We start from the raw sequence: 111896 nt of genomic DNA, 5'->3' as shown, positions 1-111896 counted from the left end.
TGCGCAATGGCAGCTGCAGGCCGGCACGCTGGACGTGGCCGCTTCCTGGCGGGACGAGGAGGTGACCTCGGCGGGCTACGACTTCGACATGACCAACAGCCCGGCATTGGCCGGCCGCATCTACGACAGGAAGAAGGAATGGACGGCCGAGGCGCGCTTCAGCTCGCCCAGCGACCAGGCGTTGACCTGGATGGCCGGTGTGTCGACCTACCGCAACAGCAAGGATTCGATCCTCGGCACCTTCGTCGGCCCGGCGCTGCACGGGCTGGACAGCTACAACCTGGCACCGCGGCAGACCTCCAAGGGCGAGGACTACAGCGCCTTCGCCACCGCCAGCTACACCTTCCCGGCGTTGCCGAAGCTGACCGCCAGCGCCGGCCTGCGCCATGAGCAGGCACGGCGCTCCACCGAACAGCGTGCCGGTGCGCTGGATCTGGGCGCCGGTGGCCGCGTGCTGTACCGCGATGCCGCGCTGGCGCATACCTTCTCGGCCACGCTGCCGCGGCTGTCGCTGCGCTACGACGCCACTGACGACCTGTCCTTCTACGCGGCCTCGGCCAAGGGCTACATTCCGGGTGGCTTCAATCTGGCTGCGGCGCAGAGCGATGTGGTCAACGACAAGGTGCTGCGCTACGAGTCCGAACGCATGTGGAGCCATGAGCTGGGCTTCAAGATGAACCTGGCCGGCGGTCGTGGCCACATCGGCGGCGCGCTGTTCCACATCACCTCGGACAACTGGCAGGAAATCCAGGTGGCCACCGATGGCAATGGCCGCCCGATCTCGTCGGACTACGTAGGTTCGGATGCCTCGATCCGTTCGCGTGGTGCCGAGCTGGAGGGCGTGTTCGAAGTGCTGCCGGGCTTCACCCTGATGGCGAATGTGGGCTACGTCGATGCGAAGTACACCAAGCTGTGGGTCAGCGTGGACCAGAACCTGGATGGCAAGCGGGTCAAGCTGACCCCTCACTACACTGGCTATCTGGCGGCGCGCTATCAGTTCGACTCGGGCATCCATGCACGGCTGGAATCGCAGTTTACCGGCTCCAGTGCACTGGATGAACGTAACCGCGCGTTCCAGCCCGCGGTGGCCGTACTTGGTGCGCAGCTGGGCTATGAGACCGGGCCGTGGAGCGCGCGGGTGTTCGTGCAGAACCTGACCAACAAGCGCCGCATCAACGGCCTGATCTTCGACAACCTGGCCTTCGGGCGCGACGGCAACTACTACGGCCCGGTGGACAGCCCGCGGATCTTCGGCGCGGAAGTGGGTTACCGCTTCTGAGGAGGCGGGCCGCGCGCCGGCCAGCGGCCGGCGCTACCGGTCCAACGAAACGGTAGTGCCGGCCGCTGGCCGGCATCTTCGGAACGCTACCTGTGGCCGTGCAATGCCCGCCGGTTGCCGATGTGCGCGCATGCCAGCAGCACGCCACCGCAGGCGGTGGCCACGCCATGCCAGAGCAGCGATTCCTTCAGCGGCAGGTACAGCGACGCCGACACCAGCAGGATCGCGCCAACCACGGCCAGCCGCATCGGCAGCCAGCGCCCATGCCGGTACAGCCCGGCCGTGGTACTGGCCAGCGCCAGCGTCGAGGCCATCAATGCAAACAACCATTCCCAGCGCGACATCATCAACAGCAGCGTCATCACACCGTGGCCGGGGTGCTGGAACGAGCGCAGCGCCATCATTGCCGCTGGCACGAAGGCCAGCAGCAGTGGCAGGGCGATGCAATGGGCGGCGCAGGCCAGCGACAGCCAGGCGCCGGCCAGATCGAAACGGGGATGCCAGCGTGCCGAAGTTGGCGGCTGGGCCAGAGCCCTTGCAGGGGTCGGGGGGATGTGGTCCATTATGTTACATAGTAACAATTGGAGTCTCCCCCATGAAGCTTCCTGCTGCTCTTTTCCTGCTGCTGGCTGCCAACGCGGCCCAGGCACACGATGTCCGCCAGCACGCGCCACACGTGCACGGCCAGGCCACCGTTGATCTCGCACTCGACCAGGGAACGCTCGAGTTCGCCCTGCAGGCGCCGGGCATCGGCATTCTTGATTTCGAGCGACCGCCCGCCAACGCGACCGAGCAGGCGGCACTGTCGCGCGCCACGGCATTGCTGAAGGGCGGCAGCTGGGTCACCCTGCCCACCGCCGCCAACTGCCGGCTGGCCAGCAGTGACGCCAGTGCCGAAGGCTTCGCTGCGACCGCTGCTGCGCCAACGGCCGGGCAACATCGCCACGCCGGTTTCAGTGCCAACCTGCAGTATCGCTGCACGAATCCGAGTGCACTGCGCGCCCTGGTCGTGCGCCTGCCGGTGCTGTTCCCCGGGTTGCACGAAGTCATCGTCAACAGTGCGACCGGCAACGGCCAGGACCGCAGCGTGCTGAGTGCCGACAACCTGCGCGTGGTGCTGGCGCCGTGAGCACGCCAGCGGTGATCGCCCTGGAGGATGTGCAGTTCGGCTACGCAACACGCCTGGTGCTGGATATCCCGCAGCTGCTGATAGAGCAGGGCAGCAGCGTGCTGTTGCGTGGAGTGAGCGGTGGCGGCAAGAGCACCTTGCTCGGCCTGCTGGCCGGTGTCCTGCTTCCCGGCAAGGGGCGCGTCGAAGTGGCAGGTCACGCGCTGCAGATGATGCGGGGTGCTGCGCGTGATCGCTTCCGCGCCGATCACCTGGGCGTGATCTTCCAGCAGTTCAATCTGCTGCCGTTCCTCAGCGTGCGCGACAACATCGCGCTGGGGCTGCGTTTTTCTCCGGTGCGCAGCGAGCGCATCAGCGGGCCGCTGGACGATGAGATCCTGCGCCTGCTGGAAGCGCTGCAGCTGGATCCGGCGCTGTCCAAGCGTGCGGCGGGCACCCTGAGTGTCGGCCAGCAGCAACGCGTGGCCGCTGCACGTGCCCTGATCGGCCGCCCCGCAGTACTGCTGGCCGACGAGCCGACTTCGGCGCTGGATCGCCAAGCTGCGACCGCCTTCCTGCAGCTGATGTCCGCACAGTGCCGGGCCGCCGGTACCACGGTTCTGGTGGTCAGCCACGATGAAAGCCTGCAGCCCTTGTTCGACCGCACCATCGCGTTGTCGCAGATCAATCACGCAGGTGGCACCCATGCTTGAACTTGCCTGGGCCAGCCTGCGCAGCCGCGCATTGAGCGTCAGCCTCACCGTGCTGGTGATCACCCTCAGCGTGGTGCTGCTGCTCGGTGTTGAGCGCGTGCGCACGCAGGCGCATGAAGGTTTCGCCAGCACCGTTTCAGGCACGGACCTGATCGTCGGTGCCCGCGCCGGGCCGGTGAACCTGCTGCTGTATTCGGTGTTCCATATCGGCGACCCGACCAACAACGTGTCCTGGCAGTCCTACCAGGAGCTGTCCTCGCTGCCGCAGGTGAAGTGGGCGGTGCCACTGTCGCTGGGCGATTCGTGGCGCGGCTACCGGGTGGTCGGCACCAGTGGCGGCTACTTCGAGCACTATCGTTACGGCGCGGGGCATGCGCTGGCATTTGCGCAGGGGCGGCCGTTCGACGATCTGTACGACGCCGTGATCGGCGCAGAGGTGGCGCACGCGCAGAAGGTCGGCCTCGGCGACGAGATCGTGCTGGCCCATGGCACCGGCGCGGTCACGTTGGCCACGCATGCCGACAAGCCGTTCCGTGTGGCTGGCATCCTGCAGCGCACCGGCACGCCGGTTGATTCCTCGGTGCTGGTCTCGCTGCCGGCCATCGAGGCGATCCATGTCGACTGGCGCTCCGGCGTGCAGCTGCGCAGCCAGAGTGTCAGCGCCGAGCAGGCGCGCCATCTGGACCTGACCCCGACCAGCATCACCGCCTTCATGCTCGGCCTGAATTCGCGCATCGCCACGTTCTCGGTACAGCGCAGGATCAACGAGTACCCGGACGAGGCGATGCTGGCGATCCTGCCTGGCGTGACGTTGCAGCAGCTGTGGCAGTCACTGGGCACCGCCGAGCGGGCACTGCAGCTGATCAGCGCGATGGTGGTGCTGCTGGGCATGGTCTCGCTGGTGGCGCTGCTGGTCTCGACCCTGCAGGAGCGCCGGCGCGAGATGGCGGTGCTGCGTGCCATCGGTGCACGCCCGGGCTATATCGCCAGCCTGTTGGTGGTGGAGGCGGTTGCGACCAGCGCGCTTGCCTGCGTGCTCGCACTGGCCGCACTGGTGGTGGCCAGCCTGGCCGGGCGTGGCTGGGCGCTGGCCAACTTTGGCCTGTCGATCACCCACATCTGGCCGGATGGCCGCGAACTGGCGTGGGTCGCAGGTGTGCTGGCGATCAGCGCGGTGGCCGGCCTGGTACCGGCGCTGCTGGCCTATCGGCGCACGCTGGCCGATGGCCTGTCACCCGGGGGCTGAGCATGCGCTGGTTGCCGCTGTTGCCAATCTTGCTCGTGCTGACCGCCTGCGAACGCCCGGTCGATACCGGCGTGCAGGCGCTGACACCGTCGCCGGTGATCGATCGCGATGCCCCGGCAGCTGCCGAGGAACAGGAGCTGGACTGGCTGCAGATGATGCCCAGGGACGAGCTGGCCGCGCTGGAACGCGGCGAGGGCCCGGAGGTGGAGCACAACGGCAACCGGCGCATGCCGCAGTTCGGTACGTTCCGCACCGTGGACACCGTATTGCAGCGGCCGGTGCGCTTGCCGGGTTATGTGGTGCCGCTGGCCAACGCGGAGGACGGGCGGCTGACCGAATTCCTGTTCGTGCCGTACTACGGCGCCTGCATCCATGTGCCGCCGCCACCGCCGAACCAGATCGTGCACGTGGTGCTGCCGCGCCCGATCGAGATGCCGGACATGTATTCGCCGTTCTTCCTGGCCGGTACCCTGCGCGCCGAACGGCTGGACGATGATCTGGCCGGCTCCGCCTACACCATGCGCGATGCGCAGCTGAGGCCGTATGAACCGTAGCGTCCTGATCGGACTGGCGTGTTGCCTGGGCTTGCTGGGGTGTACGCAGGCGGGTGGGGGCGCCACCACCGTCGCCGCAGCACCGGCAGCACCGGCAGCACCGGCAGCGGCGCAGCCGGCCACGACCGAGGCGCCCATCGACCGTTGGGATGCACTGCGGCCCGACGAAGTGACCTACCAGCGCCCGCCGCCGCAGATCGGCCTGTCACGCAATGGCATGGACGGGGTGGGCGGGCTGATCGACGACACCGGCTCGGGCACGCCACCGGGACAGGAGATCGACCATTCCAGCCCGGATCGCGCCAAGCAGTTCGGCTCTTCGCGCGTGGTCGACGCTGTCGACGGTCGCGCGGTGGATCTGGATGGCTACGTGGTGCCGCTGGGCACCAACGACGCGGGACTGGTCGAGGAACTGTTGTTCGTGCCGTTCTACGGGGCCTGCATCCATGTGCCGCCACCGCCACCGAACCAGATCATCCATGTGACCCTGGCCACGCCGATCGCACTGGGAGACCTGTGGGACCCGTACCGGCTTGCCGGCCGCCTGCAGGTCAAGCGCTTCGATGCGGATATCGCCAGCGCGTCCTACGACGCGGCTGCGGCGACACTGACGGCGATCCACGATTGATGCGCACGCGTTGGATCATCGTTGCGGGCGTGTTGGTCACCAGCGTGGTGTTGCTGGTGTGGTGGCACCTGCGCGTCGACGTGACCGAGCCACCGGCGATCGCCTTCCCGGCACCCGCGACCGATGCCAGCCAGCGCATCGAACAACGCCTCGGCGAAGACCACGCTTTTCGCAACGACGTGCTGTTCCTGCTTGCGGCGACCTTGCGCGACCGCTGCCAGCCGGCGCAGGCGGGACTGCTGGCGCGCATGGCCAATCGTGCATCGCTGCCGGTGCTGGCGGCGGTCAGTGCGGTGACCCAGCAGGATCCATCACTGGACCGGCCGATCTACCAGTACATCCAGCATCGGGCGGACGCGACGCCGTGTGGCCAGCCGCTGCAGATGCCGTTGGCCGGCGGGCGCAGCATGCAGGTGGACATCGAACAGTACGCGCGCACCTTCCCGGACAGCTATTTCGATCCGCAGCGCAGCAGCGAACCGCGTGATTTCGGCGGCCTGTCGCTGCAGCAGCGGGCCGGTAACGCCTGCAATAGCGTGGTGTATTCGGTGTTGCCGCTGGGTGGCACCGATTGGCGATGCAGCAGCCTGCGCGCCAATGCGCGTGCGCGGGTACGCGGGCTGTGCGAGGACGAACTGCGGCGCCAGCATGGGGGAACGGGCGGGGAACTGGACATGGCCGTGGGGCAGGGCATGCAGGGTGCGGTGGTGTCGGCGATTGCCGCGCTGCCGGAAGACTGCCGGTGATGATTCCTGACACCGGCCACGACCCGGCATACGGGCACTGCAACATGAACATTGCCCGGGCCCCAATCTGAACCGGCGGCGTTGTCCTGATAACTATACAGGACATCCTGTATAGTTATGGCCGTACTCCGCCCCCACCAGGTTCTCCCATGGCTTTGTCCCAGCCCCTGGCCGGTGCTCCGGCCCTGTCGCGTGCCCGTCGCTGGGCGCTGTTGTTCACCGTCGCCGCCGGCCTGCTGCTGGTTACGCTCGACAACTCCGTGCTCTACACCGCACTGCCCACCCTGACCGAGGAACTCTCGGCCAGTGCCGGCCAGGCACTGTGGATCATCAACGCTTATCCGCTGGTGATGGCCGGCCTGCTGCTGGGCGCGGGTACGCTGGGCGACCGCATCGGCCACCGTCGCATGTTCCTGATCGGCCTGGTGGTGTTCGGCATCGCCTCGCTGGCAGCGGCGTTCGCTGGTACAGCGGCGCAGCTGATTGCCGCGCGCGCGTTCCTGGCGATCGGCGCGGCCGCGATGATGCCGGCCACGTTGGCGTTGATCGGCCTGAGCTTCCACGAAGAGCGCGAGCGCAACATCGCCATCGCGATCTGGGGCTCGGTGGCCATCGTCGGTGCAGCGCTGGGTCCGATCATCGGCGGCTGGCTGCTGCAGCACTTCTGGTGGGGCTCGGTGTTCCTGATCAACGTGCCGGTGGTGGTGGTCGCATTCGTGGCCACGCTGCTGCTGGCGCCGGAGGGCCAGCGCGACACGTCGCGCCCCTGGGACATGGTGTCCTCGCTGCTGGCGCTGGCCGCGCTGTCCGGCCTGGTGCTGGCGATCAAGTCGCTGATCGCTACGCCGCCGTCGTATGCGCTGGGTGCCGGTGCGCTGCTGCTGGCCGTCATCAGCGGCGCGGCGTTCGCACGTCGCCAGCAGCAGTTGCCGTACCCGTTGCTGGACTTCGCGATCTTCCGCAATCCGGCGTTCCTGGCCGGCACGCTGTCGGCGGTGTTCACCCTGTTCGCGATGGCCGGCCTGCAGCTGGTTACCACCCAGCGTTTCCAGCTGGTGGCGGGCTTCACACCGCTGCAGGCAGGCCTGCTGGTATCGGTGGCGGCGCTGGGCAGCCTGCCGAGTGCACTGCTGGGCGGCAGCATCCTGCACCGCGTGGGCCTGCGTCCGCTGATCTGCGGCGGCCTGGCGGCTGGCGCCGTGGGTGTCGGTGTTGTGGCGTTCGGCTTCCCGCACGGCCTCGGCTGGGTGGTGGCCGGCATGGCGATCACCGGTTTCGGCATGGGCTCGGCCATCTCGGTGGCGTCCACTGCCATCCTCAACAACGTACCGGCGCACCGCGCGGGCATGGCCTCGTCGGTGGAAGAGGTGTCCTACGAATTCGGTGGCCTGCTGGCGGTGGCGATGCTGGGCAGCCTGAGCGCGGCAATGTACGGTGCCTTCCTGCCGGTCTCGGCCGACATGCCCGAGCTTGCCCGAGATGGCTTCACGCAGGCGCTGCATGCCGCACGCGAAAGCGGGCAGGGCAAGTGGTTCGCGCTGGCTGCGGCCGCGTATGACCGCGGCTACCAGATCGTGCTGCTGGTGATCACGGTGGTGCTGGCAGTGGGCGCGGCGATCATCGCGCGCCTGCTGCGGGGGCGCGTCGGTGGCCGCGAGGGTGCGGCCGATCGCGTAAAATGACGCGATGAGAACCAGCAAGCGCGACCGCATCCTCGACGCCGCCGTCAACGTGATCAATCGTGACGGCGTGCGCGCGGTGACCTTCGAGTCGGTGGCGGCCGAGGCCAAGCTGACCCGCGGCGGCCTGCTGTACCACTTCCCGTCGCGCGAGGCGCTGCTGCGCGGCATCGACGAGCATCTGGTGCAGGCCTGGGAGACGTCGATGGAAACGCTGCTGGGCAAGCGTGCGGAGGAAGCATCGGCGCTGGAGCGCTACCAGACCTTCGTGCGCGTGTCGGCGCAGAGCGCCACCCGCGCCGAGCTGATGTTCATGCTCGAATCGGCCGACCCGGACGCCGACGAGCGTCCGTGGGGACCGGCTGTGCGGCGCTGGGCACCGTTGCCGCCGTCGGCCGGACAGAATGACCCGGCTGCGCTCGACAACTTCGTGGCGCGGCTGGCCGCCGATGGCCTGTGGATCTACGAGGCGATGTACGAAGGGCAGCTGGATGAAAGCGTGCGCGGCCAGGTGGCGGAGCGTATCGCCGGGCTGCTGGCGAAGTCTGATGGGACGTCCAGCTGAGCCGTCGACCGACGCGGGGACGCCGCTCTTGGTAGAGCCGACCGCTGGTCGGCTGCTCACGAAAATCCCGCGCTTCGCGCGATAGTCGACCAGCGGTCGACTCTACCCCTCTCCATTTACCCAGCCTGTGCTGCGGTCGCCGCCAACCACGCCCTGGGCGAAGCCCCCAACCGCTTGCGGAACGCCTTCGACAACGATGCGGTATCGGCAAACCCCACCTCGATCGCCACCTGCTTGACCGCCACGCCCGCCCGCAACTGCGCGCAGGCCAGGCTCAGCCGCCAATCCAGCAGATAACTGGCCGGCGTCGCCTGCATCACCTCCTTGAACACCGCTGCGAACGCGCTGCGCGACATGCCAGCGGTGGCAGCCATGCGCGGCAGCGTCCACTCGTCCTGTGGCGCCTGGTGCATCGCCACCAGCGTACGGGCCAGCCGCGCATCGGACAGCCCGCGCATCAGCCCGTGGCTGACCCCGGCCGCATCGGGATGATCGACCACCCAGCGCAGGATCTGGATCAGCGCCACCTCGAACAGCCGGTTGGTCAGCAGCCGCGAACCGCAGCGTTGGCGGTCGGCCTCGGTGAACAGCAGATGCAAGGTGTCGTCCAGTTCGCTGATCGCGGCCAGCGGCACCACCATCACCGGCGGTAGCGACTGCACGATAGGGTTGCGCGCGCCACCATCGAAGTCGAGCGTGGCGCAGGTGAAGTCGGGGCCATCCAGCGGCGCATTGAAGAACACGTGGTGCAGTGGCTGCGGGTACAGCAGCAGGCTCGGGGTGTCGATCTTCAACCGAGGCAGCGCGGTATCGCCATCGGGATGGCGGACCTCCATCTCACCCTGGCGCAGGATGTGCAGGAACGCACGACCGGGCTGCGGCTCGAAGACATGGCGCCCGCACAGCGGACCGCTGTGGAACAGCGCGGCCTGCACGCGGAAGCGTTCCAGAAGGGAGGACAGGCGGTCGGGTGCGGAGGTGTCGGTGGGTATGCGCATGGACGAATGGACAACATTTGTGGATTATTACGGTCAATAAGTCCGTCGAGTCTACCTAGGATGAGCGGGTCGTCCAATCCCGGGCGCTTTCCCAAGGAGATCCACCATGTCCCGTGTCCCCCTGATCGATGCCGCCAACACCACCGCCGACCGCCAGGCCCTGCTGGGCCAGGTCCACGCCGCCTTCGGTGCCACCCCGGCCATGTTCCGCGCGGTGGCCAATTCGCCGGCCGCCCTGCAGAGCATGTGGGGCTCGTTCGGCGCACTGGGCGGCGGTCGCCTGTCGCCGCTGCTGGGCGAGCAGATCGCCGTCGCCATCGCCAACCGCAATGCCTGCGAATACTGCCTGGCCGCGCACACGGCGCTGGGTCGCAAGGCCGGCGCCAGCAGCGAGCAGATGGCTGCCGCGCAGATCGGCCAGTCCAGCGATCCGGCCACTTCGGCGGCGCTCGACTTCGCGCTGAAGGTGGTCGAGCAACGTGCGCAGATCGCCGACAGTGATGTGCAGGCGTTGCGCGCAGCCGGCTTCGATGACGAGCAGATCGTCGAGATCCTCGCCCATGTGGCGCTCAACCTGTTCACCAACTACGTCAACGTGGCGTTCGACGTGCCGGTGGACTTCCCCAAGGTGGCGCTGCGCTGAGGTCCATCAGGCCGGGGGCGTCTTGCTCCCGGCCGTTCTCAGTTATCGTGGCTGTCGTCCGCCTGCAGCCGTTCGGGATGGGTATACACATTGAACCCGCTCTCCCGCGCGAATCCGACCAGGCACAGTCCGGCACTGCGGGCCAGGTCGATCGCCAGGGCGGTCGGCGCAGACACCGCTGCCAGCACGCTGGCACCCGCACGTATCGCCTTGCTGACCATCTCATAGCTGGCGCGGCTGGAAATCACCAGCAACCCACCGTCGATGGCGTGCTCGTTGTGATGGAGGGCGCCGATCAGTTTGTCCAACGCATTGTGACGGCCCACATCCTCGCGCACCCAGCCAATCCGCCCGCTGGCATCGGCCCAGGCCGCGGCGTGCGTCGATCCACTCACCGCATTCATCGGCTGATGCTGCGCCAGCGTGGCCAGCGCCCGCTGCAACGCGGCATGAGGATAGGTGCGGCGCTCGCGGATCTGCGGCAGCGGGCGCAGCACATCCTCCAGCTGGCGCGTGCCGCACAGTCCGCAGCCACCGCGACCGGGCAGCAGGCGGCCATTGGCCGGATCCAGATCGGCACCGGGTGCGTCTTCGGAAACGGTCATCTGCAGTTCGATGCCCTCCAGCTGCGGGCGCACCTCGATCGACAGCAGTTGCGAGGGCGTATTGATCAGCCCCTCGCTGAGCGAGAAACCCAGCGCGAAGTCTTCCAGGTCGCAGGGCGTGGCCATCATCACCGCGAAGGCGGCGCCGTTGTAGCGCAGTGCAACCGGCACTTCCTCGGCCACCACGTCGACCTGCTGCTGGTGCCCCTCGCTGCGCCAGCGCTGCAACGGACGCTGGGCCGTGCCGGCAGGCGGGGAGTGCGGCGGGGTCGAGTCAGGCATGCAGCGCGTCCGGGCAAGGGAAATACGCAGGTGGTGGACCACCCACGGCTTCGAGAATAGCGCAGTGGCCGGGCGCTGACGCGGGTGTAACCGTTGTCATGGCAGGCTGCGCTGAAAACAGCATATGCCTCTGGCGAAGCGGCCTTGTCCGTGCTTGACTGCGGGGCTGGCCGCGCTGCAGACGCCGCATCCCGCCCATCCCGCGCCGTTGATTGTTGTGTTCCTCCCGCCAGGTTCCCGAACATGTCCGAGCAGAAGCCACCGCGCTACAAGCCCTACAACCAGCCGGCCGGTGGCTGGGGTGCCGCCGGTGCCACGGCCAAGGTGCTGTTGCAGCAGAGCGTGATCGGCAAGGGCTCGAAGGCGCTGCTGGCGATGAACCAGCCCGGTGGCTTCAAGTGCCCCAGCTGTGCGTTCCCCGATGCCGACGAGCGCAGGAAACTGGAATTCTGCGAGAACGGCGCCAAGGCACTGGCCTGGGAAGCCACCCAGTTCCGTGCTGGCCGCGAGCTGTTCGCCCAGCACACGGTCACCGAGCTGATGGCGCAGACCGACTACTGGCTGGAGATGCAGGGCCGGCTGACCGAGCCGATGCGCTACGACGCGTCCACCGATCATTACGTGCCGTGCAGCTGGGACGAGGCGTTTGCCTTGATCGGCCATCATCTGCAGGCGCTGGACAGCCCGCACCAGGCCGAGTTCTACACCTCCGGCCGTACACCCAACGAAGCCGCGTTCCTGTACTCGATCTTCGTGCGCGAGTTCGGCACCAACAATTTCCCGGACTGCTCGAACATGTGCCACGAGCCGACCAGCCGCGGCCTGCCGCCGGCCATCGGTGTGGGCAAGGGCACCATCGTGCTGCAGGATTTCGAGCACGCCGAGGCGATCTTCGTGATCGGCCAGAACACCGGCACCAATTCGCCGCGGATGATGAGCAACCTGGTCGAGGCGCGCAAACGCGGCATCCCGATCGTGGCGGTCAACCCGATGCCCGAGCGCGCGCTGATCCGTTTCGCCGAGCCGCAGGATGTGGTGCAGATGGCCACGTTCGGTTCGACCGAGATCACCAGCGAGTTCGTGCACATCCGCATCGGCGGCGACCTGGCCCTGATCAAGGGCATGATGAAGGTGATGTTCGAACGCGAGGCGCAGGGTGAGCGCGTGCTTGACCACGATTTCCTGGCCGAGCACACGGTAGGCCTGGACGCACTGCGCGCGGACGTGATGGCACAGGACTGGAACGAGATCGTGCAGGTTTCCGGCATCACCCAGGCGCAGATCCGCCGCTGCGCCGAGATCTACATCCGCTCCAAGGCCACGGTGATCTGCTATGGCATGGGCCTGACCCAGCATCAGTATGGTTCGACCCTGCTGCAGCAGGTGGCCAACCTGCTGTTGCTGCGTGGCAACTTCGGCAAGCCCGGTGCCGGCATCGGGCCGATCCGTGGCCATTCCAACGTGCAGGGCGATCGTACCGTCGGCATCGACGAGAAGCCCAAGCCGGCCTATCTGGAACGCGTGCAGCAGGTGTTCGGCTTCGATCCGCCGCGCGAGCACGGTCATCACGTGGTCGAATCGATCGAGGCGATGCTGGACGGCAGCGCCAAGGTGTTCATCGGTATGGGCGGCAACTTCATCCACGCCGTGCCCGATACGCCGCGCGCGTACGAGGCCATGCGTGGCCTGGAGCTGACGGTGGGCATCGCCACCAAGCTCAATCGCGGTCATCTGGTGCACGGCCGCGATGCCTTGATCCTGCCGGTGGTCGCGCGTTCGGAGCGCATCGTTACGCCTGCCGGCGAGCAGTTCGTCACTATCGAAGACGCGATGTCGAACGTGACCGCTTCGCGCGGCGTGCTCGAGCCGGTCAGCACGGACGTGCTCCCGGAGGTCGAGATCGTCTGTCGCATGGCGCTGGCAACATTGCCGCACAGCAAGGTCGACTGGGCGGGGTGCATGCATGACTACGCATCCATCCGCGAGCTGATTGCGGCGGTGTATCCGGAGATCTACACCGGCTTCAACGAGCGGATCCAGCAGCCGCACGGCTTCCACCTGGACATTCCGCCGCGCCGCCGGGTGTGGCCCACGCCCAACGGCAAGGCCAACATCCTGGTGATGCCAGGCCTGGACGTGGACGCGCCGGTGGACGATCCCGGGATGCTGCGGTTGGCCACGGTGCGCTCGCACGATCAGTACAACACCACCATCTACAGCTACAACGACCGCTACCGCGGCGTGTACAACGATCGCATGGTGCTGTTCATGAACATCGAGGACCGGCTGGCGCGCGGGCTGGAGAAGGAGGCGCTGGTCAGCCTGGAGACCATCAGCGGTGATGGCGTGCAGCGGCGCATCGAGGGCCTGACCGTACTGGACTACCCGATGCCGCGCGGCGCCCTGGCCGGTTACTACCCCGAGTTGAACCCGCTGCTGCCGCTGGACTACTACGACCGGGTCAGCGGTACCCCAGCGGCCAAGTCGATCCCGGTGCGGATGAGCGCAATGGTGGCGGCGATTGCGTGACCCGCGCATCGGCTATCATCGTCCGGTGAACCTGCCTGGCCTGCTGCTGCGATGGATGCTCCTCCTTGCCCTGGTGCTGAACGCACCGGCGCTTGCGGTTGCCTCATCCTCGTACGCCGCGCAGTCCAGCGCGGACCATTGCGCCGCACCGCATTCGGCGGCCATGGCCGGATGCTGCGACGAGGCAGCATCAACGGTCTGCCAGAGCAATGAGTGCGAATGCCCGCCGGCCAGCCTCGGCATGCTGGCCACCCTGAGCGGAACGCCAGCGTCACCCTGGCGTGAGGCGCCTTTGCCAGCCAGCGCCCAGCAACGAGCACCGCCGCCGTTGCCGGATCCGCTACGGCCTCCCATCGTGTGATTCCCTGCAGGCCTCAAGCGCCTGCCGTAGCTGCTCGACTCATTCTCGACTCTGCCTGTGCCTTCGATGCGCAGGCAGCGGGCCGCGTTGCCCGCATCTGCAAAGGAATCAACACCATGAACCGTTCTCTCTCCCTCGGCCTGCTGCTGGGCACCGTGCTGGCCAGCACCGCCTGCGCACGTGCAGCTGAAGAATCGCCTGCCGCACCGGTTGCCAGCCAAGCCCCGGCGGCACCGATCAAGGCCAGCCCGTCGCAGGTGGATCCGGCACTGCCCATCGCCATCGTGCACAAGACCGCAAGCTGCGGCTGCTGCGGCATCTGGGTCGACCACCTGAAGGCCGAAGGCTTCCAGGTGGATGTACGCAATACCGATGACATGAACCCGATCAAGGTCCGGCTGGGTGTGCCGGTCGGCAAGGCCTCCTGCCACACCGCCGAGATCGGTGGCTACGTGGTTGAAGGCCATATCCCGGCCGAAGACATCAAGCGACTGCTGGCGGAGCGGCCGGCCGCGCGCGGCCTGGTGTTGCCGGGCATGCCGGCCGGCTCGCCGGGCATGGAAATGCCGGACGGCTACGTGCAGCCGTACACCGTTGAACTGGTGCGCAACGATGGCACCACCGAGCCGTTCGCGCAGCACGGCCAGGGCGGCTGACAGGCGGCGGTGCCGGTCGTCCTGACCGGCACCCTTCGGAGAGCCGAGCCCACCCTCGGCGTGCTCTTTGTAGAGTCGAGCCGTGCTCGACTGCTCTGCTTCAGTCGAGCAAGCTCGACTCTACAGAATCAGCGGGCGCGGGCTGTTTCCTTGGCCAGCTGTGCGTCGAACTTCTGTTCGGCCGCATCCGCGTAGGCCTTGCAGGTCAGTGCCTTGGCGCTGGCCTTGCTGCCGGAGGCGTAGTCCCAGTTGCTGGCACCCGGATGCGGGGTCAGCAACACGTCACAGGGCAACGCCCGCACCGTCGCGAAGCTGCGTTTGTAGTCATCGACCAGGCGCGGATAGCGCGCATTGCCCTGCAGCTGGTAGCCCGGTGCACTCAGGCTGTCGGCATAGGCGATGCGCACCGGCTTGCCCTCGCGGGTATCGCTCCAGGTCCACGCGGTGCTGCCCGGGGTGTGCCCGGGCATGAAGTGCGCTGTGAATTCGATGCCGCCCACCTCGACCACCTCGCCATCCATCACGATGCGGTCTGCACTGGCAGGCGGGTAGGTGATGCCATCGCCGAAGTGCAGATCGTCGCTGCCACCGCGCGCCAGCAGCACCGCCGATTCGGCGTTGGCCGCTACTTTGGCGCCCGTACGGCGCTTCAGCTCCGCCACTGGGCCCGCATGGTCGGCATGCGCATGGCTGAGCAGGATCAGCCGCAGGTCCTGCGGGGCCACGCCGCGCGCCTTCATGTTGTCCAGCAGGTGGCCGGCCATCTGTGGCATGCCACCGTCCAGCAGCACGGCGCCCTCGGAGGTCTGCACCAGCAATGCGGTCAGGTTCTCGGTGCCGATCTGCCAGGTGTGGTCAGCAATCTGCAGCGGTGCCATCGGCTGCAGCCAGGAAGCATCCACGGTGTAGGCCCGCAGCTGCGGCAGTGGTGTCTCGGCGCCACTGGCGTGCGCGATCGGGAGAGCAGTGACCAGGGCGAAGGCGAGCGGGGAAAAACGCATGGTTCACGTCCGTTTGAAGGAGGCCCAGAAACTAGCATGGGCCTCCTTCATCGCGTCGCGCATAGATTTCATGGCTCCCATAAGGGCGCCATGGATCAGTACCGGTACTGCCACCCCAGCGTCACCGCCCGGCCACGGCCCGAGAAATAGCTCGGGTTCGACGGCGTGGTCTGCGAGTAGTAGCTGATGTACTGCTTGTTCGCCAGGTTCTGCACGCCCAGCGTGAAGGCGTGCTTGTCCAGCGTGTAGCGTGCGACCAGGCCCACCGTGGTGTAACCCTCGAACTCCGCCACCCGCGCGCCACGCAGGTCGAAGTCGCGGTCGAAGGCATGGCTGGCCTGCAGGCGGGTGCTCAGCTGCGGCGTCCAGCTCTGTTCCCAGAACGCGGTCAGCCGGTTCGGCGCGATGTTGACACCGGCCAGGTCGCTGTCGAGGCGGCCGTCGACGTCGGCATCGTAGCGGCCGTTGGCGCGTGCATAACCCAGGCCCAGCCGGCTGTCGCCCAGGCGCAGGCGCAGGTTGCTTTCGAAGCCCTCCACGCGGGTGGCCTGGCGCTGCACCGCATAGGCGTCGATGCCCGGATCGTAGATCAGCACCGAGCCCAGCTTGGATTCGGAGGTGTAGTAGGCGATGTCACCGCTGAAACGACCATCGTCGTACTCCAGGCCGATCTCGCGGTTGTCCGACACCACCGGTGACAGGTCAATCAGATTGTCAACGCGCTGGCCGTCGCGGTTGATCGCGCGCAGTACGCGACCGACGTCGGCCACGGTGTAGCCTTCCGAATACGAGGCGTAGGCATTGAGACGATCGTTGATGTACCAGACCGCGCCGAAGTTGGGCAGGGTCTCGCTCATGGTCGGCTTGCCGCCAGCCACCTTGCGTGCGCCGTAGCGGGGCAGGGTGGTGTAGTCGCCTACTTCCAGCTCGCCCTTTTCGTAGCGCAGGCCGCCGGACAGCATCAGGTGGTCGGTTGGCCACCAGTGCAGCTGCAGCAGCGGCGACAGGCTCTGGTAGGTGGTCTGCGGCACCCAGTTCATGCCGCTGGCCAGCAGCACCTGGTGGGTGCGGTCGCGCAGGCCGTCCAGGCCCAGGGTCACGTCCAGCGTGGTGTCGGCGATGCGGGCCCAGCTCTGGGTCAGCTTGAAGCCGCGCTTGTCCGATTCGTTCTGGGTCTGGTCCCAGGCGGCGTTGGCGCCGGTGTTGCCCCACGGATCCCACTGGCTGGCGCCATAGCGGCCTTCGAAGTCCACCGCGAAGGCCTGCGCCTGGAAGCGGCCACCGAGCAGATCGGCGGCGCTGTAGTCCAGCGTCAACGAACGCGAGCGGTTCATCGGCGGCTCCAGCGGGGTATCGCCGGGCACCGAAATGGTCGGGCGGCCGGTGCGGTAATCACCGTTCACCGCCAGGTAGTTGTCCAGCCCGCGCAGCTCGTAGCGGTTGGCCATCAGCTGCAGGCGGTGGCCCTCGGCAATGTTCCAGCCCAGCTTGGCGAACACGTTCGACGAGGTCGAATCCATCAGTTCGCCCTGCGCGTTGGTACCGATCGAACGGCCCTCGCCGTCGTGGTAAAGGCCTTGCTTCTCATACGCCAGGCCGGCCACCAGATCGAACTGCTCGCCGCGCACGCCGACCAGTGCCGAGCCGCGCTGGCCGTTGTCATCACGGCGGCTGGGCAGGGCCGAGCTGTAGCTGACGTTGGTGTCGAGCAGGAAGGCGCCGGGCTCGCTGGGCGCGCTGCGGGTGATGATGTTGACGATGCCACCGGTACCGCCGATGCCTTGCAGCGCGTTGGCGCCGTGGATGACCTCGATGCGTTCGATCATGGCCGGATCGATGGTGTGCGAATCACGTGAGCCATCGCGCAGCGGCGTCGACTGCGGCACGCCGTCGACCATGTACAGGATGCCGCGGCCGCGCATGGTTTCGCCGTAGTTGGACATCTTCTCGCGCGCCGGGGCAAATGCCGGGATCTGCGCCGACAGCACGCGCGAGACATCCGAGCCCAGCGCCAGCTGCTGCGCAATGTCCTCGCGGGTCAGCACGGTGATTGTGTTGGGCATCGCGGTCTCGCCCTGCGGCATGCGCGCGGTCGAGGCCGATACCGTGACCCGGGCCAGCGAAGTGGTCGTGGCCTGGGACGCTGCCGATGACGCGGCCCGGGCCGGAGCGCGGGGCTTGGGGGATGCTGGCGTGGCACTCACCACGAACACCCCCGGCGAGCGCTCCTGCATCGCCAGGCCTTGCCCGGCCAGCAGGCGCTGCAGGGCGTCGTGCGGGGTGTAGCGGCCGTCGAGGGCGGGCGCGTTGCGGCCGCTCACGCTGTCGGCCGCGAACAGCAGCTGGATGCCACTCTGCCGCGCCAGCGAGTTGAGCGAAGTTTGCAGCGGGCCGGCCGGCAGGTGCAGTTCGACGGGTGCGGACGCAGCGGTCTGCGCGGTGGCGGGCAGCGCCGCACACAGGCAGGCAGCGAGCAGGGTGGGGGCCAGCCGGCGCAGTGCGGCGGGCGGAACAGGGCGGGTCATGCGGGGGTCCTTCGGAAGGGTTCAAGCACTTGCCGGATGGGACGGCGCGCAACCCACCCTCGGCGTGGCAATCAATCGCGGGCGCGCAGATGCAGGCTGCCGTCGGCGGCGGTATGCACCTGGACCGGCAGGATCTCCGGCAGCAGCGCGACCGCCGTCTCGGCACGATCGGCATCGAACACGCCCGACACCTGCAGCGGACCCAGTGCCGGGTCGTCCAGCACGATCGGACGGTCGTGATAGCGCTGCAGGATGCGCAGCACCTCGCTCAGTGGCATGCGGTCGAACTGCAGCCGGCCGGTGGTCCAGTCGGCCCGGTCCGGATCCACGGCTTCCGGCGGAGACAGCGACCCCGGCTGGGCCAGCAGGCGCTGCCCCGGCTTCAGCCGCTGCTCGGTGCCGCCGCCATCCACGCTGACACCGACCTCGCCACGCCACAGCGTGACTTCGCTGAGATCGCCCTGGCGGTCAACATCGAACACCGTGCCGTAGTTGCGTACCTGTACCGGCCCGGCATCGACCTGGAAGCGGCGCCACGCCGAATGCTGCACCTCGAAGCGCGCATGGCCCTGCGCCAGCAGCACCTGCCGCGAACGCAGATGGCGACGGACCTGCAGGTGGGTTCCCGCGTCGAGCAGCACGCGGCTGCCGTCCGGCAGCTCGATGTCGCGGCGCTCGCCAACGGCGGTCTGGTAGTCACGCACCTGCCAGGCCGGGTCGGCCAGCAGCAGCGCGGCAGCCGCCAGCAACAGCACCGGCAGTACCCGTTTCGCGCCAGATCCGCCGCGCCGCCGCTGCAACTGCTCCGGGCCTGGCAACGGGAAACGCTCCTTCAGTGCCTCCCGGTGTTGGTCGAGCATGTCCTCGGCGGACGGTTCGGCGGGCGCCGACGGCGGTGCCGGATCGGGCGATGCAGGGCTCACCGCAGCGCACCGTGCAGCCGGCAGTCGGCCATGGCCAGGCGCAGATGACGTTCCACTGCCTTCAGGCCGATGCCCATCCGCTGCGCCACCTCGGCCTGGGGCAGCTCGTGGATCTTGTGCAGGATGAACACCTGCTGCCGACGGCAGGGCATGCGCTCGATGCTGGCGGTCAGCCGCTGCAGCGCCTGCTGGCCCTGCGCCTGGCGCTCGGGTCCGGGGCGCTCGCAGGCGCCTTCGGGAAGCTCTGCGCGGGGCTCCACCCAGTGCCGGCGCAGATCCTCGGCGCGGCAGCGGTCGACCGCCGCATCGTGGGCGATCCTGCGCAGCAGCGCGATCGGTTGGCGGGCGTCATGCACGGCCGGGCGTTCCAGCAGGCGCACACAGACATCGTGCACCACTTCGCGGGCCAGCCCGGGCGAGCGGAACCGGCGATGCAGGTAGTCCACCAGTTCCTCGTAGTGGCGCACCAGCGAGGTCACCAGCGGCAGCGCAGGTGGGCGGGGAAGTGTCGGCTGGGACATCCGGACGGGCAGCAAGGGTGAAAGGCGGGTGCCGGGAGGTCATCCCTGCGCAATGACGCAATACTAATGGGAACTGTTCTCGTTTGCCATGCCGCGATCGTCAGGGCGATTGTTCGCCGCGCCTGGAAAGTGAATCCACGATCATCGGCTGGAGCGCAGAATCGCCCACGGCTAGCCTGCCTGCAGGCTCAAGGAGGTGGACCATGCATGTGCTTCTGGTGATGGTGGGTGGCGTCGTGCTGCTTGGGGTGTTCCTGCTGTTCGGGCGGCTGTGGAGCGTGGGCACCTCACAGCTGCCCACGGCCCTGATCGCGTTCATTGCCACCTGGCTGCTGGTGACGGTGGCCAACCTGTGGGTAGGCGTCAGCAAGGCCGGCTACGGGATGCGCGAAGAACTGCCGATCCTGCTGCTGGTGTTCGCGGTGCCGGCCCTGCTGGCCGGTCTGCTCTACTGGCGCCTGGCGCGCTGAAGGAAAGCCATGAGTACACGACTGCGATTGCCGGCCCTGCGCCAGCGCGACGGCCACCATGCGCGCGTGACCTACGAAGAGCTGTTCTTCGACCTGGTCTACGTGTTCGCGGTCACCCAGCTCAGCCACCACCTGCTGCATCACCTGGATCTGGCCGGCGTGCTGCAGACCCTGGTGCTGTGGTTTGCGGTGTGGCTGGGCTGGCAGTACGCCTGCTGGGTCAGCAACTGGTTCGATCCGGAGGCACCGCGCATCCGCGGCCTGCTGTTTGCCACCATGCTGCTGGCCTTGTTGATGTCCTCGTCCATTCCCGAGGCGTTCGCTGACCGCGCCTGGGTGTTTGCCGGGGCCTACGCCACCATGCAGGTCGGGCGTACCGCCTTCGTGCTGCTGGAGGTCGGTCGCACGCATCCACTGGCACCGAACTTCCGTCGCATGCTGGCCTGGGTGAGCGTGTCGGCCTGCTTCTGGCTGGCAGGTGCAGCAGCCGAGGGCAATACGCGGTTGGCGCTGTGGGCGGTGGCCGTGGCGTGCGAATACGTCTCGCCGATGTTCGGCTTCGCGTTCCCGGGGCTGGGCCGTTCGCACACCCGCGAGTGGACTATCGAGGGCGGGCACCTGGCCGAGCGCTGCCAGCTGTTCGTCATCGTCGCACTGGGCGAGACGCTGCTGGCGACCGGTGGCGTGCTCAGCGAGATCGAACAGTGGAGTGGGGCGGTGGTGTCGGCGGTGCTGGCAACGTTCGCCGGCACGATCGCCATGTGGTGGCTGTACTTCGGCATCTCCAGCCGCGACGCCACCGAGGCCATCAGCCATGCCGAAGACCCGGGCCGGATGGGGGCCAACTTCCACTATGTGCATGCGTTGCTGATCGCCGGGATCATCGCTACGGCGGTGGGCAATGACCTGGTCATGGACCACCCGCACGCTGCGGTGACGCCGGTGTATGCGACGGTGCTGGTGGCCGGCCCGTTGATCTACCTGCTGGGCAGCGCGCTGTACAAGCGCGTGGTATACGGGCGCGCACCGTACTCGCATCTGATCGGTGCGGTGGCGCTGGGCGTGCTGGGCGTGGTGTTGCCGCAGACCCATCTGCTGGCCGCTGGCTGGTTGACCAGCGCGGTGCTGCTGGCGGTGGGGTTGATGGATACGCGGTTGAAGCACCGTCTGCAACGGGCGTGATCAGCCCTCTGCCGGGTAGAGTCGAATGTTGGTCGACTGCTCTTCCACAAGGTTGTGGAAAATCCCGCGCTGCGCGCGATAGTCGACTGACAGTCGACTCTACCGCCGCCCTCTACCGCCTGAGGTGGCCTGGCCGAGCGCGGCGGCCATTGCCGCAAGCTTGCCGACCGTGTTGAGGTTGCGGGCGGTGCCTTGCTGGGCATAGGGAATCCGCAGGCGTGAGTCGACCATGCCGTCGCCATAGTGGACGAAGATCTCGCGGGTACCCAGCGCCAGCTGCTCATCGCGCAGGCCGGTCACCCCGGTCAAGGGATCGGCGGGCAGTACCTCATCAACGAACAGCGCGACCACGCGATTGCCGGCGGCATGTGGGAACGGATTGCCGGCGGCAACCGCCGCGATCTCGGCTGCCGAGCGCACCAGCACACCCACCGGTTTTCCTGCATAGGCCTGCAGCCGTTGGCCAAGGGCTTTCCGCACGCCGGCTTCGTCAAGTCCGCTGCGGAACACCACGTTGCCGCTGGCGATATAGGTGCGGACGTCGGTGAAGCCGGCGTCTTCGCACATCGCCACCAGTTCAACCATCGGCAGCTTGCCGGTACCGCCGACATTGACTGCTCGCAGCAGCGCGACATGCACGCTCATGGGGAACCTGCCTGCAGGCGGTCGTACATGCGCACCAGGTCGACCAGCGTACGCGCGCCCATCTTGCGCATCACCTGCGCGCGGCGCACCTTCACCGTGATCTCGCTGACCCCGAGGTCGCCGGCGATCTGCTTGTTGAGGCGGCCGCGCACCACGCCGTCGACCACCTCGCGCTCGCCGGCGTTGAGGGTGTTCCAGCGCTGCTGCAGGGCGTCCAGTGCCTCGCCGTCACTGCGGCGCTGGCGGTCGATGTCGATGCCCTTGTGGATCGCATCCAGCAGCTCCTGGTCACGGAACGGCTTGGTCAGGAACTCGATGGCACCGTCCTTGATCGCGTTGACGCCCATTGCGATGTCGCCGTGGCCGGTAATGAACACCACCGGCAGCTGCAGGCCGTGGCTGCCCATCGTGCGATGGAACTCCAGCCCGCTCCGGCCGGGCATGCGCACGTCCAGCACCAGGCAGGCCGGTGCGTCTTCCAGTTCGTGCTCGAGGAATGCCTGGGTGGAGGCGAAGGCCCGTACCTGCAGGCCCATCGAGGCGAGTAGGTCTTCCAGCGCGGCGCGCACCGACGGATCGTCGTCGATCACGTAGACGATGGGCGCTGGATCGGCAGCGGGTGCAGCGGGCTTACGCATGGGGGACTTCCGTGGCAACGGGCAGGTCAAACACAAAGCAGGCACCTCCGCCGCTGGGGCGCTCGGCTCGGATCCTGCCGTCGTTGGCCTCGATCATCGAACGGCTCAGGCTGAGACCGAGCCCGAGTCCGTGTGATTTGGTGGTCCAGAACGCATCGAACACGCGCTCAGGATGGTCGATTGGCAGGCCGATACCGCGGTCGCGCACGCTGAGGCTGATCCGCTGTCCGTCGCGTTGGGTCAACAGGGACAGACGGCGGTCGGCAGGCGGCACTGCTTCCATCGCGTCCACCGCATTGAGGATCAGGTTGCCGATCACCTGCTGCACCTGCACGCGATCAGCCTGTACCAGCGGCAGGTCAGCATCGAGCAGCAGGGCCACGGCCACGCCGTGCTGGTCCAGCTCGCTGCGCGACAGCGCCAGCATTTCCTCCACCGCCTGGTTCAGGTCGAACGCGCGTCGTTCCGGTGCTGCACCCTGGGTCAGGCCGCGGATGCGGGCGATCACGTCACCGGCGCGATGCGCATCGGCCAGGATGCGGGCCACGGTCTGCCGTGCCTTGTCCACGTTCGGTGGGTCCTGCGCCAGCCAGCGTTGGCAGGCCTCGGCGCTGCTGGCGATCGCCGCCAGCGGCTGGTTCACTTCATGGGCGATGGAGGTGGTCAGCTCGCCCACGGTCGACGCGCGCGCCACTCGCAGCAGGCGGCCCTGTGCCTCCTGCACTGCGGCTTTGGCCGCTTCCATCTTCAACGCCAGGTAGGTGGTGATGCCGATCACCAGCATGCCGATCACCGAATTGACCAGGCCGATGCGGTAGGTGCCGAAGCGGGTGAGGAAGAAGCTCAGCCCGGTGAGTGCGATGCAGGCGACGGCCAGGGTGATGAGCCCGCGCGCGCTCAGTACGCGCGCTGCGGCGAGGATGACCGCCGCGTAGAAGCAGGCGGCGGCGACCGCGTAATCGGTGACGGTGTCGATCAGGAAGATCGCCGCCATCACGATGATCAGGGCCAGCAGCACCAGCGGGCGGCGGGGCGACAGCGATGGCATCGGAACGGCTCCCGGGCGTGGGGGGAAAGGATAGCAAAGCCGCCTTGGGTGGATGCGGGCACCCACCAAAGCGATGCCTGGTAGTGCCGGCCGCTGGCCGGCAGCTGCAGGATCGTCCCGGAGATCATGAGGTTGCCGGCCAGCGGCCGGCACTACCCGGGTCTGTGCCGACCAAGGTCGGCACCTACCAAGCTGTGCACGATGTTGCCGGCCAGCGGCCGGCACTACTCCTCCAGGCTGGCGTTCCAGAACCCCTGCAGCACGCCGGGGGTGGTCGCCAGCGTGGCCAGTACCGCATCCAGTTCACCGGCATCCACCGTGGTGGCATACAGAACCGCCTCGATCTCCACGTCGCGTTCGCCGAATGGGCGCTGGTCCACCGCGCGTACCGGGTAGTGCGCCTGCTCAAGCAGCAGCAACAGCTGGTCCAGCACCTCGGCCTGCTGCTCACGCTGGCAGACCACGTTGATCGCATAGGTCGCTTCGCTGAACGCTTCCGGCAGTGGCTGCCGCTGGATGCGGTTCACTACCGGGCGCAGCAGGGTATTGGCGGCCAGCACGAACACGGCCGCCATCACCGCTTCCGGCAGCAGCTTGATGCCCGCACAGGCACCGACCGCTGCCGAGCCCCACAGGGTGGCGGCGGTATTGAGGCCAGACACCTGGGCGCCGTCCTTCATGATCGCGCCGGCGCCGAGGAAGCCGACACCGGAGATCACATAGGCCACCACGTGCAGTGGCGACGGCGGGCCGCCGTACAGGTCGTGGAAGCGCACGGCCAGGTCCACGAATACTGCCGCACCCACCGCCACCAGGGTATTGGTGCGCAGGCCGGCGGTGCGTTGGCGCAGCTGCCGCTCCAGGCCGATGACGGTGCCAAGCACGAACGCCACCGACAGGCTGATCAGCGAGCTCAGGGTTGCGCCGGCGTTGAACGCCGGCAGGTTCGGATTGATGTCCATTGTGTTTCTCCCTGGACCAGGCGGCGGGCGCTTACTGCCAGCCGTAACGACGGATGTAGATCTTCTTCAGCACGGTGGTCAGCACCGCGTAGCCGAACAGGATCGCCACCAGGAACGGCCAGTAGCCGGTCGGCAGGGCCTGCAGCTTGAAGTAGCCAGCCAGCGGGCTCATCGGCAGGGCCACGCCGATGGCCATGATCAGGCCGGTCATCACCAGCAGCGGCGGCGCGGCGATGCTCTGCAGGAACGGCACCTTCGGTGTACGGATCATGTGCACGATCAGGGTCTGGGTCAGCAGACCGACCACGAACCAGCCGGACTGGAACAGGCCCTGGTCGGCCGGTGTGCGCGCATCGAACACGTACCACATCAGCGCGAAGCAGCTCAGGTCGAAGATCGAGCTGATCGGTCCGAAGAACACCATGAAGCGCCCAATGTCTGCCGGGTTCCACTTCAGCGGCTTGCGCACCAGCTCCTCGTCCACGTTGTCGAACGGAATGGCGATCTGCGAGATGTCGTACAGCAGGTTCTGCACCAGCAGCTGCAGTGGCAGCATCGGCAGGAATGGCAGGAAGGCCGAGGCCACCAGCACCGAGAACACGTTGCCGAAGTTGGAGCTGGCGGTCATGCGGATGTACTTCAGCATGTTGTTGAACGTGCGCCGGCCCTGGATGACACCTTCCTCCAGCACCATCAGGTTCTTTTCCAGCAGGATGATGTCGGCGGCCTCCTTGGCGATGTCCACCGCGCTGTCCACGCTGATGCCGATGTCGGCCGCGCGCAGCGCCGGTGCATCGTTGATGCCGTCGCCGAGGAAACCGACCACCTTGCCCTGTGCGCGTAGCTGGCGTACCAGGCGCTCCTTGTGCAGCGGGGTCAGGCGGGCGAACACGCGGTGGTGGTGCAGCGCCCGTGACAGCGCACCGTCATCCATGCGCTCGATCTGCGGGCCGGTCAGGATGGTGTCCGCGTCCAGCCCCACCTGGGCACAGACGCGGGCGGTCACCAGCTCGTTGTCGCCAGTGAATACCTTCACCTCCACACCATGCGCGGCCAGCGCCTGCAGCGCTTGCGCAGCCGACTCCTTCGGCGGATCGAGGAAGGCCACGTAGCCGACCAGGGTCAGCCCGCACTCGTCGGCCTGCGAATACACGGTCTGGCTAGCGGCGGTTTCCTTCATTGCCACCGCCACCACGCGCAGGCCCTGTTCGTTCAGTTCCTCGGTGGTCTGCCGCACGCGGGCCAGGCGGTGCTCGTCCAGTGGCATGTCCTGGCCGTTCTCGCGAACGGTACTGCATACCGCCAGCATTTCTTCCACCGCGCCCTTGCAGATCAGCTCGTGGTGGTCCTCGCGCTCGGACACCACCACCGACATGCGGCGTCGCTCGAAGTCGAACGGAATCTCATCCACCTTTTGGTAGTCCTGCGACAGCCGCAGCGAGCTCTGCAACTCCACGTGCTCCAGCACCGCACGGTCGAGCAGGTTGATCAGGCCGGTCTGGAAGTGGCTGTTGAGGTAGGCGAACTTCAGCACGTCCTCCGAATCGTGGCCGAACACATCGGTGTGGCGCTCCAGCGCGATCCTGTCCTGGGTGAGCGTGCCGGTCTTGTCGGTGCACAGCACTTCCATCGCGCCGAAGTTCTGGATCGCGTCCAGGCGCTTGACGATCACCTTGCGCCGCGACAGCAGCACCGCACCCTTGGCCAGGGTGGAGGTGACAATCATCGGCAGCATTTCCGGGGTCAGGCCCACCGCCACCGACAGCGCGAACAGGAACGCCTCGGTCCAGTCGCCCTTGGTCCAGCCGTTGATCAGCAGCACGAACGGCACCATCACCAGCGCGAAACGGATCAGCAGCCAGCTGACACTGTTGACGCCGGCCTGGAACGCGGTCGGCGCGCGGTCGGTGGCGGTGCTGCGCTGGGCCAGGGTGCCGAAGTAGGTACGGTTGCCGGTGGCCAGCACCACGGCGGTGGCGGTGCCGGACACCACATTGGTGCCCATGAACAACAGGTTGTGCTGCTCCAGCAGACCGGCCAGGCCATCGCCCGGGTGCGCGAACTTCTCCACCGGCAGCGACTCACCGGTCATCGCGGCCTGCGCGACGAACAGGTCCTTGGCGGTCAGCACGCGGCAGTCGGCCGGAATCATGTCACCGGCCGACAGCACGATGTGATCACCGGGCACCAGCTCACGGATCGGCAGATCCAGCAACCGCGCAGGGCGACGGCTGTGCAGGTGCGCACCGAAGTACTGGTCGGCCACATCGGCCACCTCGGTACCCGGGTTGCGGCGCAGCACACGTGCGGTGTTGCCGACCAGTGCCTTCAGCCGTTCGGCGGCACGGTTCGAGCGACCCTCCTGCACGAAGCGGATCAACGTGGACAGCAGCACCATCGCGCCGATCACGATCGTGGCCTTGATGTCCTCGGTCAGCCAGGACACCGCCGCCAGCACGGTCAACAGCAGGTTGAACGGATTGCGGTAGCACTGCCACAGGTGCCGCCACCACGGCAGCGGCTTTTCGTGATCGACCTCGTTGGGGCCGAGCGTGGCCAGCCGCTCCTCGGCCTCATGCGGGCTGAGGCCATCGGCATGCGATTCCAGCGTGGCCAGCAGCTGGGCTTCATCCTGCTGGGCAAGGGTGACCAGGCCGGTGGTGAGCGCGAACGGCGCGGCCTCGGCGCTGCCCGGACCGAAGCCGGCCTCGGGCATCGCGCGGCGGCGGAACAGGTTGCCTGCGCGACGGCTGCGCAGGAAGGCGTTGAACCAGGCGTTGAGCAGGCTCATGGGAACTCCTCGAATGTCAGAGCCGGCCGCGGCCGGAACACGAACGGAACGGTTGGAACAGGTCAGGCGTGGCGCATCGCCAGCACCGCCGGCGACCACGGCTGCATGTGCAGGCGCTGGCTGCCACCGATGCACAGCGGCTTCATCGCATCGCGAAGGGGGTAGGGCAGATGGCGCAGCACGTTGATGCGTTCGCTGATCGGCAGCAGCGACAGTGCGTCGGCGACCACGCGCGGCGAGCCGAGCGACAGCGAACGGGCGAAAACCACGGCGCCGTGCTGCAGCAGGTGGCTGCGCAGGGCGGCAACATCGCGCTCGCCGATCAGGCGGCGCAGGGTGATGTAGAGGATCTTGTAGGACATGGGGGTGATCTCCAGGCAGGCGGCGCCTGGCGATCCCCCGTCATTCAGGCAGGCAGGGACCGGCGGGCAGGCGCCGGGAACGGGCAACAGGCGGGCATACGGGGCGCGGTGCGCCCGGCAGGGTCGGGGTCCATCTGCGTCTCCATGAGGGGAGGGGCCGGCCAGGATTGCCCTGGCCAGTGGCGCTATTGTCCGCCCCTGAATGGGGTAGTCCTAGAGGCTCGTGGGTTAGCCCGGCTATACCTTGGTATAGCGAGACCCCGCGAAGTGCCAAGGCGCGGATCAATGGGCGGCCGGCGTGGTCTGCTTGCAGACGTCATATTCGCCGGATGTGAGCGTCTTGTCGCGATCGGTATCACAGGCGTGCAGGCGCTCGGCCCAGTCGGGTGCCACGGCATCCACTTCGGCCAGGGTGACGATGCCGTCCTTGTCCTTGTCCAGCGACTCATAGGACGGAATCAGCTTCACTTCGGTTACGTCCTCGGCCGCGGTGGCCTTGCTGGCTTCCTGGGCCTTGGAGCACGCACCGAGCAGCAGGCCCGCGCAAAGGGTGAGGGCGACGGGAAGATAGCGGACCTCGGTCATGACAGGCTCCAGAAGTAGAGGTGCGGGCCACCGTTGTGGTGGCCACGGCCGGATCTTCTGCGCGGGACTGTAAGCCGGTTGCGAAGAATGCAGGTAAGCGTGCAGGCAAGTTGGTTGCCGTTCACCGCGTGCGTGCAGGTCCTGCAGACCAGGAGCGGCAGACTAAGAATGTTTTCAAACGAGTAGGACATGTTTGATTTTTGCAACTTCTTGTATGTCGAGGTTGTGACGCCGCCGTGAAAATTCGCGCTCGCCTTTCCCCGCGGGCTCGCAATGCATCGTCTTCTCACTTTGATTCTGTTGGTCATTCTGTCTGGTAGCGCGCACGCATCCACCCCACAGATCAACGTCGGCGTACTGTTCGACTACCTGCAACCCACGCACAGCAACCTGCTCAAGCGCATCCGCAACACCGGTGACGCCACGGCTTACGTGCGGGTTGAAGTCACCCAGATGCACTTCGATGCAGACGGCAAGGCCAGCGAAACGCCGGTGGATACCACCGCGCTTGTCCGCAACACGCCGGATGCGCAAGGGGTCATCGCCAGTCCCAGCCGCCTGATCATCGCAGGCAATGGACAGCAGGCTACACGCCTGGTGTATCGCGGTGCGCGTGACCAGGAGCGCTACTACCGGTTGCGCTTCATCCCGGTGGCGCCGACAGCCGAGGAATTCTCGCTCAGCGAAGAGCAGGCCCGGGAGGCAGCGGAGCTCACTTCGGCCATCCGCGTATTCACCGGCTACGGCACGATCTTCTTCGTCGCGCCGGAGAACCCGCACTACGACACGCTCATCGAACAACAGCAGGTGCGCAATCGCGGCAATGCCACCGTGGTGCTGGACAATCTGCGCCAGTGCGAGCGGAACCACCCCGATACCTGCACGCCGGGAATCATCGCCCATGTACGCCCCGGCAACAGCTACGCGCTGCAGGCCGCCGAGCATCAGTACCTGCGTTTCGAGCTTCGCGAAGGCGACAGCCAGCGCAGCATCGACTCGCGCCGTTAAGCCCGCTTCCACCGATGGTTTTGTCCCGAACGGGCCTGTCAGGCGCCCGCTGGGACGGCGTTGCCCTTGCCTGGCACCTTGATTCCTACCCTTGAACCTGGAGTGCATCCATGTCCCTGAAGACCACCCTGCTGGCAGCGGCCACCGCCCTGCTGATCACCCCGGCCGTTGCCCTGGCCGCTACCGAAACCAAGTCCATCACTATCAATGTCACCGCCGACGTACCGAACAGCGCCGGCCTGCAGGTGTCCACCCCCGATGGTTGGGAAGGCCTGCCGCAGAACCTGCCGTGGGATACCGCGCGCCAGACCCTGAGCGATCTGACCGGCCGCGTCATCAACATCAAGTCGCCGGCGGCGATCAGTGCCTATCTGTCGGCACCGGCGCAGATGGCATCGGCCGCCGATGTGGTCGACCTGGCAGTGAAGTTGGACAACGTGGTGGTGCCGCCCACCTCGGCCGCGAAGATCGAAGTGGCCAATGCCACCCAGGCGGCCGCCGGCAAGTCACTGGCCTTCGCCATTGCCCCGACCGCGCCGAGCGGTGGCTACAAGCAGGGCAGCTACGGCGGCCAGTTCCACATGATCTTCGAGAGCGACATCTGACGATCATGCAGCTTCGTGCCCTTCCTGCCGCATCGCCGATGCAGCGGGAGGGCACGGGCATCCGCCCATGAAACGACCCCTCCGTCCCGCATCTCCGGCCCTTGCGCGATTGGCTGCTGGCATCGGCGCCGTGGTGTTTGCCGCGTCCAGCCATGCCACCGGTCTTGCGCTGGGTGAGCTGCCCAGCCTGCTGGAGCAGCGCGAGCGCATGCCTGCGGAGTTCCGCGAGCATCTGTTCGGCAATCCGCTCACCGTGCGGGTGGAGCTGGACGGTCGCTACCTGGGGGACGCCGAGGTGCTGCTGCACGAAGACAATCGTGTGCAGCTGATCGGCTTTGGCGAAGCCCATGACAGCCCGCTTCCGCAGACGGAGCGGACGCGCTGGGTCGAGGCGCTGGCCGAGCCGATGGCGCTGGGCGTGTGCAGCCAGCAATGCCGGGGCCTGGCTGCGCTGCATTACAGCCTGTCCAATTCCCTGCTCAGCCTGCTGACTCAAGCAGGTGCGCACAAGGAAGGTCGCCACGTCGCGCTGCCGGAGCGCGGCAGCCATGGACTGATCGTCCGCAACAGCGTGGCCGTACATGGCGGCCAGGAGCAACAGACGTCCGCACGCTACAGCGCCGAGCTGCGTGGCAGTGTTGGCCGCTGGAGCACTGTCGGCAGCTACCAGTATTACGCCCAGCCGGGCAGCCGCGAGCACTATCTCAGTGCCCTGTATACCCAACGCGAGCTGGGCGACCACTTCGTGCGTGCGGGCTACTTCCTGCCCACCTTCGAAGGCATCATCCGCCAGCCGCGCGCACCCGGCACGCAGAACGATACTGCGCTGGGCTTCATGCTCGGCTCGTCGGACGTACTGCTGGCCGACACGCGCAGCCCCAGTGTGTACCCGGTCTATGTCACTGCCAGCCGCGAAGGCGTGGTGGAGATCCTGCGCGACGGCAACCTGCTGTCCACGCAGGCCGTCAAGCCGGGCATCCAGGAGATCGACACCCGCCGTCTTCCCGGTGGCATCTACGACGTGGAACTGCGGGTCATCGAGGATGGCCACGAGGCCTCGCGTGAGACCGCGTCGATCCACAAGCCCAGTCGCTGGAGCGACCCCACACGCCGATGGCGCTACAGCGTGTTCGCCGGCCAACAGCGTGGCCTGCTCGATAGCGGTCGTGCACTGCAGGAGGGCAGGCTGGCCGCGGGTGCGGTGGTCAATTACCTGGTGCACCCGCGGGCGGTGGCCGGTGCCACCGTGCAGCAGATCGGCACGCGCCGCGCGGCGGGGCTGTCGATGGACTGGCAGGCCAGCGACCGCTTCAGCACCTACACCAATGTCTACACCTCCAGTGATGCCGGGCGCGGCGTCGACCTGCAGGGGTTGTACCGCTACCGCGCCGGGTCGGTAGTGGCCAACCATGCTCGCAGCTGGGCCGAGCAGCGCCAGCGCGTCCTGCCCGGTGACGGCTCCGCACCGCGTTGGGTAACCCGCGGGGGCTGGCAGGACACAACTGCCGTGTCGATCACCCATCGCTTGAGTCATCGCGACAACGCCAGCGTGCGGGTAGCGCGCAGCTCGGGCTTCACCAAAGGCAACGGCATCGATGTGTCTTATGGCCGTCGCGAGACCGTGTTTGGCAAGCACGATGTGAACTGGCGGGTCTCGGCCTACGATCGCCCTGGCGGCCGCTTCACCCATTACCGGCGCCAGCGCGGGGTCGATCTGACCGTCAGCGTATCGCTGGGCAGCGAGCGCCGCAGCTACAGCGGTAGCCTGGGCACCCGTACCGGCGAGGCTGGCCAGCGCGATACGTATGTCAGCGCGGCAGCCACGCAGCGTGTGGATGGCAAGTTAGTGCAGAGCGTGAATGGCATGATCAGTGCCGAGCGCAGCGGCATCGGTGCAGGCGCCGGTGCCTATCTGCAGAGCGCGCTCTTGGAAGGCGATGTACAGCTATACCGTGGCGCGGGCTCGGGCCACGTGAGTGGCAGCGCCAACCTGGACAGCACACTGGTGATCGGCGGCGGCCGTGCAGCGGTGCTTGGCCAAGGCCGCAGTGGCGGCGTGGATACCGGCATCATCGTTGACGTGCGCAGCGACTATTCCGATGTGAGGCTGCGTGCCGACGACAGCCGGGGCGGTGGCGTGGAACTGAAGGCAGGGCGTAACTTCGTGCCGGTGACCGCCTACCGCGCAGGCCACGTGCAGTTTGATTTCCAGGGCCGCCATGCACCCGCGGCCACGCTGCAACCGGCAACCATCAGCTACCACCTCAACAAGGGTGGAGTGATGCACGCCACCGTGGATGTGCTTCGCACGTTCACCGTAATGGGCCAGGTGCAGGATGCCGACGGCAACGGCGTGCGCGGTGTGCAGGTGATCAACCATGCAGGCCGCAGCGTCAGCCAGGAGGAAGGCTTCTTCACATTGGAGCTGAGTGCACGTGCGCCGGTGCTGGAACTGCGCTACCCGAATCAGATCAGCTGCGTGCTGACGATGGAGGAGGGGCGCTATCCGCGAGAAGGCGATGTGCTGATGGTGGGCAGCTTGGGCTGTCCTGCAGCGGTGGTCTCGCGTGGGCAGGTGGGGCCGCGAATCGTAGGAGGGAGGGAATGAAACTGCTTCGACTGTGTTTCGCGCTGCTGATGTTTCTGGTCTCAGGACCCGCCTTGGCGCAAGTCGCTGAGGTGAAGGTGACCGGGCGATTCAGGCCGAGTGCGCTGAATCCCGGAAACAGCGAATTCGAGAACACGACCCCGAGGGGCAGCTTCTGCAACTGGAGACCTGAAGAATGTGACAAGAAAGGAGCCTACATCTTCAACGTCGGAGGCGGTGAATTCTGGAGAAAATCCGGTGATGGGGACAATGCCTCGCGTCGTGACACGACATACGTGCGTTTCCCAAATCCACGCATCATAAACTTGACCGAAGTAGCTACAGGACGTTCATTCCCAGCCAAGATCAGCTTCGCGGCTATCGCGCTCCGACTTGACTTTACCAATGGCGTGGACCCCTGGTACTACGGAATCAGCGGTGGCTGCACGGCAATTCGCGGTGGTGGTGGGCTCGGCTGGTCAAACGGCGGTTGGGGCGTGAGAGATCCTTCGGAACCGAAGGAATGCTTCAGCAACAGGCCTCGAAACTCGCGAACCTACAGGTATCGCAATGTTGGCATTGGCATCAAGGTGGAGTTGCCACGTGCGACCACGTTGTTGAATGGACGCTATGAGGCTTCCGAGAGTTGGTCGACAGGTGGTTTGGACGCCGATATCGACCTCGGTGACAACATCACTGGCACCAGCAGCATCCGAATGAACTTCGTGTTCGACGTGATTCATGACTTTGAGGTGATGTTCTCCAGCGAGTCTCCCACCGCACGACTTGTGCCTGATGGAGGCTGGTCTCAATGGATCGACTACGGTCTGGTGCCGAGACGATTGCATCAGGAGCTCCCTTTCAACCTGACCTCGTCGATGGACTTCAGCATGAAGCTGCGATGTGAGTATGAGGTAGATGATCGTTGCGGGATTCAGAATGCCGCCAATGATGAGCTGGTACCGGTGGACGTTGACGTCACCATTCCGGGAATGAGCAATGTGCGCGATGGACGGCCTGCGCAGAACACAGCGCTGCTGCCGGATGATGCGCGGGCGCCACGCTTCACCCCGGATGGCTATCTGATGCAGCGGCGTTCGACGCTTCGATTTACCGCGGGCCGCGAGGCGGTGACGGAGATGCTGAAGTCGCCCGGCTCGCATTGGCAGGGCAACATGACGGTGGTGTTCGATGCCAATCCGTGACAGGTGGGCGGAGCGCTGGGATGCCGGCCAGCGGCCGGCACTACCCCGTGCTTTCAGAAGCGGTCGGCGAACGCGTCCGTGGCGCGCACCAGCGCATCCACCGTCGCCGGCTCGTTCGCGCTGTGGCCGGAGGTCACCATCTCCAGCCTGGCTTCCGGCCAGGCCTTGGCCAGGTCCCAGGCGCTGCGCGGTGGGCAGATGATGTCGTAGCGGCCCTGCACGATCACGCCGGGCAGGTGGCGGATGCGATCGATATCGCGCAGCAGCTGGTCCGGCTCAAGGAAGATGCCATTGCGGAAATAGTGCGCTTCGATGCGGGCCTTGGCCAGTGTATCCAGCGGGTCATCCGTGGACACGGCATCCACGTCGTGCTGCAGGGTCGCTGCATTGTCTTCCCAGCCCAGCCAGGCCTGCGCGGCCGCGATGCGGGTGGCCTCATCGGCGCTGTCCAGGCGTGCCCAGTAGGCCGCGAGCATGTCACCGCGCTCGACCTCCGGGATATAGGCCTCGTAGCGGTCCCAGCGTTCCGGGAAGATCCAGCGTGCACCGCCGTTGGCCTCGGCGAACCAGCGGTTCTCCATCTCGCGGCCAAGGAACACGCCACGCACGATCAGGCCGGTGGCACGCTCTGGGTGCGCCTGCGCGTACGCCAATGACAGGGTCGAACCCCAGGAGCCGCCGTAAACCAGCCAGCGCTCGATGCCCAGGTGCTCGCGCACCTTCTCGATGTCGGCCACCAGGTCCTGCGTGGTGTTGTCACGCAGCTCGCCGAACGGTGTGGAGCGGCCGCTGCCACGTTGGTCAATCAGCACGATGCGGTAGCGCGCCGGGTCGAAGAAGCGGCGATGGGTGGGCGAGATGCCAGCACCCGGTCCGCCATGCAGGTACACCACCGGGATGCCCTCGGGCGTGCCGCACTCTTCGATATGCAGGGTGTGCAGCTCGCTCACCGGCAGGGTGAATTCGCGGTAGGGCTCGATGGCGGGGTAGAGGGTGCGCATGGGGCGTGTCTCACAAGCAGGGGCGGCCAGCATAGCGCCGCCGCCCGCTGCCTGCAGTGGCACATGCTTTCGCGGTGCTGGAAATGGGCTGGCCGATGCGCATAAGCTTCCGCGATGCAAGCGACCACGACAGGGATGTCCACGCCCGACCCCAGCCTCAGCAGCGGCGCACGCGAGCTGCTGAAATGGATCGCGCTGCTGACCATGACCGGTGACCACGTGGCAAAAGTGGTCTACGGCGGCTACCTGCCGGTCATAAGCGAACTGGGGCGCATCGCGTTCCCGCTGTTCGCGCTGGTGATGGCCTGCAACCTCGCCCAGCCGGGGGCGGACCTGCGCAAGTCGATCCGTCGCCTGGCCGTATGGGGCGTCATCGCACAGCCGCTGCACGCATGGGCCTTCGGCGACTGGCTGCCGCTCAACATCCTGCTCACCTTTGCTTTTGCCGCAGTGGCCGTGCATGCGCTGGCGAACAATCGGCCGGCGCAGCTGCTGCTGGCCGCCGGCGTGCTGCCGATGTTCGTGGATTACCAGTGGGCCGGTGTCGGCAGCGTGCTGCTGGCCTGGATCGCGTTCCGGCACCGGGCGTGGTGGCTGTTGCTGGTTGGGCTTGCAGCGGTGTGCTGGGCCAACCACAACGGCTGGGCATTGCTGGCCGTTCCGGTGGTGCTGTTGGCGGCGCGGGTGCCGTGGCAACTGCCGCGCTGGCGGTGGGCGTTCTACGGGTACTACGTGGGCCATCTGGCGGTGCTGGCGTTGATTGCCCATCTGCTTACGTAATGTCGGAACTGGCATGTGGCATGTCCTGAATGCCGGATGCGGTCAAGGAATGCGCGGTGCCGATGCGGGTGAAGCATGCCGCCACCGGCATGGTGCAAGTTATTGAATTTTCGGCGCGATTGTCGATATGCGACAATGCTGCCACTGCGTGAACGTTGCTGTCTTTGCACTTGGGTTGTTGGCGCCTGCCACCCTGTTGTGCACATGATGAGTTGCCATCGACAAAGGATGGCCGGGGGCTGGAATCCCCGTTGGTTGTGTTGTTCGCGCTTGTCAGCCGGCGTCGCCTTGTGCGGCGCCGGCTGACAACCCGTCCGCGCCTTATGGCGGGCGGTGCGTGGAGGTGCGCGCAAGCGTGCCTACCGGACTGCCTTCACGCAACCACCGGATTCCAGCCACGCACCGTCCGCCGCCTTTGTTAAGGGCGGTGGTCCCGCATGCCTTGCACGGAGACCTGCCATGAATGCATCGGAGTTCCCCCATCAGCGGCCCCGGCCAATGCCGATGAAGGGCACGACATCCCGCCCGATCCCAACAACCTGACGGCCCTGCTGCATCGCATCGGGCTGGGCGCGGCTTCTGACGGCCAGCCCTGGCCCGAGCGCCATCAACTGCCGGGCCGATGCATGGCATTGGCCGATGCCGATGGTGCGCTGGCCGGGCTGCGCATCGTGCAGGAAATCCTTCTGGCGGCCGAACGCGCCCGCCAGAATGGCGGCCCGGAACACTACGTCGGCGACCGCGTGATGGAAGGGTTGAAGCTGGCCGCGCTGGCATTGACCAGTCATGCCATCTATCGCCTGCATCCGGAATAAAAGGGTAGGCCGAGGTTCAGTAGATCCACGCCATGCGTGGATGCTTTTGGCGGATCAACATGGCGGCAGCCAGGCATGGCCTGGCTCTACTGATGAAGCGAGTCGAGCATGGCTTGTATGTTCCTCCCGGCTCCTACGCGGTATGTAGGAGCCAGGGTGGAGGGACCGTCAAGCATGCATCTGCGGATACTAGCCGACAGACGAGTCGAGCGATCCCCATCCCGCACACGAACGTCGATAAAGGATCGTACGGCCCCCAAAGGAGATCGTCGATGTAGGCAAGCTAACGTCGGTGCGGTACCACCCCAGCCCCTTAAAGATAGCTGGGAGCCGTACAAATGTCTGATTCTCTCGATATTGGCGTGGACGTGGACTCCAAGGAGTTCGTACCGGCAGTGGCCGACCGCAAGGCCGGCGACAGGATCGCCAACACCCGGGCCGGCATAGCCCAGTGGCTCAACACCTTGCCCCAGCGATGCCGGATTGGCATGGAGGCGACGGGGCGGTACTACGAGTTGTTGGCTCGGATGGCTGGCCAGGCAGGCCACGTTGTCTATGTGATCAATCCACGTCTGATCAAGCACTACGGCCGGGCGACGGGCTCGCGTGGCAAGACGGACGCCATGGACGCCGAAGCGATCGCCCGGTACGTGAAGAAGGAGAACGATCGCCTGCGTGAATACGTACCGCGTACCGATGAGCAGCAGCAGATGCACGATTTGCTGCGCAAGCGGCAGACGCTGGTAAAGACACGCGCGCGCCTGGAGCAATCCTTCGGGGTAAGCAAAAGTGCCCCCGGGGAGCTGTCAGATCTGTTCTGCGCTCTGGCTGGGACGCTGTCCGAGCTGGAAAGCGAACTGCAGCGCTTGGCTCGCGATGGAGAGCATGGCACGCTCTACAAGCGCCTGTTGACCATCCCTGGTATCGGCCCCGCCGTCGCCGCTCACCTGATTTACTACATGACGCGCTGGCCGTTGGCCAACGCCAACGCGTGGATCGCCTGCACGGGCCTGGATCCCCGGCCCAACGAGTCTGGCGGCAGAACGGGACGGCGTCGGCTGTCCAAACAGGGCGCGCCAGTGCTGCGCCAGATGCTCTACATGGCCGCCATGGGGCTCAAGCGGTGTCGTCGGGGGCAACCGCTCTACGACGAGCTGTCAAAACGCGGTCACCCCAGCACCGCCGTCTTCAACATCCTGGCCAGAAAGCTGGCCAGGATCGCCTGGGGTGTCTTCAAAAGCGGCCGGGACTTCGATCCGGCGATGCTGAAGGTGGGTCAAGCCTGCTTCCAGCAGGCTTGACCACGAACATAGGATCTCGACTCTACAGGTGATGCATGTCTGGCGCGGAGGCCGCCCGGTTCAGAAATCCATCGTGGCCGACAACAACACCGTCCTCGGTGCGCCCAGCGCCAGGCTGGAAAGCAACGGCATGCCCCAGTACGCCTTGTTGGTCACGTTGTTCACGCTGGCGCGCAAGGAAAGTGGTCGTCCGGCCATCGTGGTGTTGTAACGCGCACCCACATCAAACAACGTGCGCCCCGGCACAGACAGGCTGTTGTCGGCACTGATGTACTGCTTCGACATCGCGATGGCATTGCCGGTCAAGGTGAGGCCCTGCAAGGTCGGCACATCCCATTCCACACCCAGCTTGGCCTGCCGTTGCGCTACGGCAGTGGCGATGCGCCCCTCATTCACACCGCCTGCTGTGCGGGTCAGCTTCGGCTCTACATAGGCCACGCCACCGAGGAGGCGCACGCCATCCAGTGGTGAGCCGAAGAAGCCCCATTCCACGCCACGGTTCCGCTGTTCGCCACCGAACGAGAAGATATTCGTGACCGGGTCGGTGTAGCTGCTCGGGCGCTTGATCTCGTACACGCTGAACGTGTGCGCGAAGCTGCCGAGGTCCAGCTTCAGACCCAGCTCCTTCTGCTTGGTGCGGAAGGGTGCGAACACATCGCCGGCATTGGCGGCGGTCATCGGCGCGGTGGCACCCTGGCTGAGGCCTTCGATGTAGTTGGTGTAGAGGGAGACCGTGTCGGTGGCCTTCACCAGCAGGGCCGCTGCCGGCGTAGTGGCGCTCTCGTCGTAGCGTGAGGTGCGTGCACCGCTGGCGACATTGAAGGTCTCGCTGACCACCTGCTGGCGGCGCACGCCTACGGTCAACTGCACGCGGTCCTCGGCGAAGGACAGGGTATCGGCGACGCCGAGGCTGTCCAGCCGCAGCTCGGTGTGCGAGATATGCGGTGCCACGAACGGCGCCGCCGGGCCCCACACCGGGTTGTACAGGTTCGTGGTCCAGTCCCAGCCCGGCACGCTGCGGCGGCCGTAGTCGTTCTGGGTGTGCTGGTAATGGGTCACGTTGGCAGCCCACTGGTGGCCGACGCTGCCGGTACGGAGCCTGCCGCGCAGGCCAGCGTCACCGGACTGCTTCTTGATGTCGAACGCCAGCTGGCCGATCACGGTAGTGAAGTCACCGGCCGGGTTGAGGATCTGCGCACTGATCGAACCGTTGTAGCGGTAGTCGGTCTTGCTGGTGCCGTAGGCCAGGTAGGCCATCAGGTGTTCGTTGATGTCCAGCTCGCCACGCAGCATCGCGCCCTTGTCCTGGCTGTCCACGTAGGCCCAATCCGGGTTGATCAGGGTGTCGCCACGCGGCGGTCGCGGAATCGCCACGCCCGGTGCCAGACCGACGCCACGCGCCGGGCCGTCCACGCGGTCGTCGGCGCTGTAAAGATCGGCCGACAGCCGCGCACGTTCGCCGCGCCAGTCCAATGCCAGCGAACCTAGCTGTACCTTCTTGCTCTGCTTGCCCACGGCGCCATCACCATTACGGTACGCGCCGTTGAAGCGGATGCCGAACTGCTTGTCGGCACCCAAGCGACGGCCCATATCCACATGGGTGCCGAACTGCGCATCGGAGGCGAAGTTGGCGCTGACCCGCAGCAATGGCTGGTCACCCGCACGCTTGGGCACCAGGTTGACACTGCCACCGACCGAGCCGCCCGGTGGCATGCCGTTGAGCAGCGCGGACGGACCCTTCAAGACCTCGATGCGCTCGAACATCTCCGGCGAGGTGCGGTAGTACGGCGCCATACCGCTGAGACCGTTGAAGGTGGTATCGCTGGTGTTGGAGGCAAAGCCGCGGATGGCGTAGTTCTCGCTCCAGGCGCCGGTGACGCCGTTGCTGAACACCGTGGGGTCAGTGGCGGCGATGACATCGGTCAGGTCCTTGGCCTGGCGGTCGCGGATGAAGGACTCGGTATAGCTGACCGTATTGAACGGCGTGTCCATGAAGTCCTTGTCGCCAAGCAGGCCGACGCGGCTGCCGGCGGCCACCTGGCCGCCCGCATAGTCTGCAGTGACCCGGCGCTGTTCCTGCACCTGCACCGAGGGCAGGGTGGATGGTGCGGAGTCGGCCAGCGCGGCAGACGATGCCAGCAGCCCCAGCGCGAGGGCCGACACCCGGTAGCGCCGGGCCATCGGCGGATGCGGATGCACGCGGGTCGCGGCGGCCGCTGCACGCTGCAGCGGGGAGGAAAGGTGGTACACGGTCATGCCAGGTTCCTGTGAATCGCAGGTGCGAGCGCGCCTGGCGCGCTGCCGACGGCAAGCACGGGGGAGGGCGCGGCGCAGGGTTGTCGGCTGGGTGGGGACCTGGCGGGAAGTGAGCCATGGGCTCGATTGCGGACGGCGGCGGGGTTGCGAACCACACGCATTCCGAATTAGTTGAGTAAAGTAAACTAAACCATATGAAGCGGACAAGAGGGTCCCTTTGCTGGCACCCTCACTACGGTATGAACATGCACCCTGAAACCCCGGCGTCGGCCCGTGGCCGTCCGCCCACCATCACCCCCGATCGCTTGGCCGACATCGGCATCACGTTGGGCCTGCCGAACCTGACCATGGCCAACGTGGCAGCCGAACTGGCGGTGACCCAGGCCGCGCTCTACAAGCGTGTGGCCAACCTGGAGGCCTTGAAGCGTCTGGTGGCCGATACGGTGTTCCAGCGCTGGCAGATTCCGCGCGCGTCGGCCGATGCACCGGGCGGGCTGCAGGCTTACCTGCTGGGGTTCGTGGAATCGCTGTGCGAGGTGGTGAAAGCGCACCCCGGACTACCGCCGTACCTGTTGCGCCGTTCGGTGGCAACCACGCCGATGCTGGAGAAGATCGCCTCGCACCAAGCCCATGTGGCCGAGGTGTTCGGCCTGCCGCTGGACAAGGCGCGCTGGCTGCTGGCCACGATTGCTTTCTACTGCATTGCCGGTGCGGACACGGTCTACGGGATTGCCGACGACGAAGAGGGCCAGGTGATCACCGAGTTCAAGCAGGGCATGCGTGCGCTGGTGATCGGTTCGCTGGAGGTGTTGGAACTTCGGTAGATCCACGCCATGCGTGGATGCGGTTGCACGGTTCCCCACGGCCCCCTCCATGCATGGCGTGGATCTACAATGCGGCCATGCCTGCCACGCCCACCCTCGATGATCTGCGCCGCCACGCGGTGGCGCGCACGCTGTTCAAGCCTACCACGCTGCTGACCGCGATCCGTCGCCTGGGCTTCGTGCAGGCCGATCCGATCCGTGCGCCCGCGCGTGCGCAGGACCTGACCCTGCGCCATCGGGTGAAGGACTACCGTGCCGGTGATCTGGAGCGGCGTTATGCGCGCCTGCCAGTGGAAGAGGATTGCCTGGTGAACTACGGCTTCCTGCCGCGCGAACATCTGGCGCTGATGCACCCGCGCGTGTCCAAGCGCGCATGGGATGCCGAAACGCAGCGCCGCGCGGCGGACGTGCTGGCTTTCGTGCGCGAGCGCGGCAGCGTGCACCCACGCGAGGTCGACCAGGCGTTCGCGCATGGCCGGGTGACCAACTACTGGGGCGGCACCAGCAATGCCAGCACTCACCTGCTGGATGGCATGCATTACCGTGGCCTGCTGCGCGTGCAGCGGCGCGACAGCGGTACGCGCATCTACGCGGTGGCCGACCACGCGGAAGTCGATGCCAGCGAGCAGGCACAGATTGAACGCGCCGGCGCCCTGATTGACCTGGTGGTGCGCAAGTACGCGCCACTGCCATCGGCCAGCCTGACCTACCTGGTGCGCCTGCTGGGCTACGGTGCACCGCATCTGGCCGAGCAGACCCGGCAGGCGTTGATGCTGGCCAAGCAACAGCTGGCCAGCTGCACGCTGGACGGCACCACTTGGTACTGGCCGGCAGACGAGAACCCGCGCTCGCGCCGTCACGCACCGGATGAGCAGGTGCGCCTGCTAGCCCCGTTCGATCCCGTGGTGTGGGACCGCCGCCGCTTCGAGCTGCTGTGGGGCTGGGTCTACAAGTTCGAGGCCTACACGCCTGCGCCGAAGCGCCAGTACGGTTACTACGCGTTGCCGGTGCTGTGGCACGACCAGGTGGTGGGCTGGGCCAATCTCAGTGCGCGCGATGGTGAACTGGCGTCCAGCGTGGGCTACGCCGGCAAGTCACTGGCCCGCGACCGCGTGTTTCGTGGTGCGTTGGAAGACGAACTGCAGCGCATGGCAGCTTTTCTGTAGAGCCGAGCGGCGAATTGGCACCTATCGCTCCCGGTGCCCACCAAGGTGGGCCGCTACCAAAGCAACGCCGCGCAGGCCCGGTAGTCGCCAACCTTGGTTGGCGCCTCAGGCCCGGTAGTCGCCAACCTTGGTTGGCGTCGCTTTCATCAATGCCCACCAAGGCGGGCATCTACCGATTCCACCGCCCATGCACCACCATCGCCAACACCACCACGCCCGCGGCAACGCTGGTGTGACCGGACAGCGCAGCCAGACCGAAACCCACGCCCAACCCGCGCATGGCAAACACGGTACTGAACACCAGCAGTGCCCAGCCAATCGCGCGCAGCTGCTGGGTTGCCTGCGCGCTCAGCACACGACGCAATACGTCCCGCTGATGACGCTCCATCGCCAGTGCCAGGCAGGCGAACGCGGCCAGCGACAACACGAACAGAATGACGTGGATCATGCGCTGGCCTCCGGTGCCGCAGTGCGTGACGCGGCAGACGGCCGGGCGCGTTTCACCTTCGGCGCATGCCGCCAGGTGCGCCAGGCCAGCAGCGTGTGCAGGGCGGCCAATGCCAGCAGGGTCAGGTCGGTGCCAGCGAATGCCCAATCGCCCGAGGCCAGCGTGCGCCACAGCGGATGCGGCGTGGTCACCGCGGTCAGCACCGGCAGCAGCGCCAGCAGCAACGCCGCCAGCAGGAACTGTTCGATCCATGCGCGCTTGGGTGTACGCAGCGTTGCATGCACGAACATGCCCGCCCAGGCCAGGAAGAACACATGCACCTCCCACGCCGCGCGCGCGTCCATGGCAACGGGCAGCAGGCGATTCGCCCACAGGTAGGCGGTCATCGCCACCGACAGGCCGGCGACGGTGGCGATGTTGAGACGCTCGACCAAGCGGAAGCCGAAGTAGGGGCGCTGCGGATCAGGCAGCTGCGCACGGCGCTTGACCGTCCACAGCACCAGCCCGGTGCCGACCATGGCCGTGCCGGCCAGGCTGACGATGAAGTACAGCCAGCGCAGGGCGGCATCGGCGAAGCGGCCCAGGTGCAGGCCATACAGCACGCCCTGGGTATCGGCGGCAACGCCCGAGTGTTCCTTGATCTGCAGCAGCTGCCCACCGCTGCCGTCGAACAGCAGATAGTTCGGGGTGGTCGAAACACGGCTGGACTGCGCACGCACCACGGCCACGCGTGCGTTCTCGTCGCCGGGATTCTGCACCTGCACGCTGCCCACCGCGCCAGCTCCCCAGCGCTGCTCGGCCTGCTGCACCAGTGCACCGACGTTGGTGAGCGGAGCAGGGTGGCCGGCGGCCTTCTGCGGCGGCAGGAACAGGCGCATCTCGCTGACCACCTCGGCCTGCTGGCGCTTGTCAGGCAGCTTGGCCAGGCCCCACGGCATGTACAGCACCGCCAGCATCACCAGCCCGCTCCAGGTGATCATGAAATGGAAAGGCAGGCCGAGTACCGAGAGTGCCGCGTGACCATCCAGCCACGAGCGCTGGCCCTTGCCCCAACGGAAGGTGAAGAAGTCGGCGAAGATCTTCTTGTGGGTGATCACGCCGCTGACGATGGCCACCAGCATGAACATCGCGCACAGGCCGACGATCCAGCGACCCCACATGGCCGGCATGTAATGCAGGTTGAAATGGAAGGCATAGAAGAAGTCGCCGCCGCCGGTGTCACGTGCCTGCAGCGGCGCGCCGGTGCTGGCATCGAACAGGCCCGAGTCGAAACCATGCCGGCCACGCCCACCCGGGCCGGCCCACATCGCCGACACCCACGGCATGCGCGTGCTCGGCAGGCTGAGGTTGATCTGGCTGGCCGCAGGCGTGTCGGCCATGATCGTGGCGACGGTGCGCTGCGTGACGATAGCGACATCCGGCAACGTGGACGGTGTGGCGATTTCCGGGCGGGTATAGCGCGAGAGCTCGTCGCGGAAGTAGCTGGCAGTGCCAGTGAGGAACATCGCGTACAGGATCCAGCCGGCCAGCAGCCCGACCCAGATATGCAGGTCGGACATGGTCTGGCGGATGCCGCGTGGCTTGGGAGTGCGATCGACCGTGCTCATGCAGCGCCTCCGTTGCCGACCATCTGTGCAACCAGCCACAGCGGAAGCGCGGCGACGATCAGGCCCAGCCACGCGCGCCACGCCGAGCGCACCGCGAACACCCAGACTACGGCGCCCGCATATAGAAGGAAGCTGGCCAGCATGCCGGTGAACACGGCCTGGCGGCCATCGATGGGCAGCGCCAGTGCGGCGATGCTGCACAGCGCGGCCAGTACATAGCCGCCGAACAGCGCGGCGAGGATGCGTGAGACCAGGGGCAGCCAGGCCAGCACGGCGGTGGTACGGGAAACGCTCACATCAGTTCTCCGGGGCGCCACGCGCGATGGCGTGGCGCCCTTGAAACGAGGATCAGAAATCGACGGTGGCCGACAGTAGGGCGGTGCGTGGCGTACCCAGCCCCGAGCCGAGGCTGCCCGCCCAGTACGCCTTGTTGGTCACGTTCTGCACGGTGGCACGCAGTACCAGCGGATGGCCGGCCGCTTGCGTCGCATAGCGGGCACCGAGATCGAACACGGTGCGGCCCGCCACCCACTGGCTGTTGTCAGCAGTGATGTAGCCCTTGGACAGGCTGACCGCGTTGCCGGTGAGGGTGAGGCCGGCCACGGTTGGTACGTCCCATTCGACGCCCAGCTTGCCCTGCCATTGCGGTGTGGCCGTCGCCAGCCGCCCTTCGTTGATGCCGCCTTGGGTGCGGGTCAGCTTCGGCTGCAGCCAGCCGATGCCGCCGAGTACGCGCAGCTGTTCGGTGGCCTGGCCGAACACGGTCCATTCCACGCCTCGGTTACGCTGCTGGCCGCCGAACGAGAACACATTGGTGGTCGGGTCGGTATAGGAGCCGGGCTTCTCGATCTCGTACACGCTCAACACACTGGCCAGGCGACCGAAGTCGAACTTGGCACCGGCCTCGCGCTGGCGGGTCTTGAACGGCGGGAACACGTCGCCCGCGTTGGCGGCGGTGGCCGGGGCGGTGCTGCCCTGGCTCAGGCCTTCGATGTAGTTGGCATACAGTGACAGGCGGTCGCTGGCCTTGAACAGCAGTGCACCGGCCGGGGTGTTGGCGCTGGCGTCGTAGCGTGCGGTGCGCTTGCCTGTGCCGCCATCGAAGGTATCGCTGAGCACGGTCTGGTGACGGATGCCCAGGGTCAGCTGCACACGATCATCGATGAAGGACAGCGTATCGGCGATGCCGAAGCTGGTGGTGCGCACTTCCGCGGTCTTCGGCAGCGACGCATCACTGAAGCTGCGGTCGATGGCAGGTCCCCACTGCGGGTTGTAGATATTGGTTACCCAATCGTGGGCCAGCAGGTTGCGCTTGAAGCCGAACTTCTGGTCGTGCTGGTACCAGGCCGCACTGATCGCCAGCGCATGATCGACCGCGCCGGTGCGGAAACGCGCCGACAATCCGGCTTCGGCGGTGTCCTTGCTGTAGATGAAGCGCTGGTGGGCGAAGTTGTTTCGGAAGTCGCCGGCGGTGTTGGTGATCAGCGTGGTGGCACTGGCGATGGAGTCGAAATCGGTATGGCCGTGGCCGTAGCTGGCATGCGCCTGCAGGTGGTCATTGATGTCGAACGACCAGCGCAGTGCGGCGGCCTGGTCCTTGACGGTGCTGAAGGTCCAGTCCGGTGCAAACAGGGTGCTGGCTTTCGGCGGGCGGGGCACGGCCAGGCCGGGCGCCAGCGAGACGCCACGGTTGAGGCCATCCACATGGTCGCGGCTGCTGAACAGGTCAAGCGACACCTGCGAGCGCTCACCACGCCAGTCCAGGCCGAGCGATGCGAGCTGCGTCTTGTGCTGCTGGTGGTCGGTGGCGGTGTCGCCGTCGCGGTGCACGGCATTGAGGCGTACGCCGAACTGCTTGTCCGCGCCGAAGCGGCGGCCGACATCCAGGTGACCGCCCCACTGCGTGTCGCTGCCGTAGCTGGCGGTGAAGCGGGTCAGCGGCGTGTCGCCTGCACGCTTGGGTATCACGTTCACCGCACCGCCCACCGAGCCGCCCGGCGGCATGCCGTTGAGCAGGGCGGACGGACCCTTCAGCACCTCGATGTTCTCGGCCAGTTCGGGAGTGACGCGGTAGTAGGGGATCAGCCCGTACAGGCCACCAAAGCCGATATCCGACGAGGCGACACCGAAACCGCGGATGTTGAAGTAGTCGGTGATGCCACCACTGGAGCCACTGTTGTAGACGCTGGGGTCGGTCAGTGCGATGACCCGCACCAGGTCCGGCGCCTGGATGTTGTCGATGAATTCGGCGGTGTAGCGGGTGGTGTTGAACGGCGTGTCCATGAAGTCGAGCTCGCCGAGCAGGCCGACGCCGCTGCCGCGCGTGACCTGGCCGCCGGCGTAGGTATCGGTGGGTACGGTCTTGTCGGCGCGCACGTTCACGGTGGGCAACTGGCGGGCGCCATCGGGTGCATCGTTGGCGTGTGCGGCGGTGGCGATCAGCAGGGTGGGCAGCAACGCCGCACGGGCGGCCAGAGACAGCGCCGAGCGGCGTGGGAGGGGCAGGGTTCGCAGGGGGAGGGACATGGCGGTTCTCGTGTGGTGGGTCGTGCGATCGGCCAGCACGGCGCCGTCTGTGACCTGCAGGGGCAGGACGACGCGGGCTGTGGAATGGCTGGCAGAGGGCACGGCACTGCCGGTGTGGCAGTGCTGCACGCGAGGTGCGTGGGCGATCTGTGGCTGGGTGGAACGAAGCGCGGGGCGCGGATACTGCGGGGTGGATCAGATATCGTCGGCGAGGTCGTCGAGGTCCTGCAGGCCACCGCCGCGTGCCAGCACGCGCTCGTAGTTGCGGCGGCGACGCTGGTCGGTCTCGGTGGTGGTCTCGCCACGTTTCCAGTAGCCGGCCACGGCAACGTCGCTGCGTGGCAGGCCGACCGTTTCGATGAAGTGGCGGCGCAGGGCACGCATTTCCTCGCGCTCGCCGGCCGCCCAGACCGTGCTGCCGGGTTCCGGCCGCAGTTGGCGCGCCTGCTGCAGCAACGGCACGTCACCGGTGGCGAGGCGGAGCACGCAGACACCTTCAATGGCGGGCAGTTCGTCTACCGGGAATGCATCATCCGAGGCGATCCAGGCCTCTGCGCGCAGGTCGGCCGGCCACTGCTGCAGCAATGCAAACAGGGCAGGGATGGCGCTTGGGTCGGCGAACAGGAGGGCGCAGGTGCCCTCGCGCTGCGGTACCTGCAGATGGGGGCGCGGTCCGGTCAGATCGAAGGCATCACCGGGGCGCAGCGCACGTACCCAGGCCAGCATCGGCCCCGGCGCCTCGTGCAGCACTACGTCCAGGGTGAACTGGCGGGTGTTGGGATCGAGGCTGCGCACGGTGTAGATCCGTGACACATCGCCGAACGTGGCGCCGAGCTGGATGCGCACGGCGGTGTTGGCACGCTGCCAGGGCGCGAGTTCTGCATGTTCCGGCAGCTGGACCAAGAGGCGCAGCAGGCTGGCGCACGGCTGTGCAACCGCGACCACCTGGACCTGCAGCGCCTGCAGGCCGCGATCATGGTCGGCGCCGCGCAGCGGCCCGGCCGGGGTGATTGAAGTGGGGGACGCGGACATCGACAACGATCCTGGACACCGCAAATGCGAATTAGTTACATCATAGTAAACTAAATTGATCGTGCCGCAACCGGGGGCCTGTCCACGGACCGCAGCGACGCGTTGACCGCGGCGTCGCTGCGGACCACCATGACGGCCCTTGCCCGCGCACCGCGCAGGAACCGTTACCGCATGGCTGCACCGAAAAAGACCGCTGCCCGTGGGCGACCGCCCAGCATCACCCGCGAGCGCATCGCCGACGCCGGCATTGCCATGACGCTGCCGGGGCTGAGCTTCGTGGGCGTGGCGGCGGCGCTGGGGGTCAGCCACATCGCGCTGTACAAGCATGTGGCGAATCTGGCGGCACTGCGCGAGCTGGTGGCCGAGGCGATCTTCGAGCGTTGGCAGGCACCGGCACTGGATGCCGCTGGCCGGCGCAGCATCGAGGAGGATCTGCGTGCGTTCCAACGTTCACTGCGGACGCTGGTGGACGGGAATCCGGGCCTGGCGCCGTTCCTGGTCAGCCACGGCGCGAAGACACCGGAGATGCTGGCGCGCATCCAGCGCCACCATGCCGAGTTCAGCCGCGTGCATGATCTGCCGCTCGAGCAGGCGGCGTGGCTGCTGTCGACCGTGGCCTATCACGCCGTGGCGTTGGCCGACACCGTGTACTCGCGGCATGCGGTGGTGGATACCAGGCGACGCCCGCTGGATCGGAAGGCGCAGGAGGCCGAGTTCGACCGCAGCATGGAAGCGTTGATCATCGGTGCATTGGCGATGTGCGGGCGCATGGCAGGCGCGAGGTAACCGCCAATCCTGGTTGGCACCGCTGCCCCGGTAGTCGCCAACCTTGGTTGGCGCCGCGATACACCGTTGCCCGTCGAGGTGGGCATCTACCGGTCAGGCGTCGTCCTTGCGCTCCGCATCCTCCATGCCGGGGCTGACGCGGCGGCCGATGTCCTTCAAGCGCGCCAGCTGATCCACCATCGACGGTGCATCGTCCAGGCTGCCGACGAACGTCCACAGGTAGGTCATCACCGCGTACACATGACCCGGCGTCACCCCGTCGGTGGTGGCGAGACGGCCAATGGTCAGCGCGAACAACACCGCCGCCGCCGCGCCCACCACCACGAAGGCCCCAGCTTCTCGGTCCGAGAGCAGGATGCGCAGCCGCGACAGCGTGGTGTAGTGGCGACGCAGCACCGAGGGACTGACCCGGTCGACCAGGCGGATTTCATGTTCCAGCCGGTTGTTCAGGCGCCCATGCAGCTGCTCGTTGCGGCGTGCGAACGACGGCATCAACAACACTGCGCCGAGCAGGGCGATCAGGCTCGCGGCGCCCACCAGCGGTTCGATCACCAGCAGCATCACCGCCGCACCAAACATTGATACGAGCGCGGTGGCGATGATCGGCACGTGCTTTTCGAAGAAGTCGACGAATTCACGGGCCAGCACCACGCGTGCGGCCGAGGTGGAGGTGGCCTGGCCCAGCCTGCGCTGTGCCTGCACCACATTCACCGCCAGGTCGGCATAGATGCGGGTGAAGGTACGGGTATCGACCGCACGGCGGGCAGCACCGACCAGCCAGAACAGCAGTACCACGCCGGCGTAGGAGATTGCGTGGCCGATGTTGCCGCGGATGATCGCGTCCACCGCGAAGCCGGCAAACAGCGGATACGCCAGCAGCAGCGCATTTTCCAGCGCCACCAGCGAAAAGGTGCCGGTGAGCTGCCAGGGGTAGGTGCGCAGGATGGCCTTGAGGGTGGCGGCCGCGTTCTGCTGGCCGATGCTGCCGGCGGCGGCCGCCGGATCGTGTGGGGGGGTCATGGGGATGCCTGGGTGGGTCGGAGTCAGGGCAGGGGACGGATGCCTGCCATCTCCCGGATCGCGCCCAGTATCTGCAGCCCTTTGGAGAAGGCATGGAGGGACGATGGAGATTGCGTGGAGAAACCGGCGCCGTTCAGCGATGCGAATGTCCACCAAGGTGGGCCGCTACCAGGGCAGTGTCTACCGCCTCAACGGCGGGCATGCACCGGCCAGCGGATTTCGAAGGCACTGCCACCACGTTCGGTGGCCCGGCATAGCGCTGTTCCGTGATGGGCCACGGCAATCGCACGCACCACGGCCAGGCCAAGCCCGGAGCCACCACTCTGCCGCGAACGCGAGACATCCGTGCGCTGGAAGGCTTCGAAGATGCTGTCGCGAAGGTCGTCCGGCACACCGGGGCCGCCATCTTCCACCGTGAGGGTGCAATGGCCTTCTGCCAGCGTCACGTACACCCGCAGCGGGCAGGGAATGGCGTGGCGTCCTCCAGCAGCGCCAGCACCGCCTGGCGGATGCGCGCCGGATCGCAATCCGCCAGCGACGGCCGTGCGTCCAGCGTTACCGAGAACCCGCTTTCGTTCAGTGCCTCGGACATGGCTTCCACCACCGTGGCCACCTGCACACTGACATCGCTGCGCTGCAGGCGCAGATCCAGGTGGCCACTCTCGGCCAGGCTGACCACGCGCAGGTCCTCGATGATCCGGGTGAGGCCTTCCAGCTGGGTGAGCATGCTGTTGAACTGCTCCGGGCCCGGCTCGAACACGCCTTCGGCGATGCCCTGCAGGCGGCCGCGCAGGATGGTCATCGGCGTGCGCAGTTCATGCGCGATCGCCGCGTTCCAGAACACCCGGTTCTCGGACATCCGGCTCAGCCGTTCTGCCATGGAGTTGAAATCGCTGACCAGCGTGGCCGCTTCGGCCATCGTGGTATCACCACCGCGTGCACGTGCTTCCAGATCGCCACTGGCGACCCGGCGCAGGCTTTCGGCCACCGAGTTCAACGGCGTGATGATGCGCCGGGTCAGGCGCGAGGCGACCAGCGTGGCGAAGATGACGACCACGGTGGCGGTCAATCCGATCCACAGCCATTCCAGCCCGGACGGCATGATCGTTTCCGGCTCGTCGTACCAGCGCGGATAGAACACCTCCATGAGGTAATAGAACAGGTAGAAGCCGCTGATCGACAGCACCGTCGAACACAGCGAGGCCACCGTGATGGACAGCGTGATCTGGCGTCCGATGCTCTTGCCTTTGGGGTTCATCAGTCAGTCCAGGAAGCGGTAGCCGACGCCGCGGATGGTGGCGGGAATGCCGATCACGCCGACATCCTCCAGCTTGCGCCGCAGTTTGCTGACATGGCTGTCGACGGTGCGTTCCTGCGCATCGCCTTCGGGCAGGCAGGCATGCAGCAGATCCACCCGCGCATGCACCTGCCGCGGCGCGCGTGCCATATGCACCAGCAGCCGGAACTCGGTGAGGGTGAAGTTCAGCTCGTGCACCTGCTCGCCATGGCGCACGGTCACCTCGTGGCTGCGCAGGTCGATCTCGAAGGGCCCTTGGCGGATCAACCCGTTGGGCGCTTCGACCAGAGGCCGGGAACTCCGGCGCAGCACGGCCTGGATGCGGGCGACGATCTCGGCCGGATTGAACGGCTTGGCCACGTAGTCGTCGGCGCCCACGCGCAGGCCGGTCAGCTTGTCCACGTCCTGGTCGAGCGCAGTGAGCATGATGACCGGGGTGTTGCCGATCCGTCGCAGTTCGCTCAGCACCTGCCAGCCATCCAGTTTTGGCATCTGCACATCCAGCAGCACCAGGTCCGGACGCAGTTGGCGGTGGCTGGCGAGTGCCGCCTCACCGTCTGCGGCGCGGGCGCTGCGCAGGCCGGAACGGGCCAGGTAGGCACTGAGGATGTCGGCGATTTCGCCCTCATCTTCGGCAATCAGCACCAAGGGTGCCTGTCGGGTACGGAGATCGTTCATTGCGTGATGCGTGTTCGGGGCAAGGGTGGGCAAGGGCGGGATCTGGGGCAGGGTCATCGTCGGCACTGCATGTCCTGCGCCTCTTCGTTGGCAGCCCAGGCCAGGGTGGCCAGCACCAGCGTGCGCTGCAGGCTGGGTTCCACTGCACCTGCGCCGCGCAGCTGCTGCAGCATCAGGGTGGACACCGCCGCCGGCAGCTTGCTCCAGCGCGATGCCATGGGAGTGGCATCTACCCGGGCCTGCAGCCGCAAGGCCATGCCCAGGATGGCGCGCAGGCGCAGTGCCAGCAGGGCGACGACCACGAGAGTGGCAAGGGCGAGCAGCAGATGCAGGGTGACGTCGGCAACTGGGTGCGTTGCCGCCCAGACCGCCAGACCAATCAGCGCCAGCGACGCGAGAGCGCCGGAACGGCCGGTGCCACCGCGCCCATCGCTGCGGAACCCCACCAGGGCGGCCGCCCCGAAGCCCGCCAGCAGCGGGGGTAACGGATCCGGCGCGGCCAGCATCCAGCTGGTGGTCGATGCCAACACGACGGCGATCAACCACGGCGGAGGCGCACACCACGCCAGGTAGGCGCGGCGCACATCGATGGGTGGCAGGTCTGGATGGGAAAGGGACACGGCAGGCGGGCAGTCGGCGAGGCCGACGAGGCTAGCGACCGTTGATGGAGACTCGGTCGAGATTGTGTCGAGATTGCGTGGACGCAGGCCGCAGCATTCAGGCGCGGGGCTGGTGCCTGAACGGCTGCCGCGCCTCCATGCAATCTCCACAGTGGCTCCAAGAAACGTCCATCCGCGGCTTCCAGACTGCGGTTTCGGCGGTCGCACTGGGCGACTGCACGCAGCCGGGCGTTTCGATGAGCAACCGCAGGACCTGGATCATTGCCGCTACGGTGGCCACATTGGCCGCCGGCGCTGGATGGTGGGCGTTTGCCGGCGGCGATGATGCCGCGCTGATCACCGCACGGGCAAGGGTGGCGGATCTGGAGAAGACCGTACAGGCGGTCGGCCGGGTCCATCCCAAGGAGCTGGTGGCGGTGGGTGCGCAGGTGTCCGGCCAGGTCAAGCGCCTGCATGTAGTGCTGGGCCAGCGCGTACAGGCCGGTGACCTGATCGCCGAGGTCGACTCGCAACCGCAGCGCATCGCTCTGCGCAGCGCCGAGGCGGCTGCCAATACGCTGCGTGCCCAGCATGCCGCCAGCCAGGCCCGTTACGTGCAGGCCGGCCGTGTCTACGAGCGGCAGTCGCAGCTGGTGGCGTCGCGACTGGTTTCACAGGAAGGTTTCGAAGTCGCGCGGGTGGCACGTGATACGGCGCGCTCAGAGATGGCCGCGCTGCAGGCGCAGATCGACCAGGCGGTGACGCAGGTGGAGACCGCGCGGATCAACCTCGGCTACACCCGCATCGTTTCTCCCAGCGACGGCTACATCGTGGCGATCGTCACCAAGGCCGGGCAGACGTTGAACTCGATGCAGACCACGCCGACCATCGTGATGCTGGCGCAGATGGACACGATGACCGTGCGCGCCGAGATCGCCGAGGCTGATGTGGAGCTGGTCGCGCCCGGTCAGCCGCTGTGGTTTTCGACACTGGGGCCGAGTGGCCGCCGCTACGAATCCCATCTGCAGCAGCTGGAGCCTGCGCCGTCGACGATTGCCGATGTGGCCGGCAGCAGTGCGGGTGGCTCGGCGCAGACGCCCAAGGCCGTGTACTACGCCGGCCTGTTCGATGTGGCCAATCCCGGCCTGAAGCTGAAGCCCTCGATGACGGTGAAGGTGACCCTGCAGCTGGCACGGGTTGCCAACGCGCTGCAGGTGCCATTGACGGCGCTGACCGATTCGGATGGCAAGGACGGCAGCCGTGGAACCGTGCGCGTGCTCGACACCAAGGGCCGCGCCCAGGAACGTGCGGTGACGACCGGCCTGCGCACCGCCACCGCCGTGCAGATCCTGTCCGGCCTGCGCGAGGGTGAGAACGTGGTGGTCGGCCAGGCGCCCAGTGGCGGCGAATCCGAACCGGCCAGCCTGCTGGGTATGTGAGCATGTCTGACGCACTGCTGGAACTGCATGGCGTATCGCGCGCCTATCGCTCCGCCGCCGGCGAGGTGGTGGTGCTGAAGGACGTGTCGCTGCGCATCGATGCCGGCGAGTTCATCGCCATCATCGGCCCCTCGGGCTCGGGCAAGTCCACGTTGATGAACATCCTTGGCTGCCTGGACCGGCCGACCGAGGGCAGCTATCGGGTGAACGGCGAGGCCACCGAGCAGATGGCGCCGGACGCGCTGGCACGCCTGCGCCGCGAGCATTTCGGCTTCATCTTCCAGCGCTACAACCTGATGGAGAACCTGAGTGCCACCGAGAACGTGGCGCTGCCGGCAGTCTATGCCGGCGTGGAGGCGGACGTGCGCACTGCCCGTGCACGCACGCTGCTGGAAACGCTGGGGCTGGGCGAACGCATCGCGAACCGGCCGAGCCAGCTGTCCGGCGGCCAGCAGCAGCGCGTGTCCATTGCCCGTTCGCTGATGAACGGCGGCGCGATCGTGCTGGCCGATGAACCCACCGGCGCGCTCGATCACGCCAGTGGCCAGCAGGTGATGGCCGAGCTGAAGCGCCTGCATGCACAGGGCCACACGGTGATCCTGGTGACACACGATGCGGCGATTGCCGCCAACGCGGCGCGGGTGATCGAGATCGCCGACGGCCGGGTGGTGACCGACCGCGGCGAGCGGGGATCGCGTGCTGTGGCTGAAACACCCGGGACCGAACGCGGCGTGTCGCCGGTCACCGAGCGCCGCGCACGCATGGATGCGATTCGCGAAGCCGCGCGCATGGCCGTGCGCTCGATGCTGGCCCATCGCCTGCGCACGCTGCTGACCATGCTCGGGATCATCATCGGCGTAGCCGCCGTGGTGACCGTGGTTGCGCTGGGCAAGGGTGCACAGGCGCAGGTTGAATCACAGATCAACGAACTGGGCGCCAGTACGCTGGAGATCTTCCCGGGCTCGGATTTCGGTGACCCGCGCTCGGCGGAGATCGAGACGCTGGTGGTGGGCGATGCGGACCATCTTGCGGCGTTGAGTTACGTGGACAGCGTGAGCCCGAACCTGAGCGGATCGGTGGCAGCGCTGCAGAGCAACCGGCGTGCCAACACCCAGGTGCTGGGCGTAGGCGCCGACATGCCGCGCGTGCGTGGGCTGCGGCTGAAGGCCGGCCGCTTCTTCACCGACGCCGAAGTGGATGCGCATCGCGCAGTGGGTGTGGTCGACCAGAAGGCCGCCAAAGCGCTGTTCAGCGACAGCCCGATTGGCAGCACGGTGCTGCTGGGCGGCATGCCGGTGGAGGTGATCGGTGTGGTCGGGGCCAATGCGTTCGCTGGCGGTGCAACCCCGACGGTCTACGTGCCGTATACCTCGGCGGCCTCGCGGCTGCTGGGCAGCGAGCGCCTGGAGAGCATCACGGTGCGTGTGCGCGACGACGTGCCCACCAACGCCGCCGAGGCCTCGCTGGGGGCCGAGCTGGAGCGGTTGCATGGCCGTCGTGACTTCTTCATCTACAACGCCGACCAGATCCGCAAGGCGGTGATGAAGTCCAGCCAGACCATGGCAGCGTTGGTTTCGGCCATCGCAGCAGTGGCGCTTGTGGTCGGCGGGGTGGGGGTGATGAACATCATGCTGGTCTCGGTGAAGGAGCGCGTGCGCGAGATCGGCGTGCGGCTGGCGGTGGGCGCGCGGCAGGGCGACATCCTGCGCCAGTTCCTGATCGAGGCCGTGCTGATCTGCCTGTTCGGTGGCGTGCTGGGGGTGCTGTTCGCGTTCGGCGTGGGTGCGCTGTCCAGCCTGCTGTCGCTGGGTGTGCCGTTCCTGTTCACGGCGGGCCCTGTGCTTGCCGCGCTGGCATGCTCGTCTGCGATCGGGCTTGGCTTCGGCTACTTCCCGGCGCGCAGCGCGGCACAACTGGATCCGATCCAGGCGCTGGCAGCGGAGTAGGCGCAGGCCCGGTGCAGGCATTTGTGGAGCCGAAGGCAACGGCAGGAGCCGTTGCCTTTGGCTCCACAGGAGCAGCCTCAGGATGAGGGGCGCGGATGCGTGCGCACGCGTGCACGCTCGCGATACAGACGGCTGTCGGCGCGCTGCAGGGTGTCGGCCACCGTCTCGCCGGGTGCGTGGTGGGTCGCGCCCAGCGAGAAGGGTGTGGGTGACTGCCCGGCATGCTGCGCATACCACTGCTCCAGCGCGGCCAGCCGTCCCGGTTCCGGTGCAGTCAGCACCACCATGAACTCGTCGCCACCCATACGCACTACGCTTTCCATTGACCCCAGTGGAGCGCGCAGGAAGGCGGCGAACTCGACCAGCACCGTGTCACCCCGTGCATGGCCCTGGGTGTCGTTGATCTGCTTGAAATGATCCAGATCGAACATCAGGCAGGCCCAAGGCTGGTCGATCAGTTCGTCCAGGCGGGGCAGGAAGCGGCGGTTGTAGCTCTGGGTGAGCGGGTCCTTGAAGGACATCTCGCGCAACTGCTGCTCCTGCATCCGCAGGGCCGTAACGTCCTGCGCATGGCCCAGCACGTAGGGCGGATGGGCCTCGCTGTCGAGAACGTTGTGATAGGCCCAGAAATGCCGGGTGCCATCGGCGGCGATCAGTTCGATGACGCCGGCATCGGTGTGGTTGACTGCGATGCGTTCCAGATACGCCTTGAAGGCGGCCCGTTTCTCCGGCGGCATCAGGTCGCACAGGCTGCGCCCGATCATGTAGCTCTCGTCGAAGCCAAGCGACTGCACGGCCGCCGGGTTCACCGAGGTCAGCACTCCCTCAAGCGTGTGCGTGCAGATCAGGCCCAGGCTGTAATGGAACAACCGCCGGTAGCGGGTTTCGCTGGCCTCCAGTGCATCCAGCGCGGCGCGCTCCTCGGTGATGTCCTGTATGGCCCCGACCAGCCGCGGCCGGCCATCGACCTGCTGCCGGCCTCCAACCACGCGGGTCCAGATGGCTCGTCCGTCGGCGGTGGTCATCGGCAGCTGCACCTCCCACGACGTGCCTTCATCGATGCAACGCTGCACCGCCGTGCGGATGATGTTTCGGCTGTCCTCGCGATAGAACGAGAGCGCAGTTTCGAGCGTCGGTTCGAAGTTGCTGCGCACGCCGTGGATCTGCTTGGTTTCGCGGGTCCAGCGGACCTCGTTGCTGACCAGGTCCATTTCCCAGCCACCCACCCGGGCCGCGCGGTTGGTGCGCTCCAGGAAGTCCTCGCTGCGCTTCAATTCGCGATGCAGGGCCTTGGCCTGGCCGACCTGCGCCATCAGCGTGCTGCGCTGCTCCAGCACCTGGGTGGTGACCCGGGCCAGATGCACCATCAGTTCGCGTTGCGAAGGCGACAGCACGCCGGGCATCGGGTCGAGCAGGCACAGTGTTCCGATGCGTGCGCCGTGCGCCGAGCCCAGCGAGATGCCCGCGTAGTGACGGATGCGCGGGCCGCCGGTCACCAGGGGATTGGTAGAGAAGCGAGGGTCCTGACGCGCGTCCGGAATCTCGAACAGCGTGTCCTGCTGTATGGCATGGGTGCAGAATGAAATCTCGCGCGCGGTTTCGCTGACACCTTCCAGCCCGATGTTGGCCTTGAACCACTGGCGCTCGTCGGCCACCACCGAGATCAACGCCATGGACATGCCGGTGGCGGCGCGGGCGGCGGCGACGATGGCATCGAACACCGGCTCCGGGGGCGTATCCAAAAGGTGCAGTCGTTCGATTTCGAGCAGTCGTTCGGCTTCGTCCATGGCGCTTTTCAGGGCTGGGTGGCGAGGGCGGTTGCGGCGGCTGTCTGGCGCTAAGCTAGTGCACGCGCCGTTATGTATCGCCACGGCGGGGTGATGCGGATGTGAGGTGGGCGCGCCGGCTCAGTGCTGTTGCAGCGATGCCTGCAAGGCGGTGGCCAGAGCGGCGTCTCCGGATACCAGGTCCTGCCAGCGCAGTGTGATGCCTTTGCGCCACCCCTTCTCAACCAGCTTGAGGCCCTCAGGGGCCACGGTGAGAGTGTAGGGTTGGCCGTCGATGTGCAGTTCGCGGCGCAATGGTTTGTCGAGCGGGGTCATCATCGTTTCCTCGCTGGGGCGGAAGCGCGACGTGGCTGGATCGATACGTGACGGTGATCACGGATGTGCCAACGCCAGGGGAAATCAACAGCGCGGGTGATGCCGATGCGGGGCCCAACCACTGGATCCTCCGGCGGCGGCACGCCATCGCTGGCGATGACAATGCCGTGGTTGCCGGTCACCAGATCAGCGCCGTCGAAGCTGCGGTCCAGCCCGAAGGCCTGCGAGAGCTTGCCGGGCCCGCTGGCCAGATCGTGGTCGCGGCGCGCGGCGGGGCGCAGTTCGCGCATGCGCTCCAGGCCCGCCAGCGGCTCGATGGCCCGCAGCAGCACCGCCACGCCTTCACCCACTTCGCCGCAGACAACGTTGCTGCCCCAGTGCATGCCGTAAGTGAAGTAGACATACAGGTGGCCGGCCTCGCCGAACATGCTGGCCGTGCGCGGGGTCTGCCCGCGATAGGAGTGTGCGGCCGGATCGACACTGCCCGCGTAGGCTTCGACTTCAACGATGCGACCGGCCCGGCTATCGTCACGGACCAGGAGTTTGTTGAGCAGCTCGGGCGCAACCTCGACGGGCGGGCGCCGGTAGAAGCTGCGGGGGAGGATCTGAAGAGCGGCGGGCAACCAATCCGGCACGGTAGAGGCAGGCTCGGGTAAACGGTGATGGCACTGTGGCACCAAACAGGTGAAACGGGCGCAGACGCAGTGTCATTCCTGCGCAGGCGGAACGGCCAGTGCGGCGCGGCGGGAGGCATAGACCTCGGGTGTCTGCGGCTTGATGAACAGTGCCACCAGTTCCGGATACTCACGCTTCACGGCTGATTCGATGCGGGTGATGCACGCCTCGATCTGCGGTGTCTTACGGTCATCCTCGAACTCGGCGCTGAGCATGGCCACGACCTGTTCGGGGCCCATCTGCATGGTGGTCACGCCATTTGCGCGGCGCAGGTCCGGGTCGGTTTCCGCCACGGCCATGATCCGCTCGGCCACCGCCGGATGGGCTGGCTCACCCACCAGCAGTCCCTTGGTTTCGCGTGCAAGAAGAAAGGCGGTGGCGGCAAGCACGCCGGCGATGCACAGCGACGCCACACCATCAAGCACCGGCATGTCCAGCATCTGGGCAGCCACGAGCCCGATCAGTGCGAAACCCAGGCCCAGCAGGGCCGCGCTATCCTCCAGCAGCACGGTGAAGGTGGACGGGTCCTTGCTGCGACGGAAGGCTTCGAAGTAGCCCAGTTTGCCCTTGGTACGCCGGAACTCCCGTAACGCGACCCACCACGAAGCCCCCTCGAACAGGATGGAGATGCCCAGCACGCTGTAGCTCAACGCGTGGTTGGTGGCCGGCTCCGGCCGGCGGATGTGCTGGATGCCCTCGTAGGCCGAAACACCGGCGCCGGCGGCGAACACCAGCAGGGCGACGATGAAGCTCCAGAAGTACAGCTCGCGGCCATAGCCGAACGGATGCACGGGGTCTGGCGCCTTGCCGGCGCGGCGCAGGCCGTACAAGAGCAGGAGTTCATTCAATGTGTCGACCAGCGAATGCACGCCCTCACTGAGCATGGCCGAGCTGCCGGAGATGCCGGCAGCAATGAACTTTGCGATGGCAATGGCCAGGTTGCCCGCGAGGGCGGCGTAGATGACCAGACGGGAACCGGTGGGGGCAGACATTCGGGTGTGGGTAGATACAGTCGGAGTGGCTCATCCTCCGCGCCTGGCCGTGCTCAGCACGTCGACGGCCTCCGCGTGGCGGGGCGAGAAGGGCTGCGCCCACCGTCGACGTTTCCCCGAGCAAGTGCATCCGACACCGTGGCTTCAGCTGCCATGCATTTTCTTGGGCAGTTTTTCCTTTGGCGCGATCTTGGGAGGGGACGTCGAAGAACGTGGCGCATACTCGGCCAAAGGTGTCGCCGAGGGAGGCGTTGCGTACCACGTCACCACATCGCTGGCCGGGATCGGAACAGAGCGAGATGGCTTCTTTGGCGTCCAACCGGACTCTGCAATGACCATGTGGCTACCAAGGCGATTGAGAACGAAGACATCGTGAATCTCATAGAGTTCCTTCCCTGAGCCTTGGACCGTGCTGCATGAAGCAATGACCGAAGCGGCCTTGGCGATGCGGCAACCTTCACTTGATACAACAACATTCTGATGCGGGCGCAGGCCCAGTTGGAACGTCGCCGCAGCACGATCAAGTGCCTCGAACATAGTGCCTGCCATTGAGAGCAGATAGATGATTGTAATAGATGCGGCGATAAGCCTCTGCTGCATGGGCAGAGCGCGAAGAGACAGAAAGAGGAAGTGGAGCAAAGGGAGCGCGAGATAGATACACACCAGTTCGGCGGTGGTTAGATTCTCTGCGGCTGAATGCGTGCCGAAAACTACAAGGGTCAAGAAAGGAAAGAAGAAGAGGTAGAGCCCTGTCGAGAACGCAACCAGTCTCAATGACCATGCGATGCGGCTGACCGGCTTGGATGCATCGCGCTTTAGAAGGATAGGGGCGAACGAAAGCAGCGCGCCAAGAAGCAGGAGTAGCGGAAGTGCCCACAAATTTTGCTCGCCAGTTTCAGTGAACAACGCGGCCCAGAGGAAAATTAGAGCGATGACGCCGCCCACCAGTAGCAGCAGCAAGCTGAGTCCAGTGGGTGCAACCCAAGGCCCATTGCTATTCCTGGGGCTGAGCTTGTCTGTGATGGCCCCGGCCGCATGCCACTCGCGCAACAAAGCGACGGGTAGCAAAGCGTAAACAACGAGCAGAACTATCATCAAAGCCGAGAATGCGACAATGGCAATTGCAACCAGCCCGAGGTCGGTCAGCGTCATTGCAGGCAGATATCGAACACGCCAGAAGAACGCGACCATTACGAGGGTGCCGAGCAGCAGGAACAGCCACTTGTGCGTGTAGATTTCAACAAGCAACTTTGAAATCGCTGGCCAAAGTGGGCGGGGCGGTGGCGGGGTCGTGTAGGGGCAGGGCGGTGAGAAAGACAATCTGGTTCTTCCATGGGGGGAGTTCCAAGAAGAAGTATCGGCTGCAGGGCGCTTTGCTTGAATGTTCGATCTTTGCAGGCAGCCGCATCGTTCGCTGCGGCCAAGAACCGAGCACAGCTTGGATGTTGATGTGCACTGGCACTGATGCAACTGCGCCAATGCAAGCTACAGGCGTGGCAATGATGACTTCCTGGAACTAATGCGAGTCAGTCAGGGCAGTTCTGCCCTTGGAGTTGCGGCCAGCGGCCGGCACTACCCCATCACCCGCCCAATGGCATCGGCCAGCAGCGCCCGCACCCGTTCCGGCGGCAGGTCGGGATCGCGCACGGCGCGCATGGCCAGACCTTCCACCAGCAGCCGCAGCAGCAGGGTGCGGCCTGCAATCTGCTCTTCGTCCACGATCCGGCCCTGATCGACATCGCGCTGGCGCAGCCAGGCATGGATCGCGGCGCTGGTCTGCTTGTCATGGGTACGCAGCACCTCGGCCAGCACGGGGTCGCGGTGTGCCTCGGCGTTGATTTCCGCATACAGGGCCACGCTGGCAATGGCATTGCCGTGGATCGGCAGCACCTCGCCGCGTGCCCATTGCTGGTAGCACTCCAGCAGCCCATCAATCAGATCGGACGCCACCGGCATCTCGCCGATCGAGGCCTGGTCGTGACGCAGCTGGCGCTCGATCAGGGCCAGGATCAGGGCGCGTTTGTTGGCGAAATAGCGGTACATCAGCCCTTGGCTGATCCCAGCCTCGGCGGCGATATCGCCGATGGAGCCGGCATGGAAGCCGCGGGTGATGAAGCACTTCTGTGCGGCGTCGAGGATGCGCCGGCGCTGGGCTTCGGCATGGGCGTCAGCGGGTACGGCTACGGCGGTTTTCGGCGTCATTGCGTGAAGTCGGGGCGTCCAGAGGCGGGATAGTACGTCACAAAAGGTGTGAATGAACGGTCATTCATTTGTAATTCCCGCCTCCCAGACTGCGCCGGCCTTCTCCTTCCGCGAATGAGTCCGATGCGCCACGCCCTGCTGCACCGCCCGCTGCTCACCCTCGCCATTGCCGCCGCACTGCCGGCGCTGGCCCATGCCGAAGACAGTCCCAGCGCCGACGCCGAGGCATCCGCCGATGCCGCGCGCACCGTGGTCGCCCTTGACCAGGTGATGGTGACTGCGCAGAAACGCGCCACCAACCTGCAGGAGACCCCGATCTCGGTATCGGTGGTCGATGCCGAAGCGCTGAAGGACCGCAGCGCGATTTCGCTGGGCAGCTTGTCCGATGGCTCCATCCCATCACTGCGGGTCACGCCGTTCGCTACCCGCAGTTCCGCGCTGAACATCGGCATCCGTGGCATCGGTGCCTCCGGCGACGCCAACCAACCGGCCCGCGATGCAGGCGTCGGCATCTATGTCGATGGTGTGTTCATGGGCCGTGCGCAGGGGCTGGGCAGCATGCTCTACGACGTGGAGCGCATCGAAGTGCTGAAGGGGCCGCAGGGCACGCTGTTCGGCCGCAACACCGAAGGCGGTGCAGTGAGTATCGTGACCAAGCAGCCGACCGGTGAATTCGGCGGCAGCGTCAGTGCCGGTGTGTCCAACTTCAGCGGCTACAACAGTGCGCTGCACCTGGATCTGCCCAGAGTGGGCGATGTCAGCTTCAAGATCGACGCCGTGCAGGCCAAGCGCGGTGGCACCACCGACAACCCGATGCGCGGCGAGCGGGACTTCAACAGCTACGACAAGCGTGGCGCACGACTGAGTGCGCTGTGGCAGCCGAGCGATGATTTCTCGCTGTTGTACGCGTTCGACCGTTCCTACGACGCCACCACGCCGTACCACACCCAGGTGCTGGTGCCGGGCGCCTACCTCAGCCCACTGCAGAAGGCGGGTGCCAGCCTGGACCGCCGCGACAGCGCCATCCTCGGTGGACCGCAGGAAGACAACATCGGCCGCACCAGTGGCCATCTGTTGAACCTGTCGTGGGTGTTGAATGACAACCTTGAGCTGAAGTCGATCAGTTCCTACCGCGAACTGACCCAGGGCCAGTTCGACATGGGCCTGGTCGATGCGATTTCCGCCTATGGTGGCGCAGGGACGCCGTTCGGTCGTTACAGCCTGGCGCAGGTCTACCAGCACCAGTACAGCCAGGAGTTCCAGCTGATCGGCAACACCTCGCAGGTGTAGTTCCTTGGCGGTGCGTTCTACTACCACGAGACTGCCGGTGACAATGCGCAGACCCCGAACATGCTGGTCTGGGGGGCGGGTGGCAACAGCTACACCGTGAATCCGGCGACCAACCCGCTGGATCTCTCGCGGGTACGCATCGACCGCGCCAGCAAGGCCTGGACCGACAGCCTGGGCGTGTTCGGCCAGGCCACGTGGACCCCGGAGGCACTGCAGCGCCTGCACCTGACCGCCGGCGGCCGCTATACCCGCGATGACAAGAAGGGCAGCCTGTACATCGTCAATGGCGCGGCGACCAACCTTGCGTTCAAGGACCGCTGGAGCCGCTTCGACCCGATGGTCAACATCGCCTACGACCTCGGCGAGCACACGATGGTCTATGCCAAGTACAGCACCGGCTTCAAGGCCGGCGGTGCCAACTCGCGCTCGACCAACTACACCGCGTTCGGGCCGGAAGAAGTGACGGCCTACGAGCTCGGCTTCAAGTCGCAGTTCTGGGACAACCGCGCGCGCCTGAACCTGGCCGTGTTCGATTCGACCATCGCGCACAAGCAGATGGACTTCTCGCTGCCGTTCGACCCGAACAGTGGCGAGACCCGCACCACCATGGTCACCACCAATGCATTGAGCGATGGCAAGTCGCGCGGCGCGGAACTGGAGTTCAACGTGATGCCGGTGGACAACCTCACCCTCGGCCTCAACTACGCCTATACGAAGATCGACGCGCAGACCGCGACGGACCCGTTCGGTGCAGGGGTGCAGGTAACGGTCCAGCCGCTGCTGGCGCCGAAGAACGCCGGCAGCCTGTCGATCGACTATCTGGTGCCATTCGCCAACTTCTCGGCGCTGAAATTCCACGTGGACGGCAACTGGTCCGATGGCTACTACACCAGCGAGTACGACCAGATGCTGACCGACAGCTCGTTCGTGGTGAACGCACGGGTGGCGCTGGTGGATGTGCCGGTCAACAGCACTGGCACCACCATGTCGTTCTCGTTGTGGGCACGCAACCTGCTCGATGAGCAGCACCTGTTCTACAAGATCAACAGCGCGGCTCTGGGCCAGAGCGGCATCTTCAACGACCCGCGTACCTTCGGCCTGGAAATGGCCGTCAACTTCTGATTCGAACGGAGAATTCCATGAAGCACCGCTCTACCGAACTTGTACTGGCCGTGATGCTCAGCCTGCCGATGGCTGCGACGGCTGCTGCCGCTGATGCGCCGCAGGTCGCCGCCGCGAAGCCGACGGCTGTTGCGAACGTGAAGCCCGTCGCTACCGATGCGCAGCGCGTGATCCCGCTGCAGGGCGCCTGGAACGTGCGTACCTTCGCCGGCCTGCAGGGCCGCCACGGTCCGATTCCGGCCGATGCGTTCGTGCGCACCGCAGACCTCGGCCGCCTCACCGATGCCGACCGTGATGCCCTGGCCGCGGCCGGCGTGAAGCTGGATATCGACCTGCGTACTGCCGATGAAGAGGCGCAGTCGCCGGACCTGCTGGCCAGGGATGATCGCTTTGCTTACCAGCGCATTTCGCTGATGGGCACCGAGAAGATGGACCTGCAGAAGATGATGACCAGTTTCCCGGATTCGCTGGGCGAAGCCTATGTGCAGTGGCTGGGCCACAGCCAGCCGCAGTTCAAGCAGGTGTTCCAGCGCATCGCCGCGCAGCAGGACGGTGCCGTGCTGTTCCATTGCACGGCCGGCAAGGACCGCACCGGCATCATCGCTGGCCTGCTGCTGGATCTGGCCGGCGTGCCGAAGGCCGAGATCGTGCACAACTACGCGATCTCCGCGCACTACCTGGAAGGGCAGCCAAAGGACAGCGCGATGAACGCGCAGATCATGGCGCTGGTCAAGCAGAATCCCGAAATCGCCCGCAAGATGGCTGGCATGTCCGGTACCGCACCGGACAACATGGAACAGTTCCTGGCGGCACTGCACAGCCAGTACGGTGGTGCGGAAGGGTACCTGAAGTCGATCGGGGTTAGCGAACAGGAGATCCAGCAGCTGAAGGTGCGGCTGGGGCAGGCAGGCTGAGGACTGCCAGGCCGAAGGCAGGTGCCGGAGAGCGGCGGCACCTGCCGTGCATCATCACGGCTGCTGCGGCGCTACCAGGATGGCGGCATCCAGCACCGGGAATGTCTGCGGTGCCTGGCCGGACGATGCGACCAGGCGGATCTCCAGCGTGGTCGTTCCCCCATCGGCGGCATTCAGCGCCTGCAGGGCCCCCAGTTTCTTCGGCAGCGGCACCGCGAACGTGGTTGGGTGGCTGTGATCCATCCCGGCCATGGTCGGCCCGAAGAACGATACGGTGCCGGCGTAGTACGGACTGTCGGCCGCCACGGAGGCGGTGCCCGCAGGTGCGTTGATCAGCACGTCGAACTCGCGCGTATTGTTCAAACCGCGTGGTCGCTCCAGGGTCACTTCGGCAATCAGCTGGCGCGGGCCCGATGTGGTCAGGTGCGCGCGCACCGCCTCATTGGGGACAGCTACGCGGACGGCGCCATCGGAGCGTGTGCCGCGCACCAGCCGCACCGCGCCGGCAGCTGCTGGCAGCGCGACCGCCTCCAGCAGGTCGTTGCGGCGCGCGTAGACGTAGTCGTAGTCGAAGGCCGTGGTGGAGAAGAACGCGCTGGCCGGACGCTCGCCAACGGGCTTGCCCTGTGCATCGACGAAGAACCGGAACGGTTCGTTCATGAACTGGCGCCGCTGGTCGACATTGACGGGCATGATCGGCTTGCCGCGGGATTGCTGCAGCTGGTTCCACACATCCCACAGGCGGTCCATGTTGGCGTGGTGCAGGTAGAAGATCGGATCGAGTGGTGACAGGAAGTTGGTCATGTTGCCGTAGGGGCCGGGATCGACCGCGCCGACGCCACCGATGCAGTTGTGCACCTTGTTGTGCGGGAATCCTTCCAGTACCGAGAATTTCGTGGCGCCGTCAGGCTGCACCACGTGCGAGGCCGTACGCGAGCTGGTGAAGCTGCGGCTGACATCGTCGTTGTAGAACTCGACCGGCGACAGCCCCGCGTGGATGGTGTCGGGAGACACGGCCGAAGCGGTCTTTGCATCGAAGCCGGGATTCTCGCGCCAGAGGTAGCGGGCGCCGCAGGTGATCGCATAGGCCGCATTGCCCGAGATGCCGGTCTTTTCCGCGACGCTGTAGCCGGTCACATCGTTCCAGACATCGTCTGCAGTGAGGTAGCCGCGGAACTTGAGCTGGCCGCGCTGGCCTGCATCCAGCGTATCCCAGTAGCGCTGCAGCGCCGGGCGCATGAATCGGGTGAAGACCGCCAGGTTGCGCGTATACGGCGCATAGGCGCCGTCAGTGGGCGTCAATACGCCGTCGAACATCGCTGGGGGAATCCGTGGCAGCTCGGTCCAGTCCCAGTAGGGCATGGCGAACTGCGGATCACCACTGAGCGTGCGGATGGTCTGTTCGAAGTAGCCGACATAGCCCCGGTGCCAGACGTAGAACCACCAGTTGCCGTGCGGGCAGTCCATCAGGTGCACGAAGGCGTTGCGGAACCAGTTGCGTGGATCGTCTGCCGGCAATGCCAGCATGGCCTTGATGCCGCGTGCATAGCTGGCCAGCATGCGCTGGCCTTCGGGGCTGGTGACGTTGTAGCGGTGGTAGCGTGCCTGCGCGGCCTTTCCGGCCGGTGCGGCGCCGCTGGCCCAGGCCCCGGGTGCTACCAGTGACGCCAATGAAGCGCTGGCGGTGGTGGCAAGAAAATCACGACGTGTGTAGCGCATAGCCTTCCCCTGGTGATTGGTTGAACCGCGTTGGGTTACAAATCACTGGCAGGGCCGGCGGCAGCGTGGCGGCCGGCCCGACGGGGACATCCAGCCCCGCCGCTTCCACCGGCAGGTGCAACGATGGCCGGGGTGGAAGCGGCGGTAGTATAGTCATGGCAAACAGAGCTGATCTGCGAAGCAGGCCACAGTCGCAGGCGCGTACACATCTGCCCGGCTGAAGCTGTTCACCGTCGTCGTTGCGGCGTTGTCGATCAGCCAGGCATGGCCTGGCTCTACGGGTCGGGTTTCACCCTTGCCACCCGTTTCCGGTACTCGTACACGTTGTCACCGCGTATGCGCTTTTCCTCGGTGCCGGTGACCCGGCCCACCTGCTGGTCCGAACCGGTCACGGGCTGCGCCTCGATTTCGGTCTCGTGCTCGAAGGAATGCGATTTGTCGGTGTTGCGGTAATAGCGGTACAACGCCCAGTACAGCGCGGTTGCGCCGGCCGGACCTGCCGCCAACAGCCAGAGGCCACTGTCGTCGCTCATGTCGATGCCACCAGGAAGGCAATTGCGAGGGCTTCAATGACGGTGCCGGTGGCAAGGGCCGCCAGCAGCATCTTCCATTGCTGCACGGGCACGCTGCCCATGGTTTCGCCGGTACGGCCGTTCACCGCGATGTAGTGCAGCATGCCGCCGTTCTTGCCAGGCTGATGGTACGAGTACAGCCAGACCGGCAGGTACATCGACACCCAGCGGGTGCCATGCACCTCCAGCTGTTCCTGCTCCCAGCGCACGCCGCGGTTGTAGCGCTTCACCGAGCCTTCCACCTGTGCGCGGGCAATCGACAGCAGCTGGTCTTCCAGCCGCGGCCGCAGCTTTTCCACATCCAGGTTGCGCTTCTCCGAAGTGAAGCCGGCCAGGTAGGAGGCGTTCCATTTCACCGCGTTCTTGGTATCGAACGGCAGGATGGTGTTGATGATGTTGTTGGTGTTGGCGCGGGTATCCAGGTTGCCGCGCTCGGCCGAGGATTCCAGCGGAAGATCGTCGACGGTGAAATCGACCTGGCGTTCGACCTGGTAGACATCGGCGTCGTAGAGGGTGCGCTTGTTCTTCTCGCTGCCGACCGTGTACTCACGGGTCTTGATCTCGCCTTTGCCGGCCACCGCAGCGCTGACATTGCTGTCGACGATCATGTAGGGCAGGAACACGCCCACCACGTTTTCCGGGGTGAACTGGTCCTTGAACGCTTTCAGCGCGAACATCCGGCGCTTGTCGACGAACTGGCGGATGCGCGCGACCGCGTCGTCCTTCTTGATATGGAAGGGCAGCACTGCATCAGGTACCGCGCCATTGCTGATCTGTTCGTTGACGCCGAATACGTGGCGGCACCAGTGGCAGCGCGCCGTCATCGTGCTTTCGGTATTGACCGTGACTTCGGCGCCGCAGCCGGTGCACTTGAACGTCATCAACGCCGAGGTGTCGGCATCGATGTCGCGTGCGCCGGACGCGATGACGGTGCCGCGCAGCTGGTCGATGGCTTCGCCCAGCCCGAATTCCTCCTCGACCCGCGCGCCATGCCATTCGTGACGGCAGTACAGGCAGACGAGGATGTCGGTGCCGGCCTTGGGCCGGATGTCGGTGGCGCCGCACTTCGGGCAGCGGTTGAGGCCGTCCTTCAGCTCGCTGGCCGAGGTATCGATGGCCACGGGATCGGGCGCTTCCACTTCATCGCGGATGGCCTGCGGCAGCTTCGAGGTGTCCAGCGGGAAGCTGCCGGGCAGGGGAGGGACGTCCTGCGGCGAACCGGGCCCATCCAACGACGACGCCGGCAGGGGCGGCGGCGTCGCGGGCGCGGATCCGGGCAGCGGCGGTGGGCCGTTTCGGGGATCGGACATGTTCGTTGTGCGTCCTGCTGTTACAGGCCCAGTGCCTTGGCTTTCAGGGCGTCATAGTCGCTCTGGGTGATCAGGCCCAGGTCCAGCATTTCCTTGGCCTTCTTCAGCTTGGCGACCGGATCGTCTGCCGCCGGGGTGACCGGCTGCTGCATGCCACCCACACCGAACATGCCCGACGCCATGCCGACGCCGACCAGGCCCGCCGCGCCGCCGTTCTCACCAGCCGACTGGATGCCCTGGGCGACACTGGCCTGCAGGTTGGAATTGCCGCGCGAACCGGACAACGCATCGGCGCGCTGCACGGTCTTCAGCAGTTCGCGGGTATTGGCGTCGTACTCGATCGAGACGATGGCGGTCTTGACGATGGCCAGGCCACGGTCCGACTTCCACTGGTAACCCTGTTCGACGGCGGCCGACAGGCTCTGCGCGAAGCCCAACGAGTCCTGCTGCAGCTTGGTGATGCGGTTGCCCTTGCTGGGATCGTTCGTATACAGGCTGAAGGCCGGCGCCAGCGAACCGACCACTTCATTGAACAGCTGGCTGGCAGCGGCGTTGTCCAGATCGGTGAAGTCGAACACCTGGCCCGGCCGCAGGTAGCTGGCCGGTACGAAATTCTTCACGAACAGGATCGGGTCGACGATCTTCAGCGTGTACGAGCCGCGGGTGATCGCACCGACCTGGGTATTGAGGAAACCGTCGTCCCAGTAGATTTCCGACTGGGTGCCGAAGCGGTTGTCCGGCAGCTCCTTCAGCGAGACGAAGTAGGCCGCCTGCTGCGCGCCCGGCTGGCCACCGAACTTGAAGCGCTCCCAGCTCTGCTTGATGAAGGTGCTGACCAGGCCGTCGCCGGCGAAGATCGACTGCGAGTTCAGATCGTCCGAACGCCACTCGTAGCCGCCCGGCTCGGCAACAAACGCGGTGATCGCGCCGTCCTGGAGCAGCAGCAGACCGTAGCCTTCCGGCACGATGATCTTCGAGCCATTGGTGATGATGTTGGACGAGCCGCTGGTGTTGGAGCCGCGGCCGGCATTGGTGCCCTGCGGCACCGCCGCGAACAGGGCCGCCGTGGACGGCAGGCCCGCCGGCACGGTGTAGAAGTCCTTCCACTGGTCGGCCAGCACACCGCCAACCGCACCCTTCACCGCCTGTACCAGACCCATGACCAACTCCCTGTGATTCGAGGGCAGGCACCATGCCTGCCGAGCTGGACTGAATATAGCAGTGGCCGGGGGCGGCTGTGGTGCCGGTGGGTGAATGGGCACCGTGGAACCCCTGTAATAGTCCGGACGTTGATTCCGCCGCCGACTCCGGGCCTAATCGGCGGAGGGTCAATGACGTCCCAGCCGACGCCGTGTCGGGTCTAGCCAAGGAGTGGAGACATGATGTCGAACAGTGATTCCGCAGAGCGCCGCACCCAGTACTACGCGTTGTTCGAACCCACAGAAGTACTTGAGGATGGGCGGTGGAACCCGGAAGCGCAAGTTCTTGTCGACGCGATTCCAGTGTCAACTGCTGAAGATCTGGCGGGGTTGGAAGGGATACCGAGATCCATTGACTTTCTGTTGGGCAGCGTGCCTGCCGGTAGTATCCCGGTGCAGTGGCAAAGTGATGCGGCATGGCATCTCATCACGCTCACTGGCACGCCGACCGAAAATGCGATTCCGATGTCCACGGCTGTCCTCGGTCCGAACGCTGAAGGGCAAGATCTGACTTTGTTCCTGACGATCCAGAACATGTCCTCGCACGACGTTTCCATCACCGGAAAGATCGGAACGTTTCTTGCTGGAAAAGAAGCAGAACCTGGCACCATCGAAGAACTGCTTGATCGGATCGACGCAGAGTCAATTCATGGTGTTGCGATTTACGACGTGGGGCAGGCAAACTTCAGTGCACTAGTCGATGAGCTGGAGCACCCGCACCTGTTTTTTGACATCGGTCGTCCACTCGGATTCAACGCATATACAAGACCGATGCTTCCAGCATTCGACCCGCTGGTATTCGCTCCCAGTGATACATATCCGCAACCAATCATCCTTTCCCATCTGGACCAGGATCATTGGCTGTTCGCTGTACAGTCCGGAGCTGCTGTTTGGGATCCGGCAGCAGGATACTGGAAGACGACTCCAATCTATCGCCAAGCGGCTCTTGAACGCGTATGGGTTGTAAGGCTTCCGCTTGGAATTCTCTACGGAGGCAGCCATATTCACTTCCTGCTGGAGTTGCACAGCCTCGGCATTCTGCTCGTCTGGCCGGAAGCATGCGCATCCATTCAATCGGGCGACATTTCCATCTGGCAGTGCACTCCTTCAGTTGGCGCGCCGGCCACACAGCGATACATGAAAAACAACACGTCGCTGGCACTCAGGGTTGATTCTGCGCATTCCGCCGCCGTGCTGTGTGGTGATGCCGACTACGGCTCATTCGCCCCAGGGGTTTTCGTTGATGTAACTGCTGTAGTCGCTCCACACCACGGAGGTAAGATTCAACTCGGCGCTACACCAGTCGTGCGGGGGCCAGGTCGCATGGTCCTCTCGACGTATGAGAATGCCTATCCGAGTGTGCCCCATGACCAAACCATCGCCGATGCGCTGAACAACGGATGGTTCGTAACTCGCACGGATGCAAGACATAGCTGTGGCCGATGCGGCGAGGTTCATGGCCACAAGTACATTCCACTCGCTGGAACCCAGCCAGAATGTGGATGTGGAGTTGTCACTTCTGCGCAGATCTGCCTGCCGCACGTGCAATAGGACTCCAGCTGGCTACAACATGTACGGAATCTTGAACGCCAACGTGAAGTCCGGCGCATCCGGGGTCAACCCGATGCCCAGCAGCGTCACCAGCGTGGTGTGCTGGTTCAACGCATAGGTCACGCCCAGGTTAAGTGATGCCGCATTGGCATCACTGCCGATTACCTTCATCCACTTGCCGCCCTGGAAGCGGGTGGAAGCGCGTGCGCTGATGCGGTCACTGAAGGACAGGCTCAGGCTGGTCCGCTCGTTGAATGCGAAGGCCACGCCTGCGCCGAAGTACATCGAGCCGCCCAGCTTCACATCGCCCGGGTTCACCGTGTCCGGATTACTGTCGATGTCGTTGAACCCGCGCGGGATGGAGTGCACGTAGCCGATGTTGGCAAACAGGATGGCCGGGTCGGCGGTCTTCACCATCGACAGGCCCAGGTTGGCCTGCCATACGCCATTGCCAGTGGGTTGCTCGCGCGGCACGGCGAAGCGGATGTAGTCGTCGTCATCGCGCTCGATCACCTTCCAGTCCAGGCCGTAGGGTGCGCGCCCGGTGGGGGCGGTGACGCCGGCGGTAAGCACGGTCTCAGGACGCCAGCCGCGTTCGCCGAACAACCGGTAGTTCGCACTGAGGCCGATATCACCCAGGCCGTTGCCGTTGGTCTCTTCCTGTGCAATGGCGGCCGCTGCTCCGCCGGCGCCGCCCTTCTGGTATACGGTGCGCCGGGCCAGGTAAGGCACGTCCAGGTTGAGCGTCAGGTTCGGGCTGACACCCCAGCGGGCCGCCACGTTGTAGGTCAGCGAGTCGGACTCCACGTTCTCGATGGCGATATTGCCGAGGAAAATGGCGTCCAGCGCGAGGAAGCCGTTGAGGGTGAGCTGCTTGCGGTCGTAGCGGGCGTAGGTGAGGCTGTTCTCGATGGTGAAGCGGCGGGAGAAGAGGGCCGATTGCTGTTGCTTCACGTCGTCCACGCTGCGCCGCGACTCCTGCTTGGCCTGTTGCGCCTCGGCAGCGGTACTGGCGTAGCCCTCGCTGCTCGGAGGGACCGCGGCGGCGGCCGCCTGCGCCAATGGCGCGGCCGGTGGGGCTGTGACCGGGCCAACCCGCCCGCTCAAGCGCGCCTGCATGGCCTGGACCTGCATGTCCAGTTCGCGCAACCGCCGCACTTCCTGTGCGTAGTTGGCCTTCAGCTGTTCCAGCTGGTTGGCCAGGGCCTGCACGTCAGCGCCATCGTCAGACGTCGGCGGTGCGGCAAGGGCGGTGCCCGCCAGCGCCGCCAGCGCCAACGGGGTAATCCTCATCAGGGTGTGCATGTTGGTGTCCTGCGTTGTGGAGCGTTTCCCCCAATGCCAGGCCCTGTTACTGGCCTGGCCCCATACCGCGGTTCAACGCAATCGCCTGGGCCACGTTCTGGCTCAACGGCAGGTTGCTGCCCACGGCGTTGCGCACCAGCTCCAGCCGCAGCTGGTTACTGGCGATCTGGCCGTCACCGGCGAGGGCGATACCCTGGCCGACGCTGCCATTGCGGATCCACTGCTGCACCAGCCCCTGGCCATCCACCTGCAGCAGCAGGCGTGCCTGGTTGCCTTCCAGCACGGCGGTCGCGCTGGCGCCGGCCTGCTGCGCGGTGACGTTGCCTGCGCCATCAGAGAGAACGGCTGGCACGCCACCCTCGCGGACGGTCAGCGTGGTGACGTTGCGCGCGACATTGCCATCGCCGGCCACCTGCACGCTCTGCACCAGGCCGCTGGCGTTGGCCAGGCCGCTGCTGTCGATGCTGCGTCCGTGGTTATCGGGCAGCGGCGCATCGGCTGCCGTGACATGCACGCTGGGCTGGAAGCTCAGCTTCGGCGCGCCACCACCACGGAAGTCCATGCCCAGGGTGAGGCTGCCCTGCAGCGTCGCGCCGTTGCTGGCCTGCCACTGCGACACCATGGTGACCCCGAACCAGGCAACGTTGTTGCCACCCACGGTGTAGCGCCCCCGCATCAGGCTCAGTTCCGGGTCCGGAATTTCCTTCAGGCCGTGACCGGGAGCACCCTCTGCCGCCTGCAGAGGCAGGGAAGGGAAGGCCAGCAGCAGAGCCATCATCATCGGTTGGCGGAACATGGTCGAACCTCCTTCAGAACAGGTCGGCGTGGCTGAAGCCGAAGTCGACCAGTTCGGCATCGGTGATCGGCCCTTGCCGCGCGTACAGCGCGCGGGCGCTTGGCCGTTCGCTGGGTTGCAGAAGAGCGGTGTTGCGATCGAAGTCGCTGCCGATCACCACGAAGACCGCGCGCGATGGCCAGGCGGCCAGGAACTCCGGAAGGGCCAGGCTGCGGTTGCCCAGGATCGGGTCGGCCACTTCCACGATGCCGTTGCGCACCTGCTTGAGCACCACGAAATGGCGGAAACCGCGCACGTCCATCAACACAAGTCCTGGCACGCGAAGGGTGCGCAGTCGTGTTTCATCGATGCGGTAGCCCCGACCGCGCATGCCCAGCGATTCCACGTAGCGCTTGATGTCGAGCAGCGAGAAGCCGCGCTCGGCTACCAGAGCGGGATCGGAGACCCCCATCATTCCCTCGACCACCGTCGCCTCGTCGGTATCAAGGTGGTAGGCGTGGCGCAGGATGGTGGCCAGCGCGGCGGCCCCGCAGCTGTAATCGGTGTGCTGCCGCACCACGTTGCGGTAGCGCCGCTCCTGCATGCTCTCCACCTTCTGCTGCAGCAACGCGCCATTGGGCAATACGCCGCTGAAGCGCACCTCGCCCGCCCACGCGGAGGCGGTACCCAGCAGCAACAGCATCGCCAGCAGGCGCATCGAGAGGCGGCAACGGATCATCACGTTCTCCGGCAGCAGGGGGGAGCCCCTGTCCCAAGGGGGAGGAGGAACAGGGGCTCCCGGGGACCCGGCCATTGGCGGACGGCCGGGGTGTTGCGCTTACTCGCCGGTGCCGCCACCGCCGCCGGTGCTGGGCTGGGCGACGGCCAGGGCCAGGCTGTTGGCCTGCAGGTTGCCGGTGCCCGCAGCAACGTTCACGCCGATGTTGCCGGAGGCGCCGGAGAAGGCACTGCCGGACAACGCCGAGGTGTTGGTGGCGTTGACGTTCACCCAGCGCGTGGTGCTGACCGTGCCGCTGAGGCTGGCGTACAGATCGGCCACGCCCAGTTCGACGAACTGGCTGGTGCCACTCTCACGCGTATCGAAGCCCAGGCCGCCCACTCCCGGCCGGTTGGGGTTCATCGTGGCGTTCTGGATCTCGTTGTCCAGGTCGATGTGGCCGGTGCTGTTGCCACCCGGATGTGGCAGCTCGCCATTCCATGTATCCAGATAGTAGTTGGCCATCTGGTAGGCGTTGCCGGTGCCGCGGTAGGTGCCCGCGCCATAGGCCAGCGTCAGGCCGCTGACGCCGCCACGCATGCCGACCTGCACGGTATCCGTGTAGGACTGCACGAAGCCGGCATTGCTGACCGTGTTGCCGGTGGAGACCTGGTTGGAGCTGATGCTCGACTGCGCCACCGCGGTGGTCGCGACCGAGGCCGCGAGCGCGTTCTTCTGCTCGTTGTTGTTGCCCGAGGCGATGTTCACGCCGATGTTGCCCGAGGCACCACCGAAGGCGTTGCCGCCGAGACCTGCGGCGTTGGTGACCCCGGAGTTCATGGTGGCGTTGCCGAAGCCGGCCTGGTTGACGAACACCTCGGCGTCGGCCATGCCGAAGCTGAAGGACGCGTCGGCAGCGGACAGCGACGCGGCATTGTCCTGCGCATTGTTGTCGCCGGAGACAACGTTGAAGCCGAGATTGCCCGAGGCGCCGGCACCCACGCTGTCACCGATGGAAGCACTGTTGGTGACCAGGCTGTTGCTGGTGGCGTTGTTGCTGATCGACTGGCGGTTGTCGATCACGGCAATGGCCGCCGAGTCGAGGTCGATGTCGCCGGTGATGTTCGGGTCACCGGAGAAGTTGATGTCGGTGCTCAGCCGCAGGTCCTTCTCCAGGTTCACGTCGACGCCGTGGTTGTTCTTTTCCTTGCGTTCGTCGGCCTGGATGTTGCTGTGTTTCTGCACATTGACGTTGACGGTGCGGTTGCGTACGTCGTTGTCGGTGTGGTTGTGGGTGTCGTTGCGGGTTTCGCTGACGGTGTGGTTGTGATTGATGTTCGCGTTGGCGTTCTGGTTGTCCCAGCCATTGGCCGCAGCGGCGGTCGAGGCAGTGGCAATCGCCATGGCGAGCATGGTCTGTTTGACGGTCGCTTTCATGGTGCCCTCTCTCTCATCAGGTGGTGCATCGGTTGGGTGGTTGTCACGGGCGGTCCTGCACGACCAGGCCCAATACGTTGGCCGTGTCGTTGCCGTTGCCCGCGATCTGATTGAGTTGCAGGACCCCGTCGAATCCCCGCAGTGCGGTGCTGGCTACACCTGCGCTGCGGGTGCCCGTCGCGACGCCGTGACCGGTGTCGTCCCGCCCCCCTGCCAACGCGGAACCCTCGGCGGCCAAGGCCGTATCGTCGGTTTCGCGTATGCCCTGTCGGGCCAGCGTCGCGCTGACGACGTTGAGCGTCGTGTTGGCGATGCCGCTGGCCTGGTTGATGGATGCGATGCCACTGGCATCGGCCAGTGCGTCACCGCCAATGAATGCAGTGGCCTGCAGCGGCCCGGACAGCACGCGGTTGCCCTGCTGCAGTTGCCGCGCATTGATCGCGACGTCGGCGCGATCACCCTTGGCGATACCCCGTAGGTTGGCCTGCACGTTGAGGTCGCCGGCGGCCTGGTTCACGGCGATGGCGCCATTTGCTCCAGCAAGTACGTGGCCGTCGATGCGGGCCACGTCGAGATAGGCGAGCATGCCGCTGTAGTCATCGGCCCGGGTCGCCCAGGGCGCGGCAGCGAGCAGCAGAAGCAACCCGTGCAGGGGCTTCATTTTCCACCTGCCGGGGCCGTGCCCTGCAGCGGGAACTGGGCCAGTGCGCCGCGCACGGTATCGGCGATACCGCGGGTGCTGCTGCCGACCGCACCGAGCGGCCCACTCATGGCTCCCCCCAGATTGCTGCCGACCATGCCGTCGCCACTGCGGCCCAGGGTGCCGCCCAGAGCCTGCTGGGTGACCCGTTCAACGGTGGTGCCACCCGGCGCCGCGATGGACGCGGCCTGGCCGGCGCCCATGCCGGCATAGTCCTCATCGTTCAACTCGTCCATGCCGGTTGTTGTGCCGCCGGCACCCAATGCGGTGGCGATCTCGCGCTGCGGCTTCGGGTCGGCAATCAGCGCCATGCCCGGCGGTGCCATGCGATATGCCGGGCGTGCAGATACATCCCGCAGCAGGACGATCTCGCCCGGTTGTGCCTTCACGCCTTGGCGGGCGCCGGATGCGGATGCGCCCGCGCCAACCGACAGCAGGGCCACTGCCAGTGCTGCGGCCAGGCCGCGAATCAGGGTGGAGCCGTCCATGCCGATCTCCCGCGATGGGTGCGGCGGAACCACGCATCAACCGTGCCAACTTCGAAGTGCCCACCGGCCAATGTCGGCACCGTGCCGCACCTGACCGGGCTGCTGCCACGCTGTTACAGGCACGTCGCGGAATTGTTGGGATTTCGAAGCCCCAGGCACCGCAGGGCAAGGGCCGCGGGCGACTGTCGCATCCGTGTTACAGGTGGCGTCGCGGTCTGCAACGATGCCGCTTCAGCCAGGAATTTCTTGACGCACTGCTCATTGCGCCGCCGTTTAGGGAAGCGCTAGGATCCGCCCAACAAAGGCCGCCCCGGTGGCCGTAGAGGTCCCGGCGGGGGGCGGCACGCCGGTGATTGCCTGACAGTCCGCCGACGGTGTCCGGATGCTGGGGGAAGCATGGCAGCGGTCCCGGAGGCTTCAACGTCACGTTGCGTGCTCTGGTTTGGCGAGCCGTTGGCGAACGAGCGCAGTGCGCTGGCGGCAGCAGGCTGGTATGTGCGCAGCATCCGTCCCGATCCCGCCATGGCGATTGGCCTGCGCGGGCGCGATCGCTTGCTCGCCGTGCTCGATCTGCGCCACCTCGATGCGGTCGCGCTGCAGCTGCTGGTACCGTGGATCGAGCAGCACCAGCATCTACCCTGGCTGGCGGTACTGCCACCGGGTGGCGGACCTGCTTCAGCGGCCTGGCTGCCGTTGCTGCAGCGATGCTGTGCCCGCTTCACGCTGCCGTTCGGCCTGCAGGATCTGGTCTGCGCAATGCGCCAGCAGTTCGACGCAGATGATCCGCCTGTCGACGCAACCTGCAGCGGGCAGGGACCGCACGCATTGATTGGTGAAAGCGCTGCGCTGCATGCGGTGCGCACGGTGCTGCACAAGTTCGCGCCGGTGGAGCTGCCGGTGCTGGTCACCGGCGAAACCGGTACAGGCAAGGAACTGGCCGCACATGCGCTGCATGCGTTGTCGGGGCGTGCTGGGAGGCCTTTCCTTGCGGTGAACTGTGGTGCGATTCCGGCCAACCTGGTGCAGTCGGAGCTGTTCGGCCACGAACGTGGCTCGTTCACCGGTGCCGACAAGCGGCAGATCGGCGTGTTCGAATCCGCGCACGGCGGCACGGTGTTTCTGGACGAAGTCGGTGACCTGCCGTCGGAGGCACAGACCAGCCTGTTGCGTGTACTGCAGGAAGGCACCTTCGAGCGCGTCGGCAGCAGCCAGCCGTTGCGGGCGGATGTGAGAGTGCTGGCTGCCACCCACGTGGAACTGGAACACGCGGTGGCGCAGGGCCGGTTCCGCAGCGATCTCTACTACCGTCTGAACGTGCTGCGCCTGCTCATGCCACCATTGCGTGAGCGCGGTGCCGATGTGCAGCTGCTGGCCGAACACTTCCTGCGCTGTTTCCGGCAGCGCCACAGCGTGCGTGCACGCGGCTTTGCGCCGGCCGCACTGCAGGCCATGCGGCGTTTCGAATGGCCCGGCAACGTACGCGAACTGCTGAACCGTGTGCAGCGTGCAGCGATCATGGCCGAGGGCGAGCTGATCAGCGAGCGTGACCTGGAGCTGGGCGCATCGGTGGCGGTCCTGCCTGGGGCGATGCTGCACGATGCGCGGGGCCAGGCCGAGCGCGATGTGCTGCTGCAGACCCTGCGCCAGACCGGCTACAACGTTTCCGAGTGCGCGCGGCAGATGCAGATCTCGCGGGTGACGGTGTATCGCCTGTGCCGCAAGCACCGGCTGGAGCTGCCTGCGCAGCGCTGATCAGCCGGCCGCCAGGTGCTTGAACAGGCGCAACGGCTTGCCCGTGACGCGCTCGATCACACCCTTGGCTTCCAGGTCCAGCTGCACGGCCTTCAACCACCAGCCGGCGGTGGCGCCTGCCGGGAACAGGGCGGTGGGCAGGTGCGGCAGCAGCGCCTGCTTGGCCTGCGCAACGGTCAACCCTGGCGGTTTCGCAGGCAGGGTCTGCAGCAAGGCATGGCGCATGGCGAGATACTTGGCACGATCCACGCGCTGGATGTGCCCGGGCGTGGTGATGCTCTCGATCTCGATCCGCTCGGGCTCAGACATGGCTATCTCCCGCGACTTCGATGCGTGGGCTGCGGAAGCCCATGGCGATCCACGCCTTCATCAACCGTGCATGGAACCGCAGCGACCGGGTCTGCAGGTTCGGCACATCGTCCGGAAGGACAGACGCATCAGGAAGATCACTGACCATCGTCCGCATCTCCACGGCGGGTCTTGCCGATGCGGGCCACAACAGGCCATACAGGCTCAGCCAATGGCCGCCACTGAACTCCAGGAACAGCGGCGTATTGCAGCAGCCCGCCAGGACGCGGCGGCTGCCGCCCCTGCTGGACAAGCGCAACGCACGCAGCATGGAATGTCCGGCGTCGATGCTGACGCGATCCTTGCGGTGCATTACGAAAAGCGTCTGGCCATGCGGGCCCAGTACTTCGGGTGCTCGGGGCAGCGACTGCAGCATGGCGGCGGCCTTGCGGCAGCTGTCGCAGCAGCATTCGACGGTGGCAATGGGTTGGCCCGTGGCGGTCAGGCGGACCTGGCCGCAGGCGCAGGCAAGGGACTGATGGGAGGGCATCTGCATTTTCTCCTGGGGTATTCATCCTCTCGACGAACCCGGGTGCCGGGAATCGACAACATCCGCCTTCAAGGGCGCTTCATCCGGTAGCGGATGCGGTACAGGTCCAACCTTGCACCGTCCGCACGCCGGGCCGAATAGGTCAACGTGCCGGGTTGCGAGCCATCCAGCATCGCGCCGTAGCTGTCGCTGGACGCCTCGTTCAAGGGCGAGGGCAATGCATGGCCCGCGTCATAACGGCCTCCACGCTCGTAGGCAATGAACTGGCGTACCGGTGCGCTGCCGAAGTCGAGAGCGCGGGCAAAGACCACAGTACGGCCATCCCCGAGGAAGGTGGCATCGAACTCCTGCGCCGAGGTATTGAGGTCTCCGGGCAGTGGCCGCGCGGGCTGCGCCTCACCACGGACCATCGCTGCGACGTAGAGGTCATGGCCACCCGCACCGCCTGCACGATTGCTGGAGAACAGCAGCGTGGCTGCGTCTGGTGAGAGCATCGGCGCGAACTCATCGGCTGCGCTGTTCACTGCGGGGCCAAGATTGACCGGTTCCCCGAATCGGCCGTCGCTCCCCACGCTGACCCGATACAGATCGTCACCACCCTGGCCGCCTGCTCGATCCGAACAGAAATACACCACGCGGCCATCGGCGGAAAAGGCGGGATCGAAGTCACGTCCCGGCGTGTTGAACGGCACCGGCGTCGCAGGCCGCCAGCGCTGCCCGTCGTGGCGCGAAACCCATATGTCATACCCGCCCGGACCGCCGGGCCGGTTGCGGCTGAACCACAGTGCGGTTTTTCCGTCCGGGCTCAAGGTCAGTCGAATCTCGTCGTACTGCGTGGATGCAACGCCCGGAGCAAAGCGCTCAGCCGGGCCGACGATCTGCAACACCCTGGATGGAGGCGCGCCAGGCGATGCAGACACCAGCAGCATCACGGCCAGCAGCGCCTTCATGCCTGCCGCTCGAAGTCGCTGACCCAGTTGGTTTCCCAGCTGCGTCCACCATCGGTCGAGGCCGCCTGTTCCCAGCGCGCCGAACGCGGGGTAATGCGTGACCAGATCACCCGCGTCTGGATCGCTCGTCCGTCGTGCTGGTCTTCGCCGAAGAAGCGACCGACACCGGCCTTGAAACCACCGCGCAGCGGCGCGCCGATCCGGGTCGGTTCCCGGCCATCCAGCCACCAACTCAGCCAGTGCCGCTCAGCCGCATTCCAGGCGCGGATGCCCATGCCGCGCAGCGGGGCTCCTGGCACGTCCATCAGATTGTCACCTACGTTGCCGAATCCTCCCAGTACCGGCCAGTTGTGCAGGGTGCCGTTGAACGCGTCCCACGCATCGCTGCCTGCCAGCCGGGCGCGCAGGCGACGATGGCGCACGTTCCAATGGCCCACCAGAAAATCAAAATCGCCCGGTGCATCCGGCAGCTTCGGAAGCGGCGAGGGGGCCGCAGCCGTGCGGCGGAACCAGTTGCGCCAGTTCACCTCCCAGTGCGCACCGGCATCGTCGGAGAATGCCTGTTCCCACCACGGCTCCTCGCCATGGATGGCGTGCCACCGGAACCACACGTCGATGGGGCGTCCGTCGATCCGGTCGGTGCCGCGGAAGCTGCCGGCATCGCCCTTGAAACCGCCGCGTACGGGGGCTTCGATATGGGCAGGATTGCGGCCATCGATCCACCAGATCGACCACGTGGAAGACACCGGATCAAAGGCACGCACGCCCAGGCCCCTGTAGGGACCCGAGGGCAGTTCCATGACGTTGTCATCGATGGTGCCGAGCCCGCCCAGGGTGAGCCAGACCGCGCTGGCGCCGGTGAAGGCTTCCCAGCGGGTATCGCCCACCAGCCGCTCCTTCAGGCGTTGGTGCCGGACCTGCCAGTTGCCCTGCAACCATTTCCAGTCTTCGCTGTGACTGGCCAGGGCCCACCCGGCGGGCAGGGCGGTGGACGCGGCCGTGGCGGCCAGGGTGACCAGGAACTGCCGTCGATCCATATGCGTGATCCCCTACCGAAGGTGCCCCCATGGTTGCGGGTGCGAAGGGGATTGACCACGCAGATATCGGGGCTCAGGCTAAGTCACACTTATGGTCACCCAACGCCAGCTGCCATCGCTTGCCGCCATCCGCGCCTTCGAGGCGGCGGCGCGGCTGGGCAGCTTCGCGCGTGCCGCCGAGGAGCTCGACACCACTGCGGCATCGGTGAGCTATCACGTGCGGCGGCTGGAGGCCCAGACCGGTACCTGCCTGTTCCTGCGCCACGCACAGCACGTGGAACTGACGGTGGTGGGTGCCAGCGTCGCGCAGGAAGCCACCCGGGCATTCGACGCACTACGCGCCAGCTTCATGCGCGCCGCTGGCATGGATGCGGCGCGACTGCGCCTGTCCGTACTGCCAACGCTGGGCACCAGTTGGTTGACGCAGCGGCTGGGTACGTTCCGCGCCCGCCATCGGCAGCTCCTGCTGGAACTGGATCTGTCGGCAGAGCCGCAGGATCTTGCCGCCGGCCACTTCGATGCCGCCATCCGCAACGGGCATGGCGAGTGGCCTGGGCTGCAGGCCACGCCCTTGTTCCCCAGCGTTTTCATGCCGTTGTGTGCGCCGGCGCTGCTGCCGGCGGCCCGTGGGCTGGGCAGCACCGCGCTGGAGATTCCCCTGCTCGGTCGGCCGGACTGGTGGGCCCTGTGGTTCGCCGCGCACGGGCACCTTCCACCGCCGGCACCAGGGAGTCTGGTCACGCCCTTCGCCGTCGAGCATCTGGATGTCGGTGCCGCGATCGCAGGGCAGGGCATCGCCATCGGTTCGCCGATCCTGTTCCAGGCCGAGCTGGAGAGCGGGCGCCTGGTGCAGGCGCATCCGGGTGTCGCCAGCGACGGTCGCAGCTTCTGGTTCGTGGCGCCCTCGGCGCGGAGTGGCAGCGCCAAGGTCATCGCATTCCGTGACTGGTTGGTCGAACAGGCCGCCGAGGCACGGCACGCAGCACGCCATCATCTGGCGCAAGCGGTGACGCCGTGAACCAGAGCCCCGAACTGCTGCGACGACTGCTGCGTGCCAAGGACCGGATGGACCGGGCCAGCCATGAGGAATGGCCAGTCACACGCCTGGCCGAGGTCAGTGCGGTGTCGCCGGCGCACTTCGCCCGCTCGTTCAAGCAGGCATTCGGGCTGCCGCCGCACCGGTATCTTCTCAGCCGGCGCATCGAACGGGCCGTGGCGATGTTGCGTGACACCGACCTGCCGGTCACCGAAATCGCCGTGCAGACCGGGTGGAGCAGCCTGGGCACCTTTGGCCGCATCTTCCGTGACATCACCGGTGACAGCCCGGGCAATGTGCGTGAGCGTGAGCGTGCAGGCCAGGCGGCGTCGGCCAGCGTGCCGGAATGCCACGCACGTGCCGCACAGCGACCGGACCTGAAGATCGCAGTTTTGGAGAAGCGTCGCCGCGAGGCGGTTGCTAACGTGGACCCCACCTGAGGGAGGTCCCATGACGAACACTGTGAACACGGTCGGCCTGTATGTGCGCGACCAGGATGAGGCGCTCGCGTTCTATGTCGGCAAGCTCGGCTTCGAAGTGCATACCGATGTACGCAACGGCAGCTACCGCTGGCTGACGGTACGCAGCCCGGGCCAGGACGGTTTCCAGCTGGGCCTGTTCGTGCCTGGCCCGCCCACCCACGATGCGGCCACCGCGCTTTCGCTGCAGCAGCTGGTGGCCAAGGGCGCAATGCCGCCGCTGGTGCTGGCCGTGGATGACTGCCAGGCGTGCTACACGCAATGGCTGGCGCTGGGCGTGGAATTCACCCAGGAGCCGATCGAGCGCTATGGCGCCGTGGACGCCGGATTCCGCGATCCATCAGGCAATGGCTGGAAGATGATCGAAGCCCGCTCCGAGACGAGGCGCCGGCAATGAGCCGCGGTGGCTGGGCACGGCCGGTGCACCGTTGGACCTCAATCGTGTTCACCCTGGCGGTGATCGCCAACTTCGTAGTGCGCGCGATGGGACAGGGCGAGCCTGCGGCGTGGCTCACCTACTCGCCGTTGCCCCCCCTGTTCCTGCAACTGTTCACCGGCCTTTACCTGTTCGTGCTGCACTACGCCGGAAGGCGCCGCAGCGCCGCACTCGGCGCTGCGGGCTGAGGCAAGGTCAGGCGACCGCGTCGACCGCATGGGCGGCAAGCAGGGCGGGCAGGTCTTCCATGCGCTGGAAGATCACCTGTGCACCCGCCGCACGCAGGGCCTCCGGCGTACTGTGGTGCGGACCGCCTTCACTGAAGCCGAACACGGTTGCGCCAGCGGCCACACCGGCCGTTGCACCGGTAACAGTGTCCTCGATCACCGCGCAACGCTTCGGGTCCACGCCCAGCGCAGCGGCGGCGGCCAGATAGACATCCGGATGCGGCTTGGTGTGCGGCATGTCCTGGCCGCTGAACACGTGGGCCCCGAAGGCATCAAGGATGCCGACCTTGCCCAGCTGCAGCTTCACCTTGTGCAGATCGGCGCCGGACGCGCAGGCAATCCGGCCGCCGATGAGCACCGCGATCGCACGCACCGCCTCGGGCGCACCCTGGATGGCAACCAGGTCACGTTCCAACGCGCGGTTGCGCTGCTGGCGGAACTCTTCCAGCCATTCCTCGGTGAACGGCTTGCCGGTGCGTTCTTCGATCAGGCCGGCCAGATGGGCCACGGACTGGCCCAGGAACACCTCACCGGCCTGCGCCGGGGTCAGCGGCCAGCCGCGCTCGGTCAGCATTTCCGAAAGCACGCGGGCGACCAGCGGCTCGGAATCAACGAGTACGCCATCGCAGTCGAACAGCACGGCATCGAAGGGGAAACGGGACATCTACAGCTCCAAGGGGCAATGCGGTGGTGCAATTGCCCGCCATTTTCCCACAGCCATCCTTGCGTGGCACCCGGAGCGGGTGCCACCCATTCCCGGCAGGCCGATCAGCCCAGATCACAGCCCGCTGGCTGCGGCCAGGTGGTGGCCGGCAGCATGTTCTTCAGCGAAGCGGGCGCGTTGATCGCCACATAGCTGGCGCCCAGCAGCTCCTCCAGGTCGGCGATGGTCACCAGGTAGCTGTCCAGGCTGCCCAGGTTCGCTTCATTCGGGATGATCCAGCTGATCGCCTTGGCGGTGCCGGTGTTCGGATCGCGGGTGATGATCGTCTTCCAGAAGAACTCCGGGGTCGGAATGCCGTGGCTGGCAAGGAAGTAATCGTTGGACGCGTCGGCGTAGACCACGCCGCCGTAGACATCCACCGGCGCGATGTCGCGGTAGCACTCAGCCACGTTTTCGGCCTTCACCCAGACGCCCTGATTGAAGCTGGAAACCTGCGGAACGATGTTGGTCATGTAGTTGGCGCGACGGATGTAGGTCGCGTTGTAGTCCATGTGGTTGGAGGTCACCAGATGGCCGCGGTCATAGCCGCTGCGGATGCTGGCATACGACGCGGTGCTGTTCTGGCCGAGGCAGCCGGCCGGCAGGTCCGGGTCTTTGTAGAAGCTGGACGGGCGCGCGGCGGAGCCGGTGTCGGCGGTGAGCGTGTACTCGTAGCGGGTGGCGCTGTGGATGCTGCAGTCGTAGGTGAGCACGAAGCCGCCCTTGTTGAGGGTGACGACCTGGGCCTGGGCGGCACCGGCGAAGGTACTGAGGACGAACGCGAAGAAGAAACCTGCAAGGCGCATTGCGATTCTCCAGCAGAGGATTCAGGACGCAGCCGCCCGCCACGACCGGGCCGGAGCGAGGTCATGTGAGGACACTGCGGAGTCGGGTAGTGCGGAATGCGTGGGACGTGACCGCGATGACAGGGCCGCGGAGGCCGTGCGGTGTCGTAAGCGTCACAAGCTGTCGTCTTTCGGTCAATGGCGAAACGACGAAGCTGTGACAGCGCGCAAGCACTGGAGATGTGTCAGATCATGCGGCGCGTGGATGAAACGCAGGCGTGCTAGGACATCGCGCTGCCTGTAGCGATGGTCAGGGGTTCGTCTTCAACACGTAGTCGCCCTTGCGTGTTCCCGGCACCAGCGACCATCCCGGCTTCAGGCTCAGCGACCACCCCGGCCCCTCCAGTGGCGGTTCAGCACTTGCCGGGGCCTGCACGAATACGACCTTCCAGTCGCTCTGCAGCAACGCACCGTCGGTGACATCCAGGCTGCCCCAGACGTCGGACAGCCGCATTGCTGGATACACCATGCCTTGGCCTGGCAACGGCTGCATGGTGTTGGGATCGAACTGGATGCGCATGTTGCGCAGATCCAGGCGCACGACCGGGCCTGTCACGAAGCGCGCACGGTTGTGTTCCAGCTGCGCAAGGCGCTGCTGCTCGCGCAGCGTTTCGGCTTCGTGCAGCTCTGGCCCGTCATAGCGCGCGGCAGCCGCTCCCAGCGCGGCCGCGTCCAGCTGCAATGGGGCCTGCGTCACTTCGGCCAGACGCGTGCCGAGATCGCGAGACTGGTGGGCGAGGTCGCCGCGCCAGCCAGGTGCCGCCTGGTCCAGCAGCAGGCCATAGGCCGGGCCGGTGGCATAGGCGAAAGAGCGGACGAAGCTGCGATCACCCACGTGTGCGCGAAGGTCATGCAGTGCCGCCTGGATACGTGTCGACGGCGTCGGATTGCCGACGAACACGCCGGTGTACTCGGCCAGGCCCTCGTTCAATTCCAGCGCCGCTTCTTCCTGCGCGGCCGCAGGGAACCGGCGGTAGCGCTCGGCGCGGAATGCGAGCGCGTCCGTCATCGCAGTGTGCTGCGCTACTGCATCGGTGGATTCAAGTGCGTCCGCAAGCGCGCGCCATTCCAGCTGCAGCCAGTAACGTCCTTCAAGCGTGTCGAGGTGTTCGTTTCCACCTGCCGCCGGCGCGATGATGGGCAGCGCCGGCTGCAGGCGATGGAACATTTCGTGAGCCAGCAGCGTACTGCGTCTGGACGCGTCCTGCGGCAATGGCCAGAGCAGCTGCGTCCAGCGTGTGCCGGACCAGTCCACGGCGGTGTTGGCGACGATCGCATCAGACGGAAGCTGGCCTGCGAACACATTGCCGCGCTCCTTCAGCGCACCTTGTGCGTCTGCCTGCGAGGCGATGACCTGCCGGCTCTTTGGATCCACCAGCATCATCGGCCCGCACAGGGACTGACCCCACAATCGACCCCGGTCTCCGTTGCAGAGCTGTTCGGCGCGCCGGAAGACCTCGCGGGCCGCCGCGTCGGAGAACGCCTGCTCGTTGGCCATCACGGTTCGTTGCGCACATAGCGCCAGTACAGCGAAGAGCAGGAAACGTGACCTCATGACGTCCATTCATCCTTGGGGCCCAGCTCTCATAGCATCGATCCCATGGGCCGGCAATGCAGCAAACGTCATGTTGCGTCGCAAGGTGCCACCCACCATTCGCACTGGTACGGTCCAACCCGTTGCACCACCACCGACGGGGACAGACGACGATGCGCAAGGTATTGCTGCTGTTGATCCTGCTGACCGGACTGGCGCCCACCGCCTGGGCCGCTACGGTCAAGACCACCCACCGGACCATTCCCAGCTGGGATGGAACGCCTCTCGGGGCCTTCGTCATCGAACCGCAGGACGCGGGCAGCGGGCGCTATCCACTGCTGGTGATGCCCAGCAGCTGGGCGGTACCCAGCGTGGAGTATGTGGGGGTGGCGCAGTCGCTGGCGCGGCGCGGCTATGTGGTGATCAGCTACAGCTCGCGGGGTTTCTGGGAGTCCGGCGGCAGCATCGACATCGCAGGGCCAGCTACGGTCGAAGATGTCAGCGCCCTGATTGATTGGGCGCTGGACAACACCCGCGCCGATCCGGCCCGGATCGGCGTTTCGGGCATCTCCTACGGCGCAGGCACCAGCCTGCTGGCGGCGGCGCGCGATCCACGCATCAAGGCCGTGGCGGCGCTGAGTGGCTGGGCCGATCTGCAGGCCTCGCTGTACAGCAACGACACCCCCAGCGCGCAGGGCATCGCCTTGCTGGTGGCAGCCGGCCTGGCCACCGGCCGCCCGGGACCGGAACTGACGACCATCAATCGCAATGTACTGGTCGCCAACTACCAGGGCGCGGTGGATTCGCTGTTGCCGGTGGCGGCGCAGCGCAGCCCTGGGGCCAGCATCGATGAGATCAACGCCAACCAGCCAGCGGTGTTCCTCGCCAACGCCTTCAACGACAGCCTGTTCCCGCCGGGCCAGCTGGTCGATTTCTTCACCCGGTTGAAAGGCCCCAAGCAGTTGCAGTTGCGCCACGGCGATCATGCGCTCAACGAAGCCTTTGGCGCTCTGGGTGTTCCCAACGAGGTCTACGATTCGGTGGGCGACTGGTTCGACCATTACCTCAAGGGTGAAGCCAATGGCATCGACCGCCAGCCTGCAGTACAGCTGAAATCGCAGAAGGGCAGCTGGAGTACCTATCCGAACTGGCAGGCGACCAATGCCGGCGCTGTCAGCTATGCGCTGAGCGCACCCAAAGGACTTCTGCTGCCCACGGGCGGCCTGGTCGCGAGCGGCAGCAGCACCGGCTGGAGTTACCGGATCGGCAGCGGGCTGCTGACCGCCGCCAATTCCGGCGTGGCGATGGCCTCCGGTGCATTGCAGATGATCAACCTGCCGCCCGGTGCCTATGTGCCCTTCGTGGGCCGCAACGCCGCAGGTGTCTGGCAGGGGCCGATCCAGTGGAGTGCGCAGCGCCTGGATGGAACGCCGGAGGTACGCTTGACCGTCACGCCCAGCCGCGCCAACACCACGCTGTACGCCTACCTGTACGCCGAGGATGTGCTGGGCAACGGCCAGCTGATCAGCCACAAGCCCTATACGCTGCGTGGTGCCACGCCGGGGCAGGCGAAGACCATCGACCTGCGGTTGGAAGCCAGCAGCTGGAACCTTCCGGCCGGCAGCCGCCTGACCCTGGTGGTGGACACCGTGGACCTGCGGTATGCGGGCATCAGCCAGCTGGGTGGCACGGTGACTTTCAGTTCGCCGGCCAATGCGCCTTCGGTGTTGAAGGTGCCGCTGCATTGATGGAAGGCCGCGCCCGTTGCGGCGGGCGCGGTACGCCAGGCAGTAGAACTGCGAGACTGGCGTTTGTTCCGGGGACGGGAAGAATCCATGGTCACTGCATGGCTGTTGCTCGGTGCAGCGCTCGCGGCACCTAACGCGCAAGGCGCGCCGATCGACTGGTCGGATACGCTGTTGAAGGATCTGGACGCTGCCGACGCCGCCATGCGCGGCAGCCATCCGGGCGCCGTGGACCTGCGCAATCCTGGTTTCGGCGCACAGCTGGACGATGCCCTGGCGCTTGCACGCTCGCGCGCCGAACGGGTCGCCAGCTACCCGGGCTACTGGTGGGCGATGAAGGGCTATGCGGCCTCCTTCAACGATGGGCATGTCAGCCTCAACGCGCTTGCCGAGGCTCCCGATCTTCCAACGCAGTGGCCGGGCTTCCTGACCGGCTTCGATGGCGATGCGCAGGTGGTCATGACCGTGGATGGTGGTCCGGGCCATCCGCCGCTGGGCGCGCAATTGCTGTCGTGTGACGGCATTGATGCGCAGACGCTGGCTGCACGCCGGGTGGGTGACTTCAGCGGTCGCTGGAACCTGCAGGCCAGCCGCATCCAGGGTGGTGGTGAAGTGCTGCTCGAACAGGGCAATCCATACGTGCCTGCATTGCGTACCTGCGTTTTCCAGGTGGGCGGACGCGAGACATCCTATGCACTGCGGTGGCAGCCGCTGCAGGCAGCACAGCGCAAGGAGCGCTTGGCTGATACCCGGCGCAGCTTCCGTCCCCCCAACGGCTGGCACGCGATGACCGATGGCAGTTACTGGATCACCACCAGCAGCTTCAATGCCGACCCTGCGGAGCAGAACTTCAAGGAACTGACCGCGCTGCTTGAGCAGCTTGCACCGCAAGCCGAAGGGCTGCAGCAGGCACCGACGGTGGTGCTGGACGTGCGTGGCAACACCGGCGGTGCTTCGCAATGGAGCATCGAACTGGCGCGATTGATCTGGGGCCGGGCCGCTGTCGACGCGCTGCCCGACCGCAGCTGGGTAGAGTGGCGGACCTCGGAGGGCAACATCGCCCAGCTTCGCGGCTTCCTGCAGAAGCTGGAACAGGCGCCTGACGCGTCGCCTGAGCTGCGTCGCATGCTGGAATCGGTGACGGCAGGCATGGCGCAGGCTCGCGGCCGGGGAGAGGCTTTGTGGCGCGAGCCATCCGAGGCCAGCGCAGATCCAGCATCCGCCGCAAGCCAGGCCGGACCTGTGCGCAAAGGCAGGGTCCTGGTTGTGGCCGATGCTTCCTGTGGCTCGGCCTGCCTGGATGCATTGGACCTCTGGAAGCGGCTGGGCGCGGTGCAGGTGGGCGTCGAGACCTCGGCCGACAGTCTGTACATGGACGTGCGGCCGGAGCGGTTGCCCAGCGGGCTGGCCAGGATCTCGGTGCCGATGAAGGTGTTCCGTGGGCGGGTACGTGGTTCGAATGAACCGCACGTGCCCGATCATCGCTATATGGGCGACATGCGCGACACCCGGGCGCTGGAAGCGTGGCTGTTGACGCTGTAAGTGCGCGCAGGGCCTCGTGCAGGGCTGCCGATCCTGTTGCTAGCCGCAGTTGCCAGCGCGGTCAGTTTCTTCGCGGGTTTTGATTCGCCATGGTTCGACCCTTCACTGGCGTCGAGCGTTGGGCGCTGAGTACAGTGAACTACAGCGAAATCAGCGCCGGACGTCGAACTGGTCACTCTCCAGCAGCGCCCAGACATCGGCCTCGCGCACGGGACTGAAGTCTCCGGGAATGGAGTGCTTCAGCGCACCTGCCGCCAGACCGAAGCGCACGGTGCTCTCTGCATCGAACCCGGACGCCAGCCCGTGCAGGATGCCTGCCGCGAACGCATCGCCGCCGCCGATGCGATCAACGATACCGGGCAATGGCCGCGAGGGAGCCTGCGCACGGGTACCGTCGCGTCCCAACAGCAGCGCGCCCAGGATGTGATGGTCTGCACTCACCACGTCGCGCTGGGTGCAGGCCAGCCACTGCAGGTGCGGGAGGGCCGCGAACGCGGCCGCTGCAGCCGCGTCGGTCCGCGCGATGGGGCTGTCCTCGGCGAAGCGCAGTCCCAGCACCAGTTCGATATCGCGATGGTCGGCAAAGACGATATCCGCCTCTGCGAACAGCTCCCGCAGGATGGCGGCGGCGTTGCCGCCCCAACGCTGCCAGAGCGAAGGTCGGTAGTTGCCGTCGAAGGACACATGCACGCCTGACCTGCGTGCGGCCCGTGCAGCGCTCAAGACGGATTCGGCCACATTGGCGCCCAGCGCGGGACTGACGCCGGAAAGGTGCAGCCACTGCGCATCACGCAACAGCGTTGGCCAGTCATGGTCGGCAAGGGCAGTGTTGGCGAATGCCGAACCCGCCCGGTCATACACCACTTCACTGGCGCGCTGCAGCGCGCCGGTGGCCAGGAAATACAGGCCCATGCGGTCTCGGTCGACTTCACGCACACCTGCCACGCCCACACCATGCCGCCGCAGCTCGGCCACGGCATGCCGGCCCAGCGCGTTGCCGGGCACCGTACTGACCATCTGCACATCGTGGCCCAAACAGGCCAGTGAGACCGCCACATTGGCCTCGGCGCCCCCCACGTGGACCTGCAGCAGCGGTGTCTGCAGCAGCAGTTCCCGACCGGGTGCGCCCAGGCGCAGCAGCAATTCACCGAAACAAACGACGCGGCTCATCGGTTCTCTCTCATTCGGTGGGGGTGCAGCCCAGCATGCGCAGATCGATGGCATCGGCCATGCGCCGGTAGCCTTCGTCATTGGGGTGTAGGTGGTCGCGGGTGATGTCGTTGGGCAACGATTCCACGGCCTTCGGATCACGCAGCGCGGCATCGAAATCGATGATGCCATCGAACCCGGTCTTCCCACCGCGTGCCCACTGGTTGATCGAGGTGCGGGTCGCTGCGGACACGGGCTCGTAGCGCTCGGAACCACCGAATGGGGTCAACGTACCCAGCCAGGCGCGGATGCCGTGCGCATGCAGCCGCGCCGCAACCTGTTGATAGCCCAGCAGCATGTCCGCCGCATTGCGTCCAGGCAGCGGCTGCGCGCCACCGCCGTGGCGGATGTCATTGATGCCTTCGAACAGGATCACCTGATCGGCGTCGGCCACCGCGATCACATCGCGATCCAATCGTGACAGCGCACTGTGGCTGCGGCCATGGTCAAGCAGCTTGTTGCCGCTGATGCCCTGGTTGAGCACCACGAACCGGTTCGGGCAGGCCTGCTGCAGGCGCTGCGCCAACCGCTCCGGCCACTGGTTGAAGGTGCCGCGACGTGCGGTGGCGCCTTCCGTGATGGAATCGCCCAGCGCCACGATTACCTGGGGACGATCATCACGCTGCACCATCACTGCCGAGAACACGTTCTGCTGGTAGCTCAGCCGCACGCTGTCGGCGACGGCTGTCTGCCTGCCATCTGCGACCCGCAGCTCGGTGCGGCGCACGGCGGGTCGGGTGGGCTGCGGGAAATAGGCACTCACGCTGATCTCCTGCAGCGCCGCCACCGGCATCCGCACCGGGTCGCTCAGCAGCGCGGCTCCGACCGGCACCTCGATGACCGCGCGGCCATCCACCGTTACCGGCAGAGGGGCGGACGTGCCGTTTTTCACTCCTGCGCGCAGGTCCTCGACCCGTAACGGCGCCGTGCCGAGTTCGTTGCTGATGCGCAGCCGCAACGCGTCGCCACGGCTGCCGATGCGCATGTCCTGGCGCACGGTCTGCGCGGCGAACTGTACGGGGGCCTCGGCGGTGCCATCCTTGCGGTCCGGTGCCGGCGAGGCGGTCCAGGCGGTGACCCAGACCGGTGCGGCCAACGCGCCAGGCGCGGCCGCGGCGGAACAGATCGTCAATGAAAGCAGGAGCGTCCAGCGCTGCATGGTCAGGATTCCAGTCAGGAGAAGTAGGTGCCGCCGTTGACGTCCAGATTCGCGCCGGTGATGAACGCCGCCGCATCCGAGGCCAGGAATACCGCAGCGTCGGCGGCTTCGTCCGGTGTCCCTTGGCGGCGCAGCGGGGTAGCGCCGGCAACGGCCGTGCGCACTTCCGGCTTGGTGAACTCATCATGGAAGCGAGTGGCGATCATGCCGCAGCACAGTGCATTCACCCGGATACCCTTCGGCCCCAGCTCCTTGGCCATGGCACGGGTGAAGGTCATTACTGCCGCCTTGGCGGTGGCGTAGATCGATGCGCCCGGGCCGCCGCCATCACGGCCTGCCTGCGAGGCGAAGTTGACGATGGCTGCGCCTTCGCGCATGTGCGGCACCACCGCGTGGGTGGTCAGGTAGGTCGAGGTCAGATTCAGGTCCATGACCGTGTGGAAGAACGCCGGGTCGATGTCGGCCAGCGGCCGGCGCTGCACCATGCCACCGGCCACATTCACCAGCAGGTCGATGCGCTCGCCGAACGCGGCCTGTGCCGCAGCGACCAGGCCGGCGACGGCCGTGGCGTCGGTGACGTTGGCGCGATGCACGATGGCCTGGCCACCGGCCGCATGGATCCGTGCCAGCGTTTCCTGGGCACTGGCCTCGTCATTGGCGTAGTTGATGCAGACGCGTGCACCGGCGGCAGCCAGCTTGATCGAAACGGCGCGACCGATATCGCGGCCACCGCCGGTGACAATGGCCACCTTGTCCTGGAACGACATGCGGAAAACTCCTTGGTTTGCGGGGGAATGAAAAACGTGGGCTCAACCGCCACGACGGTCGAGCTTGTGGATAGGTCCGGTCCACCACCACAGCGCAGCCAGCGACAGCGGCACCAGCGCGGCAACGAGGATGAAGATCGGGGCATAGGAGTGGCGGGTCAGCACCGGCACCAGCCAGGTGGTGATCAAGGTGCCGGCCACGGCGGCCAGGCCACCCAGGCCGGCCAGCGTGCCCACCGAGCGGCCGTCGAACAGGTCGCCCGGCAGGGTCTGGATGTTGCCGATGGCCACCTGGAAGCCGAACAGCACCGCAGCGATTGCCAGCACCGCCAGCAGCGGCTGGTTGGCCAGCACGGCACCCAGCAGGGCAGGAGCCATGACCACGCAGCCCAGCGTTATGGACAGCTTGCGGGCGCGGTCCACGCTGTGCCCCGCGCGGATCAGGCGCCCGGACAACCAGCCACCACTCAGGCTGCCCAGCATCGCGCCGACAAACGGCACCCAGGCGAACAGGCCGATCTGCTTGATGTCGAAGCCGAAGGTTTCAGCCAGGTAGATCGGCAGCCAGGACACGAACAGCCACCAGATCGGGTCCAGCAGGAAGCGGCAGGCGAGCATGCCCCAGCTCTGCCGGTGGGCCAGCAGCTCGCGAACGCTGGCCTTCGGCGCCACCACCGCCTGTTGCCCGGCCTGGTCTTCCTGGATCAGCCGGCGCTCGGCATCGCTCACCCACGGATGCTTGTCCGGCCCGGCGCGGTAGACAAACAGCCACGGCAGCAGCCACAGGAAGCCGATCGCACCGACCAGCACGAAGGTGCCGCGCCAGCCCAGCCACATGTACAGGCCTGCGATGGCGGGTGCGGAGACGATCGCGCCGATCGACGCACCCGCGTTGAACACGCCCTGCGCCAACGCGCGTTCGCGCGCAGGGAACCACTCGGCATTGGCCTTGACCGCGCCGGGCCACGCACCCGCTTCGCTGATGCCGAGCATCGCCCTTACCAGGCTGAAGGAAAGCATCGAATGGGTGATCGAGTGCAGCGCGATCGAGATCGACCACACGCTGATCGACAGGGCGAAGCCCAGGCGCGTGCCGATCATGTCGAACAGGCGACCGAACAGGAACTGGCCGGCGGCGTAGAACAGCATGAACACCGTTACCAGCAGGGCATAGTCGTCCTTGGTCGCGCCTACTTCCCTGGCGATTTCCGGCCACATCACCGCCAGTGCATTGCGGTCGATGTAGTTGATGACCGTAGCGACGGCGATCAGGCCCACGATCAACCAGCGCACTGCTGAACGCACCGGCACCTTGCGCAGGTTGGCCACCACGGCAGGGCCGTTCATTTTCCGTCACCCTTGCTGCGGTCCATGCGCGCATGGCTGCCGCTCCAGCGGTAGGCATGGCCGTCCACGGTCACGCTGTGCTCGCCCTTGGCGCTGCTGTCGTCGGCCACGCCGAGGGCGATGCGTGCACCGCTGGCCAGGCGCAGTTCGATCACCTCTGCATCGCTGCCCCGGCTGCGCACGATGTCCTTGATGCGGCTGTCCGCGCCGTGCACGTACTCGGCGGTGCCGTTGTACTCGCCATGCGGCTCCAGCACACTGAAGAAGGTCACGTCCTTCTGGCCTTCCACGCGCTGCAGCAGGGCCGGTTCACGGCGCAGGTTGAACTCGGGATCGTTGGCACCACTTTCCACCAGCAGCGCCTGTGCCGGCGCACTGCTGCCGAAGCGGTAGGTGTAGAAGCGCCCATCCAGCAGCCACGCCAGCGAACGCGATTCGCTGCCGGGCGTGCTGCGTGCATCCAGCCACAGGTGCTGGTAGCCGTTGTCCTTGCCCAGCACCGGGCGCTGGGTGGGGAAGTGTTCTGCCTCGAAGCCGGTGGTGACGATGTGGCCCTTGAAGTGCAGCGGCAGGTCGTAGCGCGCGGCCTTGTCGCCGTGCACCTGCAGCAGGTCCAGCACCACCGGCAGGCCCAGGCCGGGATGGCGCAGCAGCGCCTGGGTGCGGGTGAACACCACGCCGGGGTAGGCATCGCGCATGGTCGCCGAGGCAACCTGGGTATCGGCATCGGCCTGGAAGAAGCGCACCTGCGGGGCATGCTCCTCGCCGCGCTTCCAGTCGCCCTTGAAGTGGCTCTGTTCGTCCACCACCAGGGTGTTGTGGGCCACGGTCTGTTTGGCCCAGCTGCGGTTCTCGGCCAGGTAGATGCCACCCCGCTTGGCTTCCACGTTGAGGAAGCGGGCAGCGCCGTAGTCAGTCACCACCGGATTGCCGTTGTCGTAGAACAACCAGTTGAGTTTGTCGAAGTGGCCATGGCCCATGCCCTGCATCGTGTCCTTCTGCACCAGCGCCTGGCCGCGTTCGCCGTTCATGCGCAGGATCGCCAGGCCACCGCGGTCGCCGTCCGGGCCATCGCGCAGCAGCATCGGACGGTAATCGAAGGGCTTGGCCTTGTTGGCGGCCAGGGCTTGCGCCACCTGTAGTCCCTCGGGGGACAACAGCAGGCGTTTCTGCTGCTGGGCCACCGACAACAGGCGGTCGTCACCGGTGCGCGCATAGGCAATGCCGATACCGGCCACCAGTTCCTCGGTATCGATGCCCTTGTCCAGGATGGCATCGTTGATCGGGAAGAACAGGCCGTCATAGCTGGACTGCACCAGCACATCCACGGCCTTCAGCAGCACGCCGTCGCGGCGCGCGAAGATCCTGCGCTGCGGTTCGTTGCGTTCGATGGCGTTGGCGAACAGCAGGAACGGTGCCAGTGCGTAGCGCTGGTAGTACGGGCCTTCCTCGTAATAGCCATCGGGCGAGAACAGCAGGTCGATCTGGCGAAGGAAGCCGAACTGATCGTTCTTCTGGCTGCCGCGCAACGATTTCTCCACCAGCTCAGGGTCGCGCAGCACGTAGCCGGTCATGCCAGTGGCGGCCACCGCCCAGGTGGCGTGGTTGTGGATCTGGTCGTAGTTCTTCGGCTCGCTGACGAGGAACTCAGCCATCGGCCGGAACACCTTCGATTCGATGGTGTCGCGGTCCTCGGCGGACAGCGCGTCGCGGATCGCGTCGTAGCCCTGGATGGCATTGACCAGCCACACCGAATCGTTGAGCACCTGCCAGAACACGCGGCCTGGAATCTGTCCGCGGCCTTCGGGGTGCGGGCCCAGGGTGGGGTAGAGCGTGGCGTACTGCAGCAGCATGTCGCGCGCGTAGTCGACATAGACCTTGTCGCCGGTCAGCCGGTACAGGGTGCCGGCCGCCATCAGGGCCTGGTAGTTGCGCTTGTGCTGTTCATGGGTGCGGCCGCCGCCCTTGTCCTTCGGTACCGGCACGTCGATGCCGGCCTTCATCATCTTCTTCAGCGATTTTTCCGTGCGCGCCTGTTCCTTGGCGAACCACGGGTAGCGGCCGCCTTCGCTGGCCATCCGCTGCCACTGCGCTGCGGTCACCAGCACCGGCGCGGTGTCGGCCTGCCTCGCTGCGGCAGCGGGGGCTGCGAACAGCGGCGCGGCCGGCAGCAGGGCAAAGGGGGTGGCCAGGGCCAGGGAGACGAACAGCGGCTGCAACCTCATCGATCAACTCCATTGCGGGTGCGTGACAGGGCAACTTTGCCCACCTTGGGATACCAGTTGACGCCGGTCGCCTCGCGCGCGGTCATCGCCAGGGCAGGATCGGCGCCCACGGCGGGCAGGGCAGGCGCGGCCACCCACAATCCGCTGGCAGCCTGCTGCAGGCTGACGCCACGCCCCTCTACGCCGCCCGGGAATACGGTGCTGGCTGCCGGTGACTGCACGTTGCCACTGAAGTCGATGCCGGCCAGCGAACTGGCGGCATTCGGCGGGTTCCTGCTGGTGCGGTTGACGATCAGGTTGGCGCTGAAGCGGCTGTTGCTGGCGGCGACCACGATGCCCTTGGCCTCATCATGGCCGACGCCGAAACTGATCTTCGCCACGTCCACGAAGGTATTGCGGCTGATCGTGGCATTCACCACCGGCGCATAGCCGGACAGCGGCGGATCGGCCTGCGCGTCCATCACCGCCAGCGCGGAACGGTTGCTGGAGCCGGCCAGTCGTTCGAAGTAATTGTTGCTGACGGTCTGGTCGGCATTGATGATGCGCACGCCGCCGGTGCCGGTCTTGTCGTCGCCCAGGAACACGTTGTCGATCACCCGGTTGCCGTTGCCATGGCGTAGCGTGAGCGCGCCGGCCGAACGGTAGAACACGTTGCCGCGGTAGGTATTGCCGCCGGACTTGTTGCTGATGATCTCGGTCTCGCCGTCGCAGCCTTCGAACCAGTTGTTCTCCACCGTACTGTTGGAATCGCTCAACGAAGTGTCGCTGGTGCCGACGCGGAGGGTTTCGCCGCCGTTGACGCCCAGCGCCGGGCGCGGTCCGAACCAGTTGTGGTCGATGCGGTGCTGGTTGTCCAGGCCCTGGGTGGCATCGCGCACCACCACTACCGTGGGCCCGGCGTTGGTCTTGCCGCGCAGCTGGCTGTGATCCAACCGGTTGTTGCTGCCATACAGCGATACCCAGTAGTCCTGGTCGCTGGCATCGGGGTTGGTGTAGTCATCGATCACCAGGCCGGTCACCCGGCTGTGGCGGGCCACCGCCTTGCTGGATTCGCGGAACGCCACCACCGCATCACCCGGCGTATAGCCGTTGCGGAACACCAGGTTGGACACCTGCAGGTAGCTGCCCGCCAGGCGCAGGTCCGAACGTCCGCTGAGGACGACCTTGCCGGCGGTCTGCGCGCGCAACACGATCGGCGCGGCTGCCGTGCCGTGGCCTTTCAGCAGCAACCGCGCGTCGGTCCAGGTGCCGTCAGCCAACACGATCTCATCGCCGGGCTGCAGCGCCGAGGCGGCGGTAGTGAACTCAGCGACATCGTGGACGAGCCAGCTGGCTGCACTTGCCGCTGAAGTGGTCAGGCACATGGCCAGACCAGTGGTCAGGCAAAACAGTGATGGATTGTTGAGCGGATGTCGAGCAAGCGGACGAACGCGCATGAAATCCTTCCAGAGACGGCCGGGCCGTCGTTTCAGGGTGGGTCTGCATACCACTTCCGGGTCCGTTGTAAGCCAGCTTTCGCGCAAAGTCATGCTGCATGAGCACATTAAATTGCATTCAACTGGTATGGATGAAAGGCATTTGAACATTCGCATACCAATTGGTTGACATTTTCATGTCGCCGTGCCGAAGCTGCGTCCCACGCCTGGCATGCAGGCGATCCTTTGGGAGGAGGAAACCATGCGGCGACCCGCCGGAGCAGTGCACAGCATCTCGTTGTCCCCCACACCCCTGATCGTGGCGCTGCTTGCCGTGCTGGCGGGCATGCCCGCGGCCCAGGCGCAGTCCAGCAAGGACGCGTCAGGGCAGGATCCCACCACGCTGGACCAGGTGCAGGTCACCGGCATCCGCGAATCAATGCAGAGTTCGATCAACAAGAAGCGCGACGACACGGTCATCGCCGACGTGCTCTCGGCCGATGACATCGGCGACCTGCCGGCACCGTCGCTGGCCGATGCGATCGAGACCTTGACCGGCGCCGCCTCGACCCGCGACAAGACCGGCGCCTCGGAGATCTCGATCCGTGGCCTGGGCGCCTTCCTCAGCAGCACCAACTTCAACGGCCGCGAGATCACCAACGGCAGCGGCGACCGCTCGGTGAATTTCAACATGTTCCCGGCCGAGCTGATCAATACGGTGGCCATCTACAAGACCCAGCGCGCCGACATCATCGAAGGCGGCGTGGCCGGCACCATCGGCCTGGAAACAGTGCGCCCACTGGAGTACGGCAAGCGTGCAGCGCAGCTGGACCTGCGCGGCAGCTGGGCGGAGTACGACAGCAAGTACCGTGACAAGGACGGCATCGGCTATCGCGGCACCGCCAGCTACATCGATCAGTTCGAGTTCGGAAACGGGCAGAAGCTGGGCATCTCGCTGGGCTTCCAGCGCCTGGACGGCACCGATCCGGAAGAGAGCATTACCAGCGGTTCCACCTGGTATGCCTGCGATGGCACGCAGAACGTGGGCAATGCCAACTGCAACGAAGTGTCCGCGCAGGCCATCGCCAACGGCGCGCCGTACTACCTGGTGCCGAGCAGCCGCATCTACCGGCTCAAGCAGGAGCGTAACGACCGGCAGAGCGAGTTCGCCGCGCTGCAGTGGCGGCCAAATGATGTGGTTGAAGTGAACCTCGATTTCGAGCACACCGAGCGCAACTGGTATGAGAACCGCAGCGATCTGAGCCTGTCCAACGCACGACGCGGCATCACCCAGCGCGAGGTTGACGAAGACGGTATCGTGCGCCACCTGCACGGCAGCACCTCGATTGATTCCACCTCCAACCGCTACTGGCGTGGCGAGGAATACACCGGGGGTGGCCTGAACCTGATCCTGCGCCCGACCCCGGCCTGGGAGCTGTCTACCGATCTTTCCTACTCGCACACCAATCGCCTCGACAGCGAGCGCATGACCCGCCTGCGCGCCAACCAGCGCGACGTCAACAATGCCGTCGTGCCCGGTATCAGCAGTGGTGCCACCGGCTACGTGGACTATGACTGGGACTGGCACGGCGAAGTGCCCAGTGTTGCCTTGGCGCCGAACTTCGACCCCAACAACTGGGACGCCTATACGGGGGCGGCGCGGGTGACCTCCAGCGCCACCGAGAATGACCACAGGATCAAGGCCGGCCGCTTCGATGCCAGCTTCATGCCGGAGTCCGGTTTCTTCACCCGCATCAAGGGCGGGGTGCGCGCCAGCCAGGCCGACTACCGCCTGCGCGACAACACCCTGGTAGCCGACTACGACCAGCGCGTGGCGGCCGACAAAGCGAAGATCATCGCCGCCAACCAGGCCTGCCGTGCACCCTTCCCGCAGGATGACTTCATGGATGCCGCCAGCGGCAACACGATCTCCTCGTGGGCGTACTTCGATCCGAACTGCCTGTACCAGTCGTTCCGCGGCAGCCTCGACAGCGGGCTGGATCCGGGTTTCCAGGATCCGAACAATGTCGATATCACCGAGAAGACACGCGCGCTCTATCTGATGGGTGAGTTCAGCAGCACCCTGTTCGGCTTGCCGGTGACCGGCAACCTCGGCCTGCGCTGGGTCAAGACCGATGTTCGTTCTGAAGGCGTGCGTACCGGGCTGCGCATCGAGGACAACGGTGACGGGACGATCCGCCTGCAACCCACCGGCGAGTACAGCACGCAGGTGTTCAAGGCGGGCAACGACAAGCTGCTGCCCAGCCTCAACGCGGCCTTCGAGCTGCGCCCGGACGTGTTGCTGCGGGTCGGTGCATATCGCGCGATGTCACGGCCGGACATTGCCGCGCTGGGTGCCGGGCGCACCATCAACGTGAGCAGTGATGCCACCTACGGCAACCTGGCCGACGCGCTGGATGACATCAGCGCCAGCGGCAACCCCGCCGCTCAGCCGCTGATGTCCTGGAACGGCGACCTTTCCCTGGAGTGGTACCCGAACCCGGACACGATGCTGGCCGGCGCGGTGTACTGGAAGCAGTTCAACGGCGGCACCGCCACCGCACTGGTGCCGGAGACCTACACCATCGATGGCCAGAGCGTGACCGTGCCGGTGCGCCAGCAGGTGACCACCAACGAGGACAGTACGCTGACCGGTTTCGAGCTGACCGCCACCCATCGGCTGTCGTACCTGCCCAAGCCGTTCGACGGGCTGGGCTTCAAGGTCAGCTACAACTACGCCGATGCCGACTATCAGACCCAGGACTCGCGACTGGGCGAGCAGCTGGCCAGCGATGGCACGATCATTCCGGCCATCGTGCCACCGGCTGGCCTGAGTGGTTTCTCGCGGCACGTGCTGTCCGGCTCGATCTACTGGGACGTCGGGCGCTTCAACATCCAGGCCATCGGCAAGTTCCGCTCGCACTACTACCAGGACTTCACCGGCAACACCGCGCAGCAGAACCGCTACTACGATGACAACACCAGCGTGGACCTGCGCCTGCGCTACCGGGTGAACAAGCAGTTGTCGCTGTCGCTGGAGCTGATGAACCTGACCAACGAGCCGCGCGTGGCCTACCAGCCGCTTTATGGGAACTTCCGCGAAGTGGTGACCTACGGGCGGCGTGCGTATTTCGGTGTACGATACAAGTTCTGAACAGGGCGGCGCGGCCAGTGGTCGCGCCGTCGCTCCAACCGGACCCTTGCCGGCCGCGGTGGCAGGGCAGGGACCCGGAAGGAATCGCCAAGGGTCAGCCGCATGTCCGCCAACCGCCTTTACCAGACCATCGCTGCCAAGCTCCGCAAGCTGATCGAGGACGGCGAATTTCCGCCGGGCTCGCGGCTGCCGGGCGAGCGTGAGCTGGCCGAACGGTTCGGTGTCAGCCGGGTCACCATCCGCGAAGCCGAGATCGCACTGGAAGCGCAGGGCTGGATCGCCATCCGCATCGGCTCGGGCGTGCATGTGAAACCGCGCCCGACGCAGGCGTCCGGCGGGCTGCCGGATGTCAGCGCCTTCGACCTCACCGCCGCCCGCGCGGTATTCGAGGCCGAGGCCGCCGCTCTGGCTGCCAGCAATCTGGATGATGCCGGCATTGCCGAGCTGCAGGCGTTGGCCGAAGCGCTGTGCCGTCGCGACCTGAGTGACGCGGAAGCCGGCGAGTACGACCGCCGCTTCCACCTGGCCATCGCACGGCTTTCCGGCAACCCGGTGGTGGAATTCTTCGTGCAGCAGATCTGGCGCATGCGCAGCGAACTGCCGCGGGTGACCGAGGTCTATGCCCGGGTCTGCCATGATGATGGCGCCAGCCGTGCCGACGAGCACATGGCGATCTTCGAAGCCCTGCGCGCGCGTGATCCGGTGGCCGCGCGCAATGCGATGCGCCATCACTTCCAGCGCTTGTTCGAAGCCATGCTGCAGGCGACCGAAAGCCAGGCGCTGGAAGAGATCCGCCGCCGTACGCAGCAGGACCGCGAACGGTTCATGGCAACGACGCGGATCTGAGCGCCGCGTTCAACACAATCGGCGCTGCGACCTTCAGCAGGGCAGCTCGCGCTCGAAGCCTGATGGATATGAGAAATGGGCATGACTGCGCCGATGCCCAGCCTGTCCGCAATGCCTACACTGCCCGCGGGTCATAGACGGCCCGTTGAGAAAGCTGCATACACACAAGGAGCAGGGTATGAAGTTCTCGCTGTTGGGCGCGGCGCTGCCATTGGTGCTGGCACTGAGTGGAGTCCCCGGTGGAAGCGTCAATGCAGGACCGATCGCGGGCACCGCGACCGCCACTGTAGTGGCGAAGGCCACGTACGCGTCGGATTCGCTGGAAGCCGGCTACATCGTCGATTGGATCAAACGGAATTCGCCCGCCTACGCGCCGGCGTTGCAGACGGGCGAACTGGCCATCTCGCACAGCTATCAGTCTGCTGGCAGCCTGAAGCCGGCCGGTGCGGCGGGCCCGCCTGTTCCATTGCCTGCACGTGGTGTGGAGGGCGAGGTCATCTCGATCTCCAATACCTTGCCGAGCGGTGCTTCCGAGTCGTGGACATACCGATGGTCGAGTGGGTCGTGGAAGCTGATCAAGTACAGCTTTGATGCATGCCAGGGCCCGGCCGGCATCGGTGCGAAGGTGTCCGGCACGGAGACCGCTGCGAAGGGACCCTGCATCGACTGAGGGTGACCGGTCCTGGCAGAACTGAACCAGGTCTGCTGCAGAGCAGTGGTGCCCCGGGAGATCATCGTCCCGGGGCGCCGCTTCATACCTTGGCGTGCCCTGCATCGTGTCCTTCGAGCATAGACCTCGGCAATCGGGCGGAGATCACCCACGGCCCGAGCCAGTCGCTGGGTCATGCAACCCACGCAGCTTCTTCTTGTTGATCTTGCCCACGCTGGTCCGCTCGATCGATTCCACGAAACTGACCCGTTCCGGAATCGCATACCGTGAGATGTCCCCCGAGCGGCTTCGCGCAGCGACCAGTTCGATGATCTCCGCTTCGGTCACCTCACTGCCAGGCTGCCTGACCACCAGCGGCAACGGCCGCTCGCCCCATTTCGTGTCGGCGATGCCGATCACCGCGACTTCGCTGACCGCCGGATGCAGGGCGATGATGTCCTCCAGGGTGAGCGAGGAGATCCACTCACCGCCGGTCTTGATCACATCCTTGATCCGGTCGGTCACCCTCAGGTAGCCGCTTTCATCGATGTTGCCGATGTCCCCGGTATGCAGATAACCTCCCGCCCACAGTGCTGCAGATGCATCCGGGTTGTGCAGGTAGCCTTGGGTGAGCCAGGGTGCGCGCACCACGACCTCTCCGGTGGCGATGCCATCGTGGGCGACATCCTTCATGTCCGGATCGACGATGCGCAGGTCCACCAGCGGTACCGGTATGCCGGCCTTGGTGCGCAGCGACTGCACCTCATCGGCATCGGTCACGCTGTCCACGTCGATCTGGGCGATGGTGAGCAGAGGGCAGGTCTCGGACATGCCATAGCCGCCGAAGATGTCGATGCCCCGCGCCAGCGCACGCTGCGCCAGCGCACGCGGCAGGGCCGCACCGCCGATGATCACCTTCCAGCCTTCCAGGTCGGTCTGCGCCGCGTCCGCATGCTCCAGCAGCATGTGCAGGATGGTTGGCACGCAGTGCGAGAAGGTCACCTTCTCACGCGCGATCAAAGCCAGCAGTTTCGCAGGCAGGTAGCGCCCCGGATAGACCTGCCTGATGCCCATCGCCGTTGCCACGTAGGGCAGGCCCCACGCGTGCACATGGAACATCGGGGTCATGGGCATGTAGACATCGTCACGATGCAGGCGGCCTTGACGGGGTGCACCGCCAAGCGCGGCCATCGCCGCCAGCGAATGCAACACCAGCTGCCGGTGGCTGAAATACACGCCCTTGGGCAACCCGGTGGTTCCGGTGGTGTAGAACACCGTGGCACGGGCGTTCTCGTCGAAGTCCGGGAAGCGGACGATCGGCGTGGCATCGCGCAACCCCGCTTCGTACTCGGTGGCGAAGCCTGGCGGCAGCGGACCGCCTGCATCGTCCAGCAGGATGCGCGTGCGCAGGTCCGGCAGCTGCTCGTCGATGGCGTCCAGCAGCGGCAGGAACTCGCGGTTGGCCAGGATCACCCGCGCCCCGCTGTGGTTCAGCGTGTAGGCGATCTGCTCTGGGGCCAGGCGCACGTTCACCATCATCAGCACCGCACCGATCATCGGCACGGCGAAGTAGGCCTCCAGGTAGCGGTTGCTGTCCCAGTCCATCACCGCCACCGTGTCGCCGTGGCCGACTCCCAGCGAGGTCAACAGGCCGGCCAGCTGGCCGATGCGCGCCTGCAGGGTGCGGTAGTCGAATCGGACCTGGTCGCCGTAGACGATTTCCTGTTCAGGGCTCACCGCCAGCGGCATCAGCAGCAGCTGCTTGATCAGCAGTGGATAGGCATGGGCATCGGGAGTGGGAGCGGATGACATGGCATTTCCTCGTGGGCGGCGTTGCGGTCGCCGGCCTTCTCCGCACCACACTAGCAAGCCCTTCCTGCTGCACCAGCGTACCTAGGTACCTGTTCCCGCGCGCACCCGATTTGATAATCTCGCCAGGACATGCCCACCCTGCTCATCGCCGACGATCACCCCTTGTTCCGCGCGGCACTGCATCGCGCGGCGGAAGAGGCGGTCGCCGATCTGCAGATCAGCGAAGCTGATTCGCTGGACAGCGTGCTGGAGGTGATCGAGAACCAGTCGATCGATCTGATGCTGCTGGACCTGCACATGCCGGGCAACCACGGACTGGCCGGGCTGGCCACGATCCGTGCGTTGCAGCCGGGCCTGGCGATCATCATCGTCTCCGCCAACGAGGAGCCGCAGGTCATCCGGCGTGCCATCGACCTTGGCGCCGCGGGCTATCTGCCCAAGAGCTCGGGTTTGAACGAGCTGCAGTCCGCGCTGCAGTCCGTGCTGGAGGGCGAGCGCTGGATCCCGGCGCTGCTGCGCGAACCGGTGGCACGGGTGGCGACGTTCAGCAGGGATGCCGACCTGGCCGCACGCCTGGCCAGCCTGTCGGCACATCAGTACAAGGTGCTGGGCCTGGTGGCCGAGGGCCTGCTCAACAAGCAGATTGCCGACCGGCTGGGCGTACAGCTGCGCACGGTCAAGGCGCACATGACACGCATCATGGAGCGGCTGGGCGTGCGCAACCGTGCGCAGGCCATCCGCGTGCTGCACGAAATGGGATTGGCCGATCCGTCCCGGCAGATCGAAGAACTGCCTGAGTCCTGACCGGTCAGGGCGTGGTGCTGGCCGCCAGCAGGTGGTTGATCGCCCAGCGCAGCGCCAACGGTTTGAACGGCTTGTTGAGCAGGGACAGCCCAACGCCGCGCACCGCCTCGCGCGTATCGCTGCCGGCATCCGCACTGAGGATCACCGTCGGACGCGGCCCATGCATGCCTACCAGCCGCTTCCACAGCGCAACACCGGTATCGCCATCATCCAGGTGATAGTCGAACAACCACAGCGCCGCCTCGTGCGCTGACGGTCCGATGTCATCGGCTTGGCCTGCCGCGATGACATCGCAACCCCAGGAAAGCAGCAGCTGCCGCATCGCCTCCAATGCGTCCGGGTCGTTGTCAACCACCAGCACGCGGACTCCCTTGAGCGCGCTACTGCCGGCCGCCGGCGGCGAGCTGCGCGGGGTGGCAGGGGGTGCTGCGCGTTGCACGCTGATCGAGAAGGCCGAGCCGTGCTCGGGCACGCTGCGCAGGTGCAGGGGTGCGTGCAGCAGGTCGGCGATGCGGTGCGCGATGGTCAAGCCCAGGCCCAGTCCCTGGCCGTTGCTGCGATCGACCCGGTGGAATTCCTCGAACACCACCGCCTGCTGCTCCGGAGCAATGCCGGGGCCGGTGTCATGCACACCGATCAGCAGTGCCTGTCCCTGGCGGCGCACACCGAGCAACACACCGCCATGGCGGGTGTAACGAATGGCATTGGCCAGGAAGTTCTGCAGCACCCGGCGCAGCAGCAGGGGGTCGCTATGGACCCAGGCCTGGCTCCGTACATGGCGGAACTGCAGGCCGCGCGCCGCCGCCAGTACCGCGAACTCCTGCGCGAGCGGATCGAGCACCGTCGACAGCGCGAACGGGCGTGGATCGGCCACCAACCCACCGGCTTCCAGTCGCGAGATATCGAGCAGGCCGGACAGCAGGTCATCGGTGGAATCCAGTGCGCCGCGGATCTGCCGCAGGAAACTGTCGAGGAACTCGGATTCGATGTGCTGCGACATCGCCTCGGTCAGCAGCTGGGCCGCATGCAGGGGCTGGATGAGGTCATGGCCGACCGCCGTCAGGAAGCGGGTTTTCGCCGCGTTCGCGCGCTCGGCTTCGTGCACTGCCCGTTCCAGCCGTGCGGTGCGGTCCTGCACGCGGCGCTCGAGGGTTTCGTTGCTGCGCTTGAGCGCTTCCTCGGCACGCCGGAAGGCGGTGACGTCGGTGAAGGTGGCCACGTAGCCACCGCCGGGCATCGGATTGCCACGGATCTCGACGATGGTGTTGTCGGGGAAGATCCGTTCGGACAGATGCGGCGTGCCACGCCGCATGTGTGCGACGCGACGCTGCAAAGCCTTGTCGCGAGTGTCACCAGGGCCGTCGCCGATCTTCAGTTCGGCCAGCGCCCACGCTGTCAGATTGACCACCGGCTGCCCGACCTGCAGCAACTCGGGCGGAAACTTGAACAACGCGGCGTAGCGGCTGTTCCAGGCCACCAGCTGCAGCTGCGCGTCGACCACGCTGATGCCCTGGCTCATGTTTTCCAGCGCCGCTTCCAGCAGGCGCTGGTTGAAGCGCAGCGCCTGGGTGGCTTCGCCTACAGCACGGGTTACCGCATCCAAGGGCGCGGCACCGCCATCGCGAGCGGCCTCCACCAGCAGGCGCGCCATGCCCGCGCCGACCACGGCGCTCAGTTCGCGTTCGATGGTGATGACCCGGTCGTCGTCCAGCAGCTGCCCGGCATGCCCATCCATCAGTTGCCGGGCCCGCTCCTGGCCGAGGAAGCGTCCGGCCGTCCTGCGCAGCGAGGCTGCCGCCACCGCATCCCGTCGTCGCGGCAACGAGGGACGCACCGCGCGCGACACCAGCGCAACCGTCAGCAGGTTGACCGCCAGACTGGCGCCCATGCTGATGGCGATATGGCCCGATTGCAGGCGCAGCGAGACCACGGACAGCCAGTGCAGGTCATCGGGCCCCGAGGCGGGGGGCGTGGCAGGGATCACCATCGGCAGCAGTACCAGCCACAACCAGGCCAGCGACCCCAGCACGATGCCGGCGATGATGGCCGGGGAGGGCGTGCGCGGGCGATACACCGCCAGCAGGACCGCCGGCGCCAGCTGCGAGAGGGCGGTGAAGGACATCAGGCCGAAATCGCTGAGTGCCTCGGTGTCACTCATCGCCCGGCTGTACAGCCACGCCATCAGGAACACGGCGAGGATGCCGGCACGGCGGAAGGCCAGCACGCGTGGACGCAGGTCGGCTGCCGCGGCACCGCCGGCAATGCCGTCCAGCAACCGTGAGCCGAAGCCATGGTTGCCGAGCATGATCGACAGGGTCAGCCCGGACAGGATCATCATGCCGGTGGCGGCGCTCAGGCTGCCCAGGTAGGCCAGCAGCGCCAGCAGGTGGTGGCCACCGGCCTGCGGCAGCGCCAGCACGTACAGGTCAGGTGACACCGATGCGGGCAGCTGCGCGGCACCGGCCAGCGCCATCGGCACCGACGGCAGCCCGATCAGCAGCAGGTAGACCGGGAACATCCAGCGCGCCGTCCTCAGGTCCGAGGTCTGGCGCAGCTCGACCACACCGACATGGAACTGGTGCGGCAGGGTAAACGCGGAGATCGCGCCCAGCGCGACCATGGTGAGATAGTCCGGCATGATGGCCGGCGGCGGTAGCTGTGCCATCTTTTCCAGCAGCGGCGTGCCCGCCTGGCGCACCGACAGCGCCGCATAGAGGCCAATGGCGAGCAGCGCCACCAGCTTCAATACCGACTCCAGCCCCAGCGCGACCACGATGCCACGATTGGGCTCGGTGGCCGATGCCTTGCGTGCACCGAACAGCAGGGTGAACGCGGCCATCGTCAACGCGAACCAGAACGACATGTCCAGCTGCGCGGCAGCAGGCGCGAAACGATCGCCCAGCAGGGCGCCCAAGCCCTGGCTGACAGCCTTCAACTGCAGGGCGATGTAGGGAATGATGCCGAACAGTGCCACCAGCGTGATGGTGAAGCCGAGGCCGCGATCGGCACGCAGTCGTGCGACGACCAGATCGGCGATGGTGGCACTGTTGTGCTGCTTGGCCAGCCGCCCCAGGCGGAGCAGGAACGGCAGGCCGAAGGCAAAGATCAACGCCATGCCGGCCAGGGTGGGTGGAATCGGGAAGCCCCATTGCAGGCCCTGCGAGGCGGCGCCGTAGTAGGTCCACGCGGTGCAGTGCACCGCAAGCGACAGCGCATAGATGAGCGGCCATGCCTTCGACAGCCGATGCCCCCGGCGTTCGCCCCAGAGCGCGACGCCAAACAGCAGTGCGGTCCATGCAATGCAGGCGAAGAGGACGATGGAGGGCGTCAACATCGCTCCAGTGTAGGGAGAGAACCGGGCAGGGTGGTGCTAGGGGGCGACCACGATCAGTGACAGCTGCTCAGCGACCAGTGCCAGCGCGCCATCGGCAACCCGTTCGACGGCCTTGCGCTGGGTCAGCAGCCACTGGCCGGGCTGGCGTGCGTCCAGTGACACCAGCTGCGAGCGTACCCGCACCCCGGACCCGCTCGGCACCGGTGCCAGGAAGCGGACCTTGTTCAAGCCGTAGTTGAGCACGTGGTCGATGCCGGGGAAGCCAGCGAGGGCGGCCACATCGTCCTGCACGGTGAGCGAGAGCAGCAGGAAACCATGCGCGATGGTCTGCCCGCCCGGCAGCTGCGCCTGCGCGCGGCCGGGATCGACGTGGATCCAGTTGTGGTCGCCGGTGGCGTCGGCAAAGGCATCGATGCGCGCCTGGTCCACGTGGGTCACGCCACTCACCCGCTCGCTGGCCGCCCACTGCTGCAACGCCTGCAGCGCGGGAGGCAGATTGCTCTCCGCACTCACGCCACACGCTCCAGCAAGGTCAGGATCGCGTCACGTGCCTCTGGCTCGGACAGCATCGGAGCGTGTCCCACATCCGGCACTTCCACCAGGCGGGCACTTTCCGAGGTGGCCGCCATCTGCCGCGCGACATCGGCCGGCAGGATGTCGGACAGCGCACCGCGCACCACCAGTACCGGCACCCGTGCGCTCAGCCCACGAACCGCACGCCACAGCACTGGCCGCAGCAACCACAGCAGCCAGGGACGTGTCGTTCGGATCACGGCCGGATCGTAATCCAGCTCCAGCAGCCCATCGCTGCGCGGGCGGAAGGTGCGCACCGCCATCTGCCGCCAGTCGTCGGTACTGAAGCGAGGGAACGCGGCCTTGCCGATGGATTCCACGTAAGCGGTGGCCTGCACCAGGTCCATCGGCGGCACCGGCTTGCCGGCGTACTTGCCGATCCGTGCCAGCGCCTCACGCGGCACCTTGGGGCCGGCATCGTTGAGCACTGCGCCCGCGATCCGCTCGGGCGCGCGCGAGGCGAGGGTGATGGTCACCAGCACGCCCAGCGAGGTGCCGACGAATACCGCCTTGGCGATGTTCTGCGAGCGCAGCAGCGCAACCATGTCATCCGCATAGGCACGCGGGTTGTAGCTGGACGGGTCATATGCGCGTTCCGAGCCTGCGCGACCGCGCAGGTCGACCGCGATCACGCGCCAGCCCTCGGCGGTGAGCACATCGGCAAGCGCATCGAAATCGGCGCCATTGCGGGTCAGCCCGGGAATGCAGACCACCGTGCCACGCGCTGCCTGCCCCGCATCGGGTGCATGGTCGCGCGCGTGCAGGCGCAACCCATCATTGCTGTTCCAGTACAGGTCGTCGTAAGACTGCGTCATGCAGAAGCTTCCTGGAGATCGTAACGGATGCGCTAGAAATCGTAACGGACGCTGAGGCTATATTGGCGTGGCGGACCATAGAAGCCAATCAGCGTGCCGACCGCCGGGATGTTGTAGCCGGTGGTGCGGTATTCCTTGTCGGCCAGGTTGGTGCCCTGCAGCGAGAAGGTCCACGCATCATCCAGGCGCCAGATGACGCCGGCATTGACCAGCCCGTAACCCTGCTGGCGGATCACCGGGCTCAGGTCGGTGGTCGGCCACACCTCGCTCTGGTAGCTGTAGCTCACTCGTGCCGACAGGTTGCTGCCATTGGCCAGGTCGGTGCGGTACTCCACGTTGAACGCGCCCGAGAACTCCGGCGCGTTGGTGAACTTCATCTGCCTGGCGACATTGACGCCACGATCCATGTACTCGTCGTACTTGGTGTCCAGCCAGGCCAGGTTGCCGGAGATCAGCCAGTGCTGGCTGGGCAGGTACTGGTACTCGACCTCCAGGCCCTTGACGGTACCCGCGCCGGCATTGGTGAAATCGCCGAAGAAGGAATCGTCGATGCCATCACCATTGGTATCCAGGCCGGTGAAGACCGATAGCTGGATGTCCTTGTACTTGTTGTAGAAGGCCGACAGATTGAGGAACAGGCGCTGGTCGAGGAAGGCCATCTTGCTGCCGACCTCGTAGCTGTCCACGGTCTCGTCATCGAACGGTTCGGCCGAGCGCGGCACGGCCACCGCGTTGGCGCGGATGTTGTAGCCACCGGACTTGAAGCCACGCGTGGCCAGGCCGTAGACCATGATGTCCGGAGTGATCTGGTAGTCCAGCGAGACCTTGGGCGAGACGTTCTTGAAGTTGGTCTTCTTGTCGAAGTCCGCGGTCACCGCCACCGGGCGGCTGAAGGCCGGGTCGGCGTACAGGCGGTTCAGCACGATCGCGCGCTTGTCCTCGTCGGTGTAACGGGCGCCTACATCCAGCTTGAGTTTGCTGGTCAGGTCGAAGGTCCAGTCCGCGTACAGCGCGATGCTGTCGGTCAACACCTTGCCCTGGTTGTCGGCGAACTGCGCACTGAAGTAGTTGTTCTGGATCTGGCCGCCAGCCTCGCCACTGAACTGGTACAGGCCGACCACACCGCGCACCCGGCCGCCGGCATCGTAGTTCAATTGCACTTCGTTGCTGACCTGGTCGTCGTGATAGGTGCCACCCACGTCGGCCAGCTTGACCGGCGCGGTATCGAAGTCGATGTTGGCCTCGCTGTCCGATTCACGCTTGGCGACCACGTACTTCAGTGCAATGTCGTCGTTCGGCCGCCAGTTCACCGTGGCCGAGGCACCCTTGCTCTCCACGTTGTTGAGGTTGCGCATGCCCGAGCGGATGTCGTAGCGGCTGTCCATCGGTGGATAGGCGCGCAGGAACGGATTGGGCGCCAGCATCTTCGAGCCGCGCATGCCGGACTGGTCGTCGATCCAGTCCAGTGCGAACTGCACGTCGAAGTCATCGCCCGCGTACGCGCCCAGGTTCAGGCGTGCCGCATTGATCTGCTTGTCACTGACCGGCTGGCCGTTGAAGGTGTTCTCGCCAAACCCGTCGTGGTTCATGCTGGCCACCGCCACACGGGCGCGCAGGCCACTGTCGGCGCCGCCAATCGGGCCGCCGATGGCCGCCTTCGCATCCAGCTGGCTGTAGTTGCCCACGGTGATCTGGGCGAAGCCCTCGGTCTGGGTGGGCAGGCCGCGCGAGATGTACTTGATCGCGCCGCCGATGGTGTTCTTGCCGTAGAGCGTGCCCTGCGGGCCGCGCAGCACCTCGATGCGCGAGACATCGAACACATCCAGCAGCGCACCCTGCGGGCGTGCGATGTAGACGTCATCCAGGTAGATGCCTACACCCGGATCGGCGCCCCAGGTGGGATCGGACTGGCCGATGCCGCGGATGTAGGCGGTGACCGTGCTGCTGGCGCCGCGCGCCGCGTAGATGGTCAGGTTGGGCACCTGCGCGTCCAGGTCGCTGATGTCCTGGACATTCATCTTGTCCAGCGCCTCGGAGGTAAAGGCGGTGACTGCCACCGGCACTTCCTGCAAGGTTTCCTCACGCTTGCGCGCGGTAACCTTGATGCTGTCCAGGTTGGTCGGCGAAGCGGATCTGCCTGCCGTCGGTGATTCCTGTGCCAGTACCGGCCCCGTGGCCAGCAGCGCGCCGATCATGAGACTCAAACAATTCCGTTTCATTCGGTCCTCCCCCAGGCATGAGCGTGCGGATGGCCCATTGCCACCCCTGCAGCCAAGGCTAGCGGTGTCATCGGCCAGCAGCGAGTGGACCTAGGTCCAGTCGGCAGCGGCCGGTGGATGCGGATACTGGGCGCGCCCCCAACCGGAAGCGGTCCCCGGTACTCCTTCATCCACGACTCACGCACGAGGATCAGGTCATGAA

The 111896-nt window shown here is 66.2% G+C and carries 100 protein-coding genes and 1 pseudogene (2 of these 101 cut by a window edge); 42 read left to right on the top strand and 59 right to left on the bottom strand.

Annotated elements, in window-relative coordinates:
* On the top strand, positions 1-1279 hold the 3' portion of the coding sequence (locus ACZLHH_RS12615) for a TonB-dependent receptor (protein ID WP_180845258.1). Its footprint begins 854 nt before the window's first position; only the last 1279 of its 2133 coding nucleotides appear in the window; its start codon lies beyond the left edge, outside the window; it ends in the stop codon at positions 1277-1279.
* Between the two features lie 86 nt (positions 1280-1365).
* Here ACZLHH_RS12615 and ACZLHH_RS12610 read toward each other — a convergent pair whose 3' ends face one another.
* A complete protein-coding gene (locus ACZLHH_RS12610; RefSeq protein ID WP_049422168.1) occupies positions 1366-1842 on the bottom strand; it encodes a MerC domain-containing protein in 477 nt (158 codons plus the stop codon).
* Positions 1843-1874: 32 nt separating this feature from the next.
* Between ACZLHH_RS12610 and ACZLHH_RS12605 the strand changes: the two genes are divergently transcribed.
* From ACZLHH_RS12605 to ACZLHH_RS12570, 8 genes are all read left to right on the top strand, one after another.
* Positions 1875-2408, top strand: coding sequence for a ZrgA family zinc uptake protein (locus ACZLHH_RS12605; protein ID WP_032129456.1), 534 nt, complete (start codon positions 1875-1877; stop codon positions 2406-2408).
* A complete protein-coding gene (locus ACZLHH_RS12600) occupies positions 2405-3100 on the top strand; it encodes an ATP-binding cassette domain-containing protein (protein ID WP_180845259.1) in 696 nt (231 codons plus the stop codon). The genes ACZLHH_RS12605 and ACZLHH_RS12600 overlap by 4 nt, the downstream gene beginning before the upstream one ends.
* Positions 3093-4346 carry an ABC transporter permease gene (locus tag ACZLHH_RS12595; RefSeq protein WP_180845260.1) on the top strand — a complete coding sequence of 418 codons (1254 nt, stop codon included), beginning with the start codon at positions 3093-3095 and terminating at the stop codon, positions 4344-4346. Before ACZLHH_RS12600 ends, ACZLHH_RS12595 begins: the two co-directional genes overlap by 8 nt.
* A 2-nt stretch (positions 4347-4348) precedes the next feature.
* On the top strand, positions 4349-4900 hold the full coding sequence (locus ACZLHH_RS12590) for a DUF3299 domain-containing protein (protein WP_180845261.1): 552 nt from the start codon (positions 4349-4351) through the stop codon (positions 4898-4900).
* Positions 4890-5528: a DUF3299 domain-containing protein gene (locus ACZLHH_RS12585; RefSeq protein WP_180845262.1), complete on the top strand. Its 639-nt coding sequence runs from the start codon at positions 4890-4892 to the stop codon at positions 5526-5528. Before ACZLHH_RS12590 ends, ACZLHH_RS12585 begins: the two co-directional genes overlap by 11 nt.
* Positions 5528-6274 carry a hypothetical protein gene (locus tag ACZLHH_RS12580; RefSeq protein ID WP_180845263.1) on the top strand — a complete coding sequence of 249 codons (747 nt, stop codon included), beginning with the start codon at positions 5528-5530 and terminating at the stop codon, positions 6272-6274. Before ACZLHH_RS12585 ends, ACZLHH_RS12580 begins: the two co-directional genes overlap by 1 nt.
* Positions 6275-6423: 149 nt before the next feature.
* A complete protein-coding gene (locus tag ACZLHH_RS12575; RefSeq protein WP_180845264.1) occupies positions 6424-7956 on the top strand; it encodes an MFS transporter in 1533 nt (510 codons plus the stop codon).
* 4 nt (positions 7957-7960) lie between these two features.
* Positions 7961-8518: a TetR/AcrR family transcriptional regulator gene (locus ACZLHH_RS12570; protein ID WP_071227996.1), complete on the top strand. Its 558-nt coding sequence runs from the start codon at positions 7961-7963 to the stop codon at positions 8516-8518.
* A gap of 116 nt (positions 8519-8634) precedes the next feature.
* Here ACZLHH_RS12570 and ACZLHH_RS12565 read toward each other — a convergent pair whose 3' ends face one another.
* Entirely contained in the window at positions 8635-9516 is an 882-nt protein-coding gene (locus tag ACZLHH_RS12565; RefSeq protein ID WP_180845265.1) for an AraC family transcriptional regulator, read from the bottom strand.
* Between the two features lie 106 nt (positions 9517-9622).
* On the opposite strand from ACZLHH_RS12565, the gene ACZLHH_RS12560 reads away from it, so the two are divergent.
* Positions 9623-10159 carry a carboxymuconolactone decarboxylase family protein gene (locus ACZLHH_RS12560; protein WP_032129465.1) on the top strand — a complete coding sequence of 179 codons (537 nt, stop codon included), beginning with the start codon at positions 9623-9625 and terminating at the stop codon, positions 10157-10159.
* A 38-nt stretch (positions 10160-10197) separates the two neighbouring features.
* On the opposite strand, the gene fdhD is transcribed toward ACZLHH_RS12560, so the two are convergent.
* Entirely contained in the window at positions 10198-11046 is an 849-nt protein-coding gene (fdhD, locus tag ACZLHH_RS12555) for a formate dehydrogenase accessory sulfurtransferase FdhD (RefSeq protein ID WP_180845266.1), read from the bottom strand.
* Between the two features lie 243 nt (positions 11047-11289).
* Here fdhD and ACZLHH_RS12550 point away from each other — a divergent pair, with 243 nt between their 5' ends.
* Both ACZLHH_RS12550 and ACZLHH_RS12545 read left to right on the top strand, forming a co-directional pair.
* On the top strand, positions 11290-13575 hold the full coding sequence (locus ACZLHH_RS12550) for an FdhF/YdeP family oxidoreductase (RefSeq protein WP_180845267.1): 2286 nt from the start codon (positions 11290-11292) through the stop codon (positions 13573-13575).
* Positions 13576-14052: 477 nt separating this feature from the next.
* On the top strand, positions 14053-14592 hold the full coding sequence (locus tag ACZLHH_RS12545; RefSeq protein ID WP_180845268.1) for a DUF411 domain-containing protein: 540 nt from the start codon (positions 14053-14055) through the stop codon (positions 14590-14592).
* A 128-nt stretch (positions 14593-14720) separates the two neighbouring features.
* On the opposite strand, the gene blaL1 is transcribed toward ACZLHH_RS12545, so the two are convergent.
* The 4 genes from blaL1 to ACZLHH_RS12525 form a co-directional block, all read right to left on the bottom strand.
* The gene (gene blaL1 / locus ACZLHH_RS12540; RefSeq protein WP_180845269.1) at positions 14721-15593 is read right to left on the bottom strand and encodes a L1 family subclass B3 metallo-beta-lactamase; all 873 of its coding nucleotides are present in this window, start codon (positions 15591-15593) and stop codon (positions 14721-14723) included.
* Between the two features lie 95 nt (positions 15594-15688).
* A complete protein-coding gene (locus ACZLHH_RS12535) occupies positions 15689-18118 on the bottom strand; it encodes a TonB-dependent receptor (RefSeq protein ID WP_180845270.1) in 2430 nt (809 codons plus the stop codon).
* A 71-nt stretch (positions 18119-18189) separates the two neighbouring features.
* The gene (locus ACZLHH_RS12530) at positions 18190-19041 is read right to left on the bottom strand and encodes a FecR family protein (protein ID WP_049422184.1); all 852 of its coding nucleotides are present in this window, start codon (positions 19039-19041) and stop codon (positions 18190-18192) included.
* A complete protein-coding gene (locus tag ACZLHH_RS12525) occupies positions 19038-19562 on the bottom strand; it encodes an RNA polymerase sigma factor (RefSeq protein WP_180845271.1) in 525 nt (174 codons plus the stop codon). The genes ACZLHH_RS12530 and ACZLHH_RS12525 overlap by 4 nt, the downstream gene beginning before the upstream one ends.
* Before the next feature lie 203 nt (positions 19563-19765).
* Here ACZLHH_RS12525 and ACZLHH_RS12520 point away from each other — a divergent pair, with 203 nt between their 5' ends.
* Positions 19766-20032: a hypothetical protein gene (locus ACZLHH_RS12520; RefSeq protein WP_032129472.1), complete on the top strand. Its 267-nt coding sequence runs from the start codon at positions 19766-19768 to the stop codon at positions 20030-20032.
* 9 nt (positions 20033-20041) lie between these two features.
* Positions 20042-21214 carry a low temperature requirement protein A gene (locus ACZLHH_RS12515; protein ID WP_180845272.1) on the top strand — a complete coding sequence of 391 codons (1173 nt, stop codon included), beginning with the start codon at positions 20042-20044 and terminating at the stop codon, positions 21212-21214.
* A 99-nt stretch (positions 21215-21313) separates the two neighbouring features.
* Here ACZLHH_RS12515 and ACZLHH_RS12510 read toward each other — a convergent pair whose 3' ends face one another.
* From ACZLHH_RS12510 to ACZLHH_RS12480, 7 genes are all read right to left on the bottom strand, one after another.
* On the bottom strand, positions 21314-21859 hold the full coding sequence (locus tag ACZLHH_RS12510) for a DUF1697 domain-containing protein (RefSeq protein WP_180845273.1): 546 nt from the start codon (positions 21857-21859) through the stop codon (positions 21314-21316).
* Positions 21856-22497 (bottom strand): response regulator transcription factor, encoded by a 642-nt coding sequence (locus ACZLHH_RS12505; RefSeq protein ID WP_180845274.1) that lies wholly within the window; start codon positions 22495-22497, stop codon positions 21856-21858. The genes ACZLHH_RS12510 and ACZLHH_RS12505 overlap by 4 nt, the downstream gene beginning before the upstream one ends.
* Complete coding sequence (locus ACZLHH_RS12500; RefSeq protein WP_180845275.1) at positions 22490-23545, bottom strand: sensor histidine kinase; 1056 nt, start codon at positions 23543-23545, stop codon at positions 22490-22492. The genes ACZLHH_RS12505 and ACZLHH_RS12500 overlap by 8 nt, the downstream gene beginning before the upstream one ends.
* Positions 23546-23769: 224 nt before the next feature.
* The gene (locus ACZLHH_RS12495) at positions 23770-24507 is read right to left on the bottom strand and encodes an MgtC/SapB family protein (protein ID WP_088026119.1); all 738 of its coding nucleotides are present in this window, start codon (positions 24505-24507) and stop codon (positions 23770-23772) included.
* Positions 24508-24538: 31 nt separating this feature from the next.
* Positions 24539-27298, bottom strand: coding sequence for a magnesium-translocating P-type ATPase (gene mgtA, locus ACZLHH_RS12490; RefSeq protein WP_180845276.1), 2760 nt, complete (start codon positions 27296-27298; stop codon positions 24539-24541).
* Positions 27299-27360: 62 nt separating this feature from the next.
* Positions 27361-27660: a hypothetical protein gene (locus ACZLHH_RS12485; RefSeq protein ID WP_032129479.1), complete on the bottom strand. Its 300-nt coding sequence runs from the start codon at positions 27658-27660 to the stop codon at positions 27361-27363.
* A gap of 282 nt (positions 27661-27942) precedes the next feature.
* Positions 27943-28245: an EF-hand domain-containing protein gene (locus ACZLHH_RS12480; protein ID WP_071229610.1), complete on the bottom strand. Its 303-nt coding sequence runs from the start codon at positions 28243-28245 to the stop codon at positions 27943-27945.
* A gap of 300 nt (positions 28246-28545) precedes the next feature.
* Here ACZLHH_RS12480 and ACZLHH_RS12475 point away from each other — a divergent pair, with 300 nt between their 5' ends.
* From ACZLHH_RS12475 to ACZLHH_RS12460, 4 genes are all read left to right on the top strand, one after another.
* Complete coding sequence (locus tag ACZLHH_RS12475; protein ID WP_240792068.1) at positions 28546-29253, top strand: CS1 fimbrial subunit B flags: Precursor; 708 nt, start codon at positions 28546-28548, stop codon at positions 29251-29253.
* 110 nt (positions 29254-29363) lie between these two features.
* Positions 29364-29858 (top strand): CS1 type fimbrial major subunit, encoded by a 495-nt coding sequence (locus ACZLHH_RS12470; protein WP_071229608.1) that lies wholly within the window; start codon positions 29364-29366, stop codon positions 29856-29858.
* 67 nt (positions 29859-29925) lie between these two features.
* On the top strand, positions 29926-32466 hold the full coding sequence (locus tag ACZLHH_RS12465) for a TcfC E-set like domain-containing protein (protein WP_180845277.1): 2541 nt from the start codon (positions 29926-29928) through the stop codon (positions 32464-32466).
* Entirely contained in the window at positions 32463-33650 is a 1188-nt protein-coding gene (locus ACZLHH_RS12460) for a hypothetical protein (RefSeq protein ID WP_132810209.1), read from the top strand. Before ACZLHH_RS12465 ends, ACZLHH_RS12460 begins: the two co-directional genes overlap by 4 nt.
* 53 nt (positions 33651-33703) lie before the next feature.
* Here ACZLHH_RS12460 and pip read toward each other — a convergent pair whose 3' ends face one another.
* The gene (gene pip / locus ACZLHH_RS12455) at positions 33704-34651 is read right to left on the bottom strand and encodes a prolyl aminopeptidase (protein WP_180845278.1); all 948 of its coding nucleotides are present in this window, start codon (positions 34649-34651) and stop codon (positions 33704-33706) included.
* Positions 34652-34765: 114 nt separating this feature from the next.
* On the opposite strand from pip, the gene ACZLHH_RS12450 reads away from it, so the two are divergent.
* The 3 genes from ACZLHH_RS12450 (at position 34766) to ACZLHH_RS12440 (ending at position 37547) form a co-directional block, all read left to right on the top strand.
* Positions 34766-35431, top strand: a complete 666-nt coding sequence (locus ACZLHH_RS12450; RefSeq protein WP_180845279.1) for a TraX family protein — start codon at positions 34766-34768, stop codon at positions 35429-35431.
* Between the two features lie 437 nt (positions 35432-35868).
* Positions 35869-36246 (top strand): hypothetical protein, encoded by a 378-nt coding sequence (locus ACZLHH_RS12445; RefSeq protein ID WP_429000451.1) that lies wholly within the window; start codon positions 35869-35871, stop codon positions 36244-36246.
* 338 nt (positions 36247-36584) lie between these two features.
* Positions 36585-37547 carry an IS110 family transposase gene (locus ACZLHH_RS12440; RefSeq protein WP_132810434.1) on the top strand — a complete coding sequence of 321 codons (963 nt, stop codon included), beginning with the start codon at positions 36585-36587 and terminating at the stop codon, positions 37545-37547.
* A gap of 60 nt (positions 37548-37607) precedes the next feature.
* Here ACZLHH_RS12440 and ACZLHH_RS12435 read toward each other — a convergent pair whose 3' ends face one another.
* Positions 37608-39803 carry a TonB-dependent receptor gene (locus ACZLHH_RS12435; protein WP_180844339.1) on the bottom strand — a complete coding sequence of 732 codons (2196 nt, stop codon included), beginning with the start codon at positions 39801-39803 and terminating at the stop codon, positions 37608-37610.
* Between the two features lie 239 nt (positions 39804-40042).
* Between ACZLHH_RS12435 and ACZLHH_RS12430 the strand changes: the two genes are divergently transcribed.
* Positions 40043-40627, top strand: coding sequence for a TetR/AcrR family transcriptional regulator (locus ACZLHH_RS12430; protein ID WP_106468148.1), 585 nt, complete (start codon positions 40043-40045; stop codon positions 40625-40627).
* Positions 40628-40704: 77 nt separating this feature from the next.
* Positions 40705-41793 carry a DNA glycosylase AlkZ-like family protein gene (locus ACZLHH_RS12425; RefSeq protein ID WP_180844338.1) on the top strand — a complete coding sequence of 363 codons (1089 nt, stop codon included), beginning with the start codon at positions 40705-40707 and terminating at the stop codon, positions 41791-41793.
* Between the two features lie 169 nt (positions 41794-41962).
* Here ACZLHH_RS12425 and ACZLHH_RS12420 read toward each other — a convergent pair whose 3' ends face one another.
* The 5 genes from ACZLHH_RS12420 to ACZLHH_RS12400 all read right to left on the bottom strand — a co-directional run bounded on the left by ACZLHH_RS12420 (position 41963) and on the right by ACZLHH_RS12400 (position 47406).
* Complete coding sequence (locus ACZLHH_RS12420; RefSeq protein ID WP_121503367.1) at positions 41963-42241, bottom strand: DUF3325 domain-containing protein; 279 nt, start codon at positions 42239-42241, stop codon at positions 41963-41965.
* Positions 42238-43848 carry a PepSY-associated TM helix domain-containing protein gene (locus tag ACZLHH_RS12415; RefSeq protein ID WP_197572996.1) on the bottom strand — a complete coding sequence of 537 codons (1611 nt, stop codon included), beginning with the start codon at positions 43846-43848 and terminating at the stop codon, positions 42238-42240. Before ACZLHH_RS12415 ends, ACZLHH_RS12420 begins: the two co-directional genes overlap by 4 nt.
* Complete coding sequence (locus tag ACZLHH_RS12410; RefSeq protein ID WP_180844336.1) at positions 43845-44144, bottom strand: DUF3649 domain-containing protein; 300 nt, start codon at positions 44142-44144, stop codon at positions 43845-43847. Before ACZLHH_RS12410 ends, ACZLHH_RS12415 begins: the two co-directional genes overlap by 4 nt.
* A gap of 52 nt (positions 44145-44196) precedes the next feature.
* On the bottom strand, positions 44197-46374 hold the full coding sequence (locus ACZLHH_RS12405) for a TonB-dependent receptor (RefSeq protein WP_180844335.1): 2178 nt from the start codon (positions 46372-46374) through the stop codon (positions 44197-44199).
* 195 nt (positions 46375-46569) lie between these two features.
* The gene (locus ACZLHH_RS12400) at positions 46570-47406 is read right to left on the bottom strand and encodes a siderophore-interacting protein (protein WP_180844334.1); all 837 of its coding nucleotides are present in this window, start codon (positions 47404-47406) and stop codon (positions 46570-46572) included.
* A gap of 171 nt (positions 47407-47577) precedes the next feature.
* Between ACZLHH_RS12400 and ACZLHH_RS12395 the strand changes: the two genes are divergently transcribed.
* Positions 47578-48192 (top strand): TetR/AcrR family transcriptional regulator, encoded by a 615-nt coding sequence (locus ACZLHH_RS12395; protein ID WP_180844333.1) that lies wholly within the window; start codon positions 47578-47580, stop codon positions 48190-48192.
* A 93-nt stretch (positions 48193-48285) separates the two neighbouring features.
* Here ACZLHH_RS12395 and ACZLHH_RS12390 read toward each other — a convergent pair whose 3' ends face one another.
* The 4 genes and pseudogenes from ACZLHH_RS12390 to ACZLHH_RS12375 all read right to left on the bottom strand — a co-directional run bounded on the left by ACZLHH_RS12390 (position 48286) and on the right by ACZLHH_RS12375 (position 51807).
* A complete protein-coding gene (locus ACZLHH_RS12390; RefSeq protein WP_180844332.1) occupies positions 48286-49212 on the bottom strand; it encodes an ABC transporter six-transmembrane domain-containing protein in 927 nt (308 codons plus the stop codon).
* Between the two features lie 188 nt (positions 49213-49400).
* Positions 49401-50470 (bottom strand): annotated as a pseudogene (locus ACZLHH_RS12385) (ATP-binding protein).
* Between the two features lie 3 nt (positions 50471-50473).
* Positions 50474-51187: a response regulator gene (locus tag ACZLHH_RS12380; protein ID WP_197572995.1), complete on the bottom strand. Its 714-nt coding sequence runs from the start codon at positions 51185-51187 to the stop codon at positions 50474-50476.
* 53 nt (positions 51188-51240) lie between these two features.
* Positions 51241-51807: a hypothetical protein gene (locus ACZLHH_RS12375; protein ID WP_343205593.1), complete on the bottom strand. Its 567-nt coding sequence runs from the start codon at positions 51805-51807 to the stop codon at positions 51241-51243.
* 236 nt (positions 51808-52043) lie between these two features.
* Between ACZLHH_RS12375 and ACZLHH_RS12370 the strand changes: the two genes are divergently transcribed.
* Together ACZLHH_RS12370 and ACZLHH_RS12365 are read left to right on the top strand one after the other, a co-directional pair.
* Positions 52044-53225 (top strand): efflux RND transporter periplasmic adaptor subunit, encoded by a 1182-nt coding sequence (locus ACZLHH_RS12370; RefSeq protein ID WP_180844329.1) that lies wholly within the window; start codon positions 52044-52046, stop codon positions 53223-53225.
* A gap of 2 nt (positions 53226-53227) precedes the next feature.
* Positions 53228-55171 carry a MacB family efflux pump subunit gene (locus ACZLHH_RS12365; protein ID WP_180844328.1) on the top strand — a complete coding sequence of 648 codons (1944 nt, stop codon included), beginning with the start codon at positions 53228-53230 and terminating at the stop codon, positions 55169-55171.
* Between the two features lie 77 nt (positions 55172-55248).
* Here ACZLHH_RS12365 and ACZLHH_RS12360 read toward each other — a convergent pair whose 3' ends face one another.
* From ACZLHH_RS12360 to ACZLHH_RS12335, 6 genes are all read right to left on the bottom strand, one after another.
* Positions 55249-56958, bottom strand: coding sequence for a sensor domain-containing diguanylate cyclase (locus ACZLHH_RS12360; RefSeq protein WP_197572994.1), 1710 nt, complete (start codon positions 56956-56958; stop codon positions 55249-55251).
* A gap of 120 nt (positions 56959-57078) precedes the next feature.
* Positions 57079-57273 (bottom strand): hypothetical protein, encoded by a 195-nt coding sequence (locus ACZLHH_RS12355; protein ID WP_180844326.1) that lies wholly within the window; start codon positions 57271-57273, stop codon positions 57079-57081.
* Positions 57273-57908 (bottom strand): DNA-3-methyladenine glycosylase, encoded by a 636-nt coding sequence (locus ACZLHH_RS12350; protein ID WP_132810191.1) that lies wholly within the window; start codon positions 57906-57908, stop codon positions 57273-57275. Before ACZLHH_RS12350 ends, ACZLHH_RS12355 begins: the two co-directional genes overlap by 1 nt.
* 72 nt (positions 57909-57980) lie before the next feature.
* On the bottom strand, positions 57981-58940 hold the full coding sequence (locus ACZLHH_RS12345; protein WP_132810190.1) for a cation diffusion facilitator family transporter: 960 nt from the start codon (positions 58938-58940) through the stop codon (positions 57981-57983).
* Between the two features lie 144 nt (positions 58941-59084).
* Positions 59085-60188: a hypothetical protein gene (locus ACZLHH_RS12340; protein ID WP_180844325.1), complete on the bottom strand. Its 1104-nt coding sequence runs from the start codon at positions 60186-60188 to the stop codon at positions 59085-59087.
* 324 nt (positions 60189-60512) lie between these two features.
* Positions 60513-61142, bottom strand: coding sequence for a TetR/AcrR family transcriptional regulator (locus ACZLHH_RS12335; protein WP_180844324.1), 630 nt, complete (start codon positions 61140-61142; stop codon positions 60513-60515).
* 123 nt (positions 61143-61265) lie between these two features.
* Here ACZLHH_RS12335 and ACZLHH_RS12330 point away from each other — a divergent pair, with 123 nt between their 5' ends.
* From ACZLHH_RS12330 to ACZLHH_RS12320, 3 genes are read left to right on the top strand one after another with little or no spacing between them, the layout of a single operon-like run.
* Complete coding sequence (locus tag ACZLHH_RS12330) at positions 61266-62432, top strand: TonB-dependent receptor (RefSeq protein WP_258014037.1); 1167 nt, start codon at positions 61266-61268, stop codon at positions 62430-62432.
* Between the two features lie 60 nt (positions 62433-62492).
* Complete coding sequence (locus ACZLHH_RS12325) at positions 62493-63554, top strand: TonB-dependent receptor (protein WP_258014036.1); 1062 nt, start codon at positions 62493-62495, stop codon at positions 63552-63554.
* 17 nt (positions 63555-63571) lie between these two features.
* Positions 63572-64468 carry a tyrosine-protein phosphatase gene (locus ACZLHH_RS12320; protein ID WP_049422211.1) on the top strand — a complete coding sequence of 299 codons (897 nt, stop codon included), beginning with the start codon at positions 63572-63574 and terminating at the stop codon, positions 64466-64468.
* A 54-nt stretch (positions 64469-64522) separates the two neighbouring features.
* Here the strand turns inward: ACZLHH_RS12320 and ACZLHH_RS12315 are convergent, their stop codons facing one another.
* From ACZLHH_RS12315 to ACZLHH_RS12300, 4 genes are all read right to left on the bottom strand, one after another.
* Positions 64523-66187 (bottom strand): tyrosinase family protein, encoded by a 1665-nt coding sequence (locus tag ACZLHH_RS12315; RefSeq protein ID WP_180844323.1) that lies wholly within the window; start codon positions 66185-66187, stop codon positions 64523-64525.
* 275 nt (positions 66188-66462) lie between these two features.
* Positions 66463-66720, bottom strand: a complete 258-nt coding sequence (locus ACZLHH_RS12310; RefSeq protein ID WP_071228322.1) for a hypothetical protein — start codon at positions 66718-66720, stop codon at positions 66463-66465.
* The gene (locus ACZLHH_RS12305) at positions 66717-68069 is read right to left on the bottom strand and encodes a TFIIB-type zinc ribbon-containing protein (protein ID WP_132810184.1); all 1353 of its coding nucleotides are present in this window, start codon (positions 68067-68069) and stop codon (positions 66717-66719) included. Before ACZLHH_RS12305 ends, ACZLHH_RS12310 begins: the two co-directional genes overlap by 4 nt.
* Positions 68070-68089: 20 nt before the next feature.
* The gene (locus ACZLHH_RS12300; RefSeq protein ID WP_180844322.1) at positions 68090-69229 is read right to left on the bottom strand and encodes an SPFH domain-containing protein; all 1140 of its coding nucleotides are present in this window, start codon (positions 69227-69229) and stop codon (positions 68090-68092) included.
* A 219-nt stretch (positions 69230-69448) separates the two neighbouring features.
* On the opposite strand from ACZLHH_RS12300, the gene ACZLHH_RS12295 reads away from it, so the two are divergent.
* Positions 69449-70819, top strand: coding sequence for a ComEC/Rec2 family competence protein (locus tag ACZLHH_RS12295; RefSeq protein WP_180844321.1), 1371 nt, complete (start codon positions 69449-69451; stop codon positions 70817-70819).
* Between the two features lie 12 nt (positions 70820-70831).
* Here the strand turns inward: ACZLHH_RS12295 and ACZLHH_RS12290 are convergent, their stop codons facing one another.
* From ACZLHH_RS12290 to ACZLHH_RS12265, 6 genes are all read right to left on the bottom strand, one after another.
* Positions 70832-72124, bottom strand: a complete 1293-nt coding sequence (locus ACZLHH_RS12290) for a transporter (protein ID WP_180844320.1) — start codon at positions 72122-72124, stop codon at positions 70832-70834.
* Positions 72125-72170: 46 nt separating this feature from the next.
* Positions 72171-72920 carry a hypothetical protein gene (locus tag ACZLHH_RS12285; protein WP_180844319.1) on the bottom strand — a complete coding sequence of 250 codons (750 nt, stop codon included), beginning with the start codon at positions 72918-72920 and terminating at the stop codon, positions 72171-72173.
* A gap of 13 nt (positions 72921-72933) precedes the next feature.
* Positions 72934-73638 carry a C39 family peptidase gene (locus ACZLHH_RS12280; protein ID WP_180844318.1) on the bottom strand — a complete coding sequence of 235 codons (705 nt, stop codon included), beginning with the start codon at positions 73636-73638 and terminating at the stop codon, positions 72934-72936.
* Between the two features lie 99 nt (positions 73639-73737).
* Complete coding sequence (locus ACZLHH_RS12275) at positions 73738-75054, bottom strand: adhesin (protein WP_180844317.1); 1317 nt, start codon at positions 75052-75054, stop codon at positions 73738-73740.
* Between the two features lie 43 nt (positions 75055-75097).
* Positions 75098-75715, bottom strand: coding sequence for a hypothetical protein (locus tag ACZLHH_RS12270; RefSeq protein ID WP_180844316.1), 618 nt, complete (start codon positions 75713-75715; stop codon positions 75098-75100).
* A complete protein-coding gene (locus ACZLHH_RS12265; protein WP_180844315.1) occupies positions 75712-76242 on the bottom strand; it encodes a hypothetical protein in 531 nt (176 codons plus the stop codon). Before ACZLHH_RS12265 ends, ACZLHH_RS12270 begins: the two co-directional genes overlap by 4 nt.
* A 396-nt stretch (positions 76243-76638) precedes the next feature.
* Here ACZLHH_RS12265 and ACZLHH_RS12260 point away from each other — a divergent pair, with 396 nt between their 5' ends.
* Positions 76639-77994: a sigma-54 interaction domain-containing protein gene (locus tag ACZLHH_RS12260; RefSeq protein ID WP_180844314.1), complete on the top strand. Its 1356-nt coding sequence runs from the start codon at positions 76639-76641 to the stop codon at positions 77992-77994.
* Here ACZLHH_RS12260 and ACZLHH_RS12255 read toward each other — a convergent pair whose 3' ends face one another.
* From ACZLHH_RS12255 to ACZLHH_RS12240, 4 genes are all read right to left on the bottom strand, one after another.
* Complete coding sequence (locus ACZLHH_RS12255) at positions 77995-78303, bottom strand: DUF6958 family protein (RefSeq protein ID WP_049401493.1); 309 nt, start codon at positions 78301-78303, stop codon at positions 77995-77997.
* The gene (locus ACZLHH_RS12250; protein WP_239509097.1) at positions 78296-78832 is read right to left on the bottom strand and encodes a GFA family protein; all 537 of its coding nucleotides are present in this window, start codon (positions 78830-78832) and stop codon (positions 78296-78298) included. The genes ACZLHH_RS12255 and ACZLHH_RS12250 overlap by 8 nt, the downstream gene beginning before the upstream one ends.
* Before the next feature lie 68 nt (positions 78833-78900).
* A complete protein-coding gene (locus ACZLHH_RS12245; RefSeq protein WP_180844313.1) occupies positions 78901-79782 on the bottom strand; it encodes a TolB family protein in 882 nt (293 codons plus the stop codon).
* Positions 79779-80819, bottom strand: coding sequence for a hypothetical protein (locus ACZLHH_RS12240; RefSeq protein ID WP_049422226.1), 1041 nt, complete (start codon positions 80817-80819; stop codon positions 79779-79781). The genes ACZLHH_RS12245 and ACZLHH_RS12240 overlap by 4 nt, the downstream gene beginning before the upstream one ends.
* 91 nt (positions 80820-80910) lie before the next feature.
* Here ACZLHH_RS12240 and ACZLHH_RS12235 point away from each other — a divergent pair, with 91 nt between their 5' ends.
* From ACZLHH_RS12235 to ACZLHH_RS12220, 4 genes are read left to right on the top strand one after another with little or no spacing between them, the layout of a single operon-like run.
* A complete protein-coding gene (locus ACZLHH_RS12235) occupies positions 80911-81837 on the top strand; it encodes a LysR substrate-binding domain-containing protein (protein WP_180844312.1) in 927 nt (308 codons plus the stop codon).
* Positions 81834-82295 carry a helix-turn-helix domain-containing protein gene (locus ACZLHH_RS12230; protein WP_049401498.1) on the top strand — a complete coding sequence of 154 codons (462 nt, stop codon included), beginning with the start codon at positions 81834-81836 and terminating at the stop codon, positions 82293-82295. The genes ACZLHH_RS12235 and ACZLHH_RS12230 overlap by 4 nt, the downstream gene beginning before the upstream one ends.
* A gap of 10 nt (positions 82296-82305) precedes the next feature.
* Complete coding sequence (locus tag ACZLHH_RS12225; protein WP_121503347.1) at positions 82306-82731, top strand: VOC family protein; 426 nt, start codon at positions 82306-82308, stop codon at positions 82729-82731.
* Positions 82728-82958, top strand: a complete 231-nt coding sequence (locus ACZLHH_RS12220; RefSeq protein ID WP_121503346.1) for a hypothetical protein — start codon at positions 82728-82730, stop codon at positions 82956-82958. Before ACZLHH_RS12225 ends, ACZLHH_RS12220 begins: the two co-directional genes overlap by 4 nt.
* A gap of 7 nt (positions 82959-82965) precedes the next feature.
* Here the strand turns inward: ACZLHH_RS12220 and ACZLHH_RS12215 are convergent, their stop codons facing one another.
* The 3 genes from ACZLHH_RS12215 to ACZLHH_RS12205 all read right to left on the bottom strand — a co-directional run bounded on the left by ACZLHH_RS12215 (position 82966) and on the right by ACZLHH_RS12205 (position 86100).
* Positions 82966-83661 (bottom strand): HAD family hydrolase, encoded by a 696-nt coding sequence (locus ACZLHH_RS12215; RefSeq protein WP_180844311.1) that lies wholly within the window; start codon positions 83659-83661, stop codon positions 82966-82968.
* Between the two features lie 104 nt (positions 83662-83765).
* Positions 83766-84506: a DNA/RNA non-specific endonuclease gene (locus ACZLHH_RS12210; protein ID WP_180844310.1), complete on the bottom strand. Its 741-nt coding sequence runs from the start codon at positions 84504-84506 to the stop codon at positions 83766-83768.
* Positions 84507-84795: 289 nt separating this feature from the next.
* Positions 84796-86100, bottom strand: a complete 1305-nt coding sequence (locus tag ACZLHH_RS12205; protein ID WP_429000434.1) for a hypothetical protein — start codon at positions 86098-86100, stop codon at positions 84796-84798.
* 152 nt (positions 86101-86252) lie between these two features.
* Between ACZLHH_RS12205 and ACZLHH_RS12200 the strand changes: the two genes are divergently transcribed.
* The gene (locus tag ACZLHH_RS12200; protein WP_180844308.1) at positions 86253-87827 is read left to right on the top strand and encodes a S15 peptidase family protein; all 1575 of its coding nucleotides are present in this window, start codon (positions 86253-86255) and stop codon (positions 87825-87827) included.
* An 87-nt stretch (positions 87828-87914) separates the two neighbouring features.
* The gene (locus tag ACZLHH_RS12195) at positions 87915-89366 is read left to right on the top strand and encodes a S41 family peptidase (protein ID WP_180844307.1); all 1452 of its coding nucleotides are present in this window, start codon (positions 87915-87917) and stop codon (positions 89364-89366) included.
* A gap of 150 nt (positions 89367-89516) precedes the next feature.
* Here the strand turns inward: ACZLHH_RS12195 and ACZLHH_RS12190 are convergent, their stop codons facing one another.
* Genes ACZLHH_RS12190 through ACZLHH_RS12165 form a run of 6 tightly spaced genes read right to left on the bottom strand, consistent with a single transcriptional unit; the run spans position 89517 to position 97509 of the window.
* Entirely contained in the window at positions 89517-90536 is a 1020-nt protein-coding gene (locus tag ACZLHH_RS12190; RefSeq protein ID WP_180844306.1) for a sugar kinase, read from the bottom strand.
* Positions 90537-90546: 10 nt separating this feature from the next.
* Positions 90547-91734: a GDSL-type esterase/lipase family protein gene (locus tag ACZLHH_RS12185; RefSeq protein WP_180844305.1), complete on the bottom strand. Its 1188-nt coding sequence runs from the start codon at positions 91732-91734 to the stop codon at positions 90547-90549.
* A gap of 14 nt (positions 91735-91748) precedes the next feature.
* Positions 91749-92501 (bottom strand): SDR family NAD(P)-dependent oxidoreductase, encoded by a 753-nt coding sequence (locus ACZLHH_RS12180; RefSeq protein WP_180844304.1) that lies wholly within the window; start codon positions 92499-92501, stop codon positions 91749-91751.
* Between the two features lie 42 nt (positions 92502-92543).
* The gene (locus ACZLHH_RS12175) at positions 92544-93848 is read right to left on the bottom strand and encodes an MFS transporter (RefSeq protein WP_180844303.1); all 1305 of its coding nucleotides are present in this window, start codon (positions 93846-93848) and stop codon (positions 92544-92546) included.
* Entirely contained in the window at positions 93845-96073 is a 2229-nt protein-coding gene (locus tag ACZLHH_RS12170) for an oligoalginate lyase (protein ID WP_180844302.1), read from the bottom strand. The genes ACZLHH_RS12175 and ACZLHH_RS12170 overlap by 4 nt, the downstream gene beginning before the upstream one ends.
* The gene (locus tag ACZLHH_RS12165; protein WP_180844301.1) at positions 96070-97509 is read right to left on the bottom strand and encodes a polysaccharide lyase 6 family protein; all 1440 of its coding nucleotides are present in this window, start codon (positions 97507-97509) and stop codon (positions 96070-96072) included. The genes ACZLHH_RS12170 and ACZLHH_RS12165 overlap by 4 nt, the downstream gene beginning before the upstream one ends.
* Before the next feature lie 241 nt (positions 97510-97750).
* Here ACZLHH_RS12165 and ACZLHH_RS12160 point away from each other — a divergent pair, with 241 nt between their 5' ends.
* The 3 genes from ACZLHH_RS12160 (at position 97751) to ACZLHH_RS12150 (ending at position 102158) form a co-directional block, all read left to right on the top strand.
* A complete protein-coding gene (locus ACZLHH_RS12160) occupies positions 97751-100642 on the top strand; it encodes a TonB-dependent receptor (protein WP_180844300.1) in 2892 nt (963 codons plus the stop codon).
* A 102-nt stretch (positions 100643-100744) separates the two neighbouring features.
* Complete coding sequence (locus tag ACZLHH_RS12155) at positions 100745-101488, top strand: FadR/GntR family transcriptional regulator (protein WP_032127248.1); 744 nt, start codon at positions 100745-100747, stop codon at positions 101486-101488.
* 178 nt (positions 101489-101666) lie between these two features.
* Positions 101667-102158, top strand: coding sequence for a hypothetical protein (locus ACZLHH_RS12150; protein WP_107431942.1), 492 nt, complete (start codon positions 101667-101669; stop codon positions 102156-102158).
* Between the two features lie 144 nt (positions 102159-102302).
* Here ACZLHH_RS12150 and ACZLHH_RS12145 read toward each other — a convergent pair whose 3' ends face one another.
* Positions 102303-103949 carry a fatty acid--CoA ligase gene (locus tag ACZLHH_RS12145; RefSeq protein ID WP_180844299.1) on the bottom strand — a complete coding sequence of 549 codons (1647 nt, stop codon included), beginning with the start codon at positions 103947-103949 and terminating at the stop codon, positions 102303-102305.
* Between the two features lie 129 nt (positions 103950-104078).
* Between ACZLHH_RS12145 and ACZLHH_RS12140 the strand changes: the two genes are divergently transcribed.
* Positions 104079-104753, top strand: a complete 675-nt coding sequence (locus ACZLHH_RS12140; RefSeq protein WP_107431944.1) for a response regulator transcription factor — start codon at positions 104079-104081, stop codon at positions 104751-104753.
* Between the two features lie 4 nt (positions 104754-104757).
* On the opposite strand, the gene ACZLHH_RS12135 is transcribed toward ACZLHH_RS12140, so the two are convergent.
* Genes ACZLHH_RS12135 through ACZLHH_RS12120 form a run of 4 tightly spaced genes read right to left on the bottom strand, consistent with a single transcriptional unit; the run spans position 104758 to position 111694 of the window.
* On the bottom strand, positions 104758-108087 hold the full coding sequence (locus ACZLHH_RS12135; protein WP_180844298.1) for a hybrid sensor histidine kinase/response regulator: 3330 nt from the start codon (positions 108085-108087) through the stop codon (positions 104758-104760).
* Positions 108088-108123: 36 nt separating this feature from the next.
* Positions 108124-108600, bottom strand: a complete 477-nt coding sequence (locus tag ACZLHH_RS12130; RefSeq protein WP_180844297.1) for a MaoC family dehydratase — start codon at positions 108598-108600, stop codon at positions 108124-108126.
* Complete coding sequence (locus tag ACZLHH_RS12125; protein WP_180844296.1) at positions 108597-109475, bottom strand: alpha/beta fold hydrolase; 879 nt, start codon at positions 109473-109475, stop codon at positions 108597-108599. The genes ACZLHH_RS12130 and ACZLHH_RS12125 overlap by 4 nt, the downstream gene beginning before the upstream one ends.
* Before the next feature lie 32 nt (positions 109476-109507).
* Positions 109508-111694, bottom strand: a complete 2187-nt coding sequence (locus tag ACZLHH_RS12120) for a TonB-dependent receptor (protein WP_258014035.1) — start codon at positions 111692-111694, stop codon at positions 109508-109510.
* 197 nt (positions 111695-111891) lie between these two features.
* On the opposite strand from ACZLHH_RS12120, the gene ACZLHH_RS12115 reads away from it, so the two are divergent.
* Positions 111892-111896 carry the 5' portion of an extracellular catalytic domain type 1 short-chain-length polyhydroxyalkanoate depolymerase gene (locus ACZLHH_RS12115; protein ID WP_180844295.1) on the top strand. 1000 nt of this gene lie beyond the right edge of the window, so the window shows 5 of its 1005 coding nt (coding positions 1-5); the start codon lies at positions 111892-111894; its stop codon lies beyond the right edge, outside the window.

Source organism: Stenotrophomonas sp. 28608_Sma, from assembly GCF_056486185.1.
Note: the sequence above shows the minus strand (reverse complement) of the source record. Positions and strands in the feature narration are given on the sequence as shown.

What these genes read in the sequence shown, in the direction of transcription:
- ACZLHH_RS12610 (WP_049422168.1), bottom strand. Translation starts at nt 1,842, where the DNA reads ATGGACCACATCCCCCCGACCCCTGCAAGGGCTCTGGCCCAGCCGCCA.
- ACZLHH_RS12605 (WP_032129456.1), top strand. Translation starts at nt 1,875, where the DNA reads ATGAAGCTTCCTGCTGCTCTTTTCCTGCTGCTGGCTGCCAACGCGGCC.
- ACZLHH_RS12595 (WP_180845260.1), top strand. Translation starts at nt 3,093, where the DNA reads ATGCTTGAACTTGCCTGGGCCAGCCTGCGCAGCCGCGCATTGAGCGTC.
- ACZLHH_RS12590 (WP_180845261.1), top strand. Translation starts at nt 4,349, where the DNA reads ATGCGCTGGTTGCCGCTGTTGCCAATCTTGCTCGTGCTGACCGCCTGC.
- ACZLHH_RS12585 (WP_180845262.1), top strand. Translation starts at nt 4,890, where the DNA reads ATGAACCGTAGCGTCCTGATCGGACTGGCGTGTTGCCTGGGCTTGCTG.
- ACZLHH_RS12580 (WP_180845263.1), top strand. Translation starts at nt 5,528, where the DNA reads ATGCGCACGCGTTGGATCATCGTTGCGGGCGTGTTGGTCACCAGCGTG.
- ACZLHH_RS12575 (WP_180845264.1), top strand. Translation starts at nt 6,424, where the DNA reads ATGGCTTTGTCCCAGCCCCTGGCCGGTGCTCCGGCCCTGTCGCGTGCC.
- ACZLHH_RS12570 (WP_071227996.1), top strand. Translation starts at nt 7,961, where the DNA reads ATGAGAACCAGCAAGCGCGACCGCATCCTCGACGCCGCCGTCAACGTG.
- ACZLHH_RS12565 (WP_180845265.1), bottom strand. Translation starts at nt 9,516, where the DNA reads ATGCGCATACCCACCGACACCTCCGCACCCGACCGCCTGTCCTCCCTT.
- ACZLHH_RS12560 (WP_032129465.1), top strand. Translation starts at nt 9,623, where the DNA reads ATGTCCCGTGTCCCCCTGATCGATGCCGCCAACACCACCGCCGACCGC.
- fdhD (WP_180845266.1), bottom strand. Translation starts at nt 11,046, where the DNA reads ATGCCTGACTCGACCCCGCCGCACTCCCCGCCTGCCGGCACGGCCCAG.
- ACZLHH_RS12550 (WP_180845267.1), top strand. Translation starts at nt 11,290, where the DNA reads ATGTCCGAGCAGAAGCCACCGCGCTACAAGCCCTACAACCAGCCGGCC.
- ACZLHH_RS12545 (WP_180845268.1), top strand. Translation starts at nt 14,053, where the DNA reads ATGAACCGTTCTCTCTCCCTCGGCCTGCTGCTGGGCACCGTGCTGGCC.
- blaL1 (WP_180845269.1), bottom strand. Translation starts at nt 15,593, where the DNA reads ATGCGTTTTTCCCCGCTCGCCTTCGCCCTGGTCACTGCTCTCCCGATC.
- ACZLHH_RS12535 (WP_180845270.1), bottom strand. Translation starts at nt 18,118, where the DNA reads ATGACCCGCCCTGTTCCGCCCGCCGCACTGCGCCGGCTGGCCCCCACC.
- ACZLHH_RS12525 (WP_180845271.1), bottom strand. Translation starts at nt 19,562, where the DNA reads ATGTCCCAGCCGACACTTCCCCGCCCACCTGCGCTGCCGCTGGTGACC.
- ACZLHH_RS12520 (WP_032129472.1), top strand. Translation starts at nt 19,766, where the DNA reads ATGCATGTGCTTCTGGTGATGGTGGGTGGCGTCGTGCTGCTTGGGGTG.
- ACZLHH_RS12515 (WP_180845272.1), top strand. Translation starts at nt 20,042, where the DNA reads ATGAGTACACGACTGCGATTGCCGGCCCTGCGCCAGCGCGACGGCCAC.
- ACZLHH_RS12510 (WP_180845273.1), bottom strand. Translation starts at nt 21,859, where the DNA reads ATGAGCGTGCATGTCGCGCTGCTGCGAGCAGTCAATGTCGGCGGTACC.
- ACZLHH_RS12505 (WP_180845274.1), bottom strand. Translation starts at nt 22,497, where the DNA reads ATGCGTAAGCCCGCTGCACCCGCTGCCGATCCAGCGCCCATCGTCTAC.
- ACZLHH_RS12500 (WP_180845275.1), bottom strand. Translation starts at nt 23,545, where the DNA reads ATGCCATCGCTGTCGCCCCGCCGCCCGCTGGTGCTGCTGGCCCTGATC.
- ACZLHH_RS12495 (WP_088026119.1), bottom strand. Translation starts at nt 24,507, where the DNA reads ATGGACATCAATCCGAACCTGCCGGCGTTCAACGCCGGCGCAACCCTG.
- mgtA (WP_180845276.1), bottom strand. Translation starts at nt 27,298, where the DNA reads ATGAGCCTGCTCAACGCCTGGTTCAACGCCTTCCTGCGCAGCCGTCGC.
- ACZLHH_RS12485 (WP_032129479.1), bottom strand. Translation starts at nt 27,660, where the DNA reads ATGTCCTACAAGATCCTCTACATCACCCTGCGCCGCCTGATCGGCGAG.
- ACZLHH_RS12480 (WP_071229610.1), bottom strand. Translation starts at nt 28,245, where the DNA reads ATGACCGAGGTCCGCTATCTTCCCGTCGCCCTCACCCTTTGCGCGGGC.
- ACZLHH_RS12470 (WP_071229608.1), top strand. Translation starts at nt 29,364, where the DNA reads ATGTCCCTGAAGACCACCCTGCTGGCAGCGGCCACCGCCCTGCTGATC.
- ACZLHH_RS12465 (WP_180845277.1), top strand. Translation starts at nt 29,926, where the DNA reads ATGAAACGACCCCTCCGTCCCGCATCTCCGGCCCTTGCGCGATTGGCT.
- ACZLHH_RS12460 (WP_132810209.1), top strand. Translation starts at nt 32,463, where the DNA reads ATGAAACTGCTTCGACTGTGTTTCGCGCTGCTGATGTTTCTGGTCTCA.
- pip (WP_180845278.1), bottom strand. Translation starts at nt 34,651, where the DNA reads ATGCGCACCCTCTACCCCGCCATCGAGCCCTACCGCGAATTCACCCTG.
- ACZLHH_RS12450 (WP_180845279.1), top strand. Translation starts at nt 34,766, where the DNA reads ATGCAAGCGACCACGACAGGGATGTCCACGCCCGACCCCAGCCTCAGC.
- ACZLHH_RS12445 (WP_429000451.1), top strand. Translation starts at nt 35,869, where the DNA reads ATGCCTTGCACGGAGACCTGCCATGAATGCATCGGAGTTCCCCCATCA.
- ACZLHH_RS12440 (WP_132810434.1), top strand. Translation starts at nt 36,585, where the DNA reads ATGTCTGATTCTCTCGATATTGGCGTGGACGTGGACTCCAAGGAGTTC.
- ACZLHH_RS12435 (WP_180844339.1), bottom strand. Translation starts at nt 39,803, where the DNA reads ATGACCGTGTACCACCTTTCCTCCCCGCTGCAGCGTGCAGCGGCCGCC.
- ACZLHH_RS12430 (WP_106468148.1), top strand. Translation starts at nt 40,043, where the DNA reads ATGAACATGCACCCTGAAACCCCGGCGTCGGCCCGTGGCCGTCCGCCC.
- ACZLHH_RS12425 (WP_180844338.1), top strand. Translation starts at nt 40,705, where the DNA reads ATGCCTGCCACGCCCACCCTCGATGATCTGCGCCGCCACGCGGTGGCG.
- ACZLHH_RS12420 (WP_121503367.1), bottom strand. Translation starts at nt 42,241, where the DNA reads ATGATCCACGTCATTCTGTTCGTGTTGTCGCTGGCCGCGTTCGCCTGC.
- ACZLHH_RS12415 (WP_197572996.1), bottom strand. Translation starts at nt 43,848, where the DNA reads ATGAGCACGGTCGATCGCACTCCCAAGCCACGCGGCATCCGCCAGACC.
- ACZLHH_RS12405 (WP_180844335.1), bottom strand. Translation starts at nt 46,374, where the DNA reads ATGTCCCTCCCCCTGCGAACCCTGCCCCTCCCACGCCGCTCGGCGCTG.
- ACZLHH_RS12400 (WP_180844334.1), bottom strand. Translation starts at nt 47,406, where the DNA reads ATGTCCGCGTCCCCCACTTCAATCACCCCGGCCGGGCCGCTGCGCGGC.
- ACZLHH_RS12395 (WP_180844333.1), top strand. Translation starts at nt 47,578, where the DNA reads ATGGCTGCACCGAAAAAGACCGCTGCCCGTGGGCGACCGCCCAGCATC.
- ACZLHH_RS12390 (WP_180844332.1), bottom strand. Translation starts at nt 49,212, where the DNA reads ATGACCCCCCCACACGATCCGGCGGCCGCCGCCGGCAGCATCGGCCAG.
- ACZLHH_RS12380 (WP_197572995.1), bottom strand. Translation starts at nt 51,187, where the DNA reads ATGAACGATCTCCGTACCCGACAGGCACCCTTGGTGCTGATTGCCGAA.
- ACZLHH_RS12370 (WP_180844329.1), top strand. Translation starts at nt 52,044, where the DNA reads ATGAGCAACCGCAGGACCTGGATCATTGCCGCTACGGTGGCCACATTG.
- ACZLHH_RS12365 (WP_180844328.1), top strand. Translation starts at nt 53,228, where the DNA reads ATGTCTGACGCACTGCTGGAACTGCATGGCGTATCGCGCGCCTATCGC.
- ACZLHH_RS12360 (WP_197572994.1), bottom strand. Translation starts at nt 56,958, where the DNA reads ATGGACGAAGCCGAACGACTGCTCGAAATCGAACGACTGCACCTTTTG.
- ACZLHH_RS12355 (WP_180844326.1), bottom strand. Translation starts at nt 57,273, where the DNA reads ATGACCCCGCTCGACAAACCATTGCGCCGCGAACTGCACATCGACGGC.
- ACZLHH_RS12345 (WP_132810190.1), bottom strand. Translation starts at nt 58,940, where the DNA reads ATGTCTGCCCCCACCGGTTCCCGTCTGGTCATCTACGCCGCCCTCGCG.
- ACZLHH_RS12335 (WP_180844324.1), bottom strand. Translation starts at nt 61,142, where the DNA reads ATGACGCCGAAAACCGCCGTAGCCGTACCCGCTGACGCCCATGCCGAA.
- ACZLHH_RS12330 (WP_258014037.1), top strand. Translation starts at nt 61,266, where the DNA reads ATGCGCCACGCCCTGCTGCACCGCCCGCTGCTCACCCTCGCCATTGCC.
- ACZLHH_RS12325 (WP_258014036.1), top strand. Translation starts at nt 62,493, where the DNA reads ATGCTGGTCTGGGGGGCGGGTGGCAACAGCTACACCGTGAATCCGGCG.
- ACZLHH_RS12320 (WP_049422211.1), top strand. Translation starts at nt 63,572, where the DNA reads ATGAAGCACCGCTCTACCGAACTTGTACTGGCCGTGATGCTCAGCCTG.
- ACZLHH_RS12315 (WP_180844323.1), bottom strand. Translation starts at nt 66,187, where the DNA reads ATGCGCTACACACGTCGTGATTTTCTTGCCACCACCGCCAGCGCTTCA.
- ACZLHH_RS12310 (WP_071228322.1), bottom strand. Translation starts at nt 66,720, where the DNA reads ATGAGCGACGACAGTGGCCTCTGGCTGTTGGCGGCAGGTCCGGCCGGC.
- ACZLHH_RS12305 (WP_132810184.1), bottom strand. Translation starts at nt 68,069, where the DNA reads ATGTCCGATCCCCGAAACGGCCCACCGCCGCTGCCCGGATCCGCGCCC.
- ACZLHH_RS12300 (WP_180844322.1), bottom strand. Translation starts at nt 69,229, where the DNA reads ATGGGTCTGGTACAGGCGGTGAAGGGTGCGGTTGGCGGTGTGCTGGCC.
- ACZLHH_RS12295 (WP_180844321.1), top strand. Translation starts at nt 69,449, where the DNA reads ATGATGTCGAACAGTGATTCCGCAGAGCGCCGCACCCAGTACTACGCG.
- ACZLHH_RS12290 (WP_180844320.1), bottom strand. Translation starts at nt 72,124, where the DNA reads ATGCACACCCTGATGAGGATTACCCCGTTGGCGCTGGCGGCGCTGGCG.
- ACZLHH_RS12285 (WP_180844319.1), bottom strand. Translation starts at nt 72,920, where the DNA reads ATGTTCCGCCAACCGATGATGATGGCTCTGCTGCTGGCCTTCCCTTCC.
- ACZLHH_RS12280 (WP_180844318.1), bottom strand. Translation starts at nt 73,638, where the DNA reads ATGATCCGTTGCCGCCTCTCGATGCGCCTGCTGGCGATGCTGTTGCTG.
- ACZLHH_RS12275 (WP_180844317.1), bottom strand. Translation starts at nt 75,054, where the DNA reads ATGAAAGCGACCGTCAAACAGACCATGCTCGCCATGGCGATTGCCACT.
- ACZLHH_RS12270 (WP_180844316.1), bottom strand. Translation starts at nt 75,715, where the DNA reads ATGAAGCCCCTGCACGGGTTGCTTCTGCTGCTCGCTGCCGCGCCCTGG.
- ACZLHH_RS12265 (WP_180844315.1), bottom strand. Translation starts at nt 76,242, where the DNA reads ATGGACGGCTCCACCCTGATTCGCGGCCTGGCCGCAGCACTGGCAGTG.
- ACZLHH_RS12260 (WP_180844314.1), top strand. Translation starts at nt 76,639, where the DNA reads ATGGCAGCGGTCCCGGAGGCTTCAACGTCACGTTGCGTGCTCTGGTTT.
- ACZLHH_RS12255 (WP_049401493.1), bottom strand. Translation starts at nt 78,303, where the DNA reads ATGTCTGAGCCCGAGCGGATCGAGATCGAGAGCATCACCACGCCCGGG.
- ACZLHH_RS12250 (WP_239509097.1), bottom strand. Translation starts at nt 78,832, where the DNA reads ATGCCCTCCCATCAGTCCCTTGCCTGCGCCTGCGGCCAGGTCCGCCTG.
- ACZLHH_RS12245 (WP_180844313.1), bottom strand. Translation starts at nt 79,782, where the DNA reads ATGAAGGCGCTGCTGGCCGTGATGCTGCTGGTGTCTGCATCGCCTGGC.
- ACZLHH_RS12240 (WP_049422226.1), bottom strand. Translation starts at nt 80,819, where the DNA reads ATGGATCGACGGCAGTTCCTGGTCACCCTGGCCGCCACGGCCGCGTCC.
- ACZLHH_RS12235 (WP_180844312.1), top strand. Translation starts at nt 80,911, where the DNA reads ATGGTCACCCAACGCCAGCTGCCATCGCTTGCCGCCATCCGCGCCTTC.
- ACZLHH_RS12225 (WP_121503347.1), top strand. Translation starts at nt 82,306, where the DNA reads ATGACGAACACTGTGAACACGGTCGGCCTGTATGTGCGCGACCAGGAT.
- ACZLHH_RS12220 (WP_121503346.1), top strand. Translation starts at nt 82,728, where the DNA reads ATGAGCCGCGGTGGCTGGGCACGGCCGGTGCACCGTTGGACCTCAATC.
- ACZLHH_RS12215 (WP_180844311.1), bottom strand. Translation starts at nt 83,661, where the DNA reads ATGTCCCGTTTCCCCTTCGATGCCGTGCTGTTCGACTGCGATGGCGTA.
- ACZLHH_RS12210 (WP_180844310.1), bottom strand. Translation starts at nt 84,506, where the DNA reads ATGCGCCTTGCAGGTTTCTTCTTCGCGTTCGTCCTCAGTACCTTCGCC.
- ACZLHH_RS12205 (WP_429000434.1), bottom strand. Translation starts at nt 86,100, where the DNA reads ATGAGGTCACGTTTCCTGCTCTTCGCTGTACTGGCGCTATGTGCGCAA.
- ACZLHH_RS12200 (WP_180844308.1), top strand. Translation starts at nt 86,253, where the DNA reads ATGCGCAAGGTATTGCTGCTGTTGATCCTGCTGACCGGACTGGCGCCC.
- ACZLHH_RS12195 (WP_180844307.1), top strand. Translation starts at nt 87,915, where the DNA reads ATGGTCACTGCATGGCTGTTGCTCGGTGCAGCGCTCGCGGCACCTAAC.
- ACZLHH_RS12190 (WP_180844306.1), bottom strand. Translation starts at nt 90,536, where the DNA reads ATGAGCCGCGTCGTTTGTTTCGGTGAATTGCTGCTGCGCCTGGGCGCA.
- ACZLHH_RS12185 (WP_180844305.1), bottom strand. Translation starts at nt 91,734, where the DNA reads ATGCAGCGCTGGACGCTCCTGCTTTCATTGACGATCTGTTCCGCCGCG.
- ACZLHH_RS12180 (WP_180844304.1), bottom strand. Translation starts at nt 92,501, where the DNA reads ATGTCGTTCCAGGACAAGGTGGCCATTGTCACCGGCGGTGGCCGCGAT.
- ACZLHH_RS12175 (WP_180844303.1), bottom strand. Translation starts at nt 93,848, where the DNA reads ATGAACGGCCCTGCCGTGGTGGCCAACCTGCGCAAGGTGCCGGTGCGT.
- ACZLHH_RS12170 (WP_180844302.1), bottom strand. Translation starts at nt 96,073, where the DNA reads ATGAGGTTGCAGCCGCTGTTCGTCTCCCTGGCCCTGGCCACCCCCTTT.
- ACZLHH_RS12165 (WP_180844301.1), bottom strand. Translation starts at nt 97,509, where the DNA reads ATGCGCGTTCGTCCGCTTGCTCGACATCCGCTCAACAATCCATCACTG.
- ACZLHH_RS12160 (WP_180844300.1), top strand. Translation starts at nt 97,751, where the DNA reads ATGCGGCGACCCGCCGGAGCAGTGCACAGCATCTCGTTGTCCCCCACA.
- ACZLHH_RS12155 (WP_032127248.1), top strand. Translation starts at nt 100,745, where the DNA reads ATGTCCGCCAACCGCCTTTACCAGACCATCGCTGCCAAGCTCCGCAAG.
- ACZLHH_RS12150 (WP_107431942.1), top strand. Translation starts at nt 101,667, where the DNA reads ATGAAGTTCTCGCTGTTGGGCGCGGCGCTGCCATTGGTGCTGGCACTG.
- ACZLHH_RS12145 (WP_180844299.1), bottom strand. Translation starts at nt 103,949, where the DNA reads ATGTCATCCGCTCCCACTCCCGATGCCCATGCCTATCCACTGCTGATC.
- ACZLHH_RS12140 (WP_107431944.1), top strand. Translation starts at nt 104,079, where the DNA reads ATGCCCACCCTGCTCATCGCCGACGATCACCCCTTGTTCCGCGCGGCA.
- ACZLHH_RS12135 (WP_180844298.1), bottom strand. Translation starts at nt 108,087, where the DNA reads ATGTTGACGCCCTCCATCGTCCTCTTCGCCTGCATTGCATGGACCGCA.
- ACZLHH_RS12125 (WP_180844296.1), bottom strand. Translation starts at nt 109,475, where the DNA reads ATGACGCAGTCTTACGACGACCTGTACTGGAACAGCAATGATGGGTTG.
- ACZLHH_RS12120 (WP_258014035.1), bottom strand. Translation starts at nt 111,694, where the DNA reads ATGAAACGGAATTGTTTGAGTCTCATGATCGGCGCGCTGCTGGCCACG.